At 65.3% G+C, this 115,343-nt stretch carries 86 protein-coding genes (2 of these 86 only partly in view); 48 read left to right on the top strand and 38 right to left on the bottom strand.

Going from position 1 to position 115,343, the window contains the following annotated elements:
- Positions 1-441, top strand: the 3' portion of a protein-coding gene (gene pufL / locus Ga0102493_RS04395) for a photosynthetic reaction center subunit L (RefSeq protein WP_034904389.1). 384 nt of this gene lie to the left of the window's left edge; the window shows 441 of its 825 coding nt (coding positions 385-825); its start codon lies off the left edge, out of view; its stop codon occupies positions 439-441.
- Positions 442-455: 14 nt separating this feature from the next.
- Positions 456-1,379 carry a photosynthetic reaction center subunit M gene (gene pufM, locus Ga0102493_RS04390; RefSeq protein ID WP_034904391.1) on the top strand — a complete coding sequence of 308 codons (924 nt, stop codon included), beginning with the start codon at positions 456-458 and terminating at the stop codon, positions 1,377-1,379.
- 228 nt (positions 1,380-1,607) lie between these two features.
- Here pufM and Ga0102493_RS04385 read toward each other — a convergent pair whose 3' ends face one another.
- The 7 genes from Ga0102493_RS04385 to Ga0102493_RS04355 all read right to left on the bottom strand — a co-directional run bounded on the left by Ga0102493_RS04385 (position 1,608) and on the right by Ga0102493_RS04355 (position 8,517).
- A complete protein-coding gene (locus Ga0102493_RS04385; RefSeq protein WP_174544531.1) occupies positions 1,608-1,862 on the bottom strand; it encodes a hypothetical protein in 255 nt (84 codons plus the stop codon).
- Positions 1,863-2,106: 244 nt separating this feature from the next.
- A complete protein-coding gene (locus Ga0102493_RS04380) occupies positions 2,107-2,589 on the bottom strand; it encodes a TspO/MBR family protein (RefSeq protein WP_034904393.1) in 483 nt (160 codons plus the stop codon).
- A gap of 10 nt (positions 2,590-2,599) precedes the next feature.
- Positions 2,600-3,796, bottom strand: coding sequence for a geranylgeranyl diphosphate reductase (locus Ga0102493_RS04375; RefSeq protein WP_034904395.1), 1,197 nt, complete (start codon positions 3,794-3,796; stop codon positions 2,600-2,602).
- Entirely contained in the window at positions 3,793-5,136 is a 1,344-nt protein-coding gene (locus Ga0102493_RS04370) for a BCD family MFS transporter (RefSeq protein ID WP_034904397.1), read from the bottom strand. Before Ga0102493_RS04370 ends, Ga0102493_RS04375 begins: the two co-directional genes overlap by 4 nt.
- Positions 5,136-6,038: a chlorophyll synthase ChlG gene (chlG, locus tag Ga0102493_RS04365; RefSeq protein ID WP_034904400.1), complete on the bottom strand. Its 903-nt coding sequence runs from the start codon at positions 6,036-6,038 to the stop codon at positions 5,136-5,138. The genes Ga0102493_RS04370 and chlG overlap by 1 nt, the downstream gene beginning before the upstream one ends.
- Positions 6,039-6,168: 130 nt before the next feature.
- A complete protein-coding gene (gene ppsR / locus Ga0102493_RS04360) occupies positions 6,169-7,593 on the bottom strand; it encodes a transcriptional regulator PpsR (RefSeq protein WP_034904402.1) in 1,425 nt (474 codons plus the stop codon).
- Between the two features lie 12 nt (positions 7,594-7,605).
- Entirely contained in the window at positions 7,606-8,517 is a 912-nt protein-coding gene (locus Ga0102493_RS04355; protein WP_034904404.1) for a cobalamin B12-binding domain-containing protein, read from the bottom strand.
- Positions 8,518-8,789: 272 nt separating this feature from the next.
- Here Ga0102493_RS04355 and bchF point away from each other — a divergent pair, with 272 nt between their 5' ends.
- The 14 genes from bchF to hemA are packed head-to-tail and all read left to right on the top strand — an operon-like array spanning position 8,790 to position 24,506.
- Entirely contained in the window at positions 8,790-9,359 is a 570-nt protein-coding gene (bchF, locus tag Ga0102493_RS04350) for a 2-vinyl bacteriochlorophyllide hydratase (protein WP_034904406.1), read from the top strand.
- Positions 9,356-10,657 (top strand): ferredoxin:protochlorophyllide reductase (ATP-dependent) subunit N, encoded by a 1,302-nt coding sequence (locus Ga0102493_RS04345; protein WP_034904408.1) that lies wholly within the window; start codon positions 9,356-9,358, stop codon positions 10,655-10,657. Before bchF ends, Ga0102493_RS04345 begins: the two co-directional genes overlap by 4 nt.
- A gap of 3 nt (positions 10,658-10,660) precedes the next feature.
- Positions 10,661-12,247, top strand: coding sequence for a ferredoxin:protochlorophyllide reductase (ATP-dependent) subunit B (gene bchB / locus Ga0102493_RS04340; RefSeq protein WP_034904410.1), 1,587 nt, complete (start codon positions 10,661-10,663; stop codon positions 12,245-12,247).
- A 40-nt stretch (positions 12,248-12,287) separates the two neighbouring features.
- Positions 12,288-15,887 carry a magnesium chelatase subunit H gene (locus Ga0102493_RS04335; protein ID WP_051698060.1) on the top strand — a complete coding sequence of 1,200 codons (3,600 nt, stop codon included), beginning with the start codon at positions 12,288-12,290 and terminating at the stop codon, positions 15,885-15,887.
- Between the two features lie 22 nt (positions 15,888-15,909).
- Complete coding sequence (gene bchL, locus Ga0102493_RS04330; RefSeq protein WP_034904412.1) at positions 15,910-16,806, top strand: ferredoxin:protochlorophyllide reductase (ATP-dependent) iron-sulfur ATP-binding protein; 897 nt, start codon at positions 15,910-15,912, stop codon at positions 16,804-16,806.
- Entirely contained in the window at positions 16,806-17,525 is a 720-nt protein-coding gene (gene bchM, locus Ga0102493_RS04325) for a magnesium protoporphyrin IX methyltransferase (RefSeq protein ID WP_034904413.1), read from the top strand. Before bchL ends, bchM begins: the two co-directional genes overlap by 1 nt.
- The gene (locus Ga0102493_RS04320) at positions 17,522-18,958 is read left to right on the top strand and encodes a BCD family MFS transporter (protein ID WP_034904415.1); all 1,437 of its coding nucleotides are present in this window, start codon (positions 17,522-17,524) and stop codon (positions 18,956-18,958) included. Before bchM ends, Ga0102493_RS04320 begins: the two co-directional genes overlap by 4 nt.
- Before the next feature lie 58 nt (positions 18,959-19,016).
- Complete coding sequence (gene puhA, locus Ga0102493_RS04315; RefSeq protein WP_034904417.1) at positions 19,017-19,802, top strand: photosynthetic reaction center subunit H; 786 nt, start codon at positions 19,017-19,019, stop codon at positions 19,800-19,802.
- Entirely contained in the window at positions 19,793-20,566 is a 774-nt protein-coding gene (gene puhB, locus Ga0102493_RS04310; protein WP_236922292.1) for a photosynthetic complex putative assembly protein PuhB, read from the top strand. The genes puhA and puhB overlap by 10 nt, the downstream gene beginning before the upstream one ends.
- Positions 20,563-21,042, top strand: a complete 480-nt coding sequence (gene puhC / locus Ga0102493_RS04305; protein WP_034904420.1) for a photosynthetic complex assembly protein PuhC — start codon at positions 20,563-20,565, stop codon at positions 21,040-21,042. The genes puhB and puhC overlap by 4 nt, the downstream gene beginning before the upstream one ends.
- The gene (locus tag Ga0102493_RS04300) at positions 21,042-21,374 is read left to right on the top strand and encodes a hypothetical protein (protein WP_236922291.1); all 333 of its coding nucleotides are present in this window, start codon (positions 21,042-21,044) and stop codon (positions 21,372-21,374) included. Before puhC ends, Ga0102493_RS04300 begins: the two co-directional genes overlap by 1 nt.
- Positions 21,371-22,432 (top strand): magnesium-protoporphyrin IX monomethyl ester (oxidative) cyclase, encoded by a 1,062-nt coding sequence (gene acsF / locus Ga0102493_RS04295; protein ID WP_034904423.1) that lies wholly within the window; start codon positions 21,371-21,373, stop codon positions 22,430-22,432. Before Ga0102493_RS04300 ends, acsF begins: the two co-directional genes overlap by 4 nt.
- Positions 22,426-23,259, top strand: coding sequence for a putative photosynthetic complex assembly protein PuhE (gene puhE, locus Ga0102493_RS04290; protein ID WP_069297457.1), 834 nt, complete (start codon positions 22,426-22,428; stop codon positions 23,257-23,259). Before acsF ends, puhE begins: the two co-directional genes overlap by 7 nt.
- Positions 23,260-23,282: 23 nt before the next feature.
- Positions 23,283-24,506: a 5-aminolevulinate synthase gene (hemA, locus tag Ga0102493_RS04285; protein WP_034904425.1), complete on the top strand. Its 1,224-nt coding sequence runs from the start codon at positions 23,283-23,285 to the stop codon at positions 24,504-24,506.
- A gap of 115 nt (positions 24,507-24,621) precedes the next feature.
- On the opposite strand, the gene Ga0102493_RS04280 is transcribed toward hemA, so the two are convergent.
- Together Ga0102493_RS04280 and Ga0102493_RS04275 are read right to left on the bottom strand one after the other, a co-directional pair.
- Complete coding sequence (locus Ga0102493_RS04280) at positions 24,622-25,128, bottom strand: c-type cytochrome (RefSeq protein ID WP_034904590.1); 507 nt, start codon at positions 25,126-25,128, stop codon at positions 24,622-24,624.
- A gap of 166 nt (positions 25,129-25,294) precedes the next feature.
- A complete protein-coding gene (locus tag Ga0102493_RS04275; RefSeq protein WP_161490040.1) occupies positions 25,295-25,909 on the bottom strand; it encodes a pseudoazurin in 615 nt (204 codons plus the stop codon).
- 229 nt (positions 25,910-26,138) lie between these two features.
- On the opposite strand from Ga0102493_RS04275, the gene Ga0102493_RS04270 reads away from it, so the two are divergent.
- Complete coding sequence (locus Ga0102493_RS04270) at positions 26,139-26,927, top strand: DUF1499 domain-containing protein (RefSeq protein ID WP_034904426.1); 789 nt, start codon at positions 26,139-26,141, stop codon at positions 26,925-26,927.
- Positions 26,928-26,930: 3 nt separating this feature from the next.
- Here the strand turns inward: Ga0102493_RS04270 and Ga0102493_RS04265 are convergent, their stop codons facing one another.
- From Ga0102493_RS04265 to eda, 5 genes are read right to left on the bottom strand one after another with little or no spacing between them, the layout of a single operon-like run.
- Positions 26,931-27,533, bottom strand: a complete 603-nt coding sequence (locus Ga0102493_RS04265) for a CDP-alcohol phosphatidyltransferase family protein (protein WP_034904428.1) — start codon at positions 27,531-27,533, stop codon at positions 26,931-26,933.
- A gap of 8 nt (positions 27,534-27,541) precedes the next feature.
- The gene (locus Ga0102493_RS04260; protein WP_236922290.1) at positions 27,542-28,825 is read right to left on the bottom strand and encodes a NupC/NupG family nucleoside CNT transporter; all 1,284 of its coding nucleotides are present in this window, start codon (positions 28,823-28,825) and stop codon (positions 27,542-27,544) included.
- Positions 28,822-30,960: an FAD-dependent oxidoreductase gene (locus Ga0102493_RS04255; protein ID WP_034904430.1), complete on the bottom strand. Its 2,139-nt coding sequence runs from the start codon at positions 30,958-30,960 to the stop codon at positions 28,822-28,824. The genes Ga0102493_RS04260 and Ga0102493_RS04255 overlap by 4 nt, the downstream gene beginning before the upstream one ends.
- Positions 30,961-31,007: 47 nt before the next feature.
- Positions 31,008-32,147, bottom strand: a complete 1,140-nt coding sequence (locus Ga0102493_RS04250) for an FAD-dependent oxidoreductase (protein WP_034904431.1) — start codon at positions 32,145-32,147, stop codon at positions 31,008-31,010.
- Between the two features lie 13 nt (positions 32,148-32,160).
- Entirely contained in the window at positions 32,161-32,820 is a 660-nt protein-coding gene (gene eda / locus Ga0102493_RS04245; RefSeq protein WP_034904432.1) for a bifunctional 4-hydroxy-2-oxoglutarate aldolase/2-dehydro-3-deoxy-phosphogluconate aldolase, read from the bottom strand.
- A 408-nt stretch (positions 32,821-33,228) separates the two neighbouring features.
- On the opposite strand from eda, the gene Ga0102493_RS04240 reads away from it, so the two are divergent.
- Genes Ga0102493_RS04240 through Ga0102493_RS04230 form a run of 3 tightly spaced genes read left to right on the top strand, consistent with a single transcriptional unit; the run spans position 33,229 to position 37,577 of the window.
- Positions 33,229-35,010, top strand: coding sequence for an ABC transporter transmembrane domain-containing protein (locus Ga0102493_RS04240; protein WP_081845667.1), 1,782 nt, complete (start codon positions 33,229-33,231; stop codon positions 35,008-35,010).
- 3 nt (positions 35,011-35,013) lie between these two features.
- Positions 35,014-36,048 (top strand): HlyD family secretion protein, encoded by a 1,035-nt coding sequence (locus Ga0102493_RS04235; RefSeq protein ID WP_034904434.1) that lies wholly within the window; start codon positions 35,014-35,016, stop codon positions 36,046-36,048.
- A gap of 50 nt (positions 36,049-36,098) precedes the next feature.
- Entirely contained in the window at positions 36,099-37,577 is a 1,479-nt protein-coding gene (locus Ga0102493_RS04230) for a TolC family protein (protein WP_236922289.1), read from the top strand.
- Between the two features lie 3 nt (positions 37,578-37,580).
- Here the strand turns inward: Ga0102493_RS04230 and acs are convergent, their stop codons facing one another.
- Both acs and Ga0102493_RS04220 read right to left on the bottom strand, forming a co-directional pair.
- Positions 37,581-39,512, bottom strand: a complete 1,932-nt coding sequence (gene acs, locus Ga0102493_RS04225; protein ID WP_034904436.1) for an acetate--CoA ligase — start codon at positions 39,510-39,512, stop codon at positions 37,581-37,583.
- A 164-nt stretch (positions 39,513-39,676) separates the two neighbouring features.
- On the bottom strand, positions 39,677-40,360 hold the full coding sequence (locus tag Ga0102493_RS04220; RefSeq protein ID WP_034904440.1) for an OmpW/AlkL family protein: 684 nt from the start codon (positions 40,358-40,360) through the stop codon (positions 39,677-39,679).
- 216 nt (positions 40,361-40,576) lie between these two features.
- Between Ga0102493_RS04220 and Ga0102493_RS04215 the strand changes: the two genes are divergently transcribed.
- From Ga0102493_RS04215 to Ga0102493_RS04160, 12 genes are all read left to right on the top strand, one after another.
- A complete protein-coding gene (locus tag Ga0102493_RS04215) occupies positions 40,577-41,320 on the top strand; it encodes a Crp/Fnr family transcriptional regulator (RefSeq protein ID WP_161490039.1) in 744 nt (247 codons plus the stop codon).
- Between the two features lie 64 nt (positions 41,321-41,384).
- Positions 41,385-43,067: a cytochrome-c oxidase, cbb3-type subunit I gene (gene ccoN, locus Ga0102493_RS04210; RefSeq protein WP_034904442.1), complete on the top strand. Its 1,683-nt coding sequence runs from the start codon at positions 41,385-41,387 to the stop codon at positions 43,065-43,067.
- An 18-nt stretch (positions 43,068-43,085) separates the two neighbouring features.
- A complete protein-coding gene (gene ccoO, locus Ga0102493_RS04205; protein ID WP_034904445.1) occupies positions 43,086-43,853 on the top strand; it encodes a cytochrome-c oxidase, cbb3-type subunit II in 768 nt (255 codons plus the stop codon).
- On the top strand, positions 43,850-44,014 hold the full coding sequence (locus Ga0102493_RS04200) for a cbb3-type cytochrome c oxidase subunit 3 (RefSeq protein WP_034904447.1): 165 nt from the start codon (positions 43,850-43,852) through the stop codon (positions 44,012-44,014). The genes ccoO and Ga0102493_RS04200 overlap by 4 nt, the downstream gene beginning before the upstream one ends.
- Complete coding sequence (ccoP, locus tag Ga0102493_RS04195; RefSeq protein ID WP_034904450.1) at positions 44,004-44,960, top strand: cytochrome-c oxidase, cbb3-type subunit III; 957 nt, start codon at positions 44,004-44,006, stop codon at positions 44,958-44,960. The genes Ga0102493_RS04200 and ccoP overlap by 11 nt, the downstream gene beginning before the upstream one ends.
- The gene (ccoG, locus tag Ga0102493_RS04190; protein WP_034904453.1) at positions 44,947-46,506 is read left to right on the top strand and encodes a cytochrome c oxidase accessory protein CcoG; all 1,560 of its coding nucleotides are present in this window, start codon (positions 44,947-44,949) and stop codon (positions 46,504-46,506) included. Before ccoP ends, ccoG begins: the two co-directional genes overlap by 14 nt.
- On the top strand, positions 46,503-46,967 hold the full coding sequence (locus Ga0102493_RS04185; RefSeq protein WP_236922288.1) for a FixH family protein: 465 nt from the start codon (positions 46,503-46,505) through the stop codon (positions 46,965-46,967). The genes ccoG and Ga0102493_RS04185 overlap by 4 nt, the downstream gene beginning before the upstream one ends.
- Positions 46,968-49,100, top strand: a complete 2,133-nt coding sequence (locus Ga0102493_RS04180; RefSeq protein ID WP_034904456.1) for a heavy metal translocating P-type ATPase — start codon at positions 46,968-46,970, stop codon at positions 49,098-49,100.
- The gene (ccoS, locus tag Ga0102493_RS04175) at positions 49,097-49,252 is read left to right on the top strand and encodes a cbb3-type cytochrome oxidase assembly protein CcoS (protein WP_034904458.1); all 156 of its coding nucleotides are present in this window, start codon (positions 49,097-49,099) and stop codon (positions 49,250-49,252) included. The genes Ga0102493_RS04180 and ccoS overlap by 4 nt, the downstream gene beginning before the upstream one ends.
- Positions 49,249-49,470, top strand: a complete 222-nt coding sequence (locus tag Ga0102493_RS04170) for a hypothetical protein (protein WP_034904460.1) — start codon at positions 49,249-49,251, stop codon at positions 49,468-49,470. The genes ccoS and Ga0102493_RS04170 overlap by 4 nt, the downstream gene beginning before the upstream one ends.
- Before the next feature lie 45 nt (positions 49,471-49,515).
- Positions 49,516-50,826: an oxygen-independent coproporphyrinogen III oxidase gene (gene hemN, locus Ga0102493_RS04165; protein ID WP_034904463.1), complete on the top strand. Its 1,311-nt coding sequence runs from the start codon at positions 49,516-49,518 to the stop codon at positions 50,824-50,826.
- A gap of 23 nt (positions 50,827-50,849) precedes the next feature.
- Positions 50,850-51,209: a tRNA-binding protein gene (locus tag Ga0102493_RS04160; protein WP_199796940.1), complete on the top strand. Its 360-nt coding sequence runs from the start codon at positions 50,850-50,852 to the stop codon at positions 51,207-51,209.
- A 3-nt stretch (positions 51,210-51,212) separates the two neighbouring features.
- Here Ga0102493_RS04160 and Ga0102493_RS04155 read toward each other — a convergent pair whose 3' ends face one another.
- The 3 genes from Ga0102493_RS04155 to Ga0102493_RS04145 all read right to left on the bottom strand — a co-directional run bounded on the left by Ga0102493_RS04155 (position 51,213) and on the right by Ga0102493_RS04145 (position 58,060).
- Positions 51,213-53,219 carry a tetratricopeptide repeat-containing sulfotransferase family protein gene (locus Ga0102493_RS04155; protein ID WP_034904471.1) on the bottom strand — a complete coding sequence of 669 codons (2,007 nt, stop codon included), beginning with the start codon at positions 53,217-53,219 and terminating at the stop codon, positions 51,213-51,215.
- Between the two features lie 76 nt (positions 53,220-53,295).
- Positions 53,296-55,965, bottom strand: a complete 2,670-nt coding sequence (locus Ga0102493_RS04150; RefSeq protein WP_034904474.1) for a TonB-dependent receptor — start codon at positions 55,963-55,965, stop codon at positions 53,296-53,298.
- Positions 55,966-56,317: 352 nt separating this feature from the next.
- Positions 56,318-58,060 (bottom strand): BCCT family transporter, encoded by a 1,743-nt coding sequence (locus Ga0102493_RS04145; RefSeq protein WP_081845669.1) that lies wholly within the window; start codon positions 58,058-58,060, stop codon positions 56,318-56,320.
- 413 nt (positions 58,061-58,473) lie between these two features.
- On the opposite strand from Ga0102493_RS04145, the gene gdhA reads away from it, so the two are divergent.
- Positions 58,474-59,841: an NADP-specific glutamate dehydrogenase gene (gdhA, locus tag Ga0102493_RS04140; RefSeq protein WP_034904475.1), complete on the top strand. Its 1,368-nt coding sequence runs from the start codon at positions 58,474-58,476 to the stop codon at positions 59,839-59,841.
- 96 nt (positions 59,842-59,937) lie between these two features.
- A complete protein-coding gene (locus tag Ga0102493_RS04135) occupies positions 59,938-60,813 on the top strand; it encodes a homocysteine S-methyltransferase family protein (protein ID WP_034904476.1) in 876 nt (291 codons plus the stop codon).
- Between the two features lie 37 nt (positions 60,814-60,850).
- Here the strand turns inward: Ga0102493_RS04135 and Ga0102493_RS04130 are convergent, their stop codons facing one another.
- Positions 60,851-61,801, bottom strand: coding sequence for a tetratricopeptide repeat protein (locus Ga0102493_RS04130; protein ID WP_034904479.1), 951 nt, complete (start codon positions 61,799-61,801; stop codon positions 60,851-60,853).
- Positions 61,802-61,911: 110 nt separating this feature from the next.
- Between Ga0102493_RS04130 and Ga0102493_RS04125 the strand changes: the two genes are divergently transcribed.
- The 4 genes from Ga0102493_RS04125 to Ga0102493_RS04110 are packed head-to-tail and all read left to right on the top strand — an operon-like array spanning position 61,912 to position 67,901.
- Positions 61,912-64,356, top strand: coding sequence for a cyclic nucleotide-binding domain-containing protein (locus Ga0102493_RS04125; protein ID WP_034904480.1), 2,445 nt, complete (start codon positions 61,912-61,914; stop codon positions 64,354-64,356).
- Positions 64,356-65,231: a hypothetical protein gene (locus Ga0102493_RS04120; RefSeq protein ID WP_034904483.1), complete on the top strand. Its 876-nt coding sequence runs from the start codon at positions 64,356-64,358 to the stop codon at positions 65,229-65,231. The genes Ga0102493_RS04125 and Ga0102493_RS04120 overlap by 1 nt, the downstream gene beginning before the upstream one ends.
- Positions 65,232-65,241: 10 nt before the next feature.
- Positions 65,242-67,020: a cytochrome c3 family protein gene (locus tag Ga0102493_RS04115; RefSeq protein ID WP_034904484.1), complete on the top strand. Its 1,779-nt coding sequence runs from the start codon at positions 65,242-65,244 to the stop codon at positions 67,018-67,020.
- Between the two features lie 2 nt (positions 67,021-67,022).
- Complete coding sequence (locus Ga0102493_RS04110; protein ID WP_051698066.1) at positions 67,023-67,901, top strand: metallophosphoesterase; 879 nt, start codon at positions 67,023-67,025, stop codon at positions 67,899-67,901.
- A gap of 49 nt (positions 67,902-67,950) precedes the next feature.
- On the opposite strand, the gene Ga0102493_RS04105 is transcribed toward Ga0102493_RS04110, so the two are convergent.
- Genes Ga0102493_RS04105 through Ga0102493_RS04090 form a run of 4 tightly spaced genes read right to left on the bottom strand, consistent with a single transcriptional unit; the run spans position 67,951 to position 77,320 of the window.
- Positions 67,951-72,105, bottom strand: coding sequence for an LVIVD repeat-containing protein (locus Ga0102493_RS04105; RefSeq protein WP_051698067.1), 4,155 nt, complete (start codon positions 72,103-72,105; stop codon positions 67,951-67,953).
- Positions 72,105-73,949: a hypothetical protein gene (locus Ga0102493_RS04100; protein WP_034904487.1), complete on the bottom strand. Its 1,845-nt coding sequence runs from the start codon at positions 73,947-73,949 to the stop codon at positions 72,105-72,107. Before Ga0102493_RS04100 ends, Ga0102493_RS04105 begins: the two co-directional genes overlap by 1 nt.
- A 3-nt stretch (positions 73,950-73,952) precedes the next feature.
- Positions 73,953-75,911, bottom strand: coding sequence for a heme-binding protein (locus Ga0102493_RS04095; protein WP_034904489.1), 1,959 nt, complete (start codon positions 75,909-75,911; stop codon positions 73,953-73,955).
- The gene (locus tag Ga0102493_RS04090) at positions 75,911-77,320 is read right to left on the bottom strand and encodes a multiheme c-type cytochrome (protein WP_081845670.1); all 1,410 of its coding nucleotides are present in this window, start codon (positions 77,318-77,320) and stop codon (positions 75,911-75,913) included. The genes Ga0102493_RS04095 and Ga0102493_RS04090 overlap by 1 nt, the downstream gene beginning before the upstream one ends.
- A gap of 284 nt (positions 77,321-77,604) precedes the next feature.
- On the opposite strand from Ga0102493_RS04090, the gene Ga0102493_RS04085 reads away from it, so the two are divergent.
- Entirely contained in the window at positions 77,605-78,990 is a 1,386-nt protein-coding gene (locus tag Ga0102493_RS04085; RefSeq protein WP_051698069.1) for a M24 family metallopeptidase, read from the top strand.
- A gap of 64 nt (positions 78,991-79,054) precedes the next feature.
- Here the strand turns inward: Ga0102493_RS04085 and Ga0102493_RS04080 are convergent, their stop codons facing one another.
- From Ga0102493_RS04080 to Ga0102493_RS04050, 7 genes are all read right to left on the bottom strand, one after another.
- Positions 79,055-79,864 carry a hypothetical protein gene (locus tag Ga0102493_RS04080; RefSeq protein WP_034904491.1) on the bottom strand — a complete coding sequence of 270 codons (810 nt, stop codon included), beginning with the start codon at positions 79,862-79,864 and terminating at the stop codon, positions 79,055-79,057.
- On the bottom strand, positions 79,851-81,956 hold the full coding sequence (locus Ga0102493_RS04075) for an adenylate/guanylate cyclase domain-containing protein (protein ID WP_034904494.1): 2,106 nt from the start codon (positions 81,954-81,956) through the stop codon (positions 79,851-79,853). Before Ga0102493_RS04075 ends, Ga0102493_RS04080 begins: the two co-directional genes overlap by 14 nt.
- Before the next feature lie 36 nt (positions 81,957-81,992).
- On the bottom strand, positions 81,993-85,049 hold the full coding sequence (locus Ga0102493_RS04070) for a CHAT domain-containing protein (protein ID WP_051698073.1): 3,057 nt from the start codon (positions 85,047-85,049) through the stop codon (positions 81,993-81,995).
- The gene (locus Ga0102493_RS04065) at positions 85,039-88,431 is read right to left on the bottom strand and encodes a beta strand repeat-containing protein (RefSeq protein ID WP_150132416.1); all 3,393 of its coding nucleotides are present in this window, start codon (positions 88,429-88,431) and stop codon (positions 85,039-85,041) included. Before Ga0102493_RS04065 ends, Ga0102493_RS04070 begins: the two co-directional genes overlap by 11 nt.
- Before the next feature lie 10 nt (positions 88,432-88,441).
- A complete protein-coding gene (locus Ga0102493_RS04060) occupies positions 88,442-90,187 on the bottom strand; it encodes a ShlB/FhaC/HecB family hemolysin secretion/activation protein (protein WP_069297588.1) in 1,746 nt (581 codons plus the stop codon).
- 385 nt (positions 90,188-90,572) lie between these two features.
- Complete coding sequence (locus Ga0102493_RS04055) at positions 90,573-92,603, bottom strand: CocE/NonD family hydrolase (RefSeq protein WP_034904498.1); 2,031 nt, start codon at positions 92,601-92,603, stop codon at positions 90,573-90,575.
- 49 nt (positions 92,604-92,652) lie between these two features.
- The gene (locus Ga0102493_RS04050; RefSeq protein WP_051698076.1) at positions 92,653-93,942 is read right to left on the bottom strand and encodes an ATP-grasp domain-containing protein; all 1,290 of its coding nucleotides are present in this window, start codon (positions 93,940-93,942) and stop codon (positions 92,653-92,655) included.
- 176 nt (positions 93,943-94,118) lie between these two features.
- Between Ga0102493_RS04050 and Ga0102493_RS04045 the strand changes: the two genes are divergently transcribed.
- Genes Ga0102493_RS04045 through ligD form a run of 3 tightly spaced genes read left to right on the top strand, consistent with a single transcriptional unit; the run spans position 94,119 to position 98,687 of the window.
- Positions 94,119-95,300 (top strand): MFS transporter, encoded by a 1,182-nt coding sequence (locus tag Ga0102493_RS04045; RefSeq protein WP_051698078.1) that lies wholly within the window; start codon positions 94,119-94,121, stop codon positions 95,298-95,300.
- A gap of 47 nt (positions 95,301-95,347) precedes the next feature.
- Entirely contained in the window at positions 95,348-96,193 is an 846-nt protein-coding gene (gene ku, locus Ga0102493_RS04040) for a non-homologous end joining protein Ku (protein WP_069297455.1), read from the top strand.
- Between the two features lies 1 nt (position 96,194).
- The gene (gene ligD, locus Ga0102493_RS04035; protein ID WP_034904618.1) at positions 96,195-98,687 is read left to right on the top strand and encodes a DNA ligase D; all 2,493 of its coding nucleotides are present in this window, start codon (positions 96,195-96,197) and stop codon (positions 98,685-98,687) included.
- A gap of 7 nt (positions 98,688-98,694) precedes the next feature.
- Here the strand turns inward: ligD and Ga0102493_RS04030 are convergent, their stop codons facing one another.
- The 4 genes from Ga0102493_RS04030 to Ga0102493_RS04015 are packed head-to-tail and all read right to left on the bottom strand — an operon-like array spanning position 98,695 to position 102,184.
- Complete coding sequence (locus Ga0102493_RS04030; RefSeq protein WP_034904502.1) at positions 98,695-99,273, bottom strand: class I SAM-dependent DNA methyltransferase; 579 nt, start codon at positions 99,271-99,273, stop codon at positions 98,695-98,697.
- Entirely contained in the window at positions 99,254-99,997 is a 744-nt protein-coding gene (locus Ga0102493_RS04025) for a PIG-L family deacetylase (RefSeq protein WP_034904504.1), read from the bottom strand. Before Ga0102493_RS04025 ends, Ga0102493_RS04030 begins: the two co-directional genes overlap by 20 nt.
- Positions 99,994-101,088, bottom strand: a complete 1,095-nt coding sequence (locus Ga0102493_RS04020; protein ID WP_069297454.1) for an acyl-CoA dehydrogenase family protein — start codon at positions 101,086-101,088, stop codon at positions 99,994-99,996. Before Ga0102493_RS04020 ends, Ga0102493_RS04025 begins: the two co-directional genes overlap by 4 nt.
- Positions 101,081-102,184, bottom strand: coding sequence for a glycosyltransferase family 2 protein (locus tag Ga0102493_RS04015; RefSeq protein WP_161490038.1), 1,104 nt, complete (start codon positions 102,182-102,184; stop codon positions 101,081-101,083). Before Ga0102493_RS04015 ends, Ga0102493_RS04020 begins: the two co-directional genes overlap by 8 nt.
- A 306-nt stretch (positions 102,185-102,490) precedes the next feature.
- On the opposite strand from Ga0102493_RS04015, the gene Ga0102493_RS04010 reads away from it, so the two are divergent.
- The 4 genes from Ga0102493_RS04010 to Ga0102493_RS03995 all read left to right on the top strand — a co-directional run bounded on the left by Ga0102493_RS04010 (position 102,491) and on the right by Ga0102493_RS03995 (position 105,802).
- On the top strand, positions 102,491-103,330 hold the full coding sequence (locus Ga0102493_RS04010) for an SRPBCC family protein (RefSeq protein ID WP_081845671.1): 840 nt from the start codon (positions 102,491-102,493) through the stop codon (positions 103,328-103,330).
- A complete protein-coding gene (locus Ga0102493_RS04005) occupies positions 103,330-104,517 on the top strand; it encodes a zinc-dependent alcohol dehydrogenase (RefSeq protein WP_034904510.1) in 1,188 nt (395 codons plus the stop codon). Before Ga0102493_RS04010 ends, Ga0102493_RS04005 begins: the two co-directional genes overlap by 1 nt.
- Positions 104,514-105,320 carry an SDR family NAD(P)-dependent oxidoreductase gene (locus Ga0102493_RS04000; protein ID WP_034904512.1) on the top strand — a complete coding sequence of 269 codons (807 nt, stop codon included), beginning with the start codon at positions 104,514-104,516 and terminating at the stop codon, positions 105,318-105,320. Before Ga0102493_RS04005 ends, Ga0102493_RS04000 begins: the two co-directional genes overlap by 4 nt.
- A 161-nt stretch (positions 105,321-105,481) precedes the next feature.
- Complete coding sequence (locus Ga0102493_RS03995) at positions 105,482-105,802, top strand: hypothetical protein (protein WP_034904515.1); 321 nt, start codon at positions 105,482-105,484, stop codon at positions 105,800-105,802.
- Here the strand turns inward: Ga0102493_RS03995 and Ga0102493_RS03990 are convergent.
- The 3 genes from Ga0102493_RS03990 to Ga0102493_RS16110 are packed head-to-tail and all read right to left on the bottom strand — an operon-like array spanning position 105,797 to position 108,791.
- Positions 105,797-106,189, bottom strand: a complete 393-nt coding sequence (locus Ga0102493_RS03990) for a response regulator (protein ID WP_051698082.1) — start codon at positions 106,187-106,189, stop codon at positions 105,797-105,799. The two genes, Ga0102493_RS03995 and Ga0102493_RS03990, sit on opposite strands and share 6 nt — an antisense overlap.
- Positions 106,186-108,024: a PAS domain-containing sensor histidine kinase gene (locus Ga0102493_RS03985; RefSeq protein WP_051698084.1), complete on the bottom strand. Its 1,839-nt coding sequence runs from the start codon at positions 108,022-108,024 to the stop codon at positions 106,186-106,188. The genes Ga0102493_RS03990 and Ga0102493_RS03985 overlap by 4 nt, the downstream gene beginning before the upstream one ends.
- Before the next feature lie 35 nt (positions 108,025-108,059).
- Positions 108,060-108,791 carry a Crp/Fnr family transcriptional regulator gene (locus tag Ga0102493_RS16110; protein WP_034904517.1) on the bottom strand — a complete coding sequence of 244 codons (732 nt, stop codon included), beginning with the start codon at positions 108,789-108,791 and terminating at the stop codon, positions 108,060-108,062.
- Positions 108,792-109,254: 463 nt separating this feature from the next.
- Here Ga0102493_RS16110 and Ga0102493_RS03975 point away from each other — a divergent pair, with 463 nt between their 5' ends.
- Positions 109,255-114,723, top strand: coding sequence for an AMP-binding protein (locus Ga0102493_RS03975; RefSeq protein WP_034904519.1), 5,469 nt, complete (start codon positions 109,255-109,257; stop codon positions 114,721-114,723).
- Positions 114,720-115,343, top strand: partial view of an SDR family NAD(P)-dependent oxidoreductase gene (locus Ga0102493_RS03970; protein ID WP_034904521.1) — the 5' portion only. 3,036 nt of this gene lie beyond the right edge of the window; the window shows 624 of its 3,660 coding nt (coding positions 1-624); its start codon is at positions 114,720-114,722; the stop codon falls past the right edge of the window. The genes Ga0102493_RS03975 and Ga0102493_RS03970 overlap by 4 nt, the downstream gene beginning before the upstream one ends.

Below are 115,343 nucleotides of genomic sequence, written 5' to 3'. Positions count from 1 at the left end.
TATGTGACCCTGAACGTGATCCGGCCGGTATGGATGGGTGCCTGGGGGCACGCATTCCCTTACGGCATTTGGAGCCACCTCGATTGGGTTTCCAACACCGGGTACATGTACGTGAACTTCCACTACAATCCGGTCCACATGTTGGCGATCACCTTCTTCTTCACGAACTGCCTTGCGCTTGCGCTCCATGGCGGCCTGGTGCTCTCGGCGGTCAACCCGTCGAACGGGACCAACGTGAAGACGCCCGAATACGAAGACACCTATTTCCGTGACTTCATCGGTTATTCGGTCGGCACGCTGGGCATCCACCGTGTGGGGCTCTTCCTCGCTCTCAACGCGGGGTTCTGGAGCGCCATCTGCATCGTGATTTCAGGAACCCTTTATGTCGGCAGCTGGCCGGAATTCTGGGATTTCTGGAAGAAGATCCCAATCTGGTCGTGAGGAGCACCTGAACCATGGCGACTTATCAAAACATCTTTACGCAGGTCCAGGTTACCGGGCCGCCGGAAATGGGCATCCCCCTCTCTCCCGAGGAGGACATCCGCATCCCGGCGACGGGCAACAATTACTGGCTGGGCAAGATCGGCCAGGCTCAGTTCGGCCCGATCTATCTCGGTTGGCTCGGCACTGCCTCGCTGGCTTTCGGGACAATCGCGATCCTGATCATCGGGTTCAATTTCTGGGCCCAGGTCAACTGGAGCCCGCAGGCCTTCGTGCGCGAGCTCTTCTGGCTCTCGCTCGATCCTCCGGGCCCCCAATACGGGTTCAGCCTGTTCGTTCCGCTCAATGAGGGGGGCTGGTTCATTCTCACGGGCGGCTTCCTGTCGGCAGCGGTGCTCCTGTGGTGGGCGCGAACCTATTCGAGGGCCAAGGCGCTCGGCATGGGGATGCACATTCCATGGGCTTTCGCGAGCGCCATCTGGCTGTTCCTGGTGCTGGGCTTCATCCGCCCGCTCCTGCTCGGCCAGTGGTCGGAGGCGGTTCCTTACGGTATCTTCAGCCACCTCGACTGGACGAACAACTTCTCGCTCATCCACGGCAACCTGTTCTACAACCCCTTCCACGCGCTTTCGATCGTGTTCCTTTACGGTTCCGCGGTCCTGTTCGCGATGCACGGGGCGACGATCCTTGCCGTGGGCCGCTATGGCGGTGAGCGCGAGATCGAGCAGATCACCGATCGCGGCACCGCTTCGGAACGCGCGGCGCTGTTCTGGAGGTGGACCATGGGCTTCAACGCCTCGATGGAATCGATCCACCGCTGGGCCTGGTGGTTCGCGGTCCTCACCACGCTGACCGGCGGGATCGGCATCCTGCTCTCCGGCACGGTGGTGGACAACTGGTATGTCTGGGCGCAGGAGCACTATTACGCTCCGAAGTGACGCGCCCGAACGGCGGAGGATCCCCTGCTTGCGCAGCCGGATCCCCGCCAGTCGGCCCGATGAAGAAGCCCGGCCCGCCAATGGCGCGGCCGGGCTTCTTCTTTGGATGATTGGGATAGACCAAGGACGATCTGCAAGGCGAGGTTTAGCCGGAAAGCTTGCCTTCCCTATGGCTGTGCTGTCGGCCGGATCAGCTCTCGTGAACCCTGCGCCCCGGCAGGCGGCTCTTCACGCCGCGTCCTTTTCCCTCAGCCTGACATCCAGCAGGTGAAGCGGAAGCGAAAGCGCCAGCGGCACCGCGATGAACGGCCATTCGGCCCCGGTCATCGCACCCCTCAGGCCGAGTACGATCAGCGCGGCAGGGCCAAGCAGCCCGGCAAGGTCGAGCCACCTCCATCCTCTGCGGCGGAGCCAGCCGGCTTCGATCAAGAGCACCGCAAGGATGATGTCGGCGGCATGGCCGGTCTCGAACAGCCAGGACATTCGAATTGGCTCCCCATCCTGCAAAAGCGTTGGACTCGCCTTGCCACAGGCCCATGAGCTCGCGCCAGACCCGCGGGTGATTTCAAGCGAAGATCCGATGGGGCCAAGCAGCGATGCGGTATCGGGGACTCGGGGACCGCCTGGCGCACTGAATTCGAGGGGCCGAGCGCAAGGGGCCCCAGGCGTTCTGGAACGGGGAACATTCACACGGGCGCGAAAAGCGCCTGCCGTGCCTCGGCCCTACTCAGCCGAAGGGTGGGTTCAGCTCTACCACTGCCCAGTTCAGAGCACCGGCCATGCTGACCCAACCCAGATAAGGGACAAGCAGGAGGCTCGCCCCGCGCGAATAGCGCCCGCAATAGATGATGAGCGCGATGATCGAGAGCCACAGCAAGATGAGCTCGTAGAACGCCCAGTCGGGCCGCTGAAGGCGGAAGAAGAGCAGGCTCCAGGTGATGTTGAGAAAGCCGTTCAGCGCAAACAGGCTGACGATCCTTTCGGAGACAGCGCTGTCGGGCGCCGCTCGCCACGCGGTCACGCCCGACACGACGATGAGGGCATACATCAGCGTCCATGCCATCGGGAACATGGGATCGGGCGGGGTCCAGTCGGGTTTTTCGAGCCCCTGATACCACGGCCCCAGATCCGTGATCGTCGCCCCAAGCGCGGCCACGCAAACGGCGGCCAGCGTGGCGACGACGACCGGAATGATCCAGGTTGCTTTCATGCTGAGGGTTTTAACGTGTTGCCTCCCTCAAGCCCAGCAGATGCGCAGTATCCTTGAGGAAAATCTTTACATGCGCCATCGGCTTCGCCCGCACGAGCTTCTTGTTCATGTAGGCCTGCCAGGTGAGCTGCTGCACGTCCTTGTCGTCACACATCGTCACGAAGCGCTCGCGGCGCTTGTCGCTCGAATACCAGAAATACTGCATCATCCCGAGGACCCAGAAAACCTTACCATGCTCCCGCATGAAGCGGCTGCGCGCTTTCTTCAGGGCCTTGGCCTCGCCGGTCTTGAGGAATTCGGACGCTGCCTCGGCGACCATCCGGCCGCCGGTCATGGCGTAGTAGATCCCCTCGCCAGAAGCGGGTGCCACGACGCCGGCGGCATCGCCCGCGACGATCACGTCGGCCCCATTGTCCCAACGCTTGAGCGGCTTAAGTGGGATCGGCGCGCCTTCGCGGCGGACCGTCTCGCAGCGCGTCAGGCCAAGATCGGCGCGCATGGTCGAAATCGCGCCGCGCAGGCTGAAGCCCTTGTTCGCGCTGCCCACTCCGACACTCGCGGTCTCGCCATGCGGGAATACCCAGGCATAGAAATCGGGCGAGAGCTTACCCTGGTAGAATACATCGCAGCGCGAGTGATCATAGGCGTCCGAATCCTCTTCGGGCGACTTGATGATCTCGTGGTAGGCAAAGACGCACGGGACACGTTCGGCACCCGGCAGGCATTGCTTGGCCACGGCAGAGCGCGCACCGTCCGCGCCGATCACGCAACGCGCGCGGACCCGTTCGATCGGGCCACCGCGCTGGCGGCGGAAAGTGACGATCGGATGCGCTTCATCGTCGCGCTCGACCTTCTCGAATGTGCCTTCGAGCCGTTCCGCACCCGAATAGCGCGCGCGTTCGCGAAGCCATTCGTCGAATTCCTCGCGGTCGACCATGCCGACATAGCCGATTTCGCCGACCGGCATGTCCACGGCCCGGCCCGACGGCGCGATCATCCGGGCCGAGCGCGCGCGGGCGACGAGCAGGCTTTGCGGGACGTCGAAATCCTCCATCAGCCGCGGGGGCACCGCCCCACCGCAGGGCTTGATCCGGCCTCCGCGTTCGAGCAGCAGTACCGAATGCCCGGCAAGGGCAAGGTCGGTCGCGGCAGTTGCGCCGGACGGGCCACCGCCCACGACGACGGCATCGTAGATTTTCTCTCTCATGCGAACACCTCCGAATCGCGCGCGGGTTCCACTCGCGGAGCCGCGCTGGGGCCTGTCGTGCGCAGGGCGAGCCCTGCCGCGATCACGAACAGGATCGCCTCGATGGCAAAAATGAACCGGAAGGCGCTGCCATCATGCGCCATGATCTGCCGGGCAATGTCCACGCCCAGCGCTCCGAGAAGGCCACCGAGCCCAAAGGCGATCGCCTGGCTCGCGCCCCACACGCCCATCCGGACACCCTCGCGGGTGGTCCGGCCGGATCCTGCAAGGCCCATCATCGCGCCGATCGCCGAGACGGCGAAGACGCCGTTCGAAAAGCCGAGCACGAAGACATTGATACCGATCGGCCAGCCCGGGCCGTGCATCGCCGCCGCGCCGAGCGTCGCAAGGGCGAACGCCGAACCGATGCAGCCTGCAACGACCCAGAGCCGCAATTCGCCTGGCAGCCGGCCGGCAAAGGCGCTGCCGCCGATCCCGGCAACGATCATGCCGAGAAGGATGCCACCCTGGTGCTGACCACCGAGCTGGGTCGATTCGCCCGGCTCCATTCCGAAGACGAGACCCGCGAAAGGCTCGAGGATGAGGTCCTGCATGCTGAAGGCGATCATCGAGACGAAGATGAAGATGGTGAAGCGGCGAGCCGCCTGTTCGTTCATGATCTCGCGCAGGGCAGCCATGAAGTCGGGTGCGGGCTCGTCCTTGGCAGTTTCCTCGAACACTTCGTGTCGGCCCTCGAGCCGGAAGGTAGCAAGCGCGGTGATGAGGGTGACGGTGAGCGCGAGCCCGCCGGCTACGATCAGAAGCCGCTGCGGCGAATAAGGCTGGAGCAGCGCGCCCACGCTTATAGCTGATACGACGATACCGGCGACCATCATGATCCAGGTCACCGCCGCCGCTGCAGAACGCCGCGCCGGGGCAACGGCGGAGGCCAGCAGGGCCAGCGCGGAAGTGCCGCTCGCGCCGACGCCCGCGCCGATCAGCGTGTAGGCGATGATCGCGAGGCTGAATCCTATCAAGGGCTCGGAGGTCATCATCAACGTCGCCTGGGTGGCCAGCAGTGAAGCAAGCGCCAGCACCGCCATGCCGCCGAGGATCCACGGCGCGCGCCTCCGCCCCTTATCAGAGCCATGGCCCCACAAAGGCCGCGCAAGCTGCACCGCGTAATGCCAGGCGACTAGCCCTGCGGGAATCGCGGCAGCCAGCGCGTATTCGACCACCATCAGCCGGTTGAGCACGGTCGTCGCCAGCATCACAAGAGCGCCGATCGAAGCCTGGACGAGACCGATCCGGACGATGCCGAACCAGCCAAGGCCACCCTTCGAAACCGCGCCTGGCGACATCAGATATATCCTCCAAGCCCCAGCGCCGCCGCGAGCATCCCGAGAACGTAGAGCGTGACCCCTACCCCGTTGTACCAAGGCGCATATTTGGCCGGATCGCTGACCAGACGTGGCATCGCGAGGAATTGCGCGACGAGCGCTATGCCGACCACGCTCGCCGAGACCGAATAACCCCAGCCCATCAGCAGCGCGACAACGACCACTTGCGCCGCGGCCATAACCGCGCACGCAACGATCGCTGCGCCTTCCACGCCCATGACGACGGGTAGCGACTTGAGGCCGGTCGCGCGGTCGCCTTCGACCGCCTTGAAATCGTTCAATGTCATGATGCCGTGCGCGCCCAGGCTGTAGAGCACGAGCACGACGAGCACCTCGCTCGAAGGCAAAGCGCCCAGCATGACGGTCGCGCCGGTGAACCAGCTCAGCCCCTCATAGGTCAGCCCGACCACCAGCGGCCCTGTCCATCCGCTCGTCTTGAAGCGGAAAGGCGGCATCGAATAACCCCAGGCGAGCGCGAGGCCCACCAGCGCGGCGACGAAGACCAGTTCGCCCAGCGCCAGCGCGACCGCGGCCGAGATCAGCGTGCCGATAAGCGCGATATAGAGACCCCAGCGGCCCGCGATCCTTCCCGAAGGGATGGGCCGGTCGGGTTCGTTGATCGCATCGACGTGGCGGTCGAACCAGTCGTTGACCGCCTGGCTCGTCCCGCAGACCAGCGGCCCTGCCAAGAGCACGCCGCCAGCGACGAACCACCAGCGACCCTCGAGCCCCGCCCCGGAAGAGACGGCGCCGCACATGAAGGCCCACATCGGGGGGAACCACGTGATCGGTTTGAGCAATTGCAGGACGTCGCGCGGCGCGGGAATCGGCGCGTGGCGAGTCGAGGCTACGGTCGTTTCCATGGGCGCAGGCTATGCCTGACAGTCGCAGGCGTCAAATTATTTTGACACTCGAGTTATCGCCGTCGTGGAATAAGCGCATTTCGCCCGACAAATAGTGTCAGGCGCGTCAGTCGGGCTGTGTCAAAAACGCTTACGACTCGGGGTCGCTCGGCAGGTTGCCGAGACCGTAGCGATGCAGTTTGGAATAAAGGCTCTGACGCGACAGGCCGAGAATCTCAGCCGCCGAAGCCCGATTGTCGGACGTGTAGGACAGCGCAGCTTCGATGCAGAGCCGCTCGATGAGGTCGGTACTCTCGCGCACGATATCCTTGAGCGACATGCGCCCGACGAGGTCGGTCAGCTGCTCAACCGAACGCGGCAGGTCCTGCGCCCCAGGCGGCAGATCGCGCAGGCGGCGTCCGATCGGGCGTATCACGAAGCCGTAAAGCGGATTGTCGCCGGAACTGCGCACCGCCGAAAGCTCCACCGGCTCGCCCTCGGTCTCTCCGCTTGCGCGCAGCACCGTTCCGACATTGCGGGCTGCCCCGTGCTGGTCGATCTGGCCTTCGATGAGATCGAGGTCGATCCCGGGGCGTCCGACCCACTCCGACAGATGCCGCCCGCGCAGCTGGTCGAGACTGGCGGCCTGGACCATCTCGACGAAGGCATTGTTTGCGCTCACGACTTCGAGATTGGCATCGGCAACGAGGAAGGCGTCGGGCATCTGGTCGACGAGGTCGAGGACGGGGGAGGCTTCGCCGCCATCCTGTTCGCCTGCGGGAACCAGGCGAACCAGCAGGAACTGGCCGCGATCCTGAGTGAAGCCGGCGACCGAGGCATTCACCTCGCGCCCGTTGCGCGTCAACTTGATCGGGATCGGGCTGACCGAATCGGAAACGAGCGCCGCGCCGACGAGAGTCTGGAGCGTGTCGCGAGCCGACTTGTCGACCATCCCGGGCAGTTTCTTGCCCGGCAGGCTTCCCGCCCGCGCCCCGAGCAGCGTATGCGCTGCCGGATTCGCTTCCCGGATCCGAAGGCTCGAGGCCTCCACGATAAGCACCGCTTCATGCGAGCGCTCGAACAGCATGCGATAGCGCGATTCGAGCTGGCGCATGCGCAGATAGTCGCGCTCGAGCGATTGCTGGACCTGCAGCAATCGCGCCTGCAGCTTTCCCGCCTCGCGCAGATCGCGCCCGAAGGCGATGCGATGTTCGCCCTTGTTGACGCTGAGCACGGCATAGCGGATCGGCAGCTCGCCATCGCGCGAGGGATGGTTGACCTGCCGCCAGTGCTGGACCTCACCGCGCCGGGCGGCGGCCAGCATTTCCATGATCTTGGGGCGGGACTCCTCGGTTACCGTCTCGATCCAATTGGTCCCGACAAACCCTTCGAAAGAGGGGAAATCCTTGGGATCGAAGGCAGCATCGAGGATCGTGCCGGTATCATCGAGAACGAGGGTGACGTCGCCCGCCACCATGGCAAGCTTCATCGCTGCATCGGCATCGAGAGTGTCGAACAGTTCGGCAGCGTGGCCGAAAGGGTTTTTACCCTCGATCGAATGCTTGCGGGTCAGCATGGACAATCAAGCCTAGGAGATCTCTTGCGTGTCGGCGTGCGCCGAATGGACAAGCTTCTCCGCAGTTGCAAGTGCCGCGCGGGCATCGATCCCCGTTCCATCTGCGCCGACCTCGGCGACCATGGCGGGGTTTTCATTGATGACACGCCCGCCGACGAGGACCGCGATCTGCGGATTGGCGGACACGCTGCGCATCGCCTTGATCAGATTGGCGAGCGCCGAACTCGGGCAATCGCGCGCGATCGTGAGGCCGACAAGATCGTAACGCCGGCGCGACAGGCGGTCGAGAAGTTCGCGTCGCTCCGGCTTGACCAGCGCCTCGCTTTCCCAGCCCGCACGGGCGAAGACTTCCTCGATCATCAATGTGCCGAACGAATGCACATCGCCCGGCATCGCCGAAAACAAAGCGACCTTGCGGCCGAGGCCGGGGGTCGGATCGCCCGGAACGCGCATCGCGACTTCGCGCATGACTTCCTGCAGCCGCCACAGACCCATCGTCACGTCGATGAAATCGCATTCGTCGCGGTCCCACATGTCTCCGAGCGTCCGGGCAGAGGGGGCGAGCAGGTCGAGATAAATCGCATCGACACTGACTCCCTTGCCGAGAAAGCGGTCGATCTCCTCGAGCAAAGCATCCGCCTCGAGTTCGAGCGGCAGAATCGCGAAGCGGGCGGCATCGGCAGGTTCGATCTCACGCGGGCGATCTTCGGAAGGCGAGCCTTCGCCGCCGCCCGAATGGGCCATCATGAGGCGCGGGATGATCTCCCCCTCGATGATCGTGTTGATTGCATCCCCGGATCTGGATCCCGCCGCTGCGGCGTCAGATTTTTCCTTGCGCCGATCGCGATACAGAGGGTTGGTGATAACCTTGCGTAAGGCGGCAGAGCTTGCGCCAAAGACGCCGGCGCTTTTCATTTGTGCCATATTCTGACCCTCCCAAACTCCCGACCCGGACCCAAGTGCGGGTCCGACCCCTGCCGGGAACGGCGCGGATCGCGTCGCCGCCGATGCGTGAGGACAACTCTCCCAGACCCCCTGCACCAGCGACTCTGAGGTCTACGCCCTTTTCGGCATTTCCGCAAACAGGCTCTGACAGGACCTGTCCAATGTCAACAGAAATGAACGTCCAATCTTGTTGACACCCCCATTGCAATGCGCATAGTCTCCACACTCGAAAGCAGAGGCTATCACATACGATGACTCGGAAGGATCAACCCTCCCCGGTCGGGCCCGCGGCCCTCGAGCCGCAGGTTAACGAGCACAAGGGGATCAGGCGTGGGCTCTACACTCCAGAAGAGCGCCAGCGCCGGGACGAGTCGGTCTGGACGATTGTCCAGGGCGTGCTCGCCCCGCTGCAGTTCCTCGTCTTCCTCGTGAGTCTCGGCCTCGTCATCCGTACCCTGATGACCGGCGAAGGCGCCTTCGCGGCGGACGTCTCGGTCGTCGTAAAGACGCTGGTGCTCTACACCATCATGGTCACCGGCGCGATTTGGGAGAAGGTCGTGTTCGGCAAATACCTTTTCGCCGACGCCTTCTTCTGGGAAGACGTTTTCTCGATGCTCGTCATCGCCCTGCACACGGCCTATCTCGTGATGCTGCTGGGCGAATACGGAACGCTCGAACAGCGCATGTTCGTCGCCCTTGCCGCTTATGCGACCTATGTCGTGAACGCGGTCCAATTCCTGCTCAAGCTTCGCGCAGCGCGGCTCCAGGCGGAAGCGGAAGACGCTGCCGAGGCGGCTGTCGGAAAGGCGGTGGCGGCATGAGCGATACCACCATCCTTTCAGGCTGCGACTCGGCTCCCGCCTCCGAGAAGGCCTCGGCTCGCCCGATCCTGCGGGAACGCGGCCAGCGCGAGGTATTCTGCGGGCTCACCGGCATCGTCTGGCTGCACCGCAAGATGCAGGACGCCTTCTTCCTCGTGGTCGGATCGCGCACCTGCGCGCACCTGCTGCAATCGGCTGCGGGCGTCATGATCTTCGCAGAGCCGCGCTTCGCCACCGCGATCATGGAGGAGCGCGACCTTGCCGGGATGGTCGATGCGCAGGACGAACTCGACCGGGTCGTCGATCGACTGCTGGCGCGCCGACCCGACATCAGGACTCTGTTCCTCGTCGGGTCCTGCCCGTCCGAGGTCATCAAGCTCGATCTCTCCAAGGCCGCGGAGCGCCTGGGCAAGCAATACATGCCCCGCGTTCGGATCCTCAATTATTCGGGCAGCGGGATCGAGACGACCTTCACCCAGGGCGAGGACGCATGCCTTGCCGCGCTGGTCCCGGAAATGCCCCGTGCGAAGAGCGATGCGGCCAAGCAATTGCTGATCGTCGGCTCGCTTCCCGACATCGTCGAGGACCAGTTCCTGCGCCTGTTCGACCAGATGGGCATCGACAATGTCCGCGTGCTGCCGCCGCGCGACTCGCGCGATCTGCCTGCGGTCGGCCCGAACACGCGCTATTTGCTCGCCCAGCCATTCCTGTCGGACACGGCCATGGCCCTGGAAGATCGCGGCGCGGTGCGACTTGACGCGATGTTCCCCTTCGGCGCCGAAGGCACGACCGACTGGCTCGCTGCCGCCGCGCGCGAATTCCTTGTGGATGACGCGCTGTTCGAAAAGGTCACGGCGCCGGGCCGCGAACGGGCGCGCAAGGCGATGTCGCATCTGCGCGGTCAACTCGAGGGCAAGCGGATCAGCTTCCTGCCCGATTCGCAGCTTGAGGTCCCGCTCGCCCGGTTCCTGACGACCGAACTCGGGATGATCCCGGTCGAAGTCGGCACGCCCTATCTTCACCGCGCGCATTGCGCCCGCGATCTCGCCCGTATTCCGCAAAGCGCACGGATCAGCGAAGGTCAGCACGTCGACCGCCAGCTTGACCGCGTGCGCGAGGACCGGCCCGATCTTACGGTCTGCGGCCTCGGCCTTGCCAATCCGCTCGAGGCTGAGGGCCTGTCGACCAAGTGGGCGATCGAACTCGTCTTCTCGCCGATCCACGGCTTCGACCAGGCGGGCGACCTCGCCGAACTCTTCGCCCGGCCGCTGCGCCGCCGCGACAGGCTGGAGGTGTAGGCGATGCAGCTTTCGGTCTGGACATATGAAGGCCCGCCCCATGTCGGCGCGATGCGGATCGCGACCGCGATGAAGGGGCTGCATTACGTCCTGCACGCGCCGCAGGGCGACACCTATGCCGACCTGCTCTTCACCATGATCGAGCGGCGCAATCATCGTCCGCCGGTGACCTACACCACGTTCGAGGCGCGCGATCTGGGCAAGGATACGGCCGAACTGTTCCAGCAGGCCGCGCGCGAAGCGGCCGAGCGGTTCAAGCCGCAGGCGATGATCGTCGGCGCGTCCTGCACGGCCGAGCTGATCCAGGACGATCCGGCCGGCCTCGCCGAAGCGATGGACCTGCCCTGCCCCGCGATCGCGCTCGAATTGCCGAGCTACCAGCGCAAGGAAAATTGGGGCGCGGCCGAAACCTTCTACCAGGTCGTGCGCGGCCTCGCCCGGCGCGATGTAGAACGCGCGCCCCGTGAAGGCCGGGCGGCTCGGGCCAATATCCTCGGCCCCTGCGCGCTTGGCTTCCGCCACCGCGACGACCTCGTCGAGGTCAGGAAAATGCTCGCCCAGCTGGGCGTCGAGGTGAACCTCGTCGCGCCGCTGGACGCGTCCCCCGCCGACATTACCCGGATCGGCGAGGCGGATTTCAACATCGTCCTCTATCCCGAGATCGCTGACGAAGCGGCCCGCTGGCTCGAACGCACGTTCGACCAGCCCGCTGTTCGCAGCGTCCCTATCGGCGTAGGCGCCACACGCGCCTTCATCGCCGAAGTCGCCGAGTTGGCAGGTGCAGATCCCACGCCTGCCCTCGGCGACACCCGATCCCGCATGCCGTGGTGGAGCCGCTCGGTCGATTCGACCTACCTGACCGGAAAGCGTGTCTTCATCTTCGGCGATGCTACCCATGCCGTCGCCGCCGCGCGCATCGCCCGCGATGAACTCGGCTTCGAGGTCTGCGGCCTTGGCTGCTACAACCGCGAATTCGCCCGCGACATCCGCGCCGCCGCGCGCGAACACGGGCTTGAGCCGCTCATCACCGACGACCACCTCGAGGTCGAGGACGCGATCGCCGAGGCGGCCCCCGAACTGGTGCTCGGCACGCAGATGGAGCGGCATATCGCGAAGCGCCTGGGCATGCCCTGCGCGGTGATTTCGGCGCCAGTCCATGTCCAGGACTTCCCCGCCCGCCACAGCCCGCAAATGGGCTTCGAAGGCGCGAACGTGATCTTCGACACTTGGGTCCATCCGCTCGTCATGGGGCTGGAGGAGCATCTGCTCACCATGTTCCGCGAGGATTTCGAATTTTCGGACGATGCCGGACCCAGCCACCATGCAGCTCACAGCCCGGCGGCCGCCCGCATCCCTGTTCATGACGAACTGGCGTCGCTCGAAGAAGCCGAAGCCGCACCGTCAGCGCTCGATGCGGACGGGGACGACAGCCACCGCTGGACCGACGAGGCCGAACGCGAACTCAAGAAAATCCCGTTCTTCGTGCGCGGCAAGGCCCGCCGCAATACCGAGGCATTCGCACAGGATCACGATCGCTGGCCGATCGACGTCGAAACTCTTTACGAGGCGAAGGCGCATTATGCACGGTAAGGCACCCACCCCCCTGGCTAAGGCCCCTACCAAACTGCGGATGAATTCCCCGGTGCGCGTCACCATCGTGACGCTCGACAATCATCTAAAGGGCGCAGTGGACCGGGCCGGCCAGACTTTGTGCAAGGACAACATTCACCTCTCGCTCCACGCCGCAGCCGATTGGGAACGCGACGGTGAACATCTCGCGCGCTGCAAGCAGGCGATCGTGGAAGCCGACATCGTCATCGTGACGATGCTCTTCATTGACGATCAGGTCCGCGCGATCCTCCCCGATCTCGAAGCGCGGCGCGAGAGCTGCGATGCGATGGTCTGCCTCATGTCGGCGGGTGAGATCGTGCGGCTGACCCGCATGGGCGCCTACCGCATGGATGCGCCCGCGAAAGGCCCTATGGCGCTGCTCAAGAAGCTGCGCGGCTCGGGCAAGAAGGGTGGCAGTTCGGGCGAAGGGCAGATGAAGGTGCTGCGCCGCCTGCCCAAGATCCTCAAGTTCATTCCCGGCACCGCGCAGGACGTGCGCGCCTATTTCCTGACCCTGCAATACTGGCTCTCGGGCTCGGACGAAAACGTCGTGGCCATGGTCCGCGCGCTGATCGACCGCTATGCCGCGGGCGACCGCATGGCGCGGCGCGGCAAGACCAAGGCCGAAGCTCCGCTCGAATATCCCGAAATCGGGGTCTATCACCCGCGCACGAAACAGCGCATTTCCGAAAGCCTTCGCCTGCTGCCGCCCGGCGGCGGCGAGAACGGCACGGTCGGGCTCATCCTGCTGCGTTCCTACCTGCTGGGACGCGACAGCCACCATTACGACGGCGCGATCAAGGCATTCGAGGATGCCGGTCTCAAGGTAATCCCGGTCTTCGCCAGCGGCCTCGACGCGCGGCCTGCGATCGAGAAGTTCTTCATGGATCGCGATGGCAAGCCGGCAGTCGATGCGATCGTCAACCTGACCGGGTTCTCGCTGGTCGGCGGCCCGGCCTATGCCGATGCCGATGCGGCGCGCAAGGTTCTGGGCAATCTCGACATGCCCTATCTTGCCGCGCACGCGATCGAATTCCAGTCGATCGAGGAATGGCGCAAGGGCGAACAGGGCCTGATGCCGCTCGAAGCGACGTTGATGGTGGCGCTGCCCGAACTCGACGGCGCCATCGTGCCGAGCGTCTTCGGCGGCCGCGCGGGCGAAGGCGGCGATTGCTGCATGGGCTGCGAACGGCAATGTCCGCGCCCGGCTTCCGAGAAGCTGCGCCCGATGCAGGGCTGCCCCGAACGCGCCGAAGCGCTGGCCGAGCGCACCGTCAAGCTGATCCGCAACCGCCGCTCGCAGCGCGCAGAGCGCAAGGTCGCGGTGGTGCTGTTCAACTTCCCTCCCAATGCCGGGGCAACCGGCACGGCGGCGTTCCTGTCGGTTTACGAATCGCTCCATGCAACCCTCACCCGGATGAAGGCCGAGGGTTATTCGGTCGAGGTCCCGCAGACCGTCGATGACCTTCGGACTGCAATCCTCGAGGGCAATGCCGATCTCTACGGCGCCGATGCCAACCTCGCCGCGCGCATCCCGGCGGACGACCATGTCCGGCGCGAGAAATACCTCGCCGAAATCGAAGCCGCCTGGGGCCCAGCTCCCGGCAAGCAGCAGAGCGACGGCAGCCACATCCAGGTGCTAGGTGCCATGTTCGGCAACGTCTTCGTCGGCATCCAGCCCGCCTTCGGTTACGAAGGCGACCCGATGCGCTTGCTGTTCGAAGGCGGCTTTGCCCCGACTCATGCCTTCAGCGCCTTCTACCGTTGGATCCGCGAGGATTTCCGAGCCCATTCGGTGCTGCATTTCGGGACCCATGGCGCGCTTGAATTCATGCCCGGCAAGCAGACCGGCATGTCGAGTTCGTGCTGGCCGGAACGCCTGATCGGCGACCTGCCCAATTTCTACCTCTACGCCGCCAACAATCCGTCGGAGGGGATGCTGGCAAAGCGCCGCTCCGCCGCGACCCTGGTGAGCTACATGACACCGCCGCTCGCGCAGGCCGGGCTTTACAAGGGTCTCGCTGAACTGAAGGCGAGCGTGGATCGCTGGCGCGCGACAGGCAGCAGCGCCGAAGATGCGCAGGAGCGCCAGGAGCTTGCCGCGATCATCGCCGAACAATGCGACGCTCTCGACATCGAATGCGGTGAGATCGGGACACTTACCGAACGGCTCTACGAGCTCGAAGAAGCGCTTATTCCTCATGGCCTTCACGTCTTCGGGCAGAACCCGCAAGGATCCGAGCGCGAGGAAATGCTCGATGCCATGGTCGAAGCCGCGCTCATGGCTGAGGCGGGAATCGATCGCGGCGAGCTTGGCAAGCAGCTCGATTCTTCGGACGAACTGGGCGCGCTGATCCACGCGCTCGACGGCGGCTATGTCCCGCCCGCGCCCGGCGGCGATATCGTCGCCAATCCCGAAGTCCTGCCGACGGGCCGCAACATCCACGGCTTCGATCCCTTCCTCATGCCGACCCGCTACGCCTGCATGCAGGGCGCCGAGCAGGCCGAGCGGCTGATCGCGCGCCATGTCGAAAGTGGCCAGCCCTTCCCCGAAAGCATCGCGATGGTGCTGTGGGGAACCGACAACCTCAAGAGCGAGGGCACCCAGATCGCGCAGGCACTGACCCTGATGGGCGCGCGGCCGCGGCGCGACAGCTATGGCCGCCTTGCAGGCGCCGAACTGATCCCGATCGAGGAACTCGGCCGTCCGCGGATCGACGTCGTGGCGACGCTTTCGGGCATCTTCCGCGACCTCCTGCCGATGCAGACCCGCATGCTCGCCGAAGCCGCGCTGCTGGCGAGCCAGGCGGACGAGCCGCTCGAGCAGAACTTCGTGCGCAAGCACACGCTCGCCCAGATGGAAAAGCTCGGCTGCGATCTCGAGACCGCGGCGCTTCGCGTCTTTTCGAATGCCGAGGGCGCCTATGGCGCGAACGTCAACCAGATGATCGACGGCGGGGCGTGGACCGATCCGGACGAACTCGCCAACGCCTTCGAGGTGAACAAGGGCTTCGCCTATGGCGTGAAGGGCTCGCCCGTCCAGCGCCGCGAACTGCTTCAGAGCGTTCTGGCCGATGTCGATTTCACCTACCAGAACCTCGAAAGCGTCGAGGTCGGGATCAACGATGTCGACCAGTATGTCGATGGCCTGGGCGGGGTCACCCGCTCGGTCGCCAAGGCCAAGGGCGCCGAGGCACCGGTCTACATCCTCGATGCGACGCGCGGGAACACCAAGGTCAGGACGCTCGCCGAGCAGATCGATTTCGAGGCCCGCACCCGCACCTTGAACCCCAAATGGTTCGAAGGCCTGCTCGATCATGGATACGAAGGCGTGCGCGCGATCGAGGGCCATGTGAACGCGACTTTCGGCTGGTCTGCCACGACCGGCCAGGTCGCGCCCTGGGTCTACCAGAAGATCAGTGAAACCTTCGTCCTCGACGAGGACATGCGCCGGCGGTTGTCGGAACTCAATCCGAAAAGCTCCGCCCGGGTCGCGGGACGCCTGCTTGAAGCATGCGACCGCAACCTGTGGGAGCCGGATGAAGAAACGCTCGCCGCCCTGCGTGAGGCGAGTGACGAGCTGGAAGACCGCCTCGAAGGCGTCTTCGTGGCCGAATGAGAGACATAGGGATATTGTCGATATGAACCTTCACAACCCCAAATCCAGCTTCACCCCGCCCGACGGGGAAGGCTCGGTCCAGGTCCAGATGGACCCGCGCGACGAAATCAAGGGCGCGAAGGTCTTCGCCGTCTATGGCAAGGGCGGGATCGGCAAGTCGACGACCTCGTCGAACCTGTCGGCGGCGTTTTCCAAGCTCGGCCACCGCGTGCTGCAGATCGGTTGCGATCCGAAGCATGACAGCACCTTCACGCTGACCAAGAAACTGATGCCGACGGTCATCGACGTACTCGAGACGGTCGAGTTCCATTCCGAGGAACTCAGGCCCGAAGACTACATGTTCGAAGGCTATAACGGCGTCATGTGCGTCGAGGCGGGCGGCCCGCCTGCAGGCACGGGCTGCGGCGGCTATGTCGTCGGCCAGACGGTCAAGCTGCTGAAACAGCACCACCTGCTCGAGGACACCGATGTCGTCATCTTCGACGTTCTGGGCGACGTCGTTTGCGGCGGCTTTGCCGCCCCGCTCCAGCATGCCGAGCGCGCGCTGGTCGTCGCCGCGAACGATTTCGACAGCATCTTCGCGATGAACCGGATCGTTGCCGCGATCGGCGCCAAGTCCAAGAACTACGAAGTCCGACTTGCTGGCGTCGTCGCCAATCGCAGCCGCGAAACCGACGAGATCGATCGCTTCTGTGACAAGATCGGGATGGAGCGCCTTGCCCATTTCCGCGATGTCGATGCGATCCGCCGCTCGCGCCTCAAGAAATGCACGCTTTTCGAGATGGGCGACGATCCCGAGGTGATCGAGGCCCAGAACGAATATCTCAGGCTCGCCCAGCAGTTGTGGGACGGTGTCGAACCGCAGCTGGCGAACCCGATGAAGGACCGTGAAATCTTCGACTTCCTGGGATTTGAATGATGGCTACACGCTCCCCCCTTCCCTTCGAGGCAAGCCCCTATGCAGAGCGACGTGAGGCGCTTGCGAACTATTTCGACAGCACCGCGCGGCAGGCGTGGATCGATCTCACTTCCGATGTGAAGGTGAGCGGTATCCGCGCGACCGTGCGCGCGGGCCGCGACGAGATGCGCAACACCCTGCTGTCCTGGCTGCCCGACGATCTCAGGCGTACACGCGTTCTCGATGCGGGCTGCGGGACCGGAGCGCTATCGATCGAGGCGGCCTGCCGCGGTGCGGAAGTGACCGGCATCGATGTCGCAGCCGGCCTCGTCGAAGTCGCACGTGAGCGCACGCCTTCCTTCATCGGCCATGGCCGGATCCGTTGGATGGCGGGCGATATGCTCGATCCCGGTCTCGGCACCTTCGCGCATGTCGTCGCGATGGATTCGCTGATCCACTATTCGCCCGAGGACCTCGTCGATGCACTCGCGCAGCTGGCTGAGCGTTGCACGGGATCGATCCTGTTCACTTTCGCCCCGCGCACCAAGCTGCTCGGCGCGATGCACGAAATCGGCAAGGTCTTTCCCAAGAGCGATCGCTCGCCGGCGATCGTGCCGGTCCGGGAAACCGAAGTGCGCGCCCGGCTCGAACGGCTTTCGGGCTGGTCGATCGGTCGCACAAAGCGCGTGCAGAGCGGGTTCTACACCTCGCAGGCGCTCGAACTGATGAGGCACGGATGAGTCAGCGTCCTCGCCTTGCCGACACCTGGACGCAGGTCGCGGTCCGTTATCTGCCTTTCGCGGATGCGGCGAGCGAGGACCTGCCGCTCGGCCGCCTGCTGAGGCTGTCGCTGTTCCAGGTGAGCGTGGGCATGGCGATGGTGCTGCTGAACGGCACGCTCAACCGGGTGATGATCGTCGAGATCGGCACGCCGACCTGGCTGGTCGCGCTGCTGATCGCGGTGCCGCTGCTGGTCGCGCCGTTTCGCGCTCTGATCGGGCACAAGTCGGACACGCACCGCTCCTTCCTGGGCTGGCGGCGCGTGCCCTATATCTGGGCGGGGACGCTGGCACAGTTCGGCGGCCTTGCCATCATGCCCTTCGCGTTGCTGCTGCTGGGCAAGCCCGAGGCGTTCAATCTCGGCATGGTCGCAGCTGCAATAGCCTTCCTGATGACGGGCGCGGGCTTCCACATCACGCAGACGGCCGGCCTCGCGCTGGCGACCGATCTCGCGCCCGAGGACAAGCGGCCGCGCGCGGTCGCGCTGCTCTATGTCATGCTGCTCGTCGGGATGATGTTCGCCGCTTTCGTGATCGGCGGCGTGCTGATGGATTTCAGCGCAACCAAGCTCGTCCAGGTGATCCAGGGCTGCGCGGTGCTGACGATCATCCTTAATCTCGTCGCGCTGTGGAAACAGGAAGCGCGCAATCCGAAGGCGACCGCGCATGACCGCGAGACCCCGGATTTCCGTGAGCTTTGGAATTCCTTCGTACGCGATGGACGCAATGCCCGGCTGCTGACCGCGATCGGCATCGGCGCGGCGGGCTTTGCCATGCAGGACGCCCTGCTTGAACCTTATGGCGGCGAGATACTCGGCCTCTCGGTCGGCTCGACCACCTCCCTCACCGGCGCGTGGGCGTTCGGCAGTCTTATCGGCTTCATGCTGTCGGGCCGCTCGCTCGCGCTCGGCACCGATCCGCTGCGGCTGGCAGGGGTCGGCCTCGTGACCGGGGTGATCGCTTTCCTTTTCGTGGTCTTCGCCGCGCCCTTCGGATCTCCGATGATGCTCTTCCTCGGCGCTTTCGCGATCGGCGTCGGGCTTGGCCTGTTTTCGGTCGGCACGCTGATGGAGGCGATGAACCTCGCCGAGAGCGCGACCGCAGGCCTCGCTCTCGGCGCGTGGGGCGCGGTTCAGGCAACTGCCGCAGGCGCGGGTATCGCGGTTGGCGGCGCACTTCGCGACGGCGTTTCGGCGCTCGTCATGACCGGCGATGCAGGAGAGGCCATCGCCACGAGGGCGACCGGGTACACATCGGTCTACCTCCTCGAAATCCTGCTGCTTCTGGCAGGCCTCGCCGCGATCGGGCCGCTTGTCGGCCGGGGTCGCACAAACACCCTCGATTCTAGGGAGCGCGCGGGCCAGCCGTTCGGCCTGCGCGAATTCCCGACATGACCGGAAAGGAATCCGAGGGACCCCATCTCGGTCGCACTCTGCTTGAGAGGAATGTGAAATGAACAACACATATATCGTCGGGACACTCGACGTAGCCGAGCTGGCCTTCCTGCTCTTCTTCGTCTTCTTCATCGCCCTTGTGGTCTATCTCAACCGGGAAAGCCGTCGTGAAGGCTATCCGGTCGAGGACGAACAGACCGGCCGGGTCGACACCTGGCCGCTGACCCAGGGCGAGAAAAAGGTCTTCAACCTGCCGCATGGCCGCGGGGTCTATGTCCCGGAAGATGTGCCGCGCGACGACGTCAACATTCCCGCCGTGCAGGCCTTCAACGCCGCTGGTGCCCCTTGGGTCCCGACCGGCAATCCGATGAAGGACGGCCTCGGCCCGGCGGCCTATGCCAAGCGCGCCGATTATCCCGACCTCACGTTCGACGGTCGTCCGCGTATCGTGCCGATCGGCAACAGCCATGAATTGTCGGTCTCGCCGAACGATCCGGCCCTGATCGGCTGGCCCGTCATCGCCGCCGACAAGAAGGTCGCCGGCAAGGTCAGCGACATCTGGGTCGACCAGTCCGAACACATCATCCGCTATCTGGAGATCGAGACCAATGCCGGCGACAAGGTGCTTGCGCCGATGTTCGTTTGCACGGTTCAGAAGAAGGGCTTCTTCGACGACCTTCCCGAACAGGTCCAGATCCCGGCGATCACTTCCGAACAGTTCGCGGACGTCCCGCGGCTTGACACACCCGGCCAGGTCACTCGCTACGAAGAGGACAAGATCATGGCCTATTATGGCGGCGGCTTCATGTACGCGACGCCGGAAAGGGCTGAACCGTGGATCTGAAGACCAAGACAATGCCCGCAGCGGACCCTGAGCTGCACGCCAAGCCGCGCTTCGATCCGCCTGAGCTCGAGAATGCCGGCCCCACCGCTCATGGCGATCCCATGGGCACGCCGGCTGCCGACGAGAAGATCCTGTGGAAGGGCCGGCCCGACAGGAGCGTGCTCGCCAGGACCGCCTTCCACACCCGCAGCGTGGCAATCTATTTCGCGATCCTCGTCGCGGTTTCGGTCGCCATGGGCAATTACCAGAGCGCGGCGATCATCGCTGCGCTATGTGTGGCGGGATTGGGCGTGCTCAACCTGCTCGCGTGGCTCAGCGTCCGCAGCACGCTCTATATCCTCACCGATACGCGGCTCATCATGCGCATAGGCATGGCGATCGAGACGCGCATCAATGTGCCGCTCAAGCAGATCAGCGCCGCTAACCTCAAGATGCGCGGCAAGGATCATGGCGACATCGCGGTCGAACTGAAGGGCGAAAGGCTGCTCGGTTATCTCCTGATGTGGCCGCATGTGCGCCCGTTCCGGCTTAGCCGGCCGGAGCCGATGCTGCGTGGGATCGCCGAGCCGGAGAAGGTCGCACGGATGCTCGCCGATGCCTGCGCGGAGCATATCTCGATCGAACGGAATTTGACCGAGATCAAGGAAGCGGCCACCCCGGGCGCTAGGCAGGTGAACGGCCCTGCCGCGCATGCGAAATCCGGCGCCCCGCTCTCCGAAACGAAAGAGCTGTCGGACAACGGCCTGGAAGGAGCCCCTGCATGATCGTTCGCACCTATGAAGAGGACGAAATCACCGTCCACCGCGTTCCCCTGATGTTGATGGGCGGCCTCGTCGCCATCAGCCTCGCGATGACTGCATCGGTGACGCTCGGCTTCTTCGAGCGCACATCGGATCCGGTTGTAAACCGCGCCGAGGCAGGGACCGAAGCGACGGCAACCCGCCAGCTGTTCTTCTTCGACGAGGCCGACGGCTCGGTCCGGGTCGAGGATGCGGCGAGCGGCATCGAAGTCGGGCGCTTTGGTGTCGGCGAGGGCGGCTTCGTGCGATCAACCGTGCGAAGCCTCGTCCATCAGCGGCGGATCCGGGGGATCGGCTCAGACGTCCCTTTCGAACTGGTCGAATGGGACAACGGCAATCTCACCCTGCGCGACGAGACCACCGGCAGCGCGCTCGAACTCGATTATTTCGGCAAGGATAATCGCCGGGTATTCGCCGATATGCTCGAAGGGGTGAAGTGATGGCGTCGCGTCCGATCGATGAGCATGCCGCGATCCGCAGCATGCCGACCGCAAAGCAATTCGACATTCCCTGCACGATCACGGTCGAGCAGAGCTCGGAGCATTTCCACGCCCATGTCGAACTCGCCGGCGATGTCGAGCTCGAGCCGGGCGACAAGGTGCGGGTACACGGCGATCCGATCACCATTCCCTTCGGACAGAGCGCCGTGTTCGAACGCGCCGCAACGGTTACCCGTGCCGGACCCTTCGGCCGCCTGTTGACCCGGCTCGCAGCCTATTTCGACCTCAGGGAACTCTATGAGGTCAGCTTCAATCCCGGGAGGATCAAATGAACGCCTACAAGCCGATGACCAGCGAAGAGGCGATGGAACTCGCCACGCAGGAAACGATGCTGACCCCGCGTTTCTACACCACCGACTTCGACGCGCTCGACGCGATCGACGTCTCGCCGGTGCGCGAGGAATGGGATGCGCTGATCGACGAGATGATCGGCGATCCCAACAAGAAGCATTTCAGGCACGATGACAGCTTCAAAGGCGTGATCGAGGGGCTGGAACCCGAGCTTCGCAAGGAATTCACCGATTTCCTCGTCAGCTCGATGACTTCGGAATTTTCCGGCTGCGTGCTCTACGCCGAAATCGCCAAGCGCACCAAGAATCCGGATGTGAAGCAGCTCTTCAAGTTGCTCGCGCGCGATGAAAGCCGCCATGCCGGCTTCATCAACGAAAGCCTCAAGGACGCAGGCATCGGTGTCGATCTCGGCTATCTGACGAAGACCAAGAAATACACCTATTTCAAACCGAAATTCATCTTCTACGCGGTCTATCTGTCGGAGAAGATCGGCTATGCGCGCTACATCACGATCTATCGCCACCTCGCGCGCAATCCGCAGCACAAGTTCCACCCGATCTTCAACTGGTTCCTCGAATGGTGCAATGACGAGTTCCGCCACGGCGAGGCCTTCGCCATGCTGCTGCGCTCGGATCCCAAGCTCCTTCAGGGCGCGAACAAGCTGTGGGTGCGCTTCTTCCTGCTGTCGGTCTATGCGACCATGTACGTGCGCGACCACGCCCGGCCCGCCTTCCACAAGGCGCTCGGCGTCGATCCTACCGAATATGACTACGAGGTGTTCTCGATCTGCAACCAGATCAGCCGCCAGGTCTTCCCGGTTGAGCTCGATATCGACGATCCCGTCTTCCGCCGCAGGATGGAGAACCTGCGCCTCGCCGCCTGCCGGATCGAAGACGGCAAGGAACAGGGCGGCATCGGCGGGCTCGCCAAGCGTTTGAGCGGTGTCGCGGGCGCGGGCTGGGCCTTTGCGCGGATGTATTTCCACCGCACCAAGCCCAATGCGCTGCCGCAATCGGTCAGGCTTCAGCCCGCATGGTAAGCTGGAGCGGACATGTCGTCCCGTTCATCGTGACGGTGGCGGTCTGGTTCGTCGCGACGGGGCTCGTCGCGTGGGCCGACAATCGCGAGCGCGCAACCTTCACGCGCAGCCTCGCGATCGGCGGTGTCGGCGGGATTCTGGGACTAATCGTGATCCTCGTCGCCTCTCAATCGGTTTCGGTCCTGGCGGTGTATGTCGCGTTCATCGGCGCGCTGATGGTCTGGGGCTGGCACGAAATCGGCTTTCTTACCGGGGCTTCTGCGGGTCCGCGGCGCGTCCCGATCGCACCGGGCGTGCGCGGGCTTGAGCGGTTCCGCCAGGCGAGCGCGACAGTGATGCATCACGAGGTTGCTCTCGCTCTCACGGCGCTGCTCCTGATCTCCTTGTCGTGGGACGCGCCGAACCAGATCGGGGCCACTGTCTTCGTTCTGATGCTCGGCCTGCGGCTCTCGTCTAAGATCAACCTTTTCGTCGGCGTGCCGAATACGACGACCGAGATGCTTCCGCCCCATCTCGACTATCTCAAGACCTATTTCGGCACCAATCGGATGACGGCCCTGCTCGCGTTCTCGATCCTCGCGATCCTTGCGCTTGCTGGCTGGTTTGCCCAGCTCGCGATCTCGGCTTCGGTGGGCAGCGCGGAAATGGTCGGGGCAAGCCTGCTTTTCACCCTGTGCGTACTTGGCGCGCTCGAACATGTCTTTCTCGCTCTGCCGTTTCGCGACGGCATGCTGTGGGGTTGGGCGCTGCCTGCGCGCCGCCGCGAGGGGGGCCTGGCCGCTCCGGCCCCGGCACCTGCCCCATCCATCCGGAACGACAGAACATAAGAATGCATCAAGAGGGACGACCCATGGACTACGAAGCCTATTTCGCCAACGAGCTTGACGGCGTGCGCGAGGAAGGGCGCTATCGCGTGTTCACCGATATCAAGCGGCACCGTGGGCGTTTCCCGCATGCGACGCGCTTTCTGGGCGAGGAGGAAACCCAGGCGGTCACCGTTTGGTGCTCGAACGATTATCTCGGCATGGGCCAGCATCCCAAGGTGCTCGACGCCATGCATGCAACGCTCGATGAATGCGGCGCCGGCGCAGGGGGCACGCGCAACATTTCGGGCACCAACCATTACCATGTCGAACTCGAGGCCGAACTCGCCGACCTGCACGGCAAGGAAGCCGCGCTGCTGTTCACGAGCGGGTATGTCTCAAACTGGGCAGGCATCGGCACGCTCGCCGCTCGCATTCCGGGCTGCGTCGTCTTCTCAGACGCGCTCAACCACGCCTCGATGATCGAGGGCATTCGCTATTCGCGCGCGCCCTACAAGATCTTCCGCCACAACGATATCGAGCATCTCGATGAATTGCTGTCGGATTACGGCCCCGACGTTCCCAAGCTGGTCGCCTTCGAAAGCGTCTATTCGATGGACGGCGACATCGGGCCGATCGCCGAGATCCTCGACGTCTGCGAAAAGCACGGCGCGATGAGCTATATCGACGAGGTCCACGCGGTCGGCCTTTACGGCCCGCGCGGCGGCGGTATCGCCGAGCGCGAGGGGCTGATGGACCGGATCACCGTGATCGAGGGCACGCTCGGCAAGGCTTTCGGCGTGATGGGCGGCTATATCGCGGCCTCGTCCAATCTCGTCGATTTCGTGCGCAGCTTTGCCAGCGGCTTCATCTTCTCGACCGCCCTGCCCCCGGCAGTAGCCGCAGGCGCGGCGGCAAGCATCCGGCATCTCAAGGAGAGCAGCGAGGAACGCGAATGCCATCAGGATCGGGTCGCGCAAGTGCGGCGCAAGCTCGACATGATGGGCATCCCGCACCTCGCCAATCCGAGCCACATCATTCCGGTGATGGTGGGCGATGCGCACAAGTGCAAACGGATCAGCGACTGGCTGATGGACAATCACGGGATCTACGTGCAGCCGATCAACTATCCGACCGTTCCGGTAGGGACCGAGCGGCTGCGGCTCACGCCGTCGCCCGTCCATGACGACGGCGATATCGACCGCCTCATCAACGCGCTTTCCGAAATCTGGTCGCAATGTGAACTGGCGCGGATGGCCACGGCCGCCTGAGGTCCTAACCGCAACCGGATTTTGCCGATAACGAACAGGGGACGGCGCAGGTGTTTGCGCCGTCCCCTGTTCGTTCTTGCGGGATAGCGCGCGCATCCGGGCAGCGCAGCAAAGATCAGACTTCCCCGTTCGCTTCGAGATAAGCGATCAGATCGGCGCGGTCCTGCGGGTCCTTGAGACCGGGGAAGGCCATGCGCGTGCCGGGAACGTATTGCTGCGGCGCGACGAGATAATCGAACAGGATCTCGCGGCTCCACGTGATGCCGCTGTTCCGGTTCGCATCGGAGTAATTGAAGTACTCGACCGAGCCTGCATCGCGGCCGACCACGTCGTGCAGATGAGGTCCGACGCGGTTCCTGCCCTGCTCGATCGAATGGCACGCCATGCATTTGGTGAAGACTGTTTTTCCTGCCGCAGCATCGCCGGTCAGATCGACGAGAGCAACGTCGGCGAAATCGGGCCCGGCTTCGCCTGTTGGCGTCCCCGGCGCTAGGGCCGGCGTCGCCGTGATCGGCGCGGGCGTCTCGCGCGGTGCTGTTTCGCGCTCCCCCTCGTCGCCGCAGGCCGAAAGGGCGGTTAGCGCAATCACAGCAACGATGTGAGGAGGAAGGGAACTTGCCATCGCGGTTTTTCCTTTCATGGGCATGCCGGAAAGCTCCCGGGCGGAAGATGTCGCCCCGTGCTTTCGGAATGCCCTTTGCGCAGAGTCCGTGAAACCGGGGATTACCCTTAAGGCGCAAAAGCAAGGGGCCGGCGTGGCATCCCACACCGGCCCCTCCTTTCGAGCCTCAGCTGAGTTCGAGAAGCTTACGAAGAAAGCATTCCCTCGCTTCGGCAGTCTCGAAGATCTCGTTGAATTCGCGTCCGGCGAGACCCGGGTGGCTCACAGCCTTCGCTTCTTCGAGATTGTCGGTCATTCCATCGCCCTTGACGACGACCATGCCGATCATGCCCGCGGCATAGTGCGGCACGCACTTGTAGCCGTAGATACCCGGAGTCGGCACGACGTAGCTGACTTCCTTGTTGATCTCACCTTCCCAGCCGGTGACGCCGGCGGGCAGCATTTCGGGAATCGACGAGGACTGGTGCGTCGGGTCGGTCGGGACGAACTTGATCGTGTCGCCGACTTCGGCGGTGATCAGGCGCGGCTTGAAGACCTGCAGGCCGCTGCCGTCGGGATCGCGGGTCAGCATCTGGATTTCGTGCACCGTGCCGTTGGCTTCGACTTCAGGAACCGGAGCGGCCTCTTCCTCCGCAGCAGCCGTTTCTTCGGCGGCAGGAGCGGCTTCGGTTTCTTCGCCGGCCGGAGCGGCCGGAGTTTCCTGGTTGCCGCCGCCGCAAGCCGACAGCGTCACGAGGCTGGCGAGCGCCACGGCGCTCAGGAAAGTGGTACGCTTCATCATAGATTTCCCTCTTTGGACAAACATTCCCCGCGGAAGCTGCGGGCATTAAACCACATTGAAGGCCATTGAAAGCGGGAGCGTGATGTCAATTCGACCTCGCGCCCCCGCGAACCTCAGACCCGACAACGCATGAAATCCGATGCGTTTCCGAAGGATTGCCCGGAGACGTTATTGATTGCAAGTCGCAACCCGCCATTGCCCCCGCACGGCGAGGCGCTAAACAGCCTCTATGGAGAAAAAATCCCCGCTTCACGCTCGAATCGCGCTTGGTCTTGCGCTGTTCATCCCCCTCTATCTCGCCATCTCGGCGCTCGGAACGAAATACGGAGCGTGGGACTGGCAGACCGGTCTGCTCGCGCTCACTTTCGGCGGCGGGTTGCTGCTGATCGCGGTGACGGCGCTGCTCGCGATCGTTTCCCTGGTGCTGATCGTGCGCAAGTCCCCGCGCACCGGCTGGCCGCTGGCGCTTGTAGCACTCGTCATCCCGCTGGGCTTCGTCGGGCTTGGCCTATCGGCAGCCGCCAAGGGAAGCGCGAACCCCATCCATGATGTGGCGACCGATACCGCTGACCCGCCGCAATTCTCGGCTGAAACTCTCACTGCGCGACAGGAGACGGGAGCCAATCCGCTCAACGACTATTCGATCCCACTGGGCGAACTCGACATGTGGCGCGAAGCCGATCAGACGCTGGCCGCGCAGAGCCATGCCGAGGTCATCGCCGAACGCTACCCCGATCTCGAACCGATCGCCTTTACCGGTCCTTCGGACGAAGCGGTGGAAGCGGTGCGTGCAGCGATGGTGGACATCGGACTTTCAGGTGTCGAAGCGGATATCGAAGCGGGCCGGGTCGAGGGCGTCGCACAGACCTTCTGGTTCGGCTTCAGAGACGACGTAGTTGCGCGTGTCGCTGATGGCGAGATCGACCTGCGTTCGGTCAGCCGAGTCGGGCAGAGCGATCTCGGCGCCAACGCAGAACGACTGCGAGCCCTGCGTGCCGCAATTGCTGAGCGCCTTTAAGGGTTACCCGAACCGCGCCAGCGCGAGCGCGCTGCGCTGGAAGACGGTGAGGATGCACAACGCGGCATAGCCATACACAATCGGCCCGAACCAGCCGGGAAACAGGCACATGGCGATGAATATCGCGATCGTCTCGCCTCCTTCGGCGAGCCCGGTCGAATAGAAGAAGCTCTTCTTCCCGTGCGCCTCGGTTTCCTCGCCGCGCGTCGCGGCGATCGCGGCGAATGCGAGGAAGCTCACCCCGGTCAGCACGAAACTCGCCACCAGCACCAGCGCGGGAAGCGTGTTCGCCTCCGCCAGCACGCCGAAGCCGAGCGGGACGGCCACGTAGAAGGCAAAGTCCGCGACGATGTCGAGATAGCCGCCGAAAGAAGTCGGACCGTTCGCGCGCGCCACCGCCCCGTCGAGCCCGTCAAGAAGCCGATTGGCGAGGATCAGGGCGAGCCCCGCGCCGATCTCCCCGAAAGCGATGGCGGCAGCCCCCGCGAGGCCAAGCGCAAGGCCCGCCAATGTCAGCGCATTTGCCGTGACGCCCCACGCGGCAAGCACCTTTCCCGCCCGGTTGAGCGGCGGATCGATCAGCGGGCGCAGCTTCGCGTCGAACATGTCCGTCCCTATCCGCCCACTGTCACGAGCCCGATCCATGCTCCGGTCATCGCGCTTGCCATGTTCCCGGCGATCCAGCTCCTGATACCAAGCCCCGCCGCCTCCGCCCGCTGTTCCGGGCACAGGGTGCCGATGGTCGAGACGAGCAGGCCGACGCTCGCGAGGTTGGCCACGCCGCAAAGGGCATATGTAACGATAAGAAGCCCGCGCACGCCCAGCGTGCCCTCGGGCAGAGCGGCGAGTTCGAGATAGGCGACATATTCGTTGAGGATCGCCTTGGTGCCCATCAATGCGCCGGCAGCCTCGGCTTCGGCCCATGGCACTCCGATCAGCCACATCAGCGGCGCGAACAGCCAGCCCAGCAGACGCTTGAGGGTAAGCGGTTCATCGGCGACGGCGGGCAGCAGCGCGAGCGCCTGGTCGGCGAGCGAGACCAGAGCGAAGACGACGATGATCACCGCGACCACCGCGAGGAAGAGCTGCATGCCGTCCATCGTGCCTTTCACGATCGCGTCGATGCTCGATTCGTAGCGAAGCCCCGGCTCCTCCTTCTCGACCTCCGTTCCCGGATCCTGCCCGCTTCCGGGTACCATCAACTTCGCGATCAGCAAGGCTGCGGGCAGTGAAACAAGCGAGGCGGAGATCATGTGGCCGACCGCATCGGGCACGGTCGCGGACAAGGTGGTGGCATACAGGATGAGGATCGCGCCCGAAATGGTCGCCATGGCAAGCACCATGACCTGAAACAGCTCGGCGCGGCTCATCCTTGCGAAATAGGCGCGCACGACGAGGGGACTCTCGACCACCCCGAGGAAAAGGTTCGCGCCGCCCGAAAGACCGACGACACCGCTCACGCCCAATGTCCGGCGCAAAAGGAAGGAAAGGCCGTTCACCAGCCATCGCAGCACGCCCCAGTGCCACAGCAGCGCGGCAAGTGCGGAGAAGACGATGACAAGCGGAAGGATCTGGAAGGCGATGATGACGGGCGGTGTGACTCCCTCCTTCAATTCGAAGGGCAGCGGCGCACCGCCGAGATAGCCGAACATGTAGGAGGACCCATCGAGCGTTGCCCGCTCGATCGCGGAGACGGCCGCATTGGCATAGCCCATCGCCGCCCAGACGAAGGGCACGCGCACAATCAGCAGAGCGAGCGCACCCTGCAGCGCCAGCGCGCCCGCTATCCAGCGCCAACCGGGGTTTGCCGCGCGATCCTCGCTCAGCACCCACGCTATCGCGAGCAGCACCGCGATGCCCAGAGCCCCGCGCAATTGGTCGACCAGTTCCACGCTCACCCGCGCCGCCAGCCATGATAGCGCTCGACGATGCCAAGCAGTCCCTCGGGCTTGTGCGCGCGCTTCCAGTCGCCGGCGGCGTATTTGTTCGCCTCGGCCATGGTGGGATAGGAATGGATCGTGCCGAGGATCTTGTTGAGCCCGATCCCGTGCTTCATCGCCAGCACGTATTCGGCAAGCAGCTCGCCCGCATGGGCGGCGATGATGGTCACGCCGAGGATGGTGTCCTTGCCAGGCACGGTCAGCACCTTGACGAAGCCCCGTGTCTCGCTTTCCGCGATCGCGCGATCGAGATCGTCGATCCGGTAGGTCGTTACCTCGTATTCGGTGTCGGCATCCCTTGCTTCCCGCTCGTTCAGACCGACGCGGGCGAATTCGGGATCGAGGAAGGTGACGGCGGGCATCACGCGGTAATCGGCCTTGAAGCGCCAGAACTGTCCGAACAAGGCGTTGACGCTGGCATACCAGGCCTGATGACTTGCGGCGTGGGTGTACTGGAACGGCCCCGCGACATCGCCGGCGGCATAGATGTTGGGAAATTTCGTGGCGAGAAATTCGTCCGTGCTGACCGTCCTGTCCGTGTCGATGCCAATTTCCTCCAACCCGAAACCGGACAGCCGCGCCTTGCGTCCGACCGCGACTATGGCTGCGTCATATTCGATCCGGGCCATGCCAGCAGCGCTTTCGGCAATGAGCGCTCCGTCCTCGAAACGCACCGCCTCGTGGCCGGTCAACACCGTGACCCCGGCTTCTTCCAGCAGTTCGCGGGCAAGGTCAGAGACTTCCTCGTCCTCCCGCGCGAGCACTCGCTCGCCCTGCTCGACCTGCGTCACATCGGCCCCCAGGCGTGCGAGTGCCTGCGACAATTCGCACCCGATCGGGCCGCCGCCGAGGACAGCGATGCGGCGCGGCACTTCCTCCCTCTTTTCAAAGGCCTCCCACAAGGTCTCGCTGGTGAGATAATCCGACGCTTCGATCCCGGGTATCGGCGGGACGACCGGCTCGGCCCCGGTTGCGATGACGATTCCGCGCGTGGTCAGGCGCTGCGTTTGGCCGTCGTCGCGCGCGATCTCGACGGTCCAGGGATCGACGATCCGCGCGCGGCCCTTGACCACGTCGACGCCCAGCCCCTCGTAGCGCTCGATGCTGTCATGCGGCTCGATTGTCTCGATCACGCGCCGCACGCGCGCCATGGTCTCGCCGAAAGCGACTTGCGGTTCGACCGGGCGAAGACCGTACCGGTCGGCATGGCGCATGGTCGCGGCCGCCTTCGCGCTCTTGATCAGCGCCTTCGACGGCACGCAGCCGGTGTTGAGGCAATCGCCGCCCATCTTCTCCGCCTCGACAAGCGTGACCTTCGCTTTCACCTGCGCCGCGATATAGGCCGCAACCAGCCCCGCCGAACCCGCGCCGATGACCACGAGATTGCGGTCGAACCTCTTTGGCCTGGAAAAGCCGCGATAGACCCGCCGGCGTCGGATCACGCCGACCACGCCCTTGCCGATCCACGGCACGAAGCCGAGCACGACGAAGGAGCCGATCAGCCCGGGCGAAAGCAGCCCGCTCGTGCTTTCGATCCGGCCGAGCTGCGTCCCCGCGTTGACGTAGGCGATCGTGCCCAGCAGCATGCCCACCTGGCTTACCCAGGCGAAAGTCCAGGTGCGGATGCGGGTCAGCCCCATGACGAGATTGACCACGAAGAACGGGAACAGCGGGATCATGCGGATGGTGAAGAGATAGAACGCCCCATCGCGCTCAAGCCCCTCGTTCACACCCTTGAGCCTTTTGCCGAAGCGCGCCTCGACCCAGTCGCGCAGGACATAGCGCGAGGCGAGAAAGGCAAGCGTTGCCCCGATGGTCGAGGCGAAGGACACAATCACCGTTCCGAGCACCAGCCCGAACAGCGCCCCCGCGGCGAGCGTCATGATCGCAGCCCCCGGCAGCGAAGCGGCGGTCACCGCGACATAGGCGAGGAAAAAGCCGCCGATCACCAATGCGGGATTATCGGCGTAGAAGGCATCGATGCGGCCCGCGACCGCCTTTATTCCGTCCAATGTCAGGTAATCGCCGAGGTCGAACGCGAAATAGGCCGCGATGAGAGCGGCGATCAGGGCGACGACAAGGATTTTCTTCATCTTTCGACCCCGAAGCTTTGCTGGCGGATGCGCGGGCTTGAGACGGCTCAGGCCGACCCCGCGAGCCCTGCGTAGGTGTCGATCCAGCGCAAGTCTATCCATCGCTTGAGCATGGCGACCCAGCGCCCCCTTGCCGCGAGCGGCCCGTAGCTCGCAATCGCGGCGCCATTTCCGGTCGACAGGAGATAGAGACTGTTGAACCGCGGGCGATAGCGTTCGGATACGGCCCGATCGGCGAGCGCGGCGCGAAGGTTCGCAGCAAGCTTCGGGCCGGCGAAGACCGCGTGGACCCCGGAATGAGGAACCTCGCGGTCCTGCCGCGCAGCGACGTCTCCGACCGCGAAGACATGCGGGTGAGAGATTGAGCGCTGGAACGCGTCCACCGCTATGAAGCCCGCCGGGTCCGTTGCGAGCCCGCCCTCGCTCGGCCAATCGGGAGCCGCGCTGCCTAGCGCGGCCAGAACGATGTCGAACGGCTCGAGCGCGATCTTCCCGGCGCGCAGGGTTCCCTCGCCGAACCGCGCATCCTGCGCGACCACCGCGATCTCCTGCCGCGCGAGTTCGCTGGCTACCTTGCGGCGGACGGCGCGCGACATCGTCGGCACCAGCCCTGCGCTCCCTGCCACCAGCGTCACCTCGGGGCGCGTCTCCAGCCCGGCGAGATTGCGCATCGCAAAGGCAAGTTCCACACCCCCCGCTCCTCCACCGATCACCGCGGCTCGCACAAAGGGCGCCGGGTCAGCCGCAAGCAATTCCGCTCGCCACTGCGCGAGCCGTTCGACGAACCGTTCGATCGGGCGAATTTCGATCAGGCGCGGATCCTCGCCCAGCGTGGCTGCGGCATGGCCGGTCCCGCCGACATCGAGCGAGGCCAGGTCGAAGCCGATCCGCTCACCGGCATCGGTCGTGATCGCCCGAGCGTCCGGGTCGATCGCGCTCGCGCGCGCGAGAACCAGTTCGACTCCTGCCCGGCCGGCCAGCCCGGCGCAATCGACGATCCCGCGCAGCCGCTCATGATCGCCAACCATCCAGCCGGGCACCATGCCCGAATAACGCAGCGCCGGGTGTGGGGTGAGGAGAGTGGCGCGCGCTCCTGGAGGCGGGCCGTTCTCGATCCAGTCGGCCAGCACCGCGACATGGGCATGGCCGCCGCCCACCAGCAGGAGGTGCTTCGATGGGGGCCTCACGCGGCGGTGCCGCCTAATCCCGGGCCGCCCGGGCGATCGCAACTGCCTCGCGCGCCAGTCCCGTGACCGCGTCATAATCCCCTGCCGCGATCACCTCGCGCGGGGTCAGCCAGCTTCCCCCGCAGGCGATCACGCCTGGAAGAGCGAGATATTCGTGCAGGTTCGCTGCCGATATACCGCCGGTCGGCATGAAGCGCATTGCGGAAAAGACCGAGGACAGCGCCTTCAGCATCGGCACGCCCCCGGCAAGTGACGCGGGAAAGAACTTCACCGCGCGAAGGCCGAGGGCATGGGCGCGCTGGACCTCGCTGGCGGTGGCGGTGCCGGGAAAGACCGGCAGGCCCTCGTCCATGCAATAGTGCACGATCTCATCGAGCAGGCCGGGCGAGACGATGAATTCAGCTCCAGCCTTGTGCACGGCTTTGGCCTGCTCGAGAGTGAGGACGGTCCCTGCCCCGACGATCAGGCCCTCGCCGATGTCCGCGCGCCTTTGCGCCATCGAGCGCATCGCATCGAGCGCGCCGGGCCGGCGCAGCACGACTTCCTGCACGGCAAGGCCGCCTTCGAGCAGAGCGCGGGCCGTGGCGACGGCTTGATCAGGATCCCCGCTGTCGACGAGCGGGACGACCGGGGCGGCGGCAAGTGCCGCACTGATGCTGTCGGCTTGGCTCATCGGTGCTCCACTTGTCAGCAAGGCCAGCCCCCCGGCGCAACGATATCCGGTTCAGCTAGGATCAATCTGAACCCTAGCATCGATCGTGCCCGATTTCACCGCCCTGTCGGTGCCGAAATCGTGTGCAAAGTGGATAGGTTTTTACAATCCGGGCTTGATAAACGACATGAATCGCGACACTTCGCACCTGCACAAGACACGCTGGCCGCGCCGCCCGAGTGCCACCGGAACCCGGAAGGAGGAAACCGTTCCTCCTCGAATCCGGTTTCGCGGCATTCGGACCAGACAATATCTCGTAACAGCGGGGCGGCCTGACGGGTTCAAGGATCCGCGGTTCGGGGTGTCGCGGGCGAAAGGATTAGGGCATGGTCGTGCCCAGGCTTCGGAGCGAACGGAACACTAACGGCAATGGCAGCCCATAACCCCTCCTATGGCGACCGCATCTCGCTGGTGAAGTTCTTTCGGCGATTCTTCGAGATCCTGAAGCCCGAAGGCAATTTCTACTGGCTGGCGATCGTGTACGGCATCGGCATCAGCCTGCTCTCGCTGGCGACACCGATCTCGGTCCAGATGCTGATCAACACGGTCGCGAACACCGCGCTCACCGCGCCGCTTGTGATGCTTTCGCTGACCCTGTTCGGGCTGCTGATGCTGTCCGGCCTGCTTTATGCCTTGCGGGTTCACCTGATGGAACTGTTCGCGCGACGTTTCTACGCCCGAATGGTGGCCGAGATCGCGCTGATTTCGGTGCATGCGCAGAACCCGTTCTTCAACGACACCAATCGCGGCTCGCTCTTCAACCGCTATTTCGACGTGATCAACGTGCAGATCGCGACCCCGGTCCTTTTCATCAACGGCTTTACCGTGGTGCTGCAGATCGTGGTCGGTTTCATCCTCGTATCGCTCTACCACCCGCTGTTCCTGCTTTTCACGCTGGTCATGGCGGCGCTGATCTGGATCATCTGGGCGGTCTGGGGCAACAAGGCGATCCGAACCGGCATCGATCTTTCGCACGCCAAGCACGCGACAGCCGCCTGGGTCGAGACGATCGGCGGCTCGAACGGCTTCTTCAAGTCGCAGCGCCGGATCGAATATGCCTTCGATCGGACCAATGATTTCACCGCCAATTACCTGACAGAGCGCAAGCGCCATTTCCGGCAGCATTTCTCGCAGACGATCTCTTTCCTCGTGCTTTACGCGCTGGCAAGCGCGGTGCTGCTGGGACTTGGCGGGTGGCTGGTGATCCAGGGGCAGCTTACGCTCGGCCAGTTGGTGGCGGCGGAGCTGGTCCTGTCGGTCGCGTTTTTCGGCGTCGCCCAGCTCGGCACCTATCTCACCTATTTCTACGATCTGTGCGCCGCGATCGAAGAGCTGTCGCTGTTCTACGACGTACAGCAGGAGGAACCCTCCGGGGCGGATCCGATGCACGGCGACGATCACACGCTCGTTTTCGAAGGAGTCCGCGGGCGCGCCCGGCACGAAGACGCGGAATTCAATCTCGAGATACCGAGCGGCGCGATCGTGATGGCTGCGGCCAGCCATCACGGCGTGCAGCGGCTCTTCACCAACCTGCTCAAGATGCACGAACTGCCCGAAAGCGGTTTCGCGACGATGGGCGGCATCGACCTCATGAACATCGAAGCGCACAATCTGCGCAAGAACATCCACGTGCTCGATCGGCCGACTTTCGTCGGCATGACGATCCGCGAATATCTCAGCCTGTCCTGCCCCGAAAGCGCGACCAGGCGGATGATTGCCGCGCTCGAGACGGTCGGCCTCGTCGATACGATATCGACTTTCGAAAAAGGGCTCGACACGCCGATCGCCTCGACCGGCTATCCGCTCTCATCGGTCGAATTGCAGCAATTGAAGCTCGCCAATGCCCTGCTTGAACAGCCGCGTGTGCTGGTGCTTTCACGCCTGTTCGACCTGCTCGACGAGGAAAACCTCGCCCGTGCGGTCACCGAACTGCGCGAACAGGCCTACACCACCGTGATCTGCTTCTCGAACCGCCGGATCGATCTCGGCTTCGACCGCTTCCTCTTCCTCGAGGCTAAGCAGCAACGCTATTTCGGCGATTTCGAGGATTTCTGCCTCGCCGTGAACCAGAAGCCGCCGCGCCGGCCGGGCGGCCCGCGCCTGCTCAAGGCCGAAGATGCGCCCGGCAAGGCGAACGTGGTGGGAGAATAGAAAATGGCCGTGCTCGCCCAAGATATCCCGCAATTCACTGCGCTCGACAGCGTCAAGACGCCGCGCGTCATGCGCACGGTGTTCCTGATCCTGCTGTTCGGCTTCATCGCCACGGTCGGCTTCCTTATCTACGTACCCTGGGTCCAGACCACGAGCGGGCAGGGCGTCGTGACCACGCTCAATCCAAATGAACGCCAGCAGGAACTCAACGCGCTGGTGTCAGGCCGGATCGAGGAATTCTACGTTCGCGACGGGAGCCAGGTGAAAAAAGGCGACCCGATCGCGCGCATCGCGGACATCGATCCGCAGCTCGTGGAGCGGCTCGAAGCCGAACGTCAGCAGGTCGAGATCCAGCTACAGGCCGCGCGCAACGCGCTCGCCACCGCTGAAATCGACGAACGGCGGATGGCCGAACTGTTCCGTGAAGGGCTGGCCGCGCGGCGCGATTACGAACAGGCGCAGATACGGGTAGAACAGCTGCGCGGCAGCGTGGCCGAAGCGCAGGCCAATCTGACCCGCACCCAGACAAGCCTCTCCCGCCAGTCCTCCCAGCTCGTCACCGCGCCGCGCGACGGTTTCATCCAGAGCGTCAATGCGGGCGACGTCGCAACGATCGTCAACGCCGGTGACGTGCTGGTCACCTTCGTTCCCCAATCGGCCGAGCGGGTGATCGAGATCTTCGTCGACGGGCGCGATGTCGGTCTCGTCCAGGTCGGCGACAAGGCACGCGTGCAGTTCGAAGGCTGGCCCGTCGTTCAGTTCAGCGGCTGGCCTTCGGTCGCGGTCGGCACTTTCGGTGGCATCGTAACCGCGGTCGACCAGTCGGCGCAGGCCGACGGACGGTTCCGCGTTCTCATCTCCGAAGACAAGTCCGATCCGCATGCCTGGCCAAAGGAGCGCTATGCCCGCTTCGGCGCTTCGGTCCGCGCCTGGATCCTGCTCGAGACCGTGCCGGTGGGCTATGAAATCTGGCGCCAGCTCAACAATTTCCCACCCGAGCTTCCCGCCGGGGCCGAACCTGCGGGGACGTCGGCCTGATCATGCGCCGAGCGTCGGACAGGAAGGCTGGGCGGTCCGGTCCGGAGTCCTTGCGCCGCAGGTTGCGCCGCTCGGCGGCGGTGCTGTGCCTGCCGCTGTCGCTCGGGTCCACCCTTCCGCTTGCCGCGCAGGACATCGAACCCGTTGCCGATCCAATCGAGGTCGTACTCAAAAACGGGCCGCTGCTGCCAGACGAGGTGCTGCGGTCGTCCGCGCTAACCTTCCCCGCGATCCTTGAAAGCTTCGAGCGCGAGGCGGCCGCGCGCGGCGACCAGCTCGCCGCCGACGGAGCGTTCGATCTGATGCTCGATGCCCAGGCCTATGACCGCGTGAGCGGGTTCTATTCGGGTGGCTTTGCCGAGTTCAAGGCGACCCAGCCGCTGCGTCCGTTCGGGGCCAAGGTGTTCGGCAGCTACAAGCTTTCGGATGGCGATTTCCCGATCTACGAGAATATCTTCAACACCAACGAGCTCGGCGAATTCAAGGTCGGCGCGCTGCTTTCGCTGCTGCGCGACAGCACGATCGACGATCGCCGCTTCGCCCTTCAGGATACGCGGCTCGCGGCGAGCCAGGCGCGCCTCGACGTGCTGCTGGTCCAGCTCAATGTGCAGTACGAGGCGCTGCAGGCCTACTGGTCCTGGGTCGCGGCGGGAAATGAGATACGGGTCTATGAGGAATTGCTCGAAATCGCCGAGGCCCGGGCGATCGGTCTCGCACGCCAGGTACGCGAAGGGGCGCTGCCGGCAATCGCACTGACCGAAAACGAACAGAACTTGATCCGCCGCCGCAGCCTGCTGGCCGAGGCGCAGCGCGATTTCCAGACCGCGGCGAACAGCCTGTCCTTCTATCTGCGCGACGGCGACGGCAATCTGTTCGTGCCGACCCGCGAGCAATTGCCGAGCGCGGAACTGCTCAGCAATCTGCCGGACATGAACGCCCTGTTGGCCGATCGCCGCCGGTTCGTACTCGAAGAGCGGCCCGAACTCGAAACCCTGCGCCTTGCAATCGAACGCGCCGAAAACCGGGTCGAATTGAGGCGCAACGATCTCAAGCCGCGGCTCGATTTCGAAGTCGAACTGTCGCGCGATTTCGGCCCGGTGGGCGATGGCGGGCCGAGCTTCGATTCGACCGACACCGTCGTCGGCCTTACCTTCACCGTTCCGCTCCAGCGGCGCGAGGCACGAGGCCGCCTGCGCCGGGCCGAGGCGGAATTGCGCGCACGCCAGCTCGAACAGCAAAGGATCGCCGACGAGATCTCGGTCGAACTCGACAATATCCTCACCAATCTCGACGCCGCGCTGCGGCTCGCCGACCTCGCCGACGACGAGGTGGAACAGGCGACCACGATGGTCGAAGCCGAGCGCAAGCGTTTCCGCCTCGGAGCGGGGGATTTCTTCCTCGTCAACCTGCGCGAGGAGCGCGCTGCCGATGCCCAGATCCGCGCGATCCGCGCCGACCTGATCGGGCGCCTTGCAACCGCAAGCTACAATGCGGCGACGATGAACCTCGACGAACTCGGCCTCGAATAGAGGTCAGCGGTTCCTGCGACCGTCGATAAGGCGGTCGACCAGCGATGGATCGGCGAGCGTCGACGTGTCGCCCAGCGCGCCGTAATCGTTCTCCGCCACTTTCCTGAGGATGCGGCGCATGATCTTGCCTGAGCGTGTCTTGGGCAGCCCGTCGGTGAACTGCATGTGATCGGGCGTCGCGATCGGGCCGATCTCCTGCCTGACCCAGTTGCGCAGCTCCGCGTAGAGCTCGTCCGAGCCTTCCTCGCCCGCATTGAGGGTGACGTAGCAGTAGATGCCCTGCCCCTTGATGTCGTGCGGATAGCCCACCACCGCCGCTTCCGCGACCTTGGGATGGAGCACCAGCGCGCTCTCGACCTCGGCGGTCCCCATGCGGTGGCCGGAGACGTTGATGACATCGTCGACCCGCCCGGTGATCCAGTAATAGCCGTCCGCGTCGCGCTTGCAGCCGTCGCCGGTGAAATACTTCGCTTTGTAGGCGGTGAAATAGGTCTGCACGAAGCGTTCATGGTCGCCGTAGACCGTGCGCGCCTGTCCGGGCCAGCTGGCGGTGATGCACAGATTGCCCTCAGCCTCGCCCTCAAGAACCGCGCCCTCGTTGTCCACCAATTGCGGCTCGATCCCGAAGAAGGGGAGCCCCGCGCTGCCCGGTTTCATGTCGTGAGCGGCAGGAAGCGTGGTGATCATCACCCCTCCCGTCTCGGTCTGCCACCAGGTGTCGACTATGGGTGCGCGACCCTCGCCCACGACGTCGAAATACCAGCGCCATGCCTCGGGATTGATCGGCTCGCCCACGCTGCCGAGCAGGCGGAGCGAGGAGCGATCGCGTTGCCGCACGTGATCGTCCCCTTCGCGCATCAGCGCCCGGATCGCGGTGGGCGCGGTGTAGAGGATATTGACCTTGTGCCGGTCCACCACTTCCCAGAATCGGCCATGATCGGGATAGTTCGGCACGCCTTCGAACACGAGGCTGGTAGCCCCGTTCATCAGCGGGCCGTAGACGATATAGCTGTGCCCGGTGACCCAGCCGATATCGGCGGTGCACCAGTAGATCTCGCCCGGCCGGTAGTCGAAGACGTAGTGGAACGTCGTCGCGGTCCACACGCCATAACCGCCGGTCGTGTGCAGCACGCCCTTGGGCTTGCCGGTCGATCCGGAGGTGTAGAGGATAAACAACGGATCCTCCGCCGCCATTTCCTCGCAGGGGCAGTCGGCGTCCGAGGCGACCTCGTGGAACCAGTGGTCGCGCCCCTCGGTCATGGCTATGTCGGCCCCCGTGTGGCGAATGACGAGCATCCCGTCGATCGGCGTGTCGTGATCGGGCTCGGCGAGAGCGGCATCGACATTGGCCTTCAAGGGCACCCGTTTCGAGCCGCGCAGGCCTTCATCGGCGGTGACGACGAAGCGGCTCTCGCAATCCTCGATCCGGCCGGCGAGCGCCTCGGGCGAGAAGCCGCCGAAGACGACCGAGTGAACCGCCCCGATCCGCGCGCAGGCGAGCATGGCGGTGACGCCCTCGACGATCATGGGCATGTAGATCGTGACCCGGTCGCCCTTCGCGACGCCCATCGCCTTGAGCGCGTTCGCCATCCGCACCACTTCGCGGTGGAGTTCACGATAGCTGAGTGTACGGCCATCGCCGGATGGATCGTCGGGTTCGAAAATGATCGCCGTATCATCGCCGCGCACCTCCAGGTGGCGGTCGACCGCATTGTGGCACAGGTTGAGCGAGCCGTCGGCAAACCACTTAATGTCGACCGGGTCCCATGACCACTCGCCGCCCCTGGTCGGCACCCGGTACCAGTCGAGCCGCTGAGCCTGTTCGAGCCAGAAGCCGTCAGGATCCTCGATCGAGCGGCGATACATGTCGGCATATTGCTCGGCCACGCAATGGGTGGGCGCGTCGGATTGCGGCCGTGCGACGGCGTGCAGCATTTCGAGTCTCCCTCTTCTCTCAAGGGCGAACCCTACACGCAGCGCGTTCGCTGACAATGCCCTTGCGCAGGGCTTCGCTCAGCGGGATTCCGGACGTGGTTCGGCCCCGCCGACGCATCGCCGGGCGGGGCCGATTTCGTGTCCGAGCGAATACCCGCTGCAGATCAGAAGCGGTAGCTTACGCCCGCCGAGAGGACCCAGGGGTCGATATTGTGCTCGGTCTCGATCGCGAGAACGTCGCCTGCGAACCAGCGCGCTGTCGTGCCGATGAAATAGCGCTTGGCATCGAGTGTAAGTCCGAACCCGTCATCGCCGAGCGCCACGTCGACGCCCGCCTGCAGCGCGACACCGAACTCGTCGGAAAGGTCGGTATCGGTCACGCCGAGCGGTATGGTCGCCGCACCGGGCTTGTCGCTGACCCACAGGAAATAGGTCGGACCCGCGCCGACATAAGGCTTGATGCTGTCGCCGAGATCGAAGTGGAGCTTGGCGGTTACCGTTGCCGGGATCAGCTGCGCGTCGGAAACCAGTTCGGCGCCGGGAAGGCCCGAGACCGCGTCGACATCGTGCTGGGTTATCCCTGCGATCGTCTCGACCGAAAAATTGTGCGTGACGAAATATTCGACTGCGATGGTCGGCACGTAATTGTCGCTTGCCGCGGTCTGCGTGTTCGCGGGCAGGCCGACGATGTCCACATTGACTTGCTCGATCTCGCCATCGGGCAGGACCGCGGTGCCGAGCACCTTGAACTGGATATCGCCCGCGCGGTCATTCGAACGGTCCTGGGCGGTGGCGGGGTTGGCTGCGAGCGCGAGAGCGGCGCCCGTGATCATCAGGAGTGTTTTCATTTTCCCTTTCCTGCGAAGGCAGCAGTGGTCGCCCTCCGCGACCCAGGATGCTTGCTGCCCGTGGTGGTCGATTGCCGCAGCATCGCCGGCGCCTCATTGATCCCGATCAAAACCCGCAAACGCCGCGCTTGATCGGGATCAAAGACGAAGGGCAGGCGCAGCGGCAGACAGCCTCTCGTTATGGCGACGCTTGTCCAACCCGCCGAAAAACTGAGCATGGCCGCGTTTCGCGATGCCATGCCCGGTTGCCATGGTGCCTCGCGGACGGCTGATCGGCTGTGCTGTGCAGGCGAATATCGCTTCATCCCCAAGGGTGAGGAACTCGCCGCCGATCCGGTCGGCGACCGGCTGGTGTTCGTCGCCTCGGGCGCGGCCAAGCTGGTCGGCCAGTCGGCCGCCGCCCGCAATGCGAGCGAAGCGAACGGCATCGACAGCGAATCGGTGCGCTCGCACAACCACGTCCTCGCATTCCATTTCGCAGGCGATATCGTTTCCGTCCTGCGCCAGTCGGATGGCGATTTCCGGCTCGTTGCGCTCAATGATCTGGAACTTGTGATCTTTGCATCGGACGAATTTCTCGATGTCGCGCAGGACGACCCGGTCATCTTGCGCTCGGTTCTTGCCCGTTCGCTGCAGGCGCTGCACCGCAGCCGGACCAAGATGATGCAATTGGGCCACCGGTCCGCGCGCCAGCGGATCGCGGATTTCCTGGTCTCGATGGCGGAGCGGCTGGCAGGGTCAACCTGCGGGAAATGCGAGGTATTGCTACCGATGAGCAGGAGGGACATAGGCGACAGCCTGGGCCTCACGATCGAGACCGTCAGCCGTCAGTTCTCCGAATTGCGCGAGGCGGGGCTGGTCGAGACGGAGGGCCGTTCGATCGTGCGATTGACCGATCTCGAAAAACTGGCCGAAGAAGCCGGGACGGGTCAGGCGAGGAACGGGACGTTCAAAAATTGATCCAGATCAATTAAGGAAGACACGGGGGCGCGTAAGGCCGCGCTGACGGAAGGGATCGTAAGAAATGGAAGCAGTACTCAGCCGGCTCGGTATCTGGGCCCTTGTCCTTTTGGCGGCCATCGCGGCCATTGCGGGCGCGCAGGATGCGGGCTTTGCCATCCACATGGGGATCGTCGCAGCGGTTGCGCTGATCCTGATCGTGGTCACGCTCAACAGCTACGACCCGATGGCTAAGGCGCAGAGCATCTTCAAGATGCCGCCCGGACCATCACGCTACGATGACGACATCGTGCGCTGGGGCGTCATCGCGACGATGTTCTGGGGCCTTGCCGGCCTGCTCGCGGGCGTGGTGATCGCGGTCCAGCTCGCCTATCCGTGGATCAATTTCGAACCCTGGTTCAATTTCGGCCGCCTCCGCCCGCTCCACACCAGCGCGGTCATCTTTGCCTTCGGCGGCAATGCGCTGATCGCGACGAGTTTCTACGTGGTCCAGCGCACCTGCCGCACTACGCTCGCCTTCCCCGGCATGGCCCGCTTCGTGTTCTGGGGTTACCAGCTCTTCATCGTGCTGGCCGCGACCGGCTATCTCCTCGGCATCACCCAGTCGAAGGAATATGCCGAGCCCGAATGGTATGTCGACCTGTGGCTGACCGTGGTCTGGCTCGCCTATCTCGCGGTCTTCGTCGGCACGCTGCTGCGCCGGCACGAACCGCACATCTACGTCGCGAACTGGTTCTACCTCGCCTTCATCGTGACAATCGCGATGCTGCACGTGGTCAACAATCTCGCAATGCCGGTGAGCCTGCTGGGCACGCGCAGCTATTCGGCCTTTGCAGGCGTGCAGGATGCGCTCACCCAGTGGTGGTACGGCCACAATGCGGTCGGCTTCTTCCTCACCGCGGGATTCCTCGCGATGATGTACTACTTCGTGCCGAAGCAGGCGAACCGGCCGGTCTATTCCTACCGCCTTTCGATCATCCACTTCTGGTCGCTGATCTTCCTCTACATCTGGGCGGGTCCGCACCACCTCCATTACACGGCGCTCCCGGACTGGGCGCAGACGCTGGGCATGGTGTTCTCGATCATGCTGTGGATGCCGTCCTGGGGCGGGATGATCAACGGGCTGATGACGCTGAACGGCGCCTGGGACAAGGTCCGCACCGACCCGATCATCCGCATGATGGTCCTCGCGCTGGCCTTCTACGGGATGAGCACCTTCGAAGGCCCGATGCTGTCGATCAAGGCGGTGAATTCGCTGTCGCACTACACCGACTGGACCATCGGCCACGTCCATTCCGGCGCGCTGGGCTGGAACGGGATGATCACCTTCGCCTGCGTCTACTTCCTCGTGCCGCGGCTGTGGCAGAAGGAGCGGCTCTATTCGCTGCGGATGATCAACTGGCACTTCTGGCTCGCGACTTTGGGGATCGTCTTCTACGCCTCCTCGATGTGGGTCGCCGGGATCACGCAGGGCCTGATGTGGCGCGAATACGGCTCCGACGGGTTCCTCGTGAACAGCTTCGTCGACACGGTCGCGGCATTGAACCCGATGTACTGGATGCGCGCTTTCGGCGGCCTCCTCTACCTCTCCGGTGCGATCATCATGGCCTACAACATCTGGATGACGATCGCCGGCTACCAGCGCGAGGAAGCCCCGATGGGCGACACGCCGCACGACGAGGCGGCCGACCGCCCGGTCGTCCCGCAGCCGCAGGGCGCCCGCCCGCAGGCCGAGCCCGCAGAATAAGCTCTCAGGACAAGCACAATGAGCAACGACAAGCCGAAGAAAGAACCCTTCGAGGGCCACAAGAAGCTCGAGAAGAACATCACCCTGCTCGCCGCCGCGACTTTCGTGACGGTGGCGATCGGGGGGATCGTCGAGATCGCACCGCTGTTCTGGATCGACAACACGATCGAGGAGGTGGAAGGCATGCGCCCCTACACCCCGCTCGAACAGGCCGGGCGCGACATCTACATCCGCGAAGGGTGCTATGTCTGCCACAGCCAGATGATCCGGCCCTTCAGGGACGAGGTTGAACGTTACGGCCATTACAGCCTTGCCGCGGAATCGATGTACGATCATCCGTTCCAATGGGGCTCGAAGCGCACCGGGCCGGACCTCGCTCGCGTCGGCGGGCGCTATTCGGATGCCTGGCACGTCCAGCACCTGATCGACCCGAGGAGCGTGGTGCCCGAAAGCATCATGCCGCCCTATTCCTTCCTCGCGGAAACCCCACTCGAAGTACCCGACGCCTCGGCCACGCTCACCGCGCTGCGCCGGGTGGGCGTGCCCTATTCCGACATCGACATCGAAATGGCGAAGACCGACCTTTTCGCGCAGGCCGATCCCGATCTTGACGCGGGCGATCTGGAAGAACGCTATCCCAAGACGCAGATCCGTGATTTCGACGGCAATCCCGACGTCGTGACCGAGATGGACGCGCTCATCGCCTATCTCCAGATGCTCGGCACGCTGGTCGATGTCGACAGTGTCGCGGCGCAGGAGGAACTGGCCGAGGAGAAGGGCCGGTGAGCTTCTACGAAACCCTGCGCCACCTCGCCGACAGCTACGGCCTCGTGGCGATCTTCTCGCTCTACCTGATTTTGTGCCTGTGGCATTTCCGCCCGGGCGCTGGCCGCCACGTGGACGCGGCCAAGCATTCGATTTTCAAGGACGACCACGATGGCAACTGATAAGCGCATCGACGAGCCGACCGGCACCGAAACCGTCGGTCACGAATGGGACGGCATCGAGGAGCTGAACACTCCGCTGCCGCGCTGGTGGCTGTGGACCTTCTACGCGACCTGCGCCTGGGCGGCGGTCTATGTCGTGCTCTATCCCGCCTGGCCGATGGTGAACCAGGCGACCGAGGGCGTGCTCGACTGGTCGAGCCGCGGCCAGCTCGCCAAGGAAATGAGCACCGCCGAACTCGCCCGGCGCGACACCTTCGAGCGGATCGCCGCAACCGATCTCGACAAGCTCGCCGCCTCGCCCGAACTGCTGGGCCAGGCGATCGCCGGGGGCGCGGCCGCGTTCAAGGTCAACTGCGTCCAGTGCCATGGCGCGGGCGCGGCGGGTTATGAGGAATACGGATATCCCAACCTCAACGACGACGACTGGATCTGGGGCGGCACGCTCGAGGAAATCGAGTACACGCTCAATCACGGCATCCGCTGGGAGGGTTCAAACCAGACGCGGCTTGCCTATATGCCAGCCTTCGAAGGCATTCTCGACAATGCCCAGATCGACGCGGTGACCAGCCACGTCCTCTCGCTTTCCGGCAAGGCGGAAGGCAATGCCCAGGGCGCGCAGCTTTTCGAGCAGAACTGCTCGGTCTGCCACGGCGCGAATGGCGGCGGCGATCCGCAGCAGGGCGCGCCGGCGCTGAACGATGCGATCTGGCTCTATGGCGGCGAGAAGGACGACATCCGCCGCCAGATCCTCGCCCCCCGTCACGGCGTGATGCCGGGCTGGTCGGGCAGGCTCGATCCGGTGACGATCAAGATGCTGGCGGCCTATGTCCACTCGCGTGGCGGCGGCCAGACGACCGAGGCGACCGAGGACGTGATCGAGGAAACCATGGAGACCTCGGAAGAGGTCGCTGAGGCCGAAAAGGCAAGGAACGATGCCAAGCTCTGAGGAACTCGAGAAACCGCAGGCAAAGCCTGAAGGCCGGGACTGGGGCGGCGCCCTTGGCCCGGCCGAGGCCGATCCTGCGGCGACGACCCAGCGCCACGCTCCGAGCCAGCCTGCCGCGAGCACCGGCAGCCTCTACGAAAAGCGCAAGGCGGTCCACAACAAGCGGATCGACGGACCTTTCCGGCGGTTCAAGTGGTTTGTCATGTTCGTCACGCTGACGATCTACTGGGGCACGCCCTGGATCCGCTGGGACCGCGGGCCCTACGCCCCGGACCAGGCGGTGCTGATCGACCTCGCCAATCGCCGTTTCTACATGTTCGACATCGAGATCTGGCCGCACGAATTCTATTTCGTCGCCGGCATGCTGATCATGGCAGGGATCGGCCTGTTCCTCGTCACCAGCGCGGTCGGCCGGGCGTGGTGCGGCTATGCCTGCCCGCAGACCGTCTGGACCGACCTGTTCCAGCACGTCGACCGCTTCTTCGACGGCGACCGCAATGCCCGCATGCGCCTCGACAAGGCGCCGTGGACCGTGGGCAAGATAACCCGCCGCCTGTCGAAATGGTCGGTCTATCTTCTCATCAGCGTGGCGACGGGCGGGGCATGGATCCTCTATTTCGCCGATGCGCCCACGCTGTTCGTGGACTTCTTCACCGGAGAGGCGGCCTTCGTCGCCTATGCGACGGTCGGGATCCTCGCCGGCACGACCTTCTGGCTCGGCGGGTTCATGCGCGAACAGGTGTGCATCTACATGTGCCCCTGGCCGCGCATCCAGACCGCGATGCTCGATGAAAAATCGCTCATCGTCACCTACAAGGACTGGCGCGGGGAAAAGCGCGGCAGCCTCAAGAAGGCGGCGAAGAACCCGGACGAATACGGCGACTGCATCGACTGCAACATGTGCGTCGCCGTCTGCCCGACCGGCATCGACATCCGCGAAGGCCAGCAGATCGGCTGCATCACCTGCGCGCTGTGCATCGATGCCTGCGACCAGGTCATGGCCGAGGTCGGCCGCCCGCGCGGTCTAATCGATTACGCGACGCTCGAACAATGCGAAAAAGAGGCCGCGGGCGAACCCGCATCGCCCGCCTGGAAGGCGCTCGTGCGCCCGCGCATCTTCATCTATTTCGGCGTCTGGGCCGCGATCGGCCTTGCCATGCTCTTCGCTCTCGGCACGCGCAGCCACACCGATCTCACCGTCTCGCCCGACCGCAATCCGCCCTTCATGCTGATGAAGGACGGATCGGTCAGGAATTCGTACACGCTGCGCCTGCGCAACATGGAAGCGCGCCCGCGCGAGATGGAAGTGGCCTTGTCTGGCCTTCCGGCGGGCGCCGTGATGTGGACCGATGCGATCAACGCAGAGGACGCCGCGCCCGAGCAGGTCTTCACCGTTCCGGCGAACGAGACCCGGATCGTGCGCGCCTATGTCACCGTCCCCGCTGGCGCGAACCCCGAGGCGTTCGATTTCGTCCTGACCTCACTCGACGAGCAGGGCGAAACCGACATCCAGCCGACGACCTTCACCGGGCCGGGAGGCGAATGATGGCCGGCAAACCGCGCCGCACGGGCGAATTCACCGGCCGGCACATGGCGCTGGTGCTGGTGGGCGGCTTCGCCATCGTCGCCGCGGTCAATTTCTACATGGCGAGCCTTGCCGTCGGCGGTTTCCACGGCGTGGTGGTCGAGAATTCCTATGTCGCGAGCCAGAAGTTCAACACCTGGCTGGCCGAGGCGGAAAAAGCCCGCGCGCTGGGCTGGGAAGTCCGCCCCGGTCGCGGCGAGGACGGCCACGTGATCATCGAGACCGCCAATGTGCCCGCCGGCGCGCGGGTCGAGGCGGAATTGCGCCGCCCGCTGGGTGAGAAACAATTCGATAGCCTCGTCTTTGATCCGGGCCGCGACGGGCGCTACCGCTCGCGCGCGCCGCTCGATGCGGGGCGCTGGCTCATGCGCCTTACCATCACCGCCGGAGACGACGTGTGGACCGGCGAAAGCGAGCTCTAGGTGAACGCCCCGGTTGCCCTCGATGAAAGCGGAGCGGCGAAGCTCGTCGGCACCCGCTTCACCGTGCCTGGAATGCGCTGCGCGGGCTGCATCGCCAAGATCGAGCGCGAATTGCCCAAGGTCGAAGGGATCGAGGCGGCGCGCGTGAATTTCTCCTCCAAGCGGGTCGCGGTGCACCATCTGCCCGGTCTCGATGAGGAACGCATTTCCGAAGCGCTGCGCGAACTCGGTTTCGAGGCGCAGCCGGTCGCCGAAAACCCGCTCGGCCAGGAGGAGGCGGAGAAAAAGCAGCTGACCCGCGCGCTGGGCGTCGCGGGCTTCGGCATGATGAACGTGATGCTGCTTTCGGTCAGCGTCTGGGCCGGGGCGGAGGGCGCCACGCGCGAATTGTTTCACTGGCTTTCCGCGCTGATCGCCCTGCCCGTCATCGCCTATTCGGGCCGCCCCTTCTTCTCGAGCGCGCTGATGGCGCTCAGGTATCGCCGCACGAACATGGACGTGCCGATCGCGATCGGGGTGATCCTCGCCACCGCGCTCAGCCTCTACGAAACGATCACCGGGGGCGAGCATGCCTTTTTCGAGAGCGCGGTCATGCTGCTCTTCTTCCTGCTTGCAGGCCGCGCGCTCGATGCGGAAATGCGCACCCGCACCCGCGCCGGGATCGGCGCGCTGCTCGGCCGGATGGGAAAAGCTGCGAGCGTGATCGGCCCCGACGGGGCGACCCGGCGCGTCGTTGCGCAGGATCTCGAACCCGGCATGCTGGTCCTGGTGGCCGCAGGCGAAGCGCTCGCCGCCGATGGCGAGGTGGAGGAAGGCTCCTCCAGTATCGACAATTCCATGCTGACCGGGGAAAGCACGCCGGAACCCGTCGGCAAGGGCAGCGAGGTCCATGCAGGCGCTATCAATCTCGGCGCGCCGATCCGCGTGCGCCTGACCCGCACGGCAGAGGACACCGCCATCGCCGAGATCGCCCGGCTGATGGACGAGGCAGGCCAGTCGCGCAGCCATTACGTGCGCATCGCCGACCGCGCCAGCCGCGCCTATGCGCCGGTGGTCCACAGCCTCGCAGCGCTTGCCTTCGTGGGCTGGATGATCGCGGGTGCCGGCTGGTATCAGTCGGCGGTCATCGCGATTGCGGTGCTCATCATCACATGCCCCTGCGCCATGGGCCTCGCCGTCCCGGCCGCGCAGGTGGTCGCATCCGGAGCCCTGCTGAAGCGCGGCCTCCTAGTCAAGGACGGCAGCGCTCTGGAACGCCTCGCCGAATGCGATGTCGCCCTGTTCGACAAGACCGGGACGCTGACGCTCGGCGAACCCCGCCCCGACATTTCCGGGCTTTCGGCAGAGGACCGCGCCGTGGCGCTGGGCCTTGCACAGAACAGCCGCCACCCGCTCAGCCGGGGCCTTGCCGATGCGCTGCGGGCCGAGGGAGTGGAGGCGGCCGCGATCGCCGATGTGCACGAGGAAACCGGGACTGGCCTTTCGGGCAAATGGAACGGCGTTCCCGTTGCGCTCGAGCGGCCCGATGATGCAGGCGTCGCGCTTGCCGCCCGCCTTCGCATGGGCGAGCGCGCTGTGACGCTCGCCTTCACCGATCCGCTTCGTACCGACAGCGCCGAAACTCTGGCCGCGCTTGGCGAAGCGGGCCTTTCGGCGAGGATCCTTTCGGGCGACCGCGAACAGGCCGTGGCGGAGGTCGCCGGCCAGCTCGGCCTCGAAGCCCGGGCGGCCGCCAGCCCGCAGGACAAGCTCGCCGTACTCGAAGCCCTGCGCGAGGAAGGCCGCCGCCCGCTGATGGTGGGCGACGGATTGAATGACGGCCCGGCGCTTGCTGCCGCTCATGCCTCGATCGCGCCGGGCACGGCTTCGGACGCGAGCCAGCAGGCGGCCGACGCGGTCTTCATCGGCGAGAAGCTGATGCCGGTCGCGCTCGCGATCAGGGTGGCGCGTTCGACCATGCGGATCGTGCGGCAGAATTTCGTCTTTGCAATCGGCTACAACCTGCTCGCGATCCCGCTGGCGCTGTTCGGCTATGTCACCCCGCTGATCGCCGCCATCGCGATGTCGCTCTCCTCCCTCGTCGTGGTCGCCAATTCTCTCCGTCTGGCGGGCTCGGCGAAGGACGCGGCATGACAGGGCTCACCTTCCTCATCCCGATCGCGCTCGGCATGGGCATCCTTGGGCTCGCCGCGTTCTTCTGGAGCATGAAGAGCGGCCAGTATGACGATCTCGACGGGGCGGCGAACCGCATCCTGATCGACGAGGATGGGGAGGAGGACGAATGAACGGGGCGGCCCTCGCTGTCGCCGCGCTCATCCCGCTTGCGACCGGCCCTGCGCCGCAGGAGGAGAAGGCCCTCACGATCGGCCTGTGCGGGGGCGGCAGGATCACGATTCCGCTCGGCGACGGTGACACGCCCGAGCGCACCTGCGATCCCAAGGCCTGCCATGCCGCGAACTGCCGCGAAAAGACCAAGGAAAGGCCGCCGCGTACGCGCATTTGATTTCGCGCAAAGACCCCGTCCCCCGGGACCGCTCTAACGGCTGGCATGTGGACCTATCACCCAGACCTGCTCGCCAAGCCCGTCCCGCGCTATACGAGCTATCCCACCGCCGCCGATTTCGGCCCCCTCCCCCAGGGCGCGATCGAGCGCGCGATCGAGGGGGCATCGGGCGACATCTCGCTCTACCTTCACATCCCTTTTTGCGAGAAGATCTGCTATTACTGCGGCTGCAATACCGGCGCTTCCGGGCGGCGCAGCCGGGTCGAAAGCTACCTCGCGGCATTGCATGAAGAGATCGCGGTGGTCGCCCGCCTGTTACCCTCGGACACGCGGGTAAGGCGCGTCGCCTTCGGCGGAGGCAGCCCCAACGCGATCGAGCCGCACGAATTTCTCGAAATGGTGGACTGCCTCCACCGCCAGCTCCCGCTTGCGAATCCGGACTGGTCGATCGAACTCGACCCGCGCACGATGACCACCGAATGGGGCCGCACTCTCGGCGAAGTCGGGGTAACGCGGGCGAGCATGGGAGTGCAAACCTTCTCGCCCCATCTGCAAAAGGCGATCGGGCGCGAACAGGACGATGCGCTGATCGCGCGCAGCGTCGACTGGCTGCGGGCCGCCGGCGTGACCTCGATGAATTTCGACCTCATGTACGGCCTGCCCGGCCAGACGCGCGGGGACCTTGCCGACAGTCTCGAGAAGACCCGCCGCATGGGCGCGGACCGGGTCGCGGTGTTCGGCTATGCCCATGTCCCCCACATGGTGCCGCGCCAGACGATGATCGACGCGAGCGATCTTCCGGGAGCGGAGGAACGCTTCGAGATGGCCGAGCAGGGTTATGCCTTCCTGACGGGCCACGGTTACGAAGCAGTCGGCTTCGACCATTTCGCGCTGCCTTCCGACCCGATGGCGACGGCGACCCGCGAAGGTACGCTCAGGCGCAATTTCCAGGGCTTCACCTGCGATTCTGGCGAAGTCCTCATCGGCTTCGGGTCGAGCGCGATCAGCGGCTTTCCCGGCCTCATCGCGCAGAACGAGAAGAACAATGGCCGCTACAGGATGATCTCTTCGCAAGGAGACCTTTCGGCCGCTGTCGGCATCGCCCGCTCACCTGAGGACCGGATGCGCGCGCGCCTGATCGAGCAATTGCTGTGCCGCGGGAAGGTCGAGCTTTCGCCGTGCCTTTTCGCGCAGGCCCAGTCGCGGCTTCATCCCTTCATCGAGCGCGGCCTTGCGCGCCTCGACGGGCTCGAGCTTGCGATCACGCAGGAAGGCCTGCCCTATGCCCGCGTGATCGCATCGCTGTTCGACTCCTACCGCGAGGCGACCCAGCACAGGTTCAGTTCGGCCATCTGAAGCGCCGGGTTGCGCAGCCCGCCATGGCGGCTAGGTTCGCGGCCATGGACACGATCACGATCGACGATTTCCTTGCGGTCGACATCCGCGCCGGGACCGTGGTGGACGCGCAGCCCTTTCCCGAAGCGAGAAAGCCCGCGATCAAGCTGATGGTCGATTTCGGCCCCGAAATCGGCCGCAGGAAAAGCAGCGCCCAGATCACCGACCATTACACGCCCGAAAGCCTTGTCGGGCGCAAGGTCATGGCGGTGGTGAATTTCCCGCCGCGCCAGATCGGCCCGTTCATGTCGGAAGTGCTGGTGCTGGGCTTTCCCGATGCGGACGGCGCGATCGTGCTCGCCGCGCCCAGGGGCGAGGTTCCCGACGGCGCTCGGCTCGCCTGAGGATCACTCGGGCGCGAGTTCGCCGAGCGCCTCCTTCAATTCGTCCAGCCACGGCTCGAACGGCTTCCATGCGCCCTGCCCCTTGCGATTGATGGGCTGGCGCACCTGCTCGCTCGAAGCGGTGCGCACGGCGCGCTCGGTCCGGTGAAAGTCGAGGCAGGCCTGCTCGAACGGCAGCCCCAGATGATCGAGCATCCGCCGCGTCTGCCCTTCCAGGTCGTCGAGCACGTCCTCGTGGCTCACGCGCAGGACCTTGCCCGGCAGGACCGCGTCCCAATGGTCCATCAGTGCGACGTAATCGGCGTAATAGCGGCCGACCTCGGTCAGGCCGTAGGTGAATTCCTGGCCCTCGGCGAAGAGCTGCTTGAATCCCGAAAAGCAGCAATCCATGGACGCGCGCCGCGCGTCGATGATCTTCGCATTGGGCAGGATCAGGTGGATGAGGCCGATGTGGCGGAAATTGTTCGGCATCTTGTCGATGAAGAACGGCGCGCCGGCGCGGTGGATGCGGGTGTTCTCGATGAAATCCCGCCCGAATTTCTCCAACTGCTCGTCGCTTAGTTCGCGTAATACGCGCGGGTAGCGGTTTTCGCCGACGCGCCTTCCGCGAAGCCTGTGGGCAAGCGCGAGGATGTTGGGAAGTTCCAACGTTCCATCAACCTGGCTGTGGCTGGCAAGGATCTGTTCGAGCAGCGTGGAGCCTGCGCGCGGCAGGCCGAGGATGAAGATCGGATCTGGGGCGTCATGCCCGGCCCCCGCCCTGCTCTCCAGCAGCTCGCGCGTCACCATCTCGCGCTGGCGGGCCAGTTCCTCGCTCATCGCATCCGCGCTGTAGCGGGTCTGCGCGCGCTTGAGGGCATTGCCTTCCTCGTAAGCCGCGAAACTCATGGCATATTCGCCGCTATCCTCATGCGCCTTGCCGAGAGCGAAGGCGATATGGACCCGGTCCATGAAGGAAAGGTCGGCGCGCGCGGCCTGTTCCTTCATCGCGTCGAGTTCCGCATCGGTGAAGCTGTAGGTCTTGAGATTCGCCAGCGCATACCACGCATCGCCGTGGTCGGGTTTCGCAGCGATCGCGGCGCGGTAGCTTTCGATCGCTTCCTCGCGCGCGCCGGTGGTCTTGAGCGCGTGGCCCTTGCTGGTGAGGTTGGCGGGGTCCCCGGGCAGCTTTTCGAGCACCTTGTCGAACAGGTCGAGCCCGCGCTCGTAATCGCCCACCGCCATGCTCTCGATCGCTAGCCGCGACTGGAAGACCGGGCTTTCAGGATCGTGTTCGTAAAGCCTTTCCGCCTCTTCGCGCGCCTTCGCGAAATTCTGCCGCCGCCTCAGCGCGTCGATGTAATCAAGCCTCAATTGCACGTCGTCGGGCGCGAAGGCGAGCGCGCTTTCGAGGAGGAATTCCGCCTCTTCCAACACGCCGAATTCGATCCCGATCTTCGCCAGCAGGCGCATCCCCTCGATATGGTTCGCATCACGCTGCGGATGCGTGCGCAGGTAATGGCGGCAGAGTTCCTCGGCCCTCAGCAGCCGCCCCTCGGCAAGGTGGTTGGTGACCGCGACCAGTTCGCGCGGCAGGCGGGCGAGGCGCTGTTGCTGGCGGGCGGCAAGCTCGGCCTGCGCCTTGCGGCCCGAAGCCGCCAAGAGCCTTGCCTGTTCGCGCCAGCTCGCCTCGAGCGCGGGGTTGAAGCGCGTCGCGCGCGCAAAGGCCGCAAGCGCCTCCGCCTCGCGCCCGCGAGCGAGCGCGAGATGCCCCGCTTCCTGCCACGCGCGGCCATATTCCGGGCTCGCCGCGTGCAGCCTGTCGAGCCAGCCCGCAGCCGCTTCGTAATCCTTCAGATAACGCGCCGCGACCGCGGCGAGATAGAGCGCCTCGGCATCGAGCGCATCGCGATCGAGCAGCGCGCGCGCCAGCGCCAGCCCCTCGGCAAAGCGGCCCGCCTGCATCTCCCCCTGCGCCGCCCTCAGCTGCGCCTCGCGGGGATCGGTGTCCGGTATCGTTTCTGACGTCATGACATCAGGTCCTACACGCAAAACGGCGGGAGTGAACATCCGTCCACCCCCGCCGCTGCGTGTCGATAGGGACCGATCAGTAGTCGTAACCGACCCTGAGGCCGACCGTCAGCGGACGGTTGGTCACGATCCGCGCGCGGTCGTTGACGAAATTGCCCGAGATCTGGGCGCGCTCGTCGAACATGTTCTCACCGAAGATCTCGACGTTCCACTGGTCCTTTTCGATCCCGAAGGCGAGGTCGACGACCGTGTAGCTGTCGAGTTCGAGCCGGTTGATCTCGATGATGTCGGTGAACTTCGACGCCGAATGGGTCACCTGCGGCATGACATAGGCGCCCAGCGTGTTGGTGAGGTCGAATTCGTAGCGCACGCGCAGATTGCCCTGGAAGGACGGCGCGAAGGCCAGTTCCGCACCTTCGACCACGTCATCGGTCGGGATCAGCACGTCGGTGATCTCGGTATCGAGGATCGAGAACGCCCCCGCGACCGTCAGCCCCGGCACCGCATAGGGCGCGAAGGTGAAGTCCGCCTCGACCCCGTAGATCTCCGCATCAGCGGCATTGGCCGAGAAGAAGAGGTTGGTGATCGAGGGATCGAAGATCGTGGTCTGGAGGTCCGAGATATCGACATAGAAGGCGCTGCCGTTGAAGCGCAGCTGACCGTCGATGAGGTCGAGTTTCCAGCCCAGTTCGTAGTTCTTCACCTCGTCGGTGGCCAGTTCGAAGGGCACCGTGAAGTTGTTGGGCCCCGGCGCACCGCCCGGACGGTTGAGCAGGCCGGGACGGAAGCCTTCCGAATAGGTCGCATAGAACAGCGTGTCATCGCTCGGCGTCAGCGTGATCGTGCCCTTCAGGATGGTCCCGCTGGTCGCCGCCACGTCGGGCGCACGGACCGAGTTGAACACCCGCTGGGCCTGTGTCGGCGAAAGCCCGGCGGCCTCGATATCGGCAAGGCTGTCGTCCAGTGTGAAGTTCTGACGCAGCGCTTCCGAACACGACAGGTTGAAGAAGAATTCCCCGTCGCCGTCGTAAAGATCGCCGATATTGGTGCCGAAGGCGTCCTCGTCATTGCCGCTGGTGTTGCAGAAGCTGGCATTGGCGCCGCCTTCGAGATCGACTTCGACGTCGTAATAGCGCGCGCCCAGCGTCACGGTGAGAAGGTCCGGCACGACGTCAACCGATGCTTCGCCGAAGATGCCGAACTGTTCGTCGGTGCGGCGGATGTCGTTGCGGAAGATCGTGTCGCGCGGGAACGGCCCGGCATCGGTGTTGAACGAACCCGGGAACGGGAAGTTCGGTGCGAAGCCGCCGAACGGCGCCGCATCGACATTGCCCGGATAGTTGAAGTCATTGCGCTCACGCAGTTCGAGGTCCGAATAGAACCCGCCCGCCGTCACGCGCACCGGCCATTCTTCCGGCGTCGAGAAGCGCAACTCCTGCGTGAACACCTCAAGCTCGCTGTCCGAGGTGACGTAGAGGTTCGGTTCCTGGCAGGTGCCCGACGGATCGGCTGCGCCCGGATAGCTCACCGAACCATCGCAGATGTAATAGGGCAGGTACTGGCCGACGAAGAGATAGTCGGTGTAGTCGATCCGCTGGTCGGTACGGCGGTCGGTATAGGCGCCGGTATAGACGACATCGAGCATCGCGATGCGCCCTTCGACCGTCCAGCTGGTGTTCGAGAAATCGTCTTCCAGACGGTCGTCCTCGAAGCGCTGGATTTCAAGATCGTCGAGACCGCCCAGTTCCGGATCGGCGAAGAACACGCCGTCGGTCTCGAGGCTCTGGCGGGTGTGGGCGACGGTGATGGTCCAGTCGGGCGTCACTTCCCACAGCGCGGTCGCGCGGAAACCGGTGTATTGCGTGTCGTTGAAATCGTTCTCGACGAGGCCGGAATTGTCGGTCTCGAGGAAGGTCACGTCCGAAAGGTCCGACGTCGACTGGAAGCCGGCGCGGTTGGCGTTGACCGGCACGCCGTTCGCACGGACCGTGCCTTCGGGCCGGAAGCGCGCGCTTTCGGAAAGATCGCGGGTGCCCTGCACGTTGTCGATATAGCCGCCCTGGTCATCGAGATAAAAGACGCCGCGCAGGCCGAAATTGCTCGTCACGGGGACGTTGAGCATGACTTCGGCGGAATAGCTTTCCTCGCCACCCTTGGTGAAGGAGGTGCTGGCCGAGAAGGACGCGTCGAAAGCCGCAAGGTCGGGCTTGTTGGTGATGAGACGGACGACGCCCGCCTGCGAGCTCGCGCCGAACAGCGTGCCCTGCGGACCCGAAAGGACTTCGATCCGCTGGATGTCGGCGGCATAGACGTCGAGGTTGCGGCCCGGCTGGGCGAGCGGCTGTTCATCGAGATAGAAGGCGACGTTGGGCGCAAGACCCGCGACGCCGGCCGTGGTCAGGTTGGGCGTGGTCGAGGCAAGACCGCGGATGTAGATCTGGTTCTGCCCCGGCCCGGTTCCGCCCGCGGTAACCGAGGGAAGCTGCTCGAGATAGTCGTCGAAGGTCGAGATGTTGAGCTCCTGAAGCTCTTCCTGACCGATCGCCGAGACCGAAATCGGCACATCCTGCAGATCCTCGGTCTTCTTCTGCGCGGTGACGACGATGGTGCGGACGCCGCCCTGGCGCTTCTGCGCGCTCTGGGTGGCCGGTGCGCTCTGGGTGGCCGGTGCGTCCTGCGCCATGGCCGGTGCGGCAACGGCAATCGCAAGCGCGCTGACAGACGCGCCGCCGATGATCTTTTTCATGTGTAACCCCTTTGAGAGTTGAGAGGAGGAGCGCGATGCAGGTCTGCAAAATCGCGTCCCAATAAACAGCGCGTGCATAAAAAGCACAGCATATGTGAGCGGCCCGGTATCAAGCCAAACGCGGATATGCCACAGGGTTTCCCACAATTTTCACAATCACGCCGATTGATGTTGCAAAATGACAACATGGGCGAATTGTAGTATTTTTCTTAAAATTTCATTCAGCCTATTTTTGGCCGATCTTCAATTAATAGGATTAGTCTTAGAAAAATTATCTACGCGCGCGCCATGGGCGCTGCGAAGCGAAGAATATTTTTCTTATGTCCTGCAAAAGAGCCCCTCGCGGCTCAAGTTATTCGGCGGGGGATACTTTCCCGGCCCATTCCTCGCAGCCCTGCGCCGTGGTCGGCACGCCGTGCTTCTTGCGGATCAGGTCGTATGCCACCGCCTTGAGGATCGACACGCACATCACCGCCACCACGAAGGAAAACGGCAGCGCGCCGATGATCATCGTGATGCGAATGGCGTCGATCCCGCCCAGGATCAGCATCGAACCGACCACGAAGGCGATCGCCGCGCCCCAGAACAAGATGTGGTAGCGGCGGCTGCCTTCATCGTCGCCTGCACCGTTGATCGTGTTGACGATCAGGATCGCGCTGTCGGCCGAAGTCACGAGATAGGTCATCAAGAGCAGCACCACGAGGCTCGAGACGATCAGGGCGAAGCCCGGCTCGAACAGGACGGCGAGCGTCGCATAGAGCTGGTCCGACATGGCCGCACCGACGATCCGGCCACCGGCGACGCCCGACAGTTCCAGCTCGATCGCGGTCCCGCCGACCAGGGCCATCCACACGAAACACATCAGCGAGGGCACGATCGTCACGCCGAGGATATATTCGCGGATCGTGCGCCCGCGCGAAATGCGCGCGATGAACATGCCGACGAACGGCGCAAAGGCGATCCACCACGCCCAGTAGAACACCGTCCAGTCGAGCTGCCACTGGCGCAGCGCCGCGCCCGTTTCGGTTCCGTCGCCGCCGAGCAGGCTGAGCGATTGCTGCGGCAGCGTCCGGACATAATCCCACAGGCCGATGCCCAGCAATTGCAGCCCGTAAAGCCCCGCGCCCAGCGCGCCGAACAGCGCGAGCAGGCCGACCGACAGGCCCATGTTGAGATTGGAAAGCCACTTGATCCCGCGCCCGACACCGGACAGCGCGCTGATCGTCGATGCACCAACCAGCGCCACCAGCGAGACCACGATCGCGAGCGGCGAGGCCGACCCGTCGGCGGACAGCAGCCAGTCTCCCAGCCCCAGCCGCGCAAGCCCGGCGACGAATTGTTCGACGCCCAGCCCCATGGTCACCGCCACGCCGAGAATCGTCGCTACCACCGCGACGATGTCGACCACGTGGCCGACCGGCCCTTCCATCACCCGCCCGAACAGCGGCGCAAGGGCGGATCGGATCGTCAGCGGCAGGCCGCGGCGATGCGCGACATATCCGATCGCGAGCCCGACCAGCGCATAGGTGCACCACGCGCCGAGGCCCCAGTGAAGGAAGGTGTACATGTAGGCAGGGCGCACCGCCTCGGCGCTCTGCGCGTCGACACTGCCGCGGATGATGTCCGGATTGTTGACGAAATGGGCCAGCGGCTCGCCGGTCGAATAGGTCAGCATCCCGATCCCGATTCCTGCCCCAAACAGCATAGAGAACCATGAGAACCGGCTGAATTCGGGGGCTTCGTCGGGCGGTCCGATGCGCAGCGACCCGACCTTGGGCAGGAGCGCGAGGACGAGGCTGGTGACGATCAGGAAAGCGACGAGATAGACATACCAGCCGCCGAACGTCGCGATGATCGTCGAATTGGCGGCGGTCAGCGTCTCGTTCGCGCTGACCGGGAAAAAGATCGCCCACATGATCAGCAGCGAGACGATCACCTTGCCGGGGATCGTCACTTCGCGGCTGAAACCTTCGTAGAAACCGCGATCGTGGGTGTCGATGTCGAGGTCGACCAGCGGCGGATCGATCGGCCAGTCGGCGTCTTCGATGGCTCGCTCACTGATCTGCGGCGTTGCTTCGCCGGCCCTGCTGCTCATCGCGTTCCCGTCCCGGACGGACCGCTGGGGCTTTGGGCGACGCTGTAACCACGCTGCCGGCAGGCGGTGATGCCCGGCCCATTGGTCGTGTCCGCTGCTCGTGTGAGGCAGGGGGTGCACCCTTCGACGAGGGCATCGGCACAAGGGGACAGGCCCGAAACGGCCCGGTCCCGCAACCCTGCGCGTGCGGAAGTCTGTGGCCGCCTTCCTAAAGCGACCACTAACATTTGCAACCCTCCGCAGGGCCTGTCGGTTCCGGCAATGCCCATGCTGAGCCGACACGAGGCGCTCATGTAACCATGCGCCAATTTGCGAAACCGCGCTTGCATAGGACGGGTCTTGGGAGGATACATGCCGCGGGAACGCGCGCCGCCGTCGTCCTCGGGCCGACGCGCAGCAAAGGGGGGAAATCCATGGCCGTATCCGATCACGTCGACCTCGACCAGTTCATGGCGGGAGTGAAGAAGCGCAATCCCGGGCAGACCGAATTCATCCAGGCGGTGCAGGAGGTCGCGCAGGACATCTACGAATTCATCGACGACAAGGTTCGCTATCACGAGGCACAGATCCTGCGCCGCATCGCCGAACCCGACCGCGTCGTCTCGTTCCGCGTGTGCTGGGAGGACGACAACCACAACATCCGCGTCCAGCGCGGCTGGCGGGTCCAGAACAACAATGCGATCGGCCCCTACAAGGGCGGCATTCGCTTCCATCCGAGCGTGAATGAAAGCGTTCTGAAATTCCTCGCCTTCGAGCAGACTTTCAAGAATTCGCTCACCAGCCTTCCCATGGGTGGCGGCAAGGGCGGTTCGAACTTCAATCCCAAGGGCAAGTCGGACAGCGAGGTGATGCGGTTCTGCCAGAGCTTCATGACCGAACTCTATCGCCATATCGGCCCCGAAATCGACGTGCCGGCAGGCGATATCGGCGTGGGCGGGCGCGAGATCGGCTACATGTTCGGGCAGTACAAGCGGATCACCAACCGCTGGGAAGGCGTGCTGACGGGCAAGGCACTGGAATATGGCGGTTCGCAGATGCGCCCGGAGGCGACCGGATATGGCGCGGTCTATTTCCTGCGCAACATGCTCAAGCATTCGGGCCAGGACATCGAGGGCAAGAGCGCGGTGATTTCCGGTTCGGGCAATGTCGCGACGCACGCGGCGGAAAAGATCGTGCAGCTCGGCGGGAAGGTGCTGACCCTGTCGGATTCGGGCGGTTTCATCTACGATCCCGACGGCATCGACCAGGAGAAGATCGACTGGGTCAAGCATCACAAGACCCACACGCGCGGGCGCATTTCCGAATATGCCGACCACTTCCCCAATGCGAGCTTCCACGAAGGCGCGCGGCCGTGGCAGGTCAAGGCCGACCTCGCCCTGCCCTGCGCGACGCAGAACGAGCTCAACGAGGAAGAGGCGAAGGCGCTGGTCGACAATGGCTGCATCGCCGTGTCCGAGGGCGCGAACATGCCGACCACGCTCGACGGGGTTAAGGTCTTCCACGATGCGAAGATCATGTACGGCCCCGGCAAGGCGGCCAATGCCGGCGGGGTCGCGGTCTCCGGACTCGAGATGAGCCAGAACGCCGAGCGGATCAGCTGGAACCAGGAACGGCTCGGCGACATGCTGACCGAACTGATGGACGGCATTCACGAGAAATGCGTCGAATATGGCAGCGAAGGTTCGAAGGGCGGCGGCGCCTATGTCGACTACGTGAAGGGCGCGAATATCGCGGGCTTCAAGAAGGTCGCCGACGCCATGCTCGCCTTCGGCGTGGTCTGAGCGGGCTGGTCCTCACGCGGCGCATGCGGGCAAATCCCGGGGCGGCGCGACCGGTGGGGCTGGAAACGATCGACCGCCGCTCTGCGTTGAAGACGCATGGCGGCAACGATACTTGATGGCGGCACCGGGCAGGAACTGGTCAAACGAGCGGGCGAGACAGCCTCGCCCCTGTGGTCGGTCAAGGTGCTGGCGCAAAGGCCCCGGCTCGTTGAGGAAGTCCACCGCGATTTTCTCGCTTCGGGCTGCGACGTGATCACGCTCGCGAGCTATGCCGCGACCCCGACCCGGCTCGACCGGCTGGGCCATGCGGCGCAGTTCGGGACCTACCAGTCCGCTGCACTATCTGCGGCACGCCGCGCGCGCGACAAGGCAGGACGAGGCCAGATCGCCGGGACCCTGCCCCCGCTGGCGCGCGACTATCGCCCGGAAGAGCGTCTCGAACCGCAGGCGGCAAGGTCGGAGTATGACCGGATCGTCGAAGCGCAGGCAGATGGCGTCGACCTTTTCCTGTGCGAAACCCTGCCGTCGATCGATGAAGCCAGGATCGCGACCCGCGCCGCTGCCGCGAGCGGGCTGCCGGTCTGGACCTCGGTGACGGTAGACGAACAAGACGGGGGCCGCCTTCGTTCGGGAGAGGACCTCGCCGCCGCTGCCGAGGCCGCGGCGCAGGAAGGAGCGAGCGTGGTGCTAGCCAATTGCTCGCCGCCCGAGGCGATCTCGAAATCAACCGAAATCCTATCAGGGCAGGCGCGGGAATTCGGCGTCTACGCCAACGGTTTCGTATCGGTCGAGGCGCTGCGCGAAGGCGCCCATGTCGACCGGCTCGAAGCGCGCGAGGATCTCGACCCGGCGGCCTATGCGGCATTCGCGAAGGAGTGGCGGGATGCCGGCGCGAGCGTGATCGGCGGGTGCTGCGAAGTCGGGCCGGCTCATATCGCGGCGCTCGTCGCCGCGCTCGGCGAACCGGGCTGACCCTTGCGCGCAAGAGGTCCCGCGCCGAACGCAGACGCTAGCGGATCCCGAGCATCTGCGCCTGCCGCCGCAATTCCTGCTCTTCGCCCGGATTGGCCGCTATCGCCCGCTCCAGCGCGGCGCGCGCCTTGTCCGCCTCGCCCAGATTGACGCGGCTCCTCATCAGCATCACCCACCCGTTGAGATCGCCGGGCACGTTTTCGAGCCGCGCTTCGAGCTGGGTGACCATGCCTTCGATCATCGCGTCCCGATCGTCCTGCGACATATCCTGCGCGGCGGCGATCTGGGCCGGGGTCGGGCCGTTGGGGGCGGCAGCGCCCCCTCCCCCGCCTGCCATCATCGGCGGCAGGCGTCCGTCCATCGCCGCGGCGATGCGCTGGTCGACTTCGATTTCGTTGATCTGGCCGATCTGGCGGATGGTCTGGACGAGATTGGCTTCCCACGGCGCACCGGGCGGCGTGTCGGAAAGCAGGTCGAGCCAGTCGGCAATCGCGCCTTCGTGATCACCGTCGAGATCCTTCTTCACGCCGAGGAAATAGCGCGCGCGCGGATCGGTCGGGTCGAGTTCGACCGCGCGCCGGAACGCGGTGAGAGCGGGCGCGGGCATCGGGTCGGCATCGGGCGCGTTCGCATCCTCGGCATAGAGCAGCGCCTCACCGAGCGCCGAGAACAGCACCGCCGCCTCGCCGTCGATCTCGGTTGCGCGGCCATAGGCCTCTGCCGCGCCCTCGTAATCGTCGCGCGCGAACAGCGCAAAGCCGAGCGCAGCCCACGGTTCGGCATTGTCGGGCGAAGCCGCAGCGGCGGCGCGCAATTCGTCTAGCGTCGGTTCGCCAGCCTCCGCCCCCTGTGTCGCGGTCCCGCTATCGCCGGTGCCGAGCACATTGTACCCGATCGAACCCGCCGCCAGCAGCGCCGCCGCGCCCAGCAGGACCCAGCCCGCCTTCGAATTCGTCCCGCCCGCAGTCTTGTCGGTGTCTCCAGCCATGGATCGAGGCGCTAGCAGCGCTGGGAGAAACGGGCAATTCTCTCTGGCATCCACCCGCGATTTCCCTATGGTGGAGCGGGAAAAAATCTATCCGTAAGGGGGGGGATAGATTGTCGGATTTGTATAAAGTCGCCATTGTTGGATCGGGCCCCGCGGGATTGAGCGCGGCGGCGCGGGCGGCTGCGCTCGGCATGAGCCATGTGCTGCTGGAGAAAACCGACCACCTCTCCGACACCATCTTCAAGTACCAGAAGGGCAAGCACGTCATGGCGACGCCCTCGAACCTCGTGCTGCGCAGCGATTTCGATTTCGCCGCCGGCAAGCGCGAGACGATCCTCGGCGTCTGGGACGAACAGGCCGCCGGACAGGGCGTGAACGTGAAGATGAACGCCGAAGTCGCCGAGGTGACCGGCGACAAGGGCGATTTCCAGCTCAAGCTTAAAAGCGGCGAGACGGTGCGGGCGGAGGCGATCGTGCTCGCCATCGGGACGCAGGGCAATCCCAACAAGCTGCGCTGCCCCGGCGCGGATTCACCCATGATCCAATACCAGCTCGACGATCCCGGCGAATATTACGACGAGCACATCACCGTCGTCGGATCGGGCGATGCGGGGATCGAGAACGCCCTGGGCCTCGCCGCCGACGATGCGCAGCGCAACGTGGTGACGATCCTCAATCGCGGCGACAGCTTCGCCCGCGCGAAGAAGGACAATGTCGCCCTGCTCGAAGAGGCCGAGCGCGACGGGCGGATCATCGTCCGGCGCGAAACCCAGCCGGCCGAGGTGAAGGAGGGCGAGCTCGTCCTCGACACGCGCGACGGGCAGGAGACGATCCGCTGCGACCGCATCATCGCGCGCACCGGATCGCAGCCGCCGCGCGGCTTCGTCGAGGCGATGGGGATCGAGTTCACCGGCGAGGATCGCGGTGCCTTTCCCAAGCTCTCCCCCGTGTTCGAGACGACCAAGCCCGGCATCCACGTGATCGGCGCGCTGGCGGGCTACCCGCTGATCAAGCATTGCATGAACCAGGGTTATGACGTGATCGAGTTCCTGGGCGGAAATCTCGATCTCAAGCCCGCCGACGAGCCGATCCTCGCCGAAAAATTTGCAAACCTGCCCGGCAATCACGATGTCGATCACTGGCTCGGCGTCTATGGCGACAATGTCTCGATCCTCGCCGACCTCTCCCCGCTGCAATTGCGCGAACTGATGCTGGATTCGCGCTGCCACGCCTACGAGCCGGGCGAGGTGATCTTCCGCCGCAACGAGCCGGGCTCCTCGATGTTCGCGATCGCGCAGGGTTCGGTCGCGGTCGAGGTGAACCCGAATGACCCCTCTGTCACGGTGCCGATCGGCGAGGGCGAGATCTTCGGCGAGGTCGGCCTCATCTCCGGCCGACGGCGCGGCGCGACGATCCGCGCGGCGGAGCCGGTCGTCGCGCTCGAACTGTCGCGCACCGCCGCATTGAAGCTGATCGCCACATCGCCCGGCGCAGCGCGCGCGGTCACCCGCATCTCGATCGAACGCCAATTGCTCCAGATGTTCGGATCGGGCCTGACCAAGCAGGACGTCGCCCCGCTGGTCGACAGCGCCAAGGTCGTCGATGTGCGCGCGGGACAGGTCATCATCGAGGAAGGGGCCGAGGACAAGGACATCTTCATCATCCGGCGCGGATCGATGATCGTCGAAAAGAACATCGGCGGGCGGCAGGTCTTCCTCTCCTATCTCCCGGCGGGCAGTTATGTCGGGGAAATGGCCGCGATCGACGGGTCGAAACGCACCGCGACGGTCAAGGCGGCGATCAAGGCCGAGGTGATCCGCCTGCCGGGCGAAGGCTTCGTCAAGCTGCTCGACGAACATCCCACGCTGCGCGACACGGCGTTGAAGGAAATGGCCAAGCGGCGCGAGATCAACGCCTTCATCGAAAGCCGCAAGGACGATTTCGAAGGCGCGGTCGACATGTATTCGGAAACCGCGCAATTCCTCGTCGACCAGGGGCTCGGCGAAGCGACCGACGTGCTGCTGATCGACGAGACGCTGTGCATCGGCTGCGACAATTGCGAAAAGGCCTGTGCCGACGCGCATGAGGGCCTCTCTCGACTGGACCGCGAGGCGGGGCGGACCTACGCCCATCTCCACGTGCCGACATCGTGCCGCCACTGCGAGCACCCGCATTGCATGGCCGACTGCCCGCCCAATGCGATCCATCGCGGGCCGGACGGCGAGGTGTTCATCGACGAGACCTGCATCGGCTGCGGCAATTGCCAGCGCAACTGCCCCTATGACGTGATCCGGATGGATCCCAAGCCGCCGAAGAAGCCATCCTTCCTGCAATGGCTGCTGTTCGGCAAAGGCCCGGGACCGGGCGAGGCGTCCTATGCGTGGCGCAAGAAGCACGGCGATCCCGAAGAGCCGAAACAGGCGATCAAGTGCGACATGTGTTCAGGCATTGAAGGCGGCCCCGCCTGCGTGCGCGCGTGCCCGACGGGCGCGGCTATCCGCGTCTCGCCCGACAAGTTCCTGACCTATACCAAGCTGACCGAGGACGTGGAGTGATGGCTACCAAGGCCACCAATCGCTACCACCTCGACGAAAAGCGGCGCGATGCCGACCATGTCAGCTTCCTCAAGCACAGGAACTGGCGGTGGCTCAAACTCGCGCTCCTGCTGAGCGTGGTCGCGGGACTGGGCTATGCGCTGATCGACCAGCAGCCCCGGCCCAATGGCGGGTCGTGGTACGGTTATACGCTGGGCACCGTCGGCCTCGTCCTGATCGTGTGGCTGTCTTTGCTGGGAGTGCGCAAGCGCTACATCACGACCGGCAACTGGTCGCTCAAGGCCTGGACCAGCGCGCATGTCTGGCTCGGCCTGTCGCTCATCGTGATCGGCACGCTGCACACCGGTTTCCAGGTCGGCTGGAATGTCCACACGCTCGCCTATGCGCTGATGCTGCTGGTTATCTTCACCGGCATTTACGGCGTCTATGCATATGCGACCCTGCCGAAAAGCCTGTCCTCCAACCGCGGCGAGATGACGCGCGCGCAGATGCTCGAAAGCCTGACCGCGATCGACCGCCAGCTCGAAGCCGCCGCGCAGCCGCTGGGGCGCAGCGAATCCGATCTCGTCATCGCCGCGCTCGAACAGGACGTGTTTCATGGCGGGGCGTGGGGCAGGCTGACCGGGTCCTATCCCCGCTGCGCCACAGCGAGGGCGATCCGCCGGATGCCCGATAATGCGAGCGGCGATGCAGGGCAGGCGCTCGAAAGGGTCAATGCGCTCCTTGCCCGCCGGTCCGAACAGCTCGCCCAGATCCGGCGCCACCTGCGGATTCGCGCGGCTCTCGAAATCTGGCTCTTCATTCACATCCCGGCGACGATCGCACTGCTCGCCGCCCTGCTCGCGCATGTCGTGAGCGTGTTCTACTATTGGTGAGGCGGAGGCGATGGCGTTCCTGATCCGCACCATCGATTACACCGCCGCCGGGCGCGAGATCGTGCGCGAACGAACCGTCGCCGAGGACCGGATCGGGGTCGGGCGCGCGGCCGAGAACGCGATCCACCTGCCCGATCTCGCGGTCGAACAGAACCACGTGACGATTACCGCGATCGGCCCCGATGCGCTCAAGGTCGAAGCGGTCGGAACGCTCGGATTCGGCCTCAATGGCAGGACGACTCAGGCCGAAACGATCGATCCGCGCGAAGGGGCGGAGATCGAGCTGGGCTCCGCCCTGCTCGCCATCGCGCGCGAACCGGACGGCACGGTCAGCATCACAATCCGCCAGGCGGAAAGCCGGGAGGGCAAGGGCGACGCGTTGGCCGGCTTCCAGCTCGCAAGCGCCCTGCCGAGCAAGCGAGCGATGAGCTGGACGTTTGCCGGCGCGATCCTCGTCCTGCTGCTGTCGGTGCCGATCGTCACCCATCTCACCCGAACGCCGGTCGAGAACGATCCCGAAAGCGACATGCCCGGGCAGGTGGTGTTCGATGACGCGTGGTCCTCGGGCGAATTGTCGATGGCCCATCACGATCTCGAGAACAATTGCGAGGCCTGCCACGCGACCCCCTTCGTCAGCGTGCAGGACGCAACCTGCCTCACCTGTCACGAGGAGCTGGGCGACCACGCGAAAATGCCGCGCCTTGCCGCCGGGATGCCGCCGCTCAGTCAGGGCGATGCGATCCAGTGGCGGATCGCCGAAACGCTAGGCAAGGAAGGGCCGCTGGGCTGCGTATCGTGCCATTCCGAACACGAAGGCCCGGTCAGGCTCGAGGCGGCGAGCGAGCAGTTCTGTGCGGATTGCCACGGGGATCTCGACACGCGCCTGACCGATACGCGGCTCGGCAATGCGCATGATTTCGGAAAGAAGCACCCGCAATTCCGTCCGACCTTCTACACCCGATTGGGCGCAGAAAAGCCGATGAGGGTCTCGCTCGAGCGGGAGCCCGTCGAACGCAGCGGGCTCAAGTTCCCGCACGACGTCCACATGGACAGACAGGGCGGCGCGGCGCGCATGGCGCTGAGCCTGCCCGAATACGGCGCACCGCTCGAATGCGCGGACTGCCACGAGGAAGGACCCGAGGGGATCGGATTTCAGGAGGTCGAGATGGAAGACGCCTGCGAAAGCTGCCACAGCCTCGTCTTCGCCCGCACCGCCAGCGGTTTCCGCTCGCTGCGCCACGGCGACCTCGATGATTTCCGCGAGGACATGGCAAGCCTTTCGCGCTCGCCCCGCCCGCAGCTCGGCGGCAGGCGGCAACGGCCCGGCGAGTTCGCCCGCGGCGGGGCCTATTACAGCGATTTCGGACGGCCCGTGCGCTCGCTCATCAGTGTCAACAACGCGCTGCAGGAAGGCGGCGTCTGCGCCGAATGCCACATCCGCACGACGACCGGCGGCAGGCCCGACCTCGTCCCTGTCAACCTGCCCGACCGCTTCCTCATGCACGGGTTCTTCAGCCACAAGGCGCATGAGGACGAGAAATGCACCGACTGCCACGAGGCGGCGACTTCGAAGGCGGCGACCGATCTTCTCATCCCCGACCTCGAAAGCTGCCAGGACTGCCACAAGGGGGCGAGCGCGGTGAAGACCAGCGAAATCGTCCCCTCCTCCTGCGCGATGTGCCACGGCTATCACACGCCGACCATGCCGTGGAAACCGGAAGACCACCCCGACCTCCCCGAAATGCCGAAAGATAACATTGCGGCAAGGCTTGGTGTGGTAAGGAAATGAGCATGGCGAGGGGGGATGACAGCAAGGCCGGCGTGATCATCGCGCAGGTGACCGACACGCATATCGGATACGATCCGGGTGCGGGCGAGGCGGAGTTCAACTATCTACGCTGCCTCGCCGTGCTCGACGCCATCCTCGCCTTGCCGAGCCAGCCGGACATGCTGGTGCTTTCCGGCGACCTTGCCGACAACGGCGATCCCGATTGCTACGCGCGGCTAAAGTCCGCCGTCGAACGCTGCCCGTTCCCGGTCTATCCGATGGCGGGAAACCACGATGCCCGCGGCGAATTGCTGCGTGCCTTTCCCGAATATGCCGACCCGAACGGCTTCGTGCAGTTCACCGCCGCATGCCGGGGCCTGCGCGTCATCTGCCTCGACAGTCTCGAGGAAGGCCGCCACGGCGGGGCCTTCTGCGAAACCCGCGCAGCCTGGCTCACCGCCGAACTCGAAGCGCATCCCGAAACGCCCACCGTGCTTTTCATCCATCACCCGCCGGTCGTCGCCGGGATCGACTGGATGGACCCGCGCCCGCACGAGGACTGGTTCCGGCGCTTCCATGAAACGGTCGCGGCGCACCGCCAGATCGTCGGCATCCGCTGCGGCCACCTCCACCGCCCGCTGCACGCGATGGTCGGGCACATCCCGGTTTCGGTGACGCCCGCGGTGGCTCCGGCCGTGGCGCTCGATCTCAGCCCGCTCGATTTCGACCATGCGGATGCTCGCGCTATCGTGACCGCCGAGCCGCCCTTCTTCAGCCTGCATCGCTGGCACGAAGGCGCGCTGGTGACGCATTTCCAGCCAGTCGGCGACTGGCCGACGCTCGCCCGCTACGAGGACAAGCTCGTACCGATGATGCAGGGGCTCAACGCCGAGCGCGAATAGGCGCGGGCCTTTCCCGGGGCGCTGGCCGCGGGCCGAGCCTCCCCTTGCCCTATTTCCCGCCGATCATGGCCCACGCAGGTGCCTGCGCGCGCCGGGGCGCGGCGACTTCTCGGCCGACCCAGCGGTTCATGTCGACCGCGTCCGATACCTTCCACGGCACGCCCGAGCTTGTCATGAACAGCCGCTCCATCTCGTCCCTTGTAAACGGCCGCGAGCCGAGGCGGCCGAACACCGCGATCTGCCCGCCCGTCTCGTCGACGGCGCGGTCGCGGTCGAGCCCTTTGGACAGCGCGATGGCGGGTGAGGAGGTCTTAGCCCAGGCGATCATTTCCGGCACGGGCGCCGGGCTGAAGCCGTAGAAATTGCGCTGGCTGTCGGGGCTTGTGAGCTGGAGCACCTTCACCCCGTTCCGCCCGTCCGCGACATAGGCGAAGAGCGAGGCGTTGGTGGAAGCGACGATCACGTCCTCGGCATCGTTCAAAGTCCCGCCGAGCGTCAACTTGCGGAAGACCTTCGGCGCGCGCGGTTTCTCGACGTCGAGAATGACGAGGCCGTCGCCTTTCGCCGCGACATAGGCATAGGTGCGCGCGACATAGATCCGCCGCGCATCGGCCAGCGGCACCGTGGCTTCGGGAACGGCCACCGGATTGCGCAGGCTCGTCACGTCGAACAGCTTGACGCCTTCGGCATCCGATACCCAGAGATAACGGAACTGGATCGCGCTCGCCCGCGCGTCGGTAAGCTCGCGCAAGGCGGCGACTTTCGGGCGAGACGGATCGGCGAGATCGACGACGACGAGGCCGCGCTCGGCCGTGACATAGGCGACTTCGCCCGCAAGGTGGATGTGCCGCGCGCCGTTCAGCACCCCGCCCGGGTTCCACGCATCCGACCCGTCGGCGAAGGTCATCCGCTCGAACTTGTTGTTGCGGAATTCCCCGTCGGCAAGCGTGTTGACGTTCACCAGCACCAGCCCCTCCACCGCATCGGTGACGACTGCATAGTCGTAGACCGGCAGGAACGGCTGTTCCTCGTTCATCTCGCGCATTTCCGGCGTGTTGCGATCCGGCGCGATCGGCTGGTTGGTGGCGAGCGCCATGCAGGTCGCATTCTCGGTGTCGACATGGGTGTCATGGCCCAGTGCCGAGAACGGCGCGGTCAGGATCCGTTCGGACACGCCCTTGTTCGCGATCGAGGCGACGTCATAGGCGCGGAAGCCGCCCTTTCCTTCGGCGACGAACATGTATTCGCCGCGCAATTGCAGGCATCCCACGCGGTCGCTCGTGCCTTCATGCGCGTTGACGAATTCCTCGAACGGCTTGGTCTCGCCCGACAGGTCTTCATCGAAGGTACGCCCACGCACCCAGTCCTTCAGCTCGCGGTCATTGTCCTCGACGTGGAGCTTCCAGTAATCGGGATAGGCGTATTTGTGCAGATAGGAGCCGAGCACGGCCTGCGGCTCGTCATATTCGGTGACGCGGATCGCGGTGAAGCCTCCTTCGAGGCCGGTCCAGGCGTGCATCCCGACGAAGTTCACGTAATTCGTGCCGAGCAGCAGCAGCTGCGCCATGATCGCGTTGTTGTCGTCCTTTTCAGACAGGTGGCAGTCCGAACAGGTCTTGGTCTCGGTCGTGCGCACGGTGTGCGGGAAATGCGGCGCGAAGGCTTGTGAAGAGAAGCCGATCGCGCTGATCGGCGGCTGCTGGACGTAGATCCGCTCGCGGTTGATGTTGGTCGAGGACAGGACCAGCGCGCTGGACGAGCGCACGGGCGCGATCTGGCTGCCCTTGGTGGTCTGGTGCTTGCCCAGCTGGAACATCTGGTCGCGCGCGACCTGCGGGTTGTAGGTCGCGAAATTGCGCGTTTCGCCGCCTTCATAGCGGTGCGACTTGGTCTTCCAGTTGGCCTCGATCGGCAGGTGGCACCCGCCGCAGCTCGTCGTCCATGACAGGTGGCAGGTGAAGCACGCCATCTCCCCGTCGCGGTGGGCGCGGTCCTCGGCGGCGATGCCGGTGCCGAATTCGTAATTGCCGGTCTCCGCGCCGTATTTGCTCATCAGCTTGGCGCGCGCGGCCTTGGCGTTGAATTCGGGCGTCGCGGGATCGACGCTGTTCTTGACGAGGCTGACGTCCCATTCGAGCTTGGGATCGACGATCGAGCGCTGGATCAGGCGGCGCGTACCGCCATCGCCCTCCACCCATTCGAACCGGCGCTTGCCGTCGGGATTGCGCAGGAGCGAGAGGTCGTGGCCCTTGGGCGGAGCCGCAGGCCCGCTGGTGCGCAGCGTCGGATAGGCATCGGCGGTGCCGTGGCAATCCTTGCACCCGATCTCGATCGCGTTCGCGACTTCTCCGTAGATCAGGCCGTTGCCGTGGCTGTCCTGTTCGAAATGGCAGTCGGCGCATTGCATGCCCTTTTCGGCATGGATGCTCATGAGGTGGACCGCCTTGCCCGGATTGGTGCCCGGTTCGACGAACTTGCCCTCGCCTTCGCGGCGCCATTTCTCGGGATCGTCATTGTCGACGACGTTCCCGTCCGCATCGAGCAGGTTGCCATCGCGGTCGCGCTTGAAGATCGCGCGGAAATTCCAGCCGTGGCCGTGATAGTCGGCGAACTGCGTGTCGCTGAGCTCGGGGTTGAGATCGTAGACATTGCGCAGGAAATCGAGATCGGCCCACTTGCCCCGCGGCGCAGCGCCTTCGGGATTGCGGTCGAGCACTTCGCGCATTTCCTTGGCAGTGGGGTATTTCTGTTTCGCCGGCCACATATGCGGCGCGTCGCTCTCGTAATCCCACATCGTGTAACCGAGATAGGAATTCAGGAAGATGTTGGGCTGGTGCATGTGGCAGTTCATGCACTGCGCGGTCGGAATCGAACGGGTGAAGACGTGCTGGAGAGGGTGGCCCTTTTCCTTCGGCCTGCCGTCCGGGGTGAGGAGGCCGTCCTCCTCGTTCTTCATGCCTGCCGCTGCGCCGAGCGCGGGCTCCTCGTCGTAGGTCACGCCCGGCTGCTTCAGCCCGCCATGGCCGCTCGCCTTCGCGTCCTTGTCGTTATGACCTTCCTCGGCTTTGCCCGCGATGGTCGGATCGACGGTGATCGACTGCCCGTCGCGGCCATATTTGGCGTAGATCAGCGAATGGCGCGGCTCGCGGTCGTTCGCATAGACGACATGGCAGCTCGCACAGCCCGAATGGCGATAATCGCCCGGCTGGTCGTTCGTCCCCATGAACCAGGTGAAGGGATCGTTGAGGCGCGTCTTGTGGATGTTGAGCACCGGGATCGCCACCCGCAGACCGGTGCCCGGGCCGCGGTTCGACTGCTTGAGATCGGGCCGGCCCGGTTCCTCCAGCCGCTGGATCTGTCCGGTCGGGTTCGGAATGGCGATTTCGGGAAATTGCGAGTTGATGGTGCGCCCGCCGCGCTCGAACACGCGGAAGATGTCGCCCGGCGGGATCACGTGCCATGTCGGCAGCGGATACATCTCTGCGAGCACGCCGCGCTTCTTCTGCGCTTCGGTCAACTCGCCGCTCGGCCCGGTCGGGGTCACGATCTTCGCCGCTTCGCCATTCCTCGTATAGGCTTCGCCCAGGAGGTAGTTCTTGAACGGCAGGATCCCGTTATTGTAGCTCGCCCCGCCCCACAGCATCGCGCCCGTCGCCATGATCGATCGTTCGGACGCCTCGATCGCCTGCATGTGGCACGCCCCGCAGGCCTCGCGCGCGACGCGGTAATCGGACGGGTTGATGAACTTGACGTATTCGGGCGATTCCTTGTTAAGCAGGGCATAGGACCGCTTGGGATTGGCGGAGGACGGCCAGTGCCAGCTATCGGGATATTTGGGCAGGACATGCGCCCGGTCGCGCGCGGCGACATAGTCGGGATGGTCGTGCGGAAGCTCGCTATTGCCGCGCACGCTCGCATCGCCGCCATGGCAATCGGTGCAGCCGAGGCGCACGGCGGGCGTTGCGTGCATGGTCGGCGCGTCCGCCTTAACGTGGCAGGTGTTGCAGCCTTCCGACTTCGCCATCATCTCGACGACCGATTGCCGGGCCGGCGCGGGCGGCGCGATGACTCGGGAATAGTCCCGCTTGACCGGCTTTTCCTTGTCCGCCGCCATCACCTCGCCCCCAAGCATCGCGAGGCCGAGCGTCAGCGCCGCGACCAGCAGCGCGATGTGGCGGAGGCAAAGGGAGCGGAAAGGAGCCATCAGTAGGTCAGCACCACGTTTGCGAGGACGGAATAGAATTCGTTCTGCCCTCCGAGATTATCGAACAGGTCGCGAAAGCCGTCGCCCGCCAGCAGCGTCGCCGCCGACAGGCGCACGACGATGTTCTGCGTCGCCTTGGGCCGCCAGATCGCCGCCGCCGACAGGTCGAAGCCGATTTCGCGCGGGATCGACCCTTCGTTGCGCAGCGTCTCGACCACCGCCGTGTCCTCGAACCAGAGGTGGTTGGCATTGGCCGACAGGCGGAATTCGGGCGTGAGGTCGAAGTCCGCGCCCACCCCGGCGAGGATGAGGCCCGGATTGTTGAAATTGGACTGCCCCTGCTCCTTGCTGGAGCGCAGGTTGTTCAAAAGCCCATTGCGCCCGTTCACCGACACCGCGCGCCCGCCGCCGGCAAAGGGGATGGTCTGCCTGATCCAGTAGGACGTGTCCGCGCCGGCAAAGACCGGGTTCTCGAAGATTGCATCGAACCCCGTCTCGTCATCGTCGAACGGGTCGCTGTCGCCGCTCTGATAGGCGCCCGACAGGCGGAAGCGCATCCAGTCCTTGTCGTAGCTGAGTTCGGCGGCATAGAACTGCGCGTTGATGTCGGACGGGCGGCCTGTGAAGAAATTGTCCCGGTTCTCGCCCAGCGCCCAATATGCGCTTGCGGTGATGTTGACCCGCCCGATCCGCCCGTCGGCATTGTAGCCGAGATAGACGACGTCGTAATCCCGCCCGCGCAGATTGCCGAGCAATGCCGGGCGCACCGGGAAACCGTTGTCGTCGATCTCGATATCGTCGGCTTCGCGATTGCGGTTGTAGACGACGGTGAACTGGCTCGTGAGCGCCGGGATCAGGAAATCCTGCCGGTAGAGATTGGCAACGAAAACGAGGTCGTCGCGGGGGGATTGCACGATCGAGTTGAGGCCCGAATTGGTGTCCTTCTCCAGCCGCCAGAACGCGCCGAGATTGAACTGCACCCGGTTGTTGTCGCGCGACCCGAACAGCCGCACGCCCAATTGCTGGTCGTTGAACAGGAAGCCGCGGAAATCGGACTGGAACGGCTGGATGCCTGCCCGGATCGAGATGAAGTCGAAGCGCGAGGTGTCGAACTGAGTGAAGTGGTAATCGACGAAGGCTTCCTGCACGCCCAGGAAATGGTCGAGCCGGTCGCTTTCCAGTGATGGCTCGACGAACAGCACGCGCCGTTCGGGCACGTCGACATAGTTGACGTTGTAGGCGAGCGTGACGCGGTATTCGACGCTGGGAGGCTTGTACGCGGTCGAGCCCTTGAGAAGCGCGAAACCCGCGATGAAGGTCTGCGACAGAACGGTCGAGAAATCGTCGCCGAACACGTCGAGCCGGTCCGGGTCCTCGGTCGTCTGGATGCCCACCGGAATGGGAAAGGTGCGCGGTTCGTAGACCGTGTCGGAAATGAGGTTCGCGACGAAGAACCAGTCGTCCCCCGTGATCGGCAGCCACGGCACCTTGTCCGGGTTGATCGGGCGGTCGCCCTTGTAGGTGTTCTGGTTGTAGGGATCGATGAGGCTTTCGCGCACGAGGCCAAGGCTCTCGATCAGCCGCCAGCGGTCGGGGATGGGCAGCTGGTCCTTGGGGAAAGCCTGCGGCGGCGGGGCGCGCACCGCGCCTGGATTGTCTTGTTCGATTTCCTCCGGCAGCTCGTCGTTGAAGCCCGGCCGTTCGCGCCCCTCGATGATCTCCGGATCGACCGGCGGGGCGTCCTTTTCCCATTCGGGCTGCTGCTGGTCGGCAGGCTTGTCCGGCTCTTCCGGCGGAGGGGCGCTCTGGGCGAACAGGGCCGCGGGCAGGAGAAGCAGCGACATGGCCTAGAGCCCCTCGCAGACATTCTGCTCGGCCGTATCGAGGAACGGCGCAAACGGGCAGTTCACATAGCGCAGCCGCACCTGCCGGCCGCCCACCTGCGCCACGATGCGGTCGGCTCGGATTTCCTTCGGCGCATTGCCCATGCTGCCGACCCTCTGCCCGGCATTGTGGAGGCCCAAAAAGCTGATCATGTCGTCCTGGTCGATCCCGTCGCCCGACACGCCGATTCCACCGATAAGCACGTTGCCGCGATAGACGGGGACCGAACCGGGAAAGATCTGGATGCCGTTGTCGAGCCGCGTTGCGCCGGGCGTCACCTCGGGCAGGGTCGTGCAATTGTTGGGCGTGTCGCTTGCGGCCGCTCCGGTGACGAAGCCGAGATGCTGCGCTAGATTGTCGACGATCAGCGCCGACTGAAGCCCCGTGGAGAACGGATTGAACTGTTCGATCGGGCGCGACAGCGGCCCGTGCGGCTGGCCCACCTCGCCATCGGGGAAATAGGGCCGCGACAGGTTCCCGCCGGACCGGTCGGCGAAAGCGAAGCTGCCCGTCAGCGCATTCGGATCGCCGAGGAAACTCCTCACCCGCTGGACGAAGTCGGGAACCTCGCCCTGCGCGGCGAGCAATTCGCTGGCGGCAAAGGGTGCGGAGAAGAAATTGGCGGTGCGAGCCTTCTGCAGGCTCACATCCGTGCCGAAGATCGGCGCATCGGGAGACCGCACGATGCCGAGCACGCGGCCGCGCGTATCGACGAGGCTGATCGTCACCTGCGCGCGGCTGTCCAGCGGTTGCCGGATCTGCGCGCGCGCGCGGCTCATGACCGTGAAGGCTTCCTCGAGGATCGCACGCGCCTCACCCTCGCTGATCGGCGCGGCGATTTCCGCCCCGTCCGTCCCGCCGCGCACGGGATAGCGGTTGTTGCCCGCCCCGTCGGTCAACACGAAGGCGTCGGGAATCGAGAATTCCGCCGCGGTCGAAGGCCTGATCCCGGAGCTTTCGGTGCCGTATGTCGAACCTGCCCGCAGCGCGCCGCCCGGGTAATAGCCCGTCACCGGAACGAGCGTTCCTGCCGTTCCCGCGAAACTGGCGCCCGCGACATTGGCGAGCATGGTGTAGCTCGTGTCCGAGAACCGCAGGCTCGTCCCGTCGGCGAAGATCCGGTCCGCGCGGATGCTGACGGGTGCCTCGAACCCGATCGTGCCTGCCAGTGCGATCGCCTCGTCCGTGTCCACGTCCATGTCGAGAACGTTGGGATCGGAGCCATAGACCCCGTCCGCCATGACGCCGACTCCGCCGACGACGACACCGTTCTTGTAGAGCGGGAAACCGCCCGGGTCCGCCGACAGGCCGAGCGGAGAGCGCTTCGGCCCGATCGGCCCGTCGCTCGCGCGGCGCACGAGGTCGGAACAGGGAAGCTGGCTGAACTGCACCCCGAACAGCGGCCCGCTTTCGAGGCCGACGGTCGTGGGTGCGGGCGGGAAATGCTCCTGCACGATCATGCTGGCGGTGCGGGATGAAAAGGCATTGCCGCCGCTCGAGAGATAGGCCCCGGTGATCGCCTTGGCGATGGCCGCGGCCTCGGCGGGCACGTCGAGCCCCTGCGCGTCGATGTTCTGCCCGTTGGGCGCATCGGGAATGCTGGCGAGCGCGGGTGCGCCGGGCATCCTGAATACCGCAAGGACATTGCCTACCCGGTCGGTCACCGCGATCACCGCGGACGCGCCCTGGGCATCGGCCTGAGCAGCGGCCTGCGCGACGACGCGTCCAACATCGGCGGCGGAAAGGCTTTCGGCCGCGGGGACCGAATACAGCGCGCCCGTCGGCGGTGGCGGCGGTGGCGGCGGGTTCGCAGGCGCGCCGCCCGTTCCGCCGCCCGTTGGCGCATTGCTGTCCCCGCCCCCGCAGGAGGCGAGCACCAGCGCGCTCGCCGCGAAGAGAGCTGTCCCCCCCCGAAATCGCATCAGCCGAGCCTGCCGATCGCGCCCGCTGCGGTGCGCAGCGCGCTGCGGAACTGTGCCGGGCGGTAGGAATTGGGCTCGGCCACGGCCCGGTAGGCGCGGTTGATGTCGGCGCGGATGCCGGCGGCGGCCGCCATGGTCACGCGCCCGTCCTTGACCAGCGCATTCAGAAGCGTGTCGATCGCCATCACCGCCTGCACCGACCCCGCATAATCGGTGAAGCGCGCCGACGTCGCCTCGTCCGCGATCACGCGGATCACCCGGAACGCATCCTCATTGCCATAGGCTCGCGAATTCAGCGCGCTCGAGAGCGCCCCCGCGCGGGCCGAAAGGAGCTTCGCCGCCTCGCGCGCGGCCTCGGGCCCTTCGCCCATCGCCTTGTGAAAGCCGCGGCTTGCAGTGCGGAATTCCTCCGCCTGCGCAGGCACCAGCGCGCCCGCGACCGCGGACAGCATGATGATGTTCTCGTCATTGAAGGGCGGGTTGCCAAAGGGGATCGGCCGGCCCGGATTGGTTTCGAAAGTGAGCTTCCTCTGGGCCGCATCGGTGATCGTGCGGTGGCAGGAATGGCAGTCGTAGAAATAGAATTGCGGAAACGCGCCCTCCATCGCGAAGCGCGGCTGCGCGAACAGGCCGGTCGCCCGCCGCACCGCCTCGGCCTGGCCGACCGCCCAGAACCGCACCGCATCGGGCCGGTCCTTGCGATCGATGTAGTCGCCGTCGACGTCGTGATGCTGCTGGAGCGCGCTGAACAGGTCGAGTTCGAACGAAACGCGCGGATGGCCCGCCGCCATCATCGAATGCGTGACGAACTGCCCCCGGTTCGCAGAGCCGTAATGGCAGTCGAGACAGACATTGGCGCGCGACTGCGGGTTTTCCAGCGGGACGAGGCCGGCCGCCACGTTCGAGGCATGGGTCGCGGGCCGGGCGTAATGTTCGGCGAGCCACTTGCCCGAAGGACCGTGGCACGATTCGCAGCCCACACCTTCGGACAGGATGAAACGGTCACCCCGCTGCGAGGCTGGAGCGAAGGTCGCGTGGCAGCCGAGACAGGCCGGTGCCTCGGTCGCGCGGCCAAGGCCGAGGCTGTCGGCGATCTGCTGCCCGCGCAGCGTCGCGAGGGCGGCATAGGCGCGGGAATGCGCGCCGCTCTGCGAAGCCGGGTTCTGCCAGGTCGCGATCTCGTCCTGCCGGACCACCGCACCGTTTCCTTCGGCGCGGCCGTGGCAGGTCGATCCGGCGCAGCTTGCAACGCCTTCATAGGTCGCGTTGCCGCTGGCGAAGGTGGCGGGATAGAGGATGGCAAGCGCGCACAGGGCGGCGACACGCATCAGCCCGGCACCATGATGGCCGGCCCCCTGCCGCAGCGCCGCGCGAATCCGGGCGAAATTCCTGCCCAGCAATGTCGTCATCCCATCCCCCCGCGAGATGTCCAAGGCCCGCCATTTCCGTTGCGGAACGGGCCGTCCATCCCAATGGCGACCCGGTCCCGGCGACGGGCGGCGAGCCTATCACCCGCAGCATCAAACGCAAGCTATCAGCGCTCTATCCCCGCGGCTTGTAAGGTCCCGCCAAGGCGCGGGAATTCCGGCTCCCCCGCAACGCGCAAAGCGAGCGTTTGACAGGCCGGGCAGGCGAACTCCATGGTCCCCGCCCACAAGAGGGGCAAGGGTCGAGCGATCGGAGGGGCAGCGCCATGGGTGCGACGATACGGGAATTGGGAAAGGCGGCGGCCTCGCTCGCCCTGGCGGCGGGCCTGCTGTTCGCGCCGGCATCGCTGGCGGCGCGCGATGGGGCGCAGGACACAGGGCCAGCCATAGCGCTTGACGCAGGCACCCTCACCACCCTGCCGATGCGCGAACGGGCTGCAATCATCGACGGCATCCTTGCCGAACGGCTCGAGACCGTCCTGCCACAGGTCATGCGCGAAGAAGGCGTGGACATGTGGGTGATGATGGCGCGCGAATATTTCGAGGAGCCGGTGGTCGCCTCGATGCTCGATGCAAGGAGCATGCACGCGCGAAGGCGCACCATCCTCGTCCTGTTCGATCCGGGCGAAGGAAAGCCGATCGAACGGCTTACGGTCAGCCGCTATGGGCTTGCCGGCCTGTTCGAACCCGCCTGGAACCCGGACGAACAGCCCGACCAGTGGCAGGCGGTCGCCGATATCATCGCCGCGCGCGACCCGGATCGAATCGCGATCAACACCTCCGATCTCACCGCCTTCGCGGACGGCATGACGCTGAGCCAGTATCGCGCCATGACCGCCCGCCTGCCCGAGACCTATCGCGAACGGATCGTGCCGGGCGAAACGCTCGCCCTGCGCTGGCTCGAGACGCGCATACCGGACGAGATGGAACTCTATCCCGCGATCGTCGCGCTCGCCCGCGCCTTCATCGCCGAGGCCCTGTCGCGTGCAGTCATCACCCCGGGCGCGACCACCGCAGCAGATGTCGAATGGTGGTATCGAGATCGGCTCGCCCGGCTCGGCATCGCGCCATGGTTTCACCCCTCGATCGGCATCCAGCGCGAAGGCGAGGAGGGCATGCTGCGCGGCGATGTCGTGATCGAGCCGGGCGATTTGTTGTGGACCGATTTCGGCATCACCTATCTCAGGCTCAACACCGACACCCAGCATCTCGCCTATGTGCTGAAACCCGGCGAGAGCGAGGCCCCCGAGGGACTGCAAAAGGGCCTTGCGAACACCAACCGCGTGCAGGACATCCTGATGGAGGAATTCGAAGCCGGGCTAAGCGGCAACCAGATCCTTGCCGCCGCCCGCGCCCGGGCGGTCGCGGAAGGCCTCGACCCGTCGATCTATTCGCACCCGATCGGTCTACATGGCCACGGCGCGGGGAGCGCGATCGGTTTCTGGGACAATCAGGACCCCGATCCGCGCGGGGAATATCGCCTGCGGGCGGACACGGCGTGGTCGATCGAACTCACCAGCTATGCAAGCGTGCCCGAATGGGGCGGCCAGCGGGTCGATTTCCGATCGGAAGAGGATGCCTTCTTCGACGGGGAACGCGTCCGCTTCCTCGACGGGCGGCAGACGCGGCTGACGCTGATACCCTCGGACTGAAGAAACGCGATGGGCGCCGCGGCCCGGCCGCGGCGCCCATCGACTGTTCCGCGCGTGCAGGAAACTATTCTGCGTCGGCCTCGAGCCGGTCGGCCATCATCGCGAGCTGTGAAGTGCACCCGTTCGCGATGAGCATTTCCGCAAGCTGTTCGGGCGTTTCGTAAGCATCCACGAGGGCGAACGTCATGCGCACCGGTTCCGCTTCGGGCGCGGGCTCGGCCGCGGGCATGTCGCTCGCGGTCTCCCTCTCGGCTTCCTCGTCGGCGACGCCGGAAAGCTCAATCAGCGGTCCGCGGATCGCATAGCTGCGGCCTTCCGCCAGCATTAGCCGTTCGGAATTGAGGACACGGGCAGCTTCCCTCGCTTCGAAATGGACCTCGACCGCGTCCGCCAGTTCAGGTTCGACCATGGTATAGGTCGCCGCCTCGCTCGCATCGGGGCGCCACAGGCGGACGGTCTCGAAATCGTAGAGGCAGGTGGTGCCGGGCTGGGTGAGGTCGACATACCACATGTTCGGCCGCTCCAGCTCGCCCGTCTCGCCCGTGCGCACGGCCCCGGTGCGGACCCGGCCCGCAGCGCCCTGACGGGTGAAATTGGCAAAGCGCAGACGCGGCTCCTTGGGCTTTTCGCCCACCGTATAGGTACCCGCGCCCCTGAGCACCTGGGTGCCCTTGCTGGTGAGCACGGTAACGCTGTCGCCCGCCTTAAGCGTGATGCTGGCTCCGTCTTCGACCTTGGTTCCGACCTTGTAGGTGCCGGCGGACGGCCCCGAGGACTTCACCACCACGCCCGCTGCCGCCGCGACCGGCATGGCAAGCGCCGCACCGATCAGCGCGGCCCTGGAAATGCGTCGTTTCATCTTATCCGAGAACATAGGCTCCCCCTTCATCGAGGTTCTTCATTCTGTGCTGGAGGTTTTGTAGCGCGGTGTCGTCCGAATGCCTAGCGAGGACGTCGGCCACCAGCGCGGCTGCCTGCGCCGCGTCCTCGGCCGCGATCCGCGACGCTTCCTCCAGCCGTGCGCGGTCCTCGGGCGGGAAATCGGGCGCGGGCTCGTAGATGTCGACCGGCTTCGCCCGGCCGCGCAGCTGCACCCGGCCCATCGCGCGCCACCAGTCGAGCCCGCTCTGTTCGGCAAATTCGCGGCTCGCCATGACGCTCGACTGGAGCGGCTTGTTCGCAGCCTCCAGACGCGCGGCGGTGTTCATGCTGTCTCCGAGCGCGGTGTACTGGATGCGCGTGTCGCCGCCGAAATTGCCGATGACGGCCTCGCCATAATGGAGCCCGACGCGAGTCTTTCCGATCGGCGGGAGCGAGGGGTCCATTTCCGCGACCTCGCGGCGGAATTCCTCGCCCGCCTGCCAGATCGCATAGCCGGCCCTTGCGGCCCGTTCGGCATCGTCGGCCCGCGCGATCGGCGCGCCCCAGAAGGCGACCACCGCGTCGCCGACGAACTTGTCGATCACCCCGCCATGATCGAGCACCACCTTGCTCAGCATCTCGAGATAGCGGTTGAGCAGCTTCGCGACCATTTCCGGCGGGATCGCGTGGCTCATCTTGGTGAAGCCCTCGAGATCGGAGAACAGCACGTAGATCGCGCGCTTCTCGCCGCCGAGCGAGAGCAGTTCGGGCCGGTCGATGATCGCCTGCGCGATGTCGCGCGGGATATACTTGCCAAGCGCCCCCTGCGCGAAGCTGCGCTGTTTCGCCCCTGCCGCGCGGGCCGTCGTGGTGACCGCGGTGAAGGCGAGCACCCAGCCAAGCAGCCAGCCGACCGCCGGCAGGCCGTAGGTGTCGACATCTCGCACTTCGAGCAAAGGCGGGATACCGATCAGGATGGCGAAGATGAGCGCCAGAAGCGGAGCCCGCTTGCGGGTCGGCCATTCGAGCAGCGCGACAAGCGCGGCGATCGCCACGACCAGCACCGCGATCGCCCATTTCGCCCAGTTCGGCACCGGGTTCATCGCCTTGCCGTCAAGCATCTGGGCGATGATCTCGGCATGGACCGCAAGACCCGGAGGCACGTTTCCGTCGATCGAACTGAACGTAGTCTCGACCCGGTCGTAGTCGACGATATCGCCCCCGATCAGGACATAACGACCGCCATATTGCTCTTTCAGGAAAGGCAGGATCGAGGGGTCGAGATCGACGAACAGGTCTATCGCAGCGGATTCGAACAGGTCTTCGGACACCTCCGCCTCGTCGAGGCCCGCCTGCTGCTCGAACTTGGAGCGGCGATATTCGATCGCCCCGCGATAGGTTTCGAACCGCCCCAGATCGACTCCGGCATCGCGCAGCATCGCGCGGCCCAGCAGCGGCGGCAGGTCGGGCTCGATGCTCGGCCAGACCCGCGTCGCGCCGAAGGAATTGTCGAGCCGGATGCTGGCTGGACGCGCATTGCTGCCTTCGAGGCGGCTCATGAATTCATCGAGGAAGACCTGTTGCTCGTAGACGATGTCGTCCTCGTTGGTGGCGACATTGGCATAGCCGACCGCGACCGGGGTCTTCATGTTCCTGAGCGTTTCGATCAGCTCGTCATCTTCGGCCTGGGGCTGGTCGAACAGGATATCGATCCCGATCGCCTTGGGCTCGAGTTCGTCGAGATTGCGCAGCGCCTCGGCCAGCATGCCGCGATCGAGCGGCGAGCGCTTCTGGGCGTTGATCAGCGTCTGGTCGTTGTAGACCACCATCAGGATGCGGTCGTCCTGTTCGACCAGGTCGGCAGCGTAGTAATTGCGCAAATCGTAGAAGGCGCGCTCGGCCGCATTGGTGAGCGGGGTCGCGACATCGGTAAAGGGCAGCGTCCAGCTGAACCGCGCGATCGTCAGCGCGAGCAGGAGCATGACGAAAGTGCCCGCCAGCTGGAGCGTTCCCGCCTCACGGATGGAGCGCCAGCCGCGCGTCAGCAGGTTGCCGCGCCTGGCGCTGGTCGTGCCGCTGCCCCTGCTATCGCCGCTATCGGCCATTGCCCATCCCTGCCCCCGACCGGCCGCGCCGTGCGGTCAGCGCCGCACCGGTATCGTGCCGTCGCCGACGACCGCGAAAGCCGCCCAGTAGAACGGGTGCGAGGTCTCTGCGCTATCCATCAGTTCGAGCTGCGAGGTCCGCAGCGCCCCGGCAGTGCTGGCCCCGTCGGTTTCGAACAGGCCCGAGATCAGCCGTTTGGTCGCATCGTAATCGTCAGGGACCGGCCAATGGCTTGCAAGGATGGTGCGTCCGCCCGCTCCGACGAAGGCTCGCACCAGTCCATCGAGCGCGAAATCGCCGCCCGAGGTAACGCCCGCCTCGCGGGTCGCCCCTACCGTCGCCCCGCCCGCGGTGTCGCAGGCCGACAGGATCACGAGGTCGGCATCGATCCTGAGGCCGAAGATCTCGGCGAAGCTGAGCAGGCCATCGGAATCCTCCTCGCCGCCGAAGCTCGTCAGCAGCGCCGGGCGCGGCGGGCATTCGGGCTGCGGGGCGGTGACGAGGCCGTGCGTCGCAAAATGGAGGATGCGATAATCGGCAAGGTCCTCGCGCGAGCGGATCTTGCTGTCGGTGAATTCGTCGCGCGTCACGACCGCAGCGCCCGCGCCGAACCTTTCGGCGGCGGTGTAAAGTTCGTCGGCAGCGATCGGATTGGCCCAGATATTGGGCGACCACACGCAGTCCTCGCCCCCGGCCAGCGCCGCGCGGGTGCGTGACGCACCGGCGCCCTCCCCGATCGGCGTGTTCTCGCCGAGCCCGAGATAGCTCTTGGCCCCGTCCGAAGGCGCCGCCGCACGCACGTCACGGAACGCGGTCGCGGCGACCGAAGTGCTGATCTGCGTTCCGCGCCCGAGCCATTTCGTGCCCGTGAAGTCGTAGTCGTCTCCGTTCTCGGCGAGCCGCTCCTTGTAGCGCTCCACGCTTTCATCGTCGGTCACCAGCAGGTTGATCGGCAGGCGCAGCATCGCCCCGTCGGGCTCGAACACGATATGGCGCTGCGCGGAAAGCCGGTCGGCGACGGGTTCGAACAGCGAGAGGTAGAGCTTGCGCGAACGTTCTATGTCGAACGGAAAGGTCAGCACCTGCCCGCCTTCGGCAATGGCGATGCTCTCGCGCAGCCGGTCGACTGCCTCCTCGAGCTCTTCGGGCGCAATCGCCGCCTCATAGGCGAGCGCATCGTCCTTGGTCGCGTAGATGACGAAGCTGCGCTCCTCGAGCGTGACGAGCTTCACATAGACTTCGCCCGCCTCGAGGATGCCCCGCAGCTGGTCGAGGTCGATCGCCGAGCCGGTGACCGCACGATAACGGGGATATTGGGCGAGGCTTTCGAGCACTTGGGCCTGTTCGGCCTGGAGCTGTTCGAGCTGGGCCTGCCGCTCGGCCAGCAACTGGGCGGTTTCGCGCGACATCTCGGCCACCGGCTCCATTTCGGCGATGCCGCTCCTGAGGCGTTCGATAGCCCGGCCGATATTGATCGTCTTGCGGAACAATTGCGCCGCCTCGTCGCTGCCGACCGAAAGCTCCCGCGCGAGGACCGCCTGCGTCTGGGCGAGGCCCGGACGCTGGAGCAGTTGGCTCGCTGCGAAGATGTCGGCCGCCGCCGATGCGTCGCTCGCAATGCCCTGCTCGCTGCCGAGAAGGAGGTTGAAATAGGGCGTCATCAGGCTGCGCAGCGCGGGCAGCGGGCGGCCTTCTGCGTCCTCGACGACCCCGCGATAGAGCGCAAGCGCATCGCCGCGCCGGCCCGAACGGGCATAGAACCCGGCAAGCTGGGCGCGCGCGCTCTGCAGCGCCGGGCTTTCGGGATAGCGGCCCTGCAGCAATTCGATACCTGCAAGGTGGAAGCCCTCGGCCTCTGCCGGGCGACTCTCGATCTCGGCCACTTCGGCGAGTTCGCCCAGCACCTGCGCGCGCAGCCAGATTATGGATTCGACCCGCCCGTCGCGCACCTCGGCCATCGCGGTGTCGGCGGCGCGCAGAAACTGGGTCGCCTCGCCTGTCCGGCCGACCAGCCGCAGCGCGGTCGCGCGCAGGTAATTGGCCTGCCCGTCGAGCAATTGCGCCCGTTCGAGCGGAGTGAGCGTCACCGAATAGGTCCCGCCCGCGCTCTGGCTTTCGGCCTCGAGCCGGTTCGCTATGGCCGGGCCGATCGTGAGCTTGCGCAGTGCATCGGGATCGCCGAATTCATTGGCCAGCGGCTCGTTCACCCGCGCGAGCGCAGTCTGGGCACGGCCCTGGTTGAGCGCATGAATCGTTTCGTAATTGCGCTGCAACCGGGAGAGTACCGGATCGTTGTTCGCCTCCGCCCGGGTAAGGCCGAAAAGCCGCTCGGCTTCGGCGTAATTGCCGAGATTGGATTGCAGCAGACCTTCGTTGAGCCGCGCATCGATGGCGCCCTTGCCGGACAGGACCTCCGCCGACGCGGCGAAGAATTCCGCGGCTTCGGCGAATTCGCCCTGGTTCGACCGGCGATAGGCCTCGAGCAGCGCCTGATCGGCCGAAATTGCCTCGGCCTGCTGGCGCGCGAAAGCGAGCGCATCGGTCGCCTGGGTGAGCGGAATGTCGACACTGCCCTGCGCCACGCGGTCGGTCGCGAGCGAGGAAAGCCCAAGCCGCAGCGCCGATGCATAGGCGTTGAAACCGCTTGCGGCATAGGTGCGATTGCCGATCTCGCCCACGATCAGCCGGCTGCGCAGCGGACTGTCAGCCGCATCGCAGACGAGTTCGATTGCACCCGCAAGACCCTCGAGCGGGGCCGCTTCCTCGGCCCGGCGACAAGTCGCGCCGGGCACTCCAAAACGGCTTTCGGGCTTGTCGGCATGGCTTCCCCGGACCACCCACATGGTACCGATCGGCGCAGCGGCGTCGCGGCATATGATCGAATAGCGCCGGTCGAACAGGCCTGCGCCCGCTTCGGGCTCGACGATCTGCGCCTCGCACAATCCGTTGTTGCCGACTTGAAAGGTGTCGCGCAGACTGATCGGCGTGTCCTTCGTGGTCTGGGCGGCATTGGGAGCGGTCCAGATCGCGGCCGCGCCAACTGCGCCCGCCACCATCAGGGAGGTGAGCCTTTTCATCCGCTTACTCGTCATGGCTACCTCCTTCCGGACCACCCGCCCCATAGGCCGAGCTGTCGCCGCCGCTCGCCACCGGATCGTTGAGCAGCGGGTCTTCCGACAGAAGCGGGGCCTCGATCAGGCCCGGAAAATCGACCCCGAACTCGTCGTTGCTCTCCCGTTCCGTCAGCGTCAGATCCTCGGGCGGGACCTCGGTCACCTCCTCAAAGGTCGTCGGGTTGTTGAGGACCGCGATCACTTCGGTGATGTCTTCCTCGAACCCGGGCGGTTGGACCGGAGGCTCGGGCGGCGGTGTGACCGCAGTCGGGCATTCGGCGGTGTTGATGACGCAGTCGTTTAACTCGCTCTCCCCGGTATAGGCCGTGTTGCCGACATTGATGTTGAAATTGACCTCGGAGAAGAAATCCGAACCGGTCACGAAACTGCCGTCCGCCTGCTGGCGGCGGCCATAGGCGAAGACGTCGAGGGTCGATTCCGAATTCTCGTTCGCGCGGATGAACAAGCCGCCATCGCCGACCGTGATGCCGCCCTGTTCGGTTTCGCTGCCGGTGTTGCGGACCAGTAGCGACTGGCCGGGCTGGAGATCGACCCGGCCCGCACGCAGATAACCAAGCGGATCGGCGCTTACGGCAATAGCGACGGCAAGTTCGTCATTGCGTCCGGCAAAGCTGCGATCGGCCTGAAGCGCGGTGATGAGGTCGGCATCGGCGACCCAGATGTTCGACGCATCGAGCAGCATCTGTCCGGTCGGCAAGCCGTCGAAATCGGAGATTGCGATGCCGCCCGGCGTCACGACTTCGATCCGGTTGTCCGCCAAGAGCGTGAAGGTGTCGGTCGGCGCCGCATTGCCCAGTTCGATCAGCCCATCGACCCGAATGATGCCGCCGAAATCTCCGGTCTGGATGAGGATATCCGACACCCCTCCATTGGGATCCGCCGAACCGAAGGCGGTCGCTTCGCGCAGGATGATGTCGGGATCGTCCGTCCCGGCGCCGGGGAGGACGGGCTGGGTGAAGGTGAAACTGCCCACTTCGAGCCGCGAGATCTCCTCCGCGATCAGGGTGTAGCCCTCGCCCGTTACCTCGCCCGAGGGCGTACCCTCGCCGCCGAGGATCGCGGGTGCGGTCTCATCGAGCGAGACGAGATCCATTGTCACTGCGCCGATCCGCGCCCCGTTCTCGATCGCGATATCACGCGACGTGAGCGTCATCGACAAGCCGCCGAAATCGATCGCGTCGTCATTGTCTCCGAGGAAAACGATCGTCCCCTGCGACGTGATGTCGACCGCGACCGTCGGATCGATGAGGTCCGGCCCCCCGATGAGATTGCCCTGCCCCGCCTCCACGATGAAACTGTCGAACACGTCGATCGAAAGTGCGTTGCTGACGAGGATATCGCCGCCCACCGCGCCGAGGCGCGATTCGGCGAAATCGCCGGTCGCTTCGCCCAGCGCCGTGCCGATCAGGTTGGCCGTGCTCACCTGGCCGCTCGTGGCCGAGACCTCGAACCGCCCGGCTATGTTGAGATCGCCGCCGGTGGCATCGGCGGCCATGGTGACCCGGTCAGTGACTGCCACCTGGCCGCCGCCCCCACTGGTGCCCACCATCAACAGCGCCTCGCCGGCGCTGGTCTCGCCGCCTGCGGTCGTGCTCGCTGTTGCATCGAAGGAGAAATCGGCCAGCGTGAGCGTAGAGCCCCCCTCTATGATCGCCTGGCTCAAGCCGGCAAAGGCATCGCCGCCATTGGTCCCTGTAATGGTTGCTGCGGCATTGGCCGAGGCGATGAGGTCGATCGAGTCCGCGGTCAGCGATCCACCCTCGCTCAAGAGGATCTGGGCCAAGCCGCCGGTGGAGATCGCGCCGGTCGAAATCAGGCTGACCCGCGTGGTTCCGCGCGCCCTGGCGCTGACCGTGGTATCGCCGAGAATGGAGATAATGCCGCCCGCGGCGCCGATCTGCGCGCTGCCCCCGGTCGCGCTGCCGGCCTCGAACGAGGATTCGTCGGCACCCCCCACGGCGTCCGCCGTGACTAGCGCATTGCCCGAAATGGTCATGTTGCCGCCATTCAAGACATCGATCAAGGCCGTGCCGCCCGCGGCATTGATGAGCGTCGGATCCTGCAGGCTCGATCCGACCACGCCGAATGCGCGCGAAGAAGCCAGCAAGTCGCCCGATATGTCGAACACCTGCCCATTGCTCGAGGTGACTTCGGCCCCCTCGCGCCCAACGACGAGGAGATTGCCCTCGACCGAGCTCGCCGAATTCAGTGCGCTTACCCGGACAAGATCGCTGCCGATCGCGAGCAGGCTGCTGGTCGCGGCGAAATCCTCGACGAGGATGTCGGCCCGTGCGATCGGCGATGCGAAAGGATCGGGCAGTTCGTCGAACACAGCGTTTATGCCGTCGGAAATCGACCCGTTCTGCACCGTCCGCCCGAACACGTCGTTATTGGCCGACAGGATGATCTCACCGTTGACCACGCCGGCAGTAGCCGCGGGAGCGAAACCGAGATTGCCGCTGAACAGCATGCTGATCGGATTGCCCGAAGCCTTTGCGACGGCATAGATCAGGTGGTTGTCGCCCACCCCCGTGCTCGAAGGGCCGCCGACGTTGCCGTTCAGCTCCATCACCTGCCCGCCAAGCGCGGCTCCGATGGGCACCTCGATATCGAACAGGCCGTTCGAGAAGGTGAGATTGACCACTTCGCCCGCAACATAGGCCTGGCTGCCGTTGACAGTGGATGTGCCGAGCATCTGCAGGTCGGCAGCGATCGCAGCGAAATAGGAATTTTCAGCACTGGCGGTGATCTGCGCGCCGGCATCGATCTGGATGCGCGCGGTCGGGCTAGCGCCCCCGTTCAGCTGAAGCGTCCCGCCGGCGGTCGTGAAAGCGTCGAAACTGGCGAGATCGGGCTCAAGAGTGGTCAAGATGAGATTGCCGACATCGAAGCTCGCATTGCCGCCTACAAGGATGCCTGTCGGCGAATAGAACGCGACGGTCCCTCCCGCGACCTCGGAGCCGGTCTGGAAATCGACGATGCGCGAGACGACAGTTCCGTCCAGCACCACGACACCGCCGAGGGCGGTCGGCAGGATGCGGTTGAGGACCGCGAAATCGGCACCCGGACTGTCGCTGCCATTGTTCTGAAACGTCACCACCGCGCCGGTGGGCAGGAAATCGACCCCGTCGATCGGCTGCCAGTCGATGACTGCCGTCGGGGTGTCGACCGTGATCGTTTCCGAATTCGTGCCCGTCACGGTCCGAAATGCGTTCCCCTGGGCGACGGATTCGTTGCCTTGAAATGCCTGCGCCTGTGCCTTTTCGGCCGATATCGCGAGCGACAGCGCCAGCGCCGCCCCACCGCATCCGAGCATCAGCCGCACGCGCTTATTCGTCATCGAAGCCATGTCAAAATCTCCACGGGAAAAGGCGGGCGGTCAGCGAGAACATGAAGCGCACGTCACCTCGCTCCGGAGCGAGGTCGGGACGCTCGAGCGGCACCGCGACGAGAAAATCCCCCTGTATCATCGAACCGAACGCAGCCCGGACCCCGCCGCCGGCCGACCAGAGCCGATCGGGATTGAGCGGGCGGCGGCTCGGGTCCTCATTCCAGACATAGGCAAAATCGGTGAAGACATAGGGCTGCCAGGCGAACGCCTGCGGGCCTTCGGGGGCAAGCGAGCCGTAGCGAAATTCCAGAGCGGCCCCGACGCCGCTGTCGCCGAGAATGGCGCCCGGATCGTAGCCGCGACCGAGCGAGAAACTGCCGCCGGCGAATTCCTCGAAGGCGGGAAGCGGGTCGTCGGTAGCCTGCGCGCGCGCTTCGAGGGAGAAGGTGAGAAGCGGGTTGGGCCGATATTCGGCGCCGGCCTGATAGCGGATCAGGAACGGGGTCGGATCGGCTTCGACCCGGCTCGGCGGGACATTCCCGCCGACAAGGCAGGCGAGCAGGTTGGGCCGGCAGTCCGGGCTTGAGGAAAAGACCTCAAGACCCTGTCTCAGTTCTGCCGCGTAATAGACGCGCAGGCGCGGCTCGAACGGGGTGTAGCCGCTGATCCGCCGGATGCTGTCGCCATCGATCCAGTCGCCCGAAACCCGCGCATAGATCATCCGCACCCGGTCCTCGGTCAGGCGAATGTCGTTCGCATCGACGTTCTGATTGACGAAATCGAACCCCGCCTCGAGATATGCGCTCGAACGGCGCGTGCGCATCACCGGATAGCTCGCGAAGACCGAGGCCAGCAGCGTCTGGGAATCGATGTCGAGCCCGGCAAGACCGAGTTCGGGACTGGTCTGGCTCAGCGTCAGCCCCGCGCCCAGCCGCAGCCCTTCGCTGCCAACCGCGAAATCATGGCCGAGCTGGAGCGTCTGCTGCTCCTCGAATTCGGCCGTGCTGAAAAAGGTGACTGTGGTGCGGTCGCCGAGACCGGTCAGGTCGTAGATTTCGCCGCGGATGAGCCCCCCGAAGCGCCCGATCGCATTCGAGCCGAAATTCTGGACATTGACGTCGATCACCGCGCGCTGGCGCACCACTGCGATCTCGCCGACGAGATCGCCCGGTTCACCGCCCGCCGCCGGGCGCAGGGAAAGACGCACGTCGATCCCAGGCAGGTCGTCGGCCAGCAGCAGGTACCGCTCGGCCTCGTTCGAATTGAATACCTCGCCGCCGGTGAGCTTTTCGAGATAGCCCGCGACCACCCGTTCCGAAGGTCCAGCATCGCCGCGCACCCGGACCGCGGTGAGCTTGCCGAAGATGACGCGGAAATCCGCCACTCCGTCCGAAAGATTCTGCTCGGGGATTTCGACCGAGGCGAGATAGCCCTGCGAGCGCAGGATCGAATTGGCCGCCGCGCGGATGTCGCACAGCACCGAAAGCGGCAATTCGCGCCCGACATACTGGTCGTAGGCATCCTCGAGCGATGCTCCGGGAACGCGTTCGAGCCCGCCGAATTCGGCGCCTTTGAGAGTCAGCGTGATATCGGCATATTCCGCCCGGTCGAGCGCGCAGGGCGCCCGTTCGAGATCGCCGTCGATCGTGAGAGTGGGCCCATCGCGCCGCTCACGCCGCTCGGGCGGGATGAGCTCGCTGCGGTTGGGCGGCGTTACCTGCGCACTGGCCGAGGTGCCGGGCAGCGGCAGGCCGGCTGAGAACATGAAGGCCAGCGCCGATGCGGATGCCGCGAGCGGCAGTTTCCGAGCGCCTTGCGCCAATTCGGATCGATCCAACAATTTCGCCCCCAAAAATTGCTGCACAGGGCAGCATGCCCGCTTTACCGGACCGCCTGCGACCCCACGCGAAGCAAAAGGAAGAGAGATCGCGGCCCCGACCGCGACGCAGGTCCTTTCTCGGGCGACCCGTTCACGGGCCGGAGTCCTACAGGGTGGCCGGTTGAATACAACCCGTTAGACCCGTTTTCGACCGATCGGTGGACAGATCGTCGTGTTTGAACAAACAATTGCGCCTCGCTCGCGCGGGGGCGGGGGCGTAAGGTGGGGCACGGCCGTTCCCGGATTCCGGCGAACGACTCGCTGCCCATTGTCAAGCGAGGTCGCGCGGGATCGTGCGGCTCCATGTGCGGCAGAACACCCGGTCCTCGTCCTCGAAGGCGTCAAGATCGCCTTCGAGATAGAAGTTTTCGGCGTCGGATCGCATCAGCGTTCGGGTTTCGGTGCGGATGTTCCACCCCTCTCGCGCGAGCGTGCGGGTCCAGCGGGTCTCGCCCTCGACCGAGCCGTGATCGTTGCCGAGCGAGCGATACCATTCGCGCGCATGCGTCCCCACCCTGAGCCCGGTATATTCGTGCGCGTAAAGGCCCTCGTCGTTGATCACCTCGAGCACCGATGAATCGCGCGCCAGATGGCGGTGGACGATCCAGTCGTGCTCCTCGGGTTCGAGCATCAGCTTGGGTTCCGGCTTGGCGATCTGCGGGTCGCCAAACTTGGGCCGCTCGTGGCCGACATGAGGCGCATGGCGCACCGGCAGGTCGAGCCGGCTTCCCGCGAGATGCACGGTCAGGCACACCGGTTCGGGCGAAGGCCAGGCGAGCGGCCAGTATGAGGTCGACAGCGACAGGCGCAGGCGGTGGCCTGCCGGGATCATCTGGCCGATGTGGTTCAATCGAAACGTGATGGTCTGCCGCTCACCCGGCACCATCGGCTCGGGGTGCTCTCGGCTCTTGCGATGCGAGAGATTGAGCAGGCCATAGGTAAAGCGCGTCGCCGATCCGTCGGGCCGGACATCGGAAAGCCGCGCGGCGACCATTGCGACAGGCCGGTCCACGCTCAGCTCGAGCGTGAGTTCGGCCGCGCCGAGCACCTGAATCGCCTCGGCAAGCGGTTCGGTTTCGAACACCAGCGCGCCGCCGTCCTCCTGGCGCTGGTCATGGGCTAGATCGGGGCCGGAGGCATAGGCGCACCATTTGCCCGCGAACAGCCCGGTCGACAGCGGCGACTGGATCGAAAGACTGGCCGGCGCGCATTCCCCGCTCCGGTCCTGGGGATCGAGCAAAAGCCCGCGCCCGAGCGCGAAGCTGCGCGGCTTCACCCCCGGTGAGGGCCATGTCTCCTCCGCGACCCAGTGGCCGTCGCGCTCGGCATAGCTCGACTTGGGCGGCTCGCTATCCTGCATCCATGTCAGCAGCATGGGCTCGTCCATCACGCCATTGGACTTGCCCTTCAGCCAATGGTCCCACCAGCGCACCAGCTCCTTCAGGAAATGGATCGCGGGGCCCGGCTTTCCGAGATGGGGATAGGTGTGCGCCCAAGGCCCGACCAGGCCGCGCCGCGGCCCGCCCAGATTGCGCAGCAGGCGGAAGACCGCATTGGTGTAGCCGTCCGCCCATCCGCTTACCGCCATGACGGGTATCCGAACCGCGGAGTAATCCTCGCACACCGAACCGTGCTTCCAGTAATCGTCGCGGCGCTGGTGGCGCAGCCATTTGTCGAGCCAGAAGCCCGAACCCTCGAGCCGTTCGAACCACATGTCGCGCCATTTCGGACCGACGAGATCGGGATCGGGCGGCATCGAATTGTAGGCGAACATCACCGAGGCCCAGGAAAGATTGTCGCCCAGCACGCAGCCGCCCATGTGATGGACGTCGTCGGCGAAGCGATCATCGCTCGCGCTGGCCGCCATGATCGCCTTCAATGGTTCCGGCTGAAGCGCGGCGATCTGGAGCGCGTTGAAGCCGCCCCAGCTGATGCCCATCATGCCCACACTGCCATCGCACCAGTCTTGCGCCGCCAGCCAGTGGATGATGGCGAGCCCGTCCTCGAGTTCGCGCGGCAGATATTCGTCGGTCAGCACGCCCTCGCTCTCGCCGCTGCCGCGAATGTCGACGCGGACGCAGGCATAGCCGTGGCCGGCGAGATAGCCGTGGGTCAGCTCGTCCCGCGCCGCGCTGCCGAAGCGCTTGCGATAGGGGATGTATTCGAGAACGGCCGGAACCGGCGCGTCGCGCGCGCAATCGGGCAACCAGATGCGCGCGGACAGTTCCACGCCGTCCTTCATCGGGATGACGACATGGTCGTGGATCGTCACCGCTTCCGGGAAATCGTCGACAAAGATCATGAAAGGTCCGCCTTTGGTCGTGGGCAGGTCGTTCGCCCGCGTAATCGGCCTATTGCGGCACGGGCGCGGTGAGGTTGATGGTGAAGGGCAGGTTTTCCATCAGGTCGGCATATTTCGCGAGCAGTTCCTCATTGCTCTCCCCGCCGATGAAGATGTCCGCGATCTCGAAACTGTAGCTGTCCTGGAAGGCGAGGTGCGAAAGCCGCTGTCCCTTGTCGACCAGCACCTGCACCAGCGCCTCGGGATAGCGGGTCTGCATGTGATGGATCTCGGTCTGCGAAGGCACGCGTTCGATCTGGCCGTCCTGGAAGAAGCGCAGCATGAACTTCGCCGCCTTGGGCCAGTCGCCCCTGGCCCTGGGCATTTGCGGGCGCAGGCCCAATGCGAGGTCGAGCCCGACCTTGTGATGGCTCATCCCGTCGACATCCTCGAACAGGGGCGCGTGGCTCTTCGACAGGCGCGTGTTGACCTCGAGCAGGCTGATCCGGTCTGTTTCCCCGTCGTAGAAGAATTCCGCGTTGAACGCCGCATTGTCGTAGCCGACATGATCGAGCAGCCTTGCCGTTGCATCGCACATCCGTTCGACCACCGGACGCGGGGCGTCGCTGGGATACTGATAGCGCGAGAAGGACGAGCCGACACCGCCCTCGCGCACCGAATCGACGACGCCATAGACGTTCGTCTCGCCGTCATGGACATAGCCTTCGAGCGTGATCTGCTGGTCGGCCGCGACGCTCTTTTCCGCGATGCAGTGATTGCCCCCGATCCCCCTGATGCTCTCGGGCAGGTCGACCTTTTCAAGGAATTCGTTGAAGGAATTGCCGAACAGTTCGATGCCGTCCCGCATAACCGTCATCGCCTTGTCGAGCTGCTCCTCGGTCTCGACCTTGAAGCTGAGATAGGACGAATGCGAGACGAACGGCTTGACCCAGAAGGGATAGTCGATTTCTATCTGCTCGCGCGGGCGTTCGGCGAAGGGATCGACCGCGCAGAAATCGGCATTGGCGTGCGGGGTCGCCTCGGCCATCGCCTGGCGCGCCCAGTATTTGTGTTCGAGAGCGGCGACGCTTTCGAGCGAGGGACCGGGAAGCCCGTTCCGCTGGCATAGCAGCGGGCCGATGACGCTGCCGGGAAAGTCCCAGTAATTGAGCACCGCGTCGGCCGGGCCGTACCGGTCCATCCGCTCTTCCGCCGTCGTCACAAGGTCCATCAGTCCAAAGGGCTCGGTAATGTTGACCGATTCCTCCGCCGAGAGCGCTTCGTGGAATTCGACATCGCGCTCGTCCTCGAGCTTTTCAAGCAAAGCGAGGTTGAACGGTTCGAGACCCAGGACAAACACTCTCTTCGGCGATTGTGCGATGCTTTACGCTCCTTCGCTGTTCACCTGCGGGATACCGGACCAATCGCTCGCCCGCGGCTGCGTTCCGGAAGCGTCGGCGGGGCTACCGTGGGCTGCGGTGAACCGCACTCCGACCGCCTTGCTGGACTGGGCGCGGCCTGACTAGGCTCACGCGCATGGAGGCGCACTCGCACATCAGCACCGCGCGCGGCCTTTCGCTGGCGGGTTTTGCCGCGACCCTGCTGACCTACGGGCCGGCGCGGGTCGGTTTCGGCCTGTTCCTGCCACAGCTTAGGCCCGCTTTCGGGATCGAGGGCGGTGCGTCGGGGACGATCGCGAGCATCGGCTTTGCGGGATTCCTCATCGGGTTGGTCGGAGCCGGCGAACTGGGCGAGCGGCTCGGCGGCGCGCGGCCCGTCCTCATCGGGCTGATCTGCGCCACGTTGGGCGTCGCCGCGGTCGCTTTTGCGGGCAACGTATTCATGCTCGCCGGCGGAGTCGCGCTCGCCATGCTCGGGCCGGGCCTGACCTGGTCGCCCTTCAACACGCTCGTCCACGATGGATTGCGCGAGTTTAGGCGGCCCGGCGCGCTCTCGATCATCAGCACCGGCACGAGCCTCGGCGTGGCGCTGGCGGGCGGAGCGGCGCTGGTCGCGTCCGGGCTGGGTGTGTCGTGGCGCTGGGCATGGGTGTTCTTCGCGCTGGTCGGCCTCGCCGCGCTCGCGGTCAATGCGCGCCTGCTCAATGCGGTCGCGCCCGAACCAAGGCGCCGGGAACGCGAATTGTGGAGCAGCGTGATGCGCAATCTCGCCGCCCCGCTCTATGCCATCGCCTTTTCCTTCGGGCTGACGACCTCGGTCTGGATCACGTTCGCGGCGCGCGCGGTCGAGGATGCAGGCGACCTCGGCGGATTGCCCGCGAACGGTTCGGCGGCGGCAATCTTCATCGCTGTGGGGCTGGCCGGGCTCGCCGGGATGGGAACGGCCCGGCTGCGGGCCTTGGTCGGGCTGCCCGCGCTCGTCGCCGCGCTCATGCTCGCCTCGGCGCTTTCAGCCGGCCTGATCGCCCTGTCCCCCGCGACGTGGCCTGCCGTCATGGCGTCATCGGCGCTGCAGGGCGTCTTCATCATGATGATGAGCGCGGTCCTCTCCTTCTGGTCGGAGCGGGTCTTTCCCGGAAACAGCCTGCTCGGCTTCACCGCCGCGCTGATCTTCCTCGCCGCCGGAAGCGTCATCGGCCCTGCGATCGCGGGCCATGCCTATGACGCGCTCGGTCCCGGGGCGGTTTTCCTCGGCCTCGTGGCGCTGTCGGCGGGAAGCAGCGCCCTTGCCCTTCCCCGCATCCTCAAGGTGCGCTGAGGAAACCAATCGCCGCGCCGTTCGTCGAAACGGATGGAGGCACGACAATGGCAGCACGCGCATATTGGCAGGGACAGATCCGGCTCGCGCTGGTCTCGATACCCGTCGAACTCTTTTCGGCGACGAAAAGCGGTTCGAAAATCCGCTTCAACCAGATCCACGAGCCGAGCGGCAAGCGCATCTCCTATGAAAAGGTCGTCCCCGGCATCGGCCCGGTCGACAGGGACGAAATCATTCGCGGCTTCGAGGTGTCGAAGGGCAGCTATGTCCTGCTCGAGGACAAGGAGATCGACGCGGTAAAGATCGAAAGCCGCCGCACGCTGGAGCTCGTCCAGTTCGTCGATGCGAGCGAGATCGACCCGCTCTATTTCGATCGGCCCTATTACGTCGCTCCGCAGGACGAGTTGGCGGAGGAAGCATTCGTCGTGCTGCGCGAGGCGCTGCGAAAGGCGAAAAAGGTCGCGCTTGGCCAGCTTTCGGTGCGCGGGTCCGAAAAGCTCGTCGCGATCAAGCCCTGCGGAAAGGGGCTGTTGTTGGAAACCTTGCGCTATGCCGACGAGGTGCGAGAGGGGCAGGCCTTCTTCGACGACATCGCGGATGCCAAGCCCAAGAAGGAACTGCTCGACCTTGCGACCACGCTGATCGACCAGAAATCCGCCCCCTTCGATGCGGGCGAATTCGAGGACCGATACTCCGAGGCGCTGCGCGGCCTGATCGAGAAAAAGCGCAAGGCGAAGAAGGGCGAATCCGTGATCGAGGACGTGGACGAGCCCGGCGAAGGGCGCGGCGGCAATGTCGTCGACCTGATGGCCGCGCTCAAGAAATCGGTCGGCAGCGACAAGGGCTCTGACGAGAGCCCGAAGAAGCGCAGCCGCACCAAGAAATCGGCCTGACATGGCGCGCGCGAGGGAAAAAGACGCGCTCGCCGAATACAACGCCAAGCGCGATTTCGACGCCACGCCCGAACCCGCCGGAGATGCCGGCAGCGGGACGGGCAACAGCTTCATGGTGCAAAAGCACGACGCGACCCGGCTGCACTGGGACCTCAGGCTCGAAATGGACGGGGTGCTGAAAAGCTGGGCGGTGACGAAAGGCCCCTCGCTCGACCCGGCGACCAAGCGGCTGGCGGTCAGGACCGAGGATCACCCGCTGTCCTATGCGACCTTCGAGGGCACGATCCCCAAAGACCAGTATGGTGGCGGCACGGTGATGCTGTGGGACCGCGGCACCTGGGCTCCGGTGGAAGGCACGAAGGCCTCCGATATCGAGCAGGGGCATCTCCATTTCTGTCTCGAGGGCGAGCGGATGAAGGGCGAATGGCTGCTCATCCGGCTGAAGCCCAAAGGCAATGAGAAGCGCGAGAACTGGCTGCTGCGCAAGCTCGACGACGAATATGCAGGCGGCACGGATGATCTCGTCGAGCGCGAACTCACCAGCATTTCGACGGGCCGCTCCATGGCCGAGATCGCCGCGGGCAAGGAGACGGCAAAGCAGCAGGACGGCAGCCTCGTCGCGCGGATGAAGCCCAAATCGGGCAGAACGCGAAAGCCGCGCAAACCCGCTCCGATGCCCTCCTTCCGCAAGCCGCAACTCGCCACGCTCGTCGACGATGTCCCGGCGGGCAACGGCTGGATGCACGAGATAAAGTTCGACGGCTACCGCGCCCTCGTTGCCGCCAGGGGCGAGGAAGTGCGCATCTACACTCGTTCGGGCAAAGACTGGACCGACAAGTTCGCCCCGCTCGCTCGCGCCTTCGCCGGGCTCGACCTGCCTTGCGCGCTGATCGACGGCGAAATCGTCGCCACCGACGACAACGGCAATCCGGACTTCTCGACCCTGCAGGCCGTGCTCAAGCGCGGTCACGGGGCGCAGGGGGCAGGTGATGCGCTGTCATTCCACGCCTTCGACCTTCTCGGGGCGGAGGGCGAGGATTTCGCACGCGAACCCAATATCGAACGCAAGGAGCGACTGGAGGCGCTGCTGAAGCGCGCAGAGCCGCCGATCCACGTCGCCGATCACGTCATCGGTGCGGGCGAGCGGCTTCTGAAAACGATGTGCGATGCCGGGCAGGAAGGGATCATTTCCAAGAAGATCGACGCGCCCTACCGACATTCGCGCAGCAAGGCCTGGGTCAAGGTCAAGTGCACGAGGCGGCAGGAATTCGTCATCATCGGCTGGAAACCGTCAAAGGCAAAGGGCCGCCCCTTTTCCTCTTTGCTGATGGCCCAGTACGAAGGCGAGTCGCTGGTCTACAAGGGCAATGTCGGGACAGGCTTCGACACAGGCGATTTCGACGCGCTGTCGGCCAGGCTCAAACGGCTCGAAAGGAAGACTCCCCCCGCCGAAGTCGAAAAGGCCAAGGCACGCTCGGTGCGCTGGGTGACGCCGAAACTGGTAGCCGAAGTCGCCTTCGCCGAGTTTACCGGCGATGGAAACATTCGCCACGGCAGCTATCTGGGGCTGCGCGAAGACAAGGACGCAAAGGACGTGACCCCGGAGCGACCTTCTGCCTCCCCTCCGCCCGAGCAGGAGGTCACGATCTCCAGCCGTGAAAGGGTCATCTTTCCCGGCTCGGGTGCGACCAAGGGCAACCTTGCCGATTACTACGAGGCGGTGGCGCCGATCATGCTGCCCTTCGCCGCCAATCGCCCGGTCAGCCTCGTGCGCTGCCCGCAGGGGCGGGCGAAGAAATGCTTCTTCCAGAAACACGACAATGGCGGCTTCGGCGACGCAGTGCGCCGTGTCGCGATCCGCGAAAAGGACGGCGGGCACGAGGACTATCTCTTCATCGAGGGCGCGCGCGGGATCCTGCAATGCGTCCAGATGGGCACGATCGAATTCCACGGCTGGGGCGCGCGCACCGACAATGTCGAGGCGCCCGACCGGATGGTGTTCGACCTCGACCCGGACGAGGGCCTCGATTTCGGCGACGTGAAAGGCGCCGCGCGCGACATCCGCTACCGGCTCGCCGATCTCGGCCTCACCAGCTTCGCCATGCTTTCGGGCGGCAAGGGCGTCCATGTCGTCGTCCCGCTCCTGCCAGGCCATTCATGGGAAGCGCACAAGGATTTCTCGCGCCGCTTTGCCGAAGCGCTGAGCCTCGCCCAGCCCGACCGCTTCACCGCGACGATGAGCAAGGCGAAGCGCAAGGGAAAGATCTTCATCGACTGGCTGCGCAACCAGCGCGGCAGCACCGCGGTCCTGCCCTATTCGGCCCGCGCGCGCGAGGGCGCGCCGGTCGCAGTCCCGCTCGGCTGGAACGAATTGCAGGAGGCCGAGACGGCGCAGGCCTTCACGATCGGCGATGCGGACAGGCTGCTCAAACGCGCCCGCGGCAAGACGCTCGCCGGATGGGGCTTCGCCGAGCAGCGCCTGCCCGACCTCTAGGTCCAATTCACAGTTCCGGGCGCAGCAGGTCGATCCGGTAGAGTTCCGCTTCCCGGCAGCGCCGCGAATGCCAGCCGGCCGCCCGCTCGAACAGCTGGGCCGCCTGCTGGCCGCAAATGGGCAGGTCGTTCTCGCCGGTCCAGTTGACGAGCACGCAATCGCCATCCGTTTCCAGCGCCTCATGGGCAAGCCGAGAGACCTGTTCGATCTCCCGGCGGCCGAGGAAATAGAGCACTTCGGATAGGATCACGAGATCGAAGCGGCCGTGCGGCCAGCGCTCCGGCACTTCGCAGCACGCGAATGTGACGCCGCGCGCCCCGGCGCAGCGCGAGCGCGCCTCTGCCAGCGCCACTTCGGACACATCGAGCGCGACCAGCGTCCGGCAGCGCCGCGAAAGCTCGCGGGTCAGCACCCCTGCCCCGCACCCGATTTCGAGCGCGCGATCATATTCACGCTCGCGCAGTATCGCGAGCGTCGCCGCGCGCTTGGCGCGTTCATACCGGCTCGTGGCGCAATCCCAGGGATCCGGATCGGCCCGATACAGCGCATCGAAGCGCGCGCCGCGATCACTTGCCGGGGCGTTCATGGATGAAGATCTCCGGATGTGTCTGGAAATGCGCGGCGAGCGCGGGCGGCATGACGAAGCCGTGCGGATCGTCGCCGATCAGGTCGGTCATCTGCGAGGCATGGGCAGCCATGGCGGCGCGCTTCGCCGAGGCGAAGCGGCGCTTTGCGAAAAGGCGCAGATGGTGCGGCACGGGCCGTTCGCCGAAGCTGCCCCAGACCGAAAAGCTCCAATGCGCCGCGCCCAGTTCCCGCGCGAGCCGCGCCGCGAGCTTCGCGGCAGCCTCGTGGTCGCAATGCGGATCGCCTTCCCATGTGCTCCACACCGCCCGCGTGCCGTGGCTGCGAGCCGCACCGAGAGCGGCCAGGAAAAGGCGCTCGTCCGCGGCAAAGGGACCACTCGCGCCGTCTGGACAATGCGCCGCCCATATCCGCACCCGGCAGCCCGGAGCGAGCATGGTGAGTGCGCGGTCGAATTCGTTGCGGCGCAGCGCCCTGCGCCTGTCCTCGGGAAACCGGCGCGAGCCGGGATGCGATGCCTCGCCGTCGGTCAGCAGCAGGATCGCAATCCGCCGCCCCGCATCGGCCGCCGCGGCGATCGCCATGCCGCAGCCAAGCGTTTCGTCATCGGGATGAGGCACGACGATCAGCAACCCGCCGGGCGGAGCGAGGGTTGCGATCCCGACGGGTGCAGCGTCCCTCGCCGCATCGAGCAGCGCGCCTTCGGGAAGATCGGGCACGCTCATAGAAACTCGGGCCTCGCGCCGGTCTCGACCAGCCGCTCCGCGACACGGGCGCGCTTCGCGTCGGGGCCGGCCTGGCACAGGAAAACCGACAGGTCGCGAAGCATCCGTTCGGTCCGGGTGCCCTCCTCGTATGCCGCCATGCCAAGGGCGCGGGCCGCAAGCTCCATCACCGTCCGGCAGGCCTCGTCGGTAACCTCGCGCGCCATCAGCGAAAGCACCGCCTTGCCGGGCCGCGCATGGGCCATCTCGACTTCATCGGCGGCGCGCGCGAGCCACAGCCGCGCAGTCTCGATGGCCATGGCGGCGCGGGCGATCCGGCGCTGCTGGTTGGGGTCATCGGCGCGCTCGCGAGCGATGAGCCCTTCGCGCATGTCCTCGTAAAGCGATTCCGCCGCGCCGCAATGGGTGGCGGCATAGCGCCACACCCCGCCCTCGAAATGCGGCTCTTTCAGGAAGGCGCCGGGCCCGCCCAGCAGGCGGTCTTCCTGCAGCCTCACGCCGGAGAAATCATAACGCCCCGAATTGCTCGCCCTCATGCCGCCCATGCGCCAGGGTTCAAGGTCGATGCGCTGCGCGTCTCCCGTCTCGACGAGCAGCATCTGCGGCCCGTCCTCGCCCGCCACCGTCACCACCGCCGCGCCGACGAGCCCAAGACCCGATGCGAAGCGCTTGGATCCCGAGAGGCGAATTTCTCCCTCTGCGCGCTCAAGGCCGAGCGGGTCCGACGGATCGTCCGCGCCCCAGACGCCAAGCAGCAAGCCGTCATGGATGCGGGCGGCCAGCGCCTCGCTCAGATCGTGGCCGGCATGGAGCGCGACCAGCTTGACCGCGTTCATGTGTCCCTCGAACAGGCGCGCGACCGAAAGATTTGCCCGGCCGAGCGTGCGCAGCGCATCGAAAGCTTCCGCGGTCCCCTCGGCTTCGCTCCCCCAGCCTTCGCCATCGAGCGCGCGCGGCAGGCAGGCGGCGAGCCAGCCGGAGGATGCGAGAGCGGCGATCTCCGCCGAAAGGTCCCCGCCATGCCGGTCCGTGGCCGCGGCGCGGTCGGCGATATGCGCCTCGAGGGCCTTGCCGCGCTCGGGATCAAGCATCGCGCGCTTCGTGTTCCGCCAGCAGGCGCCGTGCCTTGCCCAGTTCGCGCTCGATTTCGGACAGGCGCATCGGCGGCGTTCGCTCTCTCGTCGCGAGGCCGCAATGCATGCGTCGCTCGGCGCTCTTGCGCAATTCGTAGACCGGTAGGAGGCGGGCATCGCAGGCCGGATCGTCCGAACGTGCCCGCCGGGCGAGCTCGCCCCCGCAACCGCCCGCGGCGCGCCCTTCGATCCGCGCCGATGTGCGCGTGCCCGCGTCCCCCAACTGCACGGCGCGGCGGCCGCTTCGCAGGATTTCGGCGCAAAGCGCGGCATCCTCGCCGATCGCGGGAAGCGGGAGGCCGCCAATGGCGCGATAGGCGCGCGCGCTGACGGCCATGCTCGCGCCCGATGCTCGATAGGCGAAGCGTCCGATGCGGCCAGCGGTCCAGACCTGCCAGAGCCGCTCGCTGGCTTCAAAATAGGTGCGCTCCGCCTCTCCGGTGCGGCGCACGCTGTCAGGAAGCCGGGCAAGTTCGCGCTCGTCGAGACGCACGTCCTCGCATACCAGGTCGGCCCCGGCCGCCAGTTCGGCGAGGCAGCGCACGATCCAGCCGGGCGCGACATGGCTGTCGGCATCGCTGGTCAGCAGGGCTCCGCCCGGACGGACCAGCGCCGCCGCGCAATCGAGCGCGAGCCTGCGGCTGTGGACCGCGCCGCGGATCGTATCGTCGAATTCGGCTTCGATCAGGGCGACACCGCACGGCGCATCGCGCGCCCAGTCGCGGATGCAGTCGGCCGATGCATCGCGCGTGTCATTGACGACGAAGACCGCGATACCGGCGCCTCCCGTTTCGCTCCTCGCTTCGATCATGGCCGCTTCGATCGCCGCAAGGGCGCGAGGCAGAAGCGCGATCTCGTTCCTGACGGGCATCGCCACGGCATGCGAAGCGCCTGCACGCGCGGGCCAGTCGGAGCAGGTCAATCGCACGCGGCCCGCGAACGGCTCTGCCGCGAGCAGGTGGCGCAGCGCGGCGGGCACCGGCTCGGGGATGCGCGAGGGAATGAAGGAGCCGCTGGTGCGCGGAGCCGGGACACGGTGCAGCGGTGCGTGCATGAAAATCTTCCTTTTTCGCAAGGACCGCCAGAAACCGGCATTCCCGTAGAGCGGACCCATCGCCCACAAGACAAAATGCCCGGTTGTCGAAAAAGTTCTCTCACATAACATTCTTTTCGTCGCATTATTGGCGCGCATTATAGAGTCAACTGAAGTCATCTATCGTATTTTCGGCACACCTCGACACAACAATTACAAAAGTTAGAAATTGAGTTCCGGTTTTTATTTTCCGAACCTGAAACACGCAGCCCCTCCCGGCGTTGGATCAGAGGCATTCGAAAAAACAGAAGACGAGAGGAGAGACACATGACAAAGGCAGCAAGCGTCCTTGACCGGCTACCCGGTGGGACCAGGCTCGACCGCGAGGGACTGCGCGATCTCGCGCAGGGCAGCAGCAGCAAATTGGCCGCCGAAGGGCGCAAGGCCATCGGACGCGGCAAGCGCGCCCTTTCCGGAGAAACACGGCCGGGAGAGCATGCCCGCAAGGCCGGTGAGAAGGTGCGGGAAAACCCGGCCGGTATAGCGGGCGCTCTGACGGGCATCGCGCTGCTTGCCGGGACCGTTGCCTTCGGAGCCTTTCTTGCCCGCCGCCACAAGGGCGGAGACGACGATGCCCCCGGCGTGACCCGCAAGCGGACCGACAGCGACAATGCGGTCGGCGGCCGGACGGTGACGATCCGCAGGCCTGCGGCCGAACTCTACCGGTTCTGGCGCGATTTCCAGAACCTGCCGCAATTCATGGAAAACGTCGAGGAAGTAAGGCCGCACGGCGATCACGAGGCATGGGTGGTGAAGGCTCCCGGCGGGCGGACCGTCGAACTCCACACCCGCGTGACCGAAGAGATAGAAAATCGCCGGATCGCGTGGGAATCGGTCCAGCATTCCGACATCTGGACCAAGGGTCATGTCGAATTTTCCGATGCTCCGGGCGACCGGGGCACGCGCGTATCGCTGAGGATCGAATATGCGCCGCCGGGCGGCGCGATCGGCAAGGGGCTGGCCAAGCTCTTCCTGCGTGAACCCGAAGTGCAGGCGCGCCACGACCTCAAGCGTTTCAAGATGCTCATGGAAGCCGGCGAGGTCGCGACCTCCGCCCACACGAAACAGGCGGCGAAGAACGTCGCTCACCAGCAGGAGATTGCCTGATGCGAGCCCTTACTTGGCAGGGAACTCACGACGTTCGCGTCGAGGACGTGCCCGATCCCGAAATCATCAATCCGCGCGACGCCGTGATCAAGGTCACATCGACCGCGATATGCGGCTCCGACCTGCACCTTTATGATGGGGTCATTCCCGGCGTGCGTCCGGGCGACGTGCTGGGCCACGAATTCATGGGCGAGGTCGTCGAGACCGGCTCGGATACGACGCTCGAGAAGGGCCAGCGCGTCGTCGTCCCCTTCACGATCAGCTGCGGCAAGTGCTTCCACTGCGAAGTGCAGCAATATTCCGCCTGCGAAAATTCGAATCCGGCCGACAAGCAGGACATGTCGGCGACGCTCTACGGCCATCCGATGTCCGCGCTGTTCGGCTATTCGCACCTCACCGGCGGCTATTCGGGCGGGCAGGCGGAATATGTGCGCGTGCCCTTTTCCGATGTCGGCCCGATCGTCGTCCCCGACCATCTCGAGGACGACCAGGTGCTGTTCCTGTCCGATATCCTGCCGACCGGCTGGATGGGCGCGGAAAATGCCGAGATCGGGCCCGACGACACCGTCGCGGTGTGGGGCTGCGGGCCCGTAGGCCTGTTCGCGGTGCAATCCGCGCTCGTCATGGGCGCGGCGCGGGTGATCGCGATCGACCATCATCCGCACAGGCTGGAACTCGCCAAGAAACTCGGCGCGGACGTGATCGATTTCACCAAGACGAATGTGCGCGAGGCGCTGATGGAGATGTCGGGCGGGATCGGGGTCGATGCCGTGATCGATGCGGTCGGCATGGAAGCGCACGGCTTTGCCGCCGACAACATGGTCGACATGGTCAAGCAGAAGGTCGGTATCGGCGCCGATCGCGCCTCCGCGCTCAAACAGGCGATCCTCGCCGTGCGGCCCGGCGGGCGCGTCTCGATCCCCGGCGTGTATGGCGGGATGACCGACAAGTTCCCGCTGGGCGCGCTGATGGAAAAGGGCCTGCAGGTGAAGACCGGGCAGACCCATGTCCAGCGCTACACCAAAGACCTGCTGGACAAGATCGAGGACGGCACGATCGACACCACCTTCCTCATCTCGCACCGATTGCCGCTCGAGGAAGCGGCGCGGGGATACAAGTGCTTCCACGACGAACAGGACAGCTGGACCAAGGTGATCCTCAAGCCCGAAATGAAGGAGGCGGCATGAGCAAGAACCCGGTGGACAAGCTTTCCGGATTCGCCGTCGTCACCGGCGCGTCGACCGGGATCGGTTTCGAACTCGCCCGGCTCGCCGCGCGCGACGGCTGCTCGCTCCTGCTGGTCGCCGATGAACCGATGGACCGGGCAGAGGCCGCGGCGCGCGATGCGGGCGCCGCGCGGGTCGAGACGCTAGAGGCCGATCTTGGCACCGAAGCGGGTGTCGATGCACTCGCGGCGGCGATCGGGACCCGCGCGGTCGACGTGCTCTTCGCCAATGCCGGTGAAGGTCAGGGCGGAGCTTTCCTCGACCAGGACTGGGATAGCGTCGCAAGCACGATCGACACGAATATCAAGGGCACCGTCTCGCTGCTCCATCGCACAGGCAGGGAAATGCGCGCGCGCGGATCGGGGCGGATACTCGTCACCGGATCGATCGCGGGCGAAATTCCCGGGCCGCTCAACCTCACCTATAACGCGACCAAGGCCTTCATCGACGATTTCTGCGTCGGGCTGGCGGAGGAACTGAAGGATACGGGCGTGGTCATCTCGTGCCTGTTGCCGGGTGCGACCGACACCCACTTCTTCGAGCGTGCGGATATGGAGGACACCCGACTGGCCGAGAGCGCGGGATCGAGCCTGGCCGGAGTCGACCCGGCGCAGGTTGCGCGCCACGGCTACGAAGCGCTGCTCAAGGGCGAGACGCAGAAGGTGAGCGGGCTCATGAACAAGCTGCAGCATGTCTTCGCGGGCGTGCTGCCCGACGAGATGCTGGCGAAGATGCACCGCCATCTTGCAGTATCATCGACCTAGGTTGCGCGGCCGAGGCGCAGGACTCCCGCTGCGCGGCTCGGCTGTGCGAACGGCCGGACCGGGCGGCGCATCGGCCTGCCGCAAACGCCTGAGCAGACTGACAAAGGTGAGAGGCGCTGCGCCCCGGGCGGCCTAGTCGCCTGTTGGAAAGGGAGACCAACATGGCAAGTCACGAAGACAAACGGGCCGCAAGCCGCTCGCAGCAGGTCGCTGCGTCCGACCAGATCTATTCGCTCAAATTCGACACCGGGGGAGACAGCCCGCTTCCCGATATCGATTTTTACGCCGACAACGCCTACCAGGCACTGGTCATCGCCCACCGCGAGGGCGGCGGGCGTTCGGCCGGATTGTGGCGCGATGGCAAGAAGCTGTGCACGATCAGCGAACTCGCCGGAAGCTTCTGGGAAATCCGTCCGTGCTACGGCGCTGGCAGCGACGCGGTCGCCCTCGCAGCGCCCAAGCGGAACGGTTCGGCACTATGAGATCTGCGCCCTGACGAGTCCGGCGAGCTGGTCGACGAGGCGCGCCTGGTCGACCGGCTTTTCGAGCCGCGGTGGCTCCGACAGGTCATCGGGGATGATCGAGACATCATAGCCGGTCAGGAACAGGAAGGGTGTCTCACGCTGGCGCAGCGAACGCGCCACCTCGAAGCTGGCGCCCTGGCCGAGATTGATGTCGAGCATCGCGGCATCGACCCCGCCCGATGCGATCAGGTCCGGCACATCCTCGGCACGCCCGGTCGGGCCGATCACCTCGGCTCCCGCCCGCGTCAGCGCCAGCGCGATTTCACGCGCCTGGAAATATTCGTCCTCGACGATCAGGATCCGTCGCCCCTCGAGCGGAAGGGCAACGCCGGATTGAGTGGTCATTCGTTCGCTCCCTGTGGACGGCCCGGACCGGGTTCGAGAATGCTTGCCCCGGCATCGAGCGGGAACGCGATTTCCGCCAGGAGCCCATCGGGACGCACCTGCATCGTTCCCTCGCCCTTGAGTTCATAGGGCACCCGGCCCTCGATCAGTTCGGTCCCGAAGCCCCGCCGCGATGCGTCGGCAAGCTCGCTCGGGCAATTTTCCTTCCACATCACCTCGAGCCATTCGCCATTCTCGCGCCGGGTCACGAACCAGCGGATCGCCAGCCGGCCCTCGCAGCCGAGCGCGCCGTACTTGATCGAATTGGTCGCAAGCTCGTGGATCGCCAGCGTCAGCACTTCGGCGGCCTTGGCCGACAGTTCGACTGCCGGCCCCTCCATGACGAGCCGGTCTTCCTCGGCGACCCGGGCGAGTTCGTCGCGGATCAGGCTTTCGAGATCGACTGCCGCCCCGGCCTTGCGTGTCAGCATCACCTGCGTGCGCGCCATGGCGTCGATCCGCCCGGTGAGATGCGCGACGTAATCCTCGACTTCGTCATAGCCGTCGGCCGACTGGCGGATAATCGATCGCACCATGGCGAGCAGGTTGCGGACCCGATGCTGCAGTTCGGCCAGCAGCAGATTCTGTCGCTCCTGAAGGTCGATCATGTCCTCGACATCGGTCGAGGTGCCGAGCCATTCGACGATCTCGCCTTTTTCGATCACCGGCGTCGCGCGGGTCTGGAACCAGCGGTAGATCCCGTCGCTCGCACGGCGAAAGCGCCATTCGCCTTTCAATTCTCCGCCGGCCTGCGCCCTGCTCCAATCGTTGCGCGCTTCCTCGCGGTCGTCGGGATGCACCGCCTCGAGCCAGCCATGGCCACGGCTCTGCTCGACCGAGAGGCCGGTATATTCGGTCCATTGCGGGCTGACCCACTCGCATTGCCCGCCGGGCGTCGCGCTCCAGACCAGTTGAGGAATGCCCTCGACCAGGGTGCGAAAGCGCCGCTCGCTGTCCTCGACCGCCTTCTGCTGGCGCTTTCTCTCGGTCAGGTCCTGCGCGATCCCGCCGATCCGCACGAGCGATCCGTCCGGGCCGAGTATCGGGAAACCGGTATCGCGGACATGGCGAACCTCGCCGTCGGGCCGCACGATGCGGTAATCAGTCGTGACCGTCTCGCCCTTCGAGCAGCGCGGCATCGCGCTCATTACCCGCTTGCGATCGGCGGGGTGCAGGAACTGGGCCCAGCTGGTGCGGTCCTCGAGCACCGCGCGGCGAGGAGTGCCCCATATCGCCTCGAAAGCGGGGGAGATGTATTCGATCCTGCCCGTCTCTACATCGATCAGCCAGATGACGTCGGTCGAAGCGTCGCCGAACTGGCGAAAGCGCTCCTCGCTCTTGCGCAGCGCGCGCTGGGTGACGACCGGTTCGGTGATCTCCTCGTACACGGTGACGACCCCGATCGGTTCGCCCTCGCCATTGCGCAGGATCGGGGTCGAATGGAGGTTGAACACCGCATCGCGCATGAGCCCGTCGCGATCGAGCGCGACGGGCATGTCCTCGAGCGTCAGTGGGACGCCTTCGTCCATCACCCTCTGGAGCCGCCCGCCCATCGCCTCCCACACTTCGGGAAAGACTTCGCGCGCGGGCTTGCCGAGCGCCATGGGATGCTTGTCGCCGAACAGTTCGCAGGACGGATCGTTGTAGAGCAGCCGCAGGTCGGGGCCGAGATACATGTTCATCGGCATCGGCGCGCCCAGCACCATCATCAACACGGTGCGCACTTCGGCATCCCAGTCGGCGAGCGGGCCGAGCGGGGTCGAACTCCAGTCGAATTCGCGAACGCGCCGGGCCATCGTCGACGGCCCGGGAGGCCACGCGGATGGAGCCTTCATTGCGCCAGGTGCCTGGTCTCGCGCCCGATCTGGAGGTAATTCGGATTGAACATCGCGACCTGTGTAAGCCGGTCATAGTCGCGAATGAAGAGCCGTTTCGATTTCAGTTCGACCAGCCCCTCGCGCCGCAGCTCCTGCATGGTGCGATTGAGGTGGACCGAGGTAACGCCCGTCGCATCGGCGAGATCGTTCTGGGTCAGCGGGCAATCGCATTCCCGCTCACGCGCGGAGCCGCTCGCGCGCAGGCGCATGAAGATTTCGAGGAAGAGATGGGCGAGCCGCTCGAACGCGTTGCGTCGCCCCAGGTTGAGCAGCCATTCGCGGTGGATCGAGGTGCTGACATGTTCGTGCCGCGCGAATGCATCGGCGATCCGGGGATATTCGCGGGCGAGCCGGTCGATCGTTTCGGGCGGGATCGCGTGATAGGCGATCGGGGTTAGCGCGGCGATCGAATGGTCCATCTCATCCACCAGCCGAACGCCGAGATCGAAGAAATCTCCGGGCAGCAGCAGGCCGACGATCTGGCGACGCCCGTCGGGCAGGTCCTTGAAACGATAGGCCCAGCCCTGCGACAGGAGGCGAACGACCCTGGGATTGTCCCCTTCGCTGAGAGTCGTCTGGCGCGCGGGCACGCGCACCAGCGGGGCCTCGCGCAGGGATTCGACAGCCTCGCGCTCCTTCGGGGAAAGCTCGACATGGCGTTCAATGGCGGAAACCAGAGGGTTCATAGGTTCTTCTTCTGATCCCGCAGGATCTCTTGGCAGTCTTTCCTCAACGGAGCGCCAAGCGACAAAGCTTGCGCGAACTGCACGTTTGCGACCTCCTTTGATTAGCTTTCGACAGGAGCGGCCTATTGGACAAGGGCGACATTTCACGGCCAAGGACCGCCCATCAGGGATCGACCGGACCCGGCCACGCCACGCCCTGTCGCGCATCGACGCGCCGGGACGGTTTGCGCGCCCCCCTTTAAAGCCCCGAAAGACATAAACAAAACGGCTGCGCCCAGGCCGTGCAAGGAACTTTCGCGAATCTTTCGCGTAGTGTAACGAAAGCAAGAACCCGACGGGGTTAAGGACAACGGGGTTACGAACAGGGGAGGGGGCTTCGACCGAGGCATCGTCAAAGGCGCAGGCGCAGCCTGCCGCATCGCCGGGCGCGGGCCGCATCGCGGATCGCGGTGCATTCGCTCGCATGCAATCCGACTGCCGCGCCGATCCGGGCGCGTTTCATGGCGCCATCGCAAGACGACGCATCTGCTGGTTCGTGCGCGATGCGGGGGCGAACGGAGCATGGGCTTTCTATGACGAGGAAGCTGCAAGCTGGAGCGGCTGGGACGGCAGAACCGGTGAGGCCATGGCCTTCGACTGGCCCGAAAGCTTCGAGCCCTGGGACCGGGCCTTCAACGACGACGATCCGCCCAATTGGCGCTGGTTCGAGGGCGGGCTGACCAGCACCGCCTTCAACGAGGTCGACCGCCACGTGCTTGCGGGGCACGGCGGGGAAGCGGCGCTGATCTACGAAGGCGATCGCTGGAACATGGCGAGCGATGGCGGGCGCGGCGGCCCGGTCGATTCGGAAACCGTGTCGCGCCGCAAGCTGCTGCTCGAAAGCGCGAAATGCGCGCTTGCGCTTAAGGCGCTGGGCGTCAAGCCGGGCGACCGGATCGCGCTCAACATGCCGAGCATTCCCGAACAGATCTACTGGACCGAAGGCGCCAAGCGCATGGGCGTGGTCTACACGCCCGTCTTCGGCGGCTTCAGCGACAAGACCCTGTCCGACCGCATCGCCGATGCCGGGGCGCGGGTCATCGTCACCGCAGACGGATCTTTCCGCAACGCGCAGATGGTCCCGTTCAAGCCGAGCTACACCGACCCCGCGCTCGACAATTTCATCGCCGTGCCGGTTGCGCTCGACCTGCTCGACAAGGCGCTGGCGGACGAGAACCTGGCCGTTTCGGGCGCGCAGGCCGACCTCATCCGACGCACGGTCGAAGACGTGCTGGACGGCGAGGTGACGGTCGAACGGTCCGACGTAATGCGCGGCGTGGGCAAGGCGCTCACCGCCATCGGCTCGGGCGAACTGGGCGGCGATGCCCTGACGCCGAAACAGGCGGCGCAGCTTCGCATCGCCATTGCCGAGGCGCTGGTCGCCTCGCCCGAGCGGGTCGACGCAGTGGTCGTCGTCAAGCACACCGCCCAGCCCGACCTGCCGTGGAACGCGGACCGCGACCACTGGAGCCACGATCTCACGGACAAGGCGGGCGAGGAGATCCTCGCCGCCGCGCGCGAAGCAGGCTTCGATGTCGCGGACGAAGAGGCACTGCTCGCCCTTCCCGATGCCGATTTGGTGCGCGCGATCTGGGCGGGATCGCCGGTCCTGCCGGTCGATGCCGAATATCCCAATTTCATCATCTACACTTCGGGCTCGACCGGAAAGCCCAAGGGCGTCGTCCATGTCCATGGCGGCTATGCGAGCGGCGTCGCGGAAACCATGCCCGCCGCTTTTGGCGCGGAGCCGGGGGACGTCCTTTATGTCGTCGCCGATCCGGGCTGGATCACAGGGCAGAGCTATCTCATCGCCGCCGCGCTGCTGACGCGCGTCACCACGATCGTCACCGAGGGTTCGCCGGTCTTCCCTCATGCGGGCCGCTTCGCCGCGACGATCGAGCGGTATGGCGTCACCATCTTCAAGGCGGGCGTCACCTTCCTGAAATCGGTGATGCAGAACCCGGAGAATTTGAAGGACATCCAGCGCTACGACCTGTCGTCCCTGAAATGCGCGACCTTCTGCGCCGAGCCGGTTTCGCCCGCGGTGCAGGCCTTCGCGATGGAGCATGTCACGCAGCGCTACATCAATTCCTACTGGGCGACCGAGCATGGCGGCATTGCCTGGACCCATTTCGCCGGGTCCGAGGGCTTCCCGCTGGAGGCGAACGCGCACACCTACCCCCTGCCGTGGATCATGGGCGATGTCTGGGTCGAGGATGCGGACGGCACCTGCTCCGCCGAGACGAGCGGTTATGACCGCAAGGACGATGGCGGAGCGCCGTGGCGCCCGGCGGAGGAAGGGGAGAAGGGCGAGATCGTCATTGCGCTCCCCTACCCCTATCTCACCCGCACGATCTGGGGCGACGTGGGCCATTTCGATGTCGAAGTCACGGACGGCGCGGCCCGCGTGAACCCCCAATGGCGCGGCGACACGGCGCGCTATGGCGAGACCTACTGGAAGCGCTGGCGCGGCACCTGGGCCTATACCCAGGGCGATTTCGCCATGCGCCACCCGGACGGCTCCTTCTCGCTCCACGGGCGCTCGGACGATGTCATCAACGTCTCCGGTCACCGCATCGGGACCGAGGAAATCGAGGGCGCGATCCTGCGCGACAAGTCCTTGGATGCCGCCTCCCCCGTAGGCAATGTCATCGTCATCGGCGCACCGCACAGCCAGAAGGGCGTGACCCCGGTCGCCTTCGTTACGCCGGTCGAAGGCCGCCGCCTGACGCAGGACGACCGCCGCCGCCTGACCGATCTCGTCCGCACCGAGAAAGGTGCGGTCGCGGTGCCTTCGGACTTCATCGAGCTTGCAGAATTTCCCGAAACCCGCTCAGGCAAATATGTCCGCCGCATGGTCCGCGCCGTCGTCGAAGGCGGCGATGTCGGCGACGTCTCGACCCTGCGCAACCCCGAAAGCCTCGACGAATTGCGGCGCGCGGTCGAAGCGTGGAAGCGGCGGCAGGACCTTTCGGACAGCCAGTCGCTGTTCGAGCGCTATCGCTTCTTCACCGTCCAGTACAACACGGTTGCGCCGGGCAAGCGGGTCGCGACCGTCACCGTCGCCAATCCGCCGGTCAACGCGCTCAACGAACGCGCATTGGACGAACTCGTCATCATCGCCGAGCACCTCGCGCGCAAGGACGACGTCGTCGCCTGCGTCTTCACGGGCAGCGGCACCGCGAGCTTCGTCGCGGGCGCGGATATCCGCCAGATGCTCGAGGAGGTGAACAGCGCCGAGGAAGCGAAAGCCCTGCCCGACAACGCGCAGCTCGCCTTCCACACGATCGAGACCATGGGCAAGCCGTGCGTCGCCGCGATCCAGGGCGTGGCGCTTGGCGGGGGCATGGAATTCGCGCTTGCCTGCCATTACCGCGTCGCAGAGCCGCGCGCGCGTTTCGGTCAGCCAGAAATCAATCTGCGCCTGCTGCCCGGCTATGGCGGGACGCAGCGCCTGCCGCGCCTCCTTGCCGACCGGCGGGGCGAGGAAGGCTTGCGCGACGCGCTCGAAATGATCCTCGGCGGGCGGGCGATCGAGGCGGACAAGGCGCTGGCATTGGGCGCGATCGACGCTCTGGTCGAAGGCTCCGACGATGCGCTTTCGCGCGCCCATGCGATGGTGCGCGAGTATGTCGCGTCGCCAGAGGACAGCGTGCTCGGCCAGGCCTTCGCCGCGCGCCGGAAAGCGACCGAGACCTGGCGCGAGCCGGCCGCGATCGACCTCGACGCGGTGCTCGCCGACGATTTCCTCCAGCGGATAATGCGCCAGCTCGAATGGGCCGGCCGCGATCAGGCGGGGACACGCGCGCTCGATGCCGTGCGCGAGGGCTGGACCAAGGGCATGGATGCAGGTCTCCGGCGCGAGGCCGAACGCTTCGCCGAGGCGATCATGGACCCCGAAGGCGGCAAGCGCGGCATCCAGCAATTCATGGACAAGCAGAGCCCGCCGCTCCCCGTCCGCCGCGACGGGGTGTGGGTCTATGACGAACACGATGCGAGGAAGGCCCGCCTGATCGAAAGCGGTGATCTTCTGCCGATGGGTGCGCCGTTCTATCCGGGCGTGACCGCGGTTCCGCCCTATCAGCTTGCCTTCGGCATTGCGCGCGATCCCGACACGGGTGCACCGCGCTTCGGCCCGCCTGCGCAGAACGAGCGCGAACTGGTGGTGAAGACGCCCAGGCCGCGCGCGAACGAGGCGCTGATCTACCTCCTCACCTCCGAGGTCAATTTCAACGACATCTGGGCGCTGACCGGCATCCCCGTCTCGCCCTTCGACGGGCATGACGAGGACGTGCAGGTCACAGGATCGGGCGGGCTTGCGCTGGTCGTCGGGTTGGGGAGCGAGTTGAAGGAAGAGGGCCGGCTGCAGATCGGCGACATGGTCGCGGTCTATTCGGGGACGAGCGACCTGCTCTCGCCGATTGCGGGCGAGGACCCGATGTATGCGGGCTTTTCGATCCAGGGGTACGAGACGAAGACCGGCAGCCACGCGCAGTTCCTGACCGTGCAGGGCCCGCAATTGCACAAGCCGCCGGCCGATCTCACGCTCGAACAGGCAGGCGCCTACACGCTCAATCTCGGCACGGTGACACGCTGCCTGTTCACGACTTTGCAGATCACGCCGGGCAAGACGATCTTCGTTGAAGGATCGGCTACGGGCACCGGGCTCGACGCGCTCAAATCCTCGATCCGCACCGGCCTCGCCGCGACCGGCCTCGTCTCGAGCGAGGAGCGGGTGGAATTCGTGAAAAGCCAGGGCGCGGTCGGGGCGATCAACCGCAAGGACCCGGCCATCGCCGACTGCTTCACCCCCGTCCCCGACGACCCGGAAGCCGCGAAGGAATGGGAGACACAGGGCGAGGCGCTGCTCGACCAGTACCGCGCGATCAATGACGGAAAGCTTGCCGATTTCGTCGTCAGCCATGCGGGCGAACGCGCTTTCCCGCGCAGTTTCCAGCTCTTGGCCGAAGGGGGCCGCCTTGCCTTCTACGGCGCGTCATCGGGCTATCATTTCAGCTTCATGGGCAAGCCGGGCGAGGTTCGCCCGGAGGAAATCATGGAGCGCGCCGGGCTTCGGGGCGGGGAATCGGTGCTGCTCTATTACGGGCCGAAGAGCCGCTCGCTCGCAGACGAGAAGGGCCTCGAAATGATCGAGGCCGCGCGCCTGTTCAAGGTGCGCATGGTGATCGTCACCACCACCGACGGCCAGCGCGAATTCCTGCAATCGCTGGGCCTCGAGGATGCGGTCGAGGGGATCGTCAGCATCGAGGGGCTCAAACGCCGCGATGCCGATTTCGACTGGCCCGACACGCTTCCCCGCCTGCCCGACGCGCGCGAGGATATCGAGAGCTTCAAGGCGGGCGTCAGGGCCTACCAGCAGAACACATTGAAACCCTTCGGCACGGCGATCGGCAAGCTCCTGCGTTCGCCCGGCAATCCGCGCGGCGTGCCCGATCTCGTGATCGAGCGTGCCTGCCAGGACACGCTCGGCGTCTCGACCTCGCTGGTGAAGCCGTTCGGCGGACGGGTGGTCTATGCGGAAAGCATGGAGGGCCGGCGCTACACCTTCTACGCCCCGCAGGTGTGGACCCGGCAGCGGCGGATCTACATGCCGACCGCGGAAATCTTCGGCACGCACCTGTGCAACGCCTACGAAGTGACTGTCATGAACGAGATGGTCGCAGCCGGCCTGCTCGACGTGACCGAGCCGACGCTGGTCGAATGGGAAGGCCTGCCAGAGGCGCACCAGTCGATGTGGGACAACCGCCATTCGGGCGCGACCTACGTGGTCAACCACGCGCTGCCAGCGGCCGGCCTGCGGACGAAGAACGAACTGCTCGAATACTGGGCCGCCGCGCATTGCGCCGGCCCCAATAACGGAGAAAATGCGTGAGCAAGACCGAGGGAGAGGCAAGAAGGGGGAGGCTCGCGAACCGCATCGCGCTAGTCACGGGGGCCGCGGGCAATCTGGGAAGCGAGATCTGCCGCGCCTTCGCCCGCGAAGGGGCCTTCGTCATCATGACCGGGCGGACCGAGGGCCGGATCAAGGAAGCGCGCGAGAAGCTGATCGCCGACACCGGCGTTTCGCCCGAACGGGTCGACGTGGCAGTACTCGACGGGGGCGATCCGGATTCGATCCGCGCCGCCTTCAAGAAGATCAAGGCGGACTATGGCCGCATCGACATTCTCATCAACAATGCGGGGTCGGCGGGGCCGAAGCAGCCGCTTTACAACGTGCCCTTCTCGAAAGAGGAGATGGAGGCAGCGGGTGAAAGCGAGACAGCCAGCGACGCGATGCGCAACCTGCTTGGCGTGACCTGGAACCTCGCCCGCATTGCCGCCCCGATGATGCCGACCGGCGGCGCGATAGTGAACATCTCCACCATCTTCAGCCACACCCGCTATTACGGGCGCACCGCCTATGTCGTGCCCAAGGCGGCGCTGAACGCGCTGTCGCGCCAGTTGTCGCAGGAACTGGGGCCGCGCGGGATCCGGGTGAACACGGTCTTTCCG

The sequence above is a fragment of the Erythrobacter litoralis genome (assembly GCF_001719165.1).
GTDB classification, from domain to species: Bacteria; Pseudomonadota; Alphaproteobacteria; order Sphingomonadales; family Sphingomonadaceae; genus Erythrobacter; species Erythrobacter litoralis.
Note: the sequence above shows the minus strand (reverse complement) of the source record. Positions and strands in the feature narration are given on the sequence as shown.

Bases quoted from the DNA above. Each gene is read 5' to 3' on its own strand.
- Ga0102493_RS04070 (WP_051698073.1), bottom strand. From the start codon at position 85,049: ATGACGAGTAAGCGGATGAAAAGGCTCACCTCCCTGATGGTGGCGGGC.
- Ga0102493_RS04215 (WP_161490039.1), top strand. From the start codon at position 40,577: ATGGCCGCGTTTCGCGATGCCATGCCCGGTTGCCATGGTGCCTCGCGG.
- Ga0102493_RS04265 (WP_034904428.1), bottom strand. From the start codon at position 27,533: ATGTTCGACGCGAAGCTGCGCCCGCTGATCGATCCGCCGCTCAACCGG.
- Ga0102493_RS04135 (WP_034904476.1), top strand. From the start codon at position 59,938: ATGGCGGCAACGATACTTGATGGCGGCACCGGGCAGGAACTGGTCAAA.
- hemA (WP_034904425.1), top strand. From the start codon at position 23,283: ATGGACTACGAAGCCTATTTCGCCAACGAGCTTGACGGCGTGCGCGAG.
- Ga0102493_RS04380 (WP_034904393.1), bottom strand. From the start codon at position 2,589: ATGAAAGCAACCTGGATCATTCCGGTCGTCGTCGCCACGCTGGCCGCC.
- Ga0102493_RS04150 (WP_034904474.1), bottom strand. From the start codon at position 55,965: ATGAAAAAGATCATCGGCGGCGCGTCTGTCAGCGCGCTTGCGATTGCC.
- Ga0102493_RS04345 (WP_034904408.1), top strand. From the start codon at position 9,356: ATGAGCGATACCACCATCCTTTCAGGCTGCGACTCGGCTCCCGCCTCC.
- Ga0102493_RS04110 (WP_051698066.1), top strand. From the start codon at position 67,023: ATGGCGAGGGGGGATGACAGCAAGGCCGGCGTGATCATCGCGCAGGTG.
- Ga0102493_RS03985 (WP_051698084.1), bottom strand. From the start codon at position 108,024: ATGGCCCGGCGCGTTCGCGAATTCGACTGGAGTTCGACCCCGCTCGGC.
- Ga0102493_RS04060 (WP_069297588.1), bottom strand. From the start codon at position 90,187: ATGTTCTCAGCCGGCCTGCCGCTGCCCGGCACCTCGGCCAGTGCGCAG.
- puhE (WP_069297457.1), top strand. From the start codon at position 22,426: ATGGTAAGCTGGAGCGGACATGTCGTCCCGTTCATCGTGACGGTGGCG.
- Ga0102493_RS04055 (WP_034904498.1), bottom strand. From the start codon at position 92,603: ATGATCTTTGTCGACGATTTCCCGGAAGCGGTGACGATCCACGACCAT.
- Ga0102493_RS16110 (WP_034904517.1), bottom strand. From the start codon at position 108,791: ATGAACCCTCTGGTTTCCGCCATTGAACGCCATGTCGAGCTTTCCCCG.
- ccoO (WP_034904445.1), top strand. From the start codon at position 43,086: ATGAGCAACGACAAGCCGAAGAAAGAACCCTTCGAGGGCCACAAGAAG.
- Ga0102493_RS04320 (WP_034904415.1), top strand. From the start codon at position 17,522: ATGAGTCAGCGTCCTCGCCTTGCCGACACCTGGACGCAGGTCGCGGTC.
- Ga0102493_RS04335 (WP_051698060.1), top strand. From the start codon at position 12,288: ATGAATTCCCCGGTGCGCGTCACCATCGTGACGCTCGACAATCATCTA.
- Ga0102493_RS04010 (WP_081845671.1), top strand. From the start codon at position 102,491: ATGACAAAGGCAGCAAGCGTCCTTGACCGGCTACCCGGTGGGACCAGG.
- Ga0102493_RS03975 (WP_034904519.1), top strand. From the start codon at position 109,255: ATGCAATCCGACTGCCGCGCCGATCCGGGCGCGTTTCATGGCGCCATC.
- ppsR (WP_034904402.1), bottom strand. From the start codon at position 7,593: ATGCTGACCCGCAAGCATTCGATCGAGGGTAAAAACCCTTTCGGCCAC.
- Ga0102493_RS04030 (WP_034904502.1), bottom strand. From the start codon at position 99,273: ATGAACGCCCCGGCAAGTGATCGCGGCGCGCGCTTCGATGCGCTGTAT.
- bchB (WP_034904410.1), top strand. From the start codon at position 10,661: ATGCAGCTTTCGGTCTGGACATATGAAGGCCCGCCCCATGTCGGCGCG.
- Ga0102493_RS04045 (WP_051698078.1), top strand. From the start codon at position 94,119: ATGGAGGCGCACTCGCACATCAGCACCGCGCGCGGCCTTTCGCTGGCG.
- Ga0102493_RS04160 (WP_199796940.1), top strand. From the start codon at position 50,850: ATGGCGGCTAGGTTCGCGGCCATGGACACGATCACGATCGACGATTTC.
- Ga0102493_RS04220 (WP_034904440.1), bottom strand. From the start codon at position 40,360: ATGAAAACACTCCTGATGATCACGGGCGCCGCTCTCGCGCTCGCAGCC.
- Ga0102493_RS04275 (WP_161490040.1), bottom strand. From the start codon at position 25,909: ATGATGAAGCGTACCACTTTCCTGAGCGCCGTGGCGCTCGCCAGCCTC.
- ku (WP_069297455.1), top strand. From the start codon at position 95,348: ATGGCAGCACGCGCATATTGGCAGGGACAGATCCGGCTCGCGCTGGTC.
- puhA (WP_034904417.1), top strand. From the start codon at position 19,017: ATGAACAACACATATATCGTCGGGACACTCGACGTAGCCGAGCTGGCC.
- Ga0102493_RS04385 (WP_174544531.1), bottom strand. From the start codon at position 1,862: ATGTCCTGGCTGTTCGAGACCGGCCATGCCGCCGACATCATCCTTGCG.
- hemN (WP_034904463.1), top strand. From the start codon at position 49,516: ATGTGGACCTATCACCCAGACCTGCTCGCCAAGCCCGTCCCGCGCTAT.
- Ga0102493_RS04020 (WP_069297454.1), bottom strand. From the start codon at position 101,088: ATGCTTGATCCCGAGCGCGGCAAGGCCCTCGAGGCGCATATCGCCGAC.
- Ga0102493_RS04300 (WP_236922291.1), top strand. From the start codon at position 21,042: ATGGCGTCGCGTCCGATCGATGAGCATGCCGCGATCCGCAGCATGCCG.
- bchL (WP_034904412.1), top strand. From the start codon at position 15,910: ATGAACCTTCACAACCCCAAATCCAGCTTCACCCCGCCCGACGGGGAA.
- Ga0102493_RS04370 (WP_034904397.1), bottom strand. From the start codon at position 5,136: ATGTCGCCAGGCGCGGTTTCGAAGGGTGGCCTTGGCTGGTTCGGCATC.
- eda (WP_034904432.1), bottom strand. From the start codon at position 32,820: ATGAGCCAAGCCGACAGCATCAGTGCGGCACTTGCCGCCGCCCCGGTC.
- Ga0102493_RS04025 (WP_034904504.1), bottom strand. From the start codon at position 99,997: ATGAGCGTGCCCGATCTTCCCGAAGGCGCGCTGCTCGATGCGGCGAGG.
- ccoS (WP_034904458.1), top strand. From the start codon at position 49,097: ATGACAGGGCTCACCTTCCTCATCCCGATCGCGCTCGGCATGGGCATC.
- Ga0102493_RS04065 (WP_150132416.1), bottom strand. From the start codon at position 88,431: ATGACGAATAAGCGCGTGCGGCTGATGCTCGGATGCGGTGGGGCGGCG.
- ccoG (WP_034904453.1), top strand. From the start codon at position 44,947: ATGCCAAGCTCTGAGGAACTCGAGAAACCGCAGGCAAAGCCTGAAGGC.
- Ga0102493_RS04355 (WP_034904404.1), bottom strand. From the start codon at position 8,517: ATGGCACAAATGAAAAGCGCCGGCGTCTTTGGCGCAAGCTCTGCCGCC.
- Ga0102493_RS03995 (WP_034904515.1), top strand. From the start codon at position 105,482: ATGGCAAGTCACGAAGACAAACGGGCCGCAAGCCGCTCGCAGCAGGTC.
- bchF (WP_034904406.1), top strand. From the start codon at position 8,790: ATGACTCGGAAGGATCAACCCTCCCCGGTCGGGCCCGCGGCCCTCGAG.
- chlG (WP_034904400.1), bottom strand. From the start codon at position 6,038: ATGGAAACGACCGTAGCCTCGACTCGCCACGCGCCGATTCCCGCGCCG.
- acs (WP_034904436.1), bottom strand. From the start codon at position 39,512: ATGCTGCACGCCGTCGCACGGCCGCAATCCGACGCGCCCACCCATTGC.
- Ga0102493_RS04120 (WP_034904483.1), top strand. From the start codon at position 64,356: ATGGCTACCAAGGCCACCAATCGCTACCACCTCGACGAAAAGCGGCGC.
- Ga0102493_RS04115 (WP_034904484.1), top strand. From the start codon at position 65,242: ATGGCGTTCCTGATCCGCACCATCGATTACACCGCCGCCGGGCGCGAG.
- Ga0102493_RS04255 (WP_034904430.1), bottom strand. From the start codon at position 30,960: ATGAAGAAAATCCTTGTCGTCGCCCTGATCGCCGCTCTCATCGCGGCC.
- Ga0102493_RS03990 (WP_051698082.1), bottom strand. From the start codon at position 106,189: ATGACCACTCAATCCGGCGTTGCCCTTCCGCTCGAGGGGCGACGGATC.
- Ga0102493_RS04145 (WP_081845669.1), bottom strand. From the start codon at position 58,060: ATGAGCAGCAGGGCCGGCGAAGCAACGCCGCAGATCAGTGAGCGAGCC.
- ccoN (WP_034904442.1), top strand. From the start codon at position 41,385: ATGGAAGCAGTACTCAGCCGGCTCGGTATCTGGGCCCTTGTCCTTTTG.
- Ga0102493_RS04155 (WP_034904471.1), bottom strand. From the start codon at position 53,219: ATGACGTCAGAAACGATACCGGACACCGATCCCCGCGAGGCGCAGCTG.
- Ga0102493_RS04005 (WP_034904510.1), top strand. From the start codon at position 103,330: ATGCGAGCCCTTACTTGGCAGGGAACTCACGACGTTCGCGTCGAGGAC.
- Ga0102493_RS04240 (WP_081845667.1), top strand. From the start codon at position 33,229: ATGGCAGCCCATAACCCCTCCTATGGCGACCGCATCTCGCTGGTGAAG.
- acsF (WP_034904423.1), top strand. From the start codon at position 21,371: ATGAACGCCTACAAGCCGATGACCAGCGAAGAGGCGATGGAACTCGCC.
- Ga0102493_RS04185 (WP_236922288.1), top strand. From the start codon at position 46,503: ATGATGGCCGGCAAACCGCGCCGCACGGGCGAATTCACCGGCCGGCAC.
- Ga0102493_RS04015 (WP_161490038.1), bottom strand. From the start codon at position 102,184: ATGCACGCACCGCTGCACCGTGTCCCGGCTCCGCGCACCAGCGGCTCC.
- Ga0102493_RS04375 (WP_034904395.1), bottom strand. From the start codon at position 3,796: ATGAGAGAGAAAATCTACGATGCCGTCGTCGTGGGCGGTGGCCCGTCC.
- gdhA (WP_034904475.1), top strand. From the start codon at position 58,474: ATGGCCGTATCCGATCACGTCGACCTCGACCAGTTCATGGCGGGAGTG.
- Ga0102493_RS04085 (WP_051698069.1), top strand. From the start codon at position 77,605: ATGGGTGCGACGATACGGGAATTGGGAAAGGCGGCGGCCTCGCTCGCC.
- ligD (WP_034904618.1), top strand. From the start codon at position 96,195: ATGGCGCGCGCGAGGGAAAAAGACGCGCTCGCCGAATACAACGCCAAG.
- Ga0102493_RS04080 (WP_034904491.1), bottom strand. From the start codon at position 79,864: ATGTTCTCGGATAAGATGAAACGACGCATTTCCAGGGCCGCGCTGATC.
- Ga0102493_RS04235 (WP_034904434.1), top strand. From the start codon at position 35,014: ATGGCCGTGCTCGCCCAAGATATCCCGCAATTCACTGCGCTCGACAGC.
- bchM (WP_034904413.1), top strand. From the start codon at position 16,806: ATGGCTACACGCTCCCCCCTTCCCTTCGAGGCAAGCCCCTATGCAGAG.
- puhC (WP_034904420.1), top strand. From the start codon at position 20,563: ATGATCGTTCGCACCTATGAAGAGGACGAAATCACCGTCCACCGCGTT.
- Ga0102493_RS04105 (WP_051698067.1), bottom strand. From the start codon at position 72,105: ATGGCTCCTTTCCGCTCCCTTTGCCTCCGCCACATCGCGCTGCTGGTC.
- Ga0102493_RS04280 (WP_034904590.1), bottom strand. From the start codon at position 25,128: ATGGCAAGTTCCCTTCCTCCTCACATCGTTGCTGTGATTGCGCTAACC.
- Ga0102493_RS04075 (WP_034904494.1), bottom strand. From the start codon at position 81,956: ATGGCCGATAGCGGCGATAGCAGGGGCAGCGGCACGACCAGCGCCAGG.
- Ga0102493_RS04170 (WP_034904460.1), top strand. From the start codon at position 49,249: ATGAACGGGGCGGCCCTCGCTGTCGCCGCGCTCATCCCGCTTGCGACC.
- Ga0102493_RS04130 (WP_034904479.1), bottom strand. From the start codon at position 61,801: ATGGCTGGAGACACCGACAAGACTGCGGGCGGGACGAATTCGAAGGCG.
- Ga0102493_RS04000 (WP_034904512.1), top strand. From the start codon at position 104,514: ATGAGCAAGAACCCGGTGGACAAGCTTTCCGGATTCGCCGTCGTCACC.
- Ga0102493_RS04100 (WP_034904487.1), bottom strand. From the start codon at position 73,949: ATGTCGCTGCTTCTCCTGCCCGCGGCCCTGTTCGCCCAGAGCGCCCCT.
- Ga0102493_RS04090 (WP_081845670.1), bottom strand. From the start codon at position 77,320: ATGACGACATTGCTGGGCAGGAATTTCGCCCGGATTCGCGCGGCGCTG.
- Ga0102493_RS04270 (WP_034904426.1), top strand. From the start codon at position 26,139: ATGGAGAAAAAATCCCCGCTTCACGCTCGAATCGCGCTTGGTCTTGCG.
- Ga0102493_RS04095 (WP_034904489.1), bottom strand. From the start codon at position 75,911: ATGCGATTTCGGGGGGGGACAGCTCTCTTCGCGGCGAGCGCGCTGGTG.
- ccoP (WP_034904450.1), top strand. From the start codon at position 44,004: ATGGCAACTGATAAGCGCATCGACGAGCCGACCGGCACCGAAACCGTC.
- pufM (WP_034904391.1), top strand. From the start codon at position 456: ATGGCGACTTATCAAAACATCTTTACGCAGGTCCAGGTTACCGGGCCG.